Annotated in this window: 111 protein-coding genes and 2 pseudogenes (1 of these 113 cut by a window edge); 57 read left to right on the top strand and 56 right to left on the bottom strand. The window is 67.7% G+C overall.

The genetic code is table 11. The features are described 5' to 3' along the window. On the bottom strand, positions 1 to 1,198 hold a 1,198-nt coding region (locus tag AU198_RS15280), incomplete at its 3' end, for an HNH endonuclease signature motif containing protein (protein ID WP_082691067.1). A 186-nt stretch (positions 1,199 to 1,384) separates the two neighbouring features. Between AU198_RS15280 and AU198_RS15285 the strand changes: the two genes are divergently transcribed. After that, a complete protein-coding gene (locus tag AU198_RS15285; protein WP_064349005.1) occupies positions 1,385 to 2,056 on the top strand; it encodes a L,D-transpeptidase family protein in 672 nt (223 codons plus the stop codon). On the opposite strand, the gene AU198_RS15290 is transcribed toward AU198_RS15285, so the two are convergent. Further along, positions 2,057 to 3,334: an oxygenase MpaB family protein gene (locus AU198_RS15290; RefSeq protein WP_231744679.1), complete on the bottom strand. Its 1,278-nt coding sequence runs from the start codon at positions 3,332 to 3,334 to the stop codon at positions 2,057 to 2,059. Between the two features lie 121 nt (positions 3,335 to 3,455). Between AU198_RS15290 and AU198_RS15295 the strand changes: the two genes are divergently transcribed. Both AU198_RS15295 and AU198_RS25820 read left to right on the top strand, forming a co-directional pair. Continuing rightward, positions 3,456 to 4,991, top strand: a complete 1,536-nt coding sequence (locus tag AU198_RS15295) for a flavin-containing monooxygenase (protein ID WP_197416122.1) — start codon at positions 3,456 to 3,458, stop codon at positions 4,989 to 4,991. Beyond that, positions 4,960 to 5,439 (top strand): SDR family NAD(P)-dependent oxidoreductase, encoded by a 480-nt coding sequence (locus AU198_RS25820; protein WP_231744680.1) that lies wholly within the window; start codon positions 4,960 to 4,962, stop codon positions 5,437 to 5,439. Before AU198_RS15295 ends, AU198_RS25820 begins: the two co-directional genes overlap by 32 nt. A gap of 30 nt (positions 5,440 to 5,469) precedes the next feature. On the opposite strand, the gene AU198_RS15305 is transcribed toward AU198_RS25820, so the two are convergent. From AU198_RS15305 to AU198_RS27030, 4 genes are read right to left on the bottom strand one after another with little or no spacing between them, the layout of a single operon-like run. Next, the gene (locus tag AU198_RS15305) at positions 5,470 to 6,264 is read right to left on the bottom strand and encodes a TspO-related membrane protein (RefSeq protein ID WP_064349008.1); all 795 of its coding nucleotides are present in this window, start codon (positions 6,262 to 6,264) and stop codon (positions 5,470 to 5,472) included. A gap of 60 nt (positions 6,265 to 6,324) precedes the next feature. Next, a complete protein-coding gene (locus AU198_RS15310) occupies positions 6,325 to 7,677 on the bottom strand; it encodes an MBL fold metallo-hydrolase (protein WP_064349009.1) in 1,353 nt (450 codons plus the stop codon). Between the two features lie 17 nt (positions 7,678 to 7,694). Continuing rightward, complete coding sequence (locus AU198_RS15315) at positions 7,695 to 8,468, bottom strand: sulfite exporter TauE/SafE family protein (protein ID WP_064349010.1); 774 nt, start codon at positions 8,466 to 8,468, stop codon at positions 7,695 to 7,697. An 18-nt stretch (positions 8,469 to 8,486) separates the two neighbouring features. Then, a complete protein-coding gene (locus tag AU198_RS27030; RefSeq protein ID WP_502689293.1) occupies positions 8,487 to 8,651 on the bottom strand; it encodes a DUF8730 family Cys-rich protein in 165 nt (54 codons plus the stop codon). Between the two features lie 174 nt (positions 8,652 to 8,825). Between AU198_RS27030 and AU198_RS15320 the strand changes: the two genes are divergently transcribed. Together AU198_RS15320 and AU198_RS15325 are read left to right on the top strand one after the other, a co-directional pair. After that, the gene (locus AU198_RS15320; protein ID WP_064349432.1) at positions 8,826 to 9,095 is read left to right on the top strand and encodes a metal-sensitive transcriptional regulator; all 270 of its coding nucleotides are present in this window, start codon (positions 8,826 to 8,828) and stop codon (positions 9,093 to 9,095) included. 27 nt (positions 9,096 to 9,122) lie between these two features. Next, complete coding sequence (locus AU198_RS15325) at positions 9,123 to 9,521, top strand: DUF302 domain-containing protein (protein WP_064349011.1); 399 nt, start codon at positions 9,123 to 9,125, stop codon at positions 9,519 to 9,521. 30 nt (positions 9,522 to 9,551) lie between these two features. Here AU198_RS15325 and AU198_RS15330 read toward each other — a convergent pair whose 3' ends face one another. The 8 genes from AU198_RS15330 to AU198_RS15360 form a co-directional block, all read right to left on the bottom strand. Beyond that, entirely contained in the window at positions 9,552 to 10,646 is a 1,095-nt protein-coding gene (locus AU198_RS15330) for an NADH:flavin oxidoreductase (RefSeq protein WP_064349012.1), read from the bottom strand. A 61-nt stretch (positions 10,647 to 10,707) separates the two neighbouring features. After that, positions 10,708 to 10,839, bottom strand: coding sequence for a hypothetical protein (locus AU198_RS26835; protein WP_263987676.1), 132 nt, complete (start codon positions 10,837 to 10,839; stop codon positions 10,708 to 10,710). Between the two features lie 131 nt (positions 10,840 to 10,970). Next, entirely contained in the window at positions 10,971 to 13,502 is a 2,532-nt protein-coding gene (locus tag AU198_RS15335; protein ID WP_197416123.1) for a DEAD/DEAH box helicase, read from the bottom strand. Further along, complete coding sequence (locus AU198_RS15340; RefSeq protein WP_064349014.1) at positions 13,495 to 14,427, bottom strand: LysR family transcriptional regulator; 933 nt, start codon at positions 14,425 to 14,427, stop codon at positions 13,495 to 13,497. The genes AU198_RS15335 and AU198_RS15340 overlap by 8 nt, the downstream gene beginning before the upstream one ends. 64 nt (positions 14,428 to 14,491) lie before the next feature. After that, entirely contained in the window at positions 14,492 to 16,795 is a 2,304-nt protein-coding gene (locus AU198_RS15345) for a CaiB/BaiF CoA-transferase family protein (RefSeq protein ID WP_064349015.1), read from the bottom strand. Between the two features lie 42 nt (positions 16,796 to 16,837). Further along, positions 16,838 to 18,040: an acyl-CoA dehydrogenase family protein gene (locus AU198_RS15350; RefSeq protein ID WP_064349016.1), complete on the bottom strand. Its 1,203-nt coding sequence runs from the start codon at positions 18,038 to 18,040 to the stop codon at positions 16,838 to 16,840. Position 18,041: 1 nt separating this feature from the next. After that, on the bottom strand, positions 18,042 to 19,136 hold the full coding sequence (locus AU198_RS15355) for an acyl-CoA dehydrogenase family protein (RefSeq protein WP_064349017.1): 1,095 nt from the start codon (positions 19,134 to 19,136) through the stop codon (positions 18,042 to 18,044). A 126-nt stretch (positions 19,137 to 19,262) separates the two neighbouring features. Next, entirely contained in the window at positions 19,263 to 19,691 is a 429-nt protein-coding gene (locus AU198_RS15360; protein ID WP_064349434.1) for a hypothetical protein, read from the bottom strand. A 193-nt stretch (positions 19,692 to 19,884) separates the two neighbouring features. On the opposite strand from AU198_RS15360, the gene AU198_RS15365 reads away from it, so the two are divergent. Then, a complete protein-coding gene (locus tag AU198_RS15365) occupies positions 19,885 to 20,700 on the top strand; it encodes a formate/nitrite transporter family protein (protein WP_064349018.1) in 816 nt (271 codons plus the stop codon). Between the two features lie 78 nt (positions 20,701 to 20,778). Beyond that, a complete protein-coding gene (locus AU198_RS15370; RefSeq protein ID WP_064349019.1) occupies positions 20,779 to 22,962 on the top strand; it encodes a phosphatase domain-containing protein in 2,184 nt (727 codons plus the stop codon). A 16-nt stretch (positions 22,963 to 22,978) separates the two neighbouring features. Here AU198_RS15370 and AU198_RS15375 read toward each other — a convergent pair whose 3' ends face one another. From AU198_RS15375 to AU198_RS15390, 4 genes are all read right to left on the bottom strand, one after another. Beyond that, entirely contained in the window at positions 22,979 to 24,265 is a 1,287-nt protein-coding gene (locus AU198_RS15375; protein WP_064349020.1) for a glycosyl hydrolase family 79 N-terminal domain-containing protein, read from the bottom strand. 11 nt (positions 24,266 to 24,276) lie between these two features. Continuing rightward, positions 24,277 to 24,597, bottom strand: coding sequence for a hypothetical protein (locus AU198_RS26440; RefSeq protein WP_064349021.1), 321 nt, complete (start codon positions 24,595 to 24,597; stop codon positions 24,277 to 24,279). Between the two features lie 82 nt (positions 24,598 to 24,679). Next, entirely contained in the window at positions 24,680 to 26,044 is a 1,365-nt protein-coding gene (locus AU198_RS15385) for a hypothetical protein (protein WP_064349022.1), read from the bottom strand. Next, positions 26,041 to 26,913 carry an SMP-30/gluconolactonase/LRE family protein gene (locus AU198_RS15390; protein WP_064349023.1) on the bottom strand — a complete coding sequence of 291 codons (873 nt, stop codon included), beginning with the start codon at positions 26,911 to 26,913 and terminating at the stop codon, positions 26,041 to 26,043. Before AU198_RS15390 ends, AU198_RS15385 begins: the two co-directional genes overlap by 4 nt. Positions 26,914 to 26,994: 81 nt before the next feature. Between AU198_RS15390 and AU198_RS15395 the strand changes: the two genes are divergently transcribed. Next, a complete protein-coding gene (locus AU198_RS15395) occupies positions 26,995 to 28,362 on the top strand; it encodes a sugar porter family MFS transporter (protein ID WP_197416124.1) in 1,368 nt (455 codons plus the stop codon). 7 nt (positions 28,363 to 28,369) lie between these two features. After that, a complete protein-coding gene (locus tag AU198_RS15400) occupies positions 28,370 to 29,473 on the top strand; it encodes an FUSC family protein (RefSeq protein ID WP_064349025.1) in 1,104 nt (367 codons plus the stop codon). A gap of 11 nt (positions 29,474 to 29,484) precedes the next feature. Here the strand turns inward: AU198_RS15400 and AU198_RS15405 are convergent, their stop codons facing one another. Further along, positions 29,485 to 30,258 carry an enoyl-CoA hydratase/isomerase family protein gene (locus tag AU198_RS15405; protein ID WP_064349026.1) on the bottom strand — a complete coding sequence of 258 codons (774 nt, stop codon included), beginning with the start codon at positions 30,256 to 30,258 and terminating at the stop codon, positions 29,485 to 29,487. Between the two features lie 122 nt (positions 30,259 to 30,380). Here AU198_RS15405 and AU198_RS15410 point away from each other — a divergent pair, with 122 nt between their 5' ends. Both AU198_RS15410 and AU198_RS15415 read left to right on the top strand, forming a co-directional pair. Continuing rightward, on the top strand, positions 30,381 to 30,788 hold the full coding sequence (locus tag AU198_RS15410) for a YciI family protein (RefSeq protein ID WP_064349027.1): 408 nt from the start codon (positions 30,381 to 30,383) through the stop codon (positions 30,786 to 30,788). Positions 30,789 to 30,799: 11 nt separating this feature from the next. Next, entirely contained in the window at positions 30,800 to 31,948 is a 1,149-nt protein-coding gene (locus tag AU198_RS15415; protein WP_064349435.1) for an RNA polymerase sigma factor, read from the top strand. Here AU198_RS15415 and AU198_RS15420 read toward each other — a convergent pair. The 5 genes from AU198_RS15420 to AU198_RS15440 form a co-directional block, all read right to left on the bottom strand. Continuing rightward, the gene (locus AU198_RS15420; RefSeq protein WP_064349028.1) at positions 31,945 to 33,414 is read right to left on the bottom strand and encodes an amidase; all 1,470 of its coding nucleotides are present in this window, start codon (positions 33,412 to 33,414) and stop codon (positions 31,945 to 31,947) included. The two genes, AU198_RS15415 and AU198_RS15420, sit on opposite strands and share 4 nt — an antisense overlap. A 47-nt stretch (positions 33,415 to 33,461) precedes the next feature. Further along, on the bottom strand, positions 33,462 to 34,172 hold the full coding sequence (locus AU198_RS15425) for a maleylpyruvate isomerase family mycothiol-dependent enzyme (RefSeq protein ID WP_064349029.1): 711 nt from the start codon (positions 34,170 to 34,172) through the stop codon (positions 33,462 to 33,464). Between the two features lie 3 nt (positions 34,173 to 34,175). Continuing rightward, the gene (locus AU198_RS15430; RefSeq protein ID WP_064349030.1) at positions 34,176 to 34,997 is read right to left on the bottom strand and encodes a fumarylacetoacetate hydrolase family protein; all 822 of its coding nucleotides are present in this window, start codon (positions 34,995 to 34,997) and stop codon (positions 34,176 to 34,178) included. Between the two features lies 1 nt (position 34,998). After that, complete coding sequence (locus tag AU198_RS15435; RefSeq protein WP_064349031.1) at positions 34,999 to 36,075, bottom strand: cupin domain-containing protein; 1,077 nt, start codon at positions 36,073 to 36,075, stop codon at positions 34,999 to 35,001. 74 nt (positions 36,076 to 36,149) lie between these two features. Then, positions 36,150 to 36,929 (bottom strand): IclR family transcriptional regulator, encoded by a 780-nt coding sequence (locus AU198_RS15440; RefSeq protein WP_064349032.1) that lies wholly within the window; start codon positions 36,927 to 36,929, stop codon positions 36,150 to 36,152. Between the two features lie 48 nt (positions 36,930 to 36,977). Here AU198_RS15440 and AU198_RS15445 point away from each other — a divergent pair, with 48 nt between their 5' ends. Together AU198_RS15445 and AU198_RS15450 are read left to right on the top strand one after the other, a co-directional pair. Then, a complete protein-coding gene (locus AU198_RS15445; protein ID WP_064349033.1) occupies positions 36,978 to 38,189 on the top strand; it encodes an MFS transporter in 1,212 nt (403 codons plus the stop codon). Positions 38,190 to 38,198: 9 nt separating this feature from the next. Further along, the gene (locus AU198_RS15450; protein ID WP_064349034.1) at positions 38,199 to 39,404 is read left to right on the top strand and encodes an FAD-dependent oxidoreductase; all 1,206 of its coding nucleotides are present in this window, start codon (positions 38,199 to 38,201) and stop codon (positions 39,402 to 39,404) included. A gap of 10 nt (positions 39,405 to 39,414) precedes the next feature. On the opposite strand, the gene AU198_RS15455 is transcribed toward AU198_RS15450, so the two are convergent. The 6 genes from AU198_RS15455 to AU198_RS15480 form a co-directional block, all read right to left on the bottom strand. Continuing rightward, complete coding sequence (locus AU198_RS15455) at positions 39,415 to 39,879, bottom strand: hypothetical protein (RefSeq protein ID WP_064349035.1); 465 nt, start codon at positions 39,877 to 39,879, stop codon at positions 39,415 to 39,417. 188 nt (positions 39,880 to 40,067) lie between these two features. Then, positions 40,068 to 40,907 carry a class I SAM-dependent methyltransferase gene (locus tag AU198_RS15460; RefSeq protein WP_502689294.1) on the bottom strand — a complete coding sequence of 280 codons (840 nt, stop codon included), beginning with the start codon at positions 40,905 to 40,907 and terminating at the stop codon, positions 40,068 to 40,070. A gap of 32 nt (positions 40,908 to 40,939) precedes the next feature. After that, positions 40,940 to 41,239, bottom strand: a complete 300-nt coding sequence (locus AU198_RS15465) for a cytochrome C oxidase subunit IV family protein (protein WP_064349036.1) — start codon at positions 41,237 to 41,239, stop codon at positions 40,940 to 40,942. A gap of 2 nt (positions 41,240 to 41,241) precedes the next feature. Next, positions 41,242 to 41,760, bottom strand: coding sequence for a cytochrome c oxidase subunit 3 (locus tag AU198_RS15470; protein WP_197416134.1), 519 nt, complete (start codon positions 41,758 to 41,760; stop codon positions 41,242 to 41,244). 109 nt (positions 41,761 to 41,869) lie between these two features. After that, a complete protein-coding gene (locus AU198_RS15475; RefSeq protein ID WP_064349037.1) occupies positions 41,870 to 42,619 on the bottom strand; it encodes a hypothetical protein in 750 nt (249 codons plus the stop codon). Then, positions 42,616 to 43,359 carry a hypothetical protein gene (locus AU198_RS15480; RefSeq protein ID WP_064349038.1) on the bottom strand — a complete coding sequence of 248 codons (744 nt, stop codon included), beginning with the start codon at positions 43,357 to 43,359 and terminating at the stop codon, positions 42,616 to 42,618. Before AU198_RS15480 ends, AU198_RS15475 begins: the two co-directional genes overlap by 4 nt. A gap of 230 nt (positions 43,360 to 43,589) precedes the next feature. Here AU198_RS15480 and AU198_RS15485 point away from each other — a divergent pair, with 230 nt between their 5' ends. Continuing rightward, positions 43,590 to 44,192: a TetR family transcriptional regulator gene (locus AU198_RS15485; protein ID WP_064349039.1), complete on the top strand. Its 603-nt coding sequence runs from the start codon at positions 43,590 to 43,592 to the stop codon at positions 44,190 to 44,192. A gap of 9 nt (positions 44,193 to 44,201) precedes the next feature. Here AU198_RS15485 and AU198_RS15490 read toward each other — a convergent pair whose 3' ends face one another. Beyond that, the gene (locus tag AU198_RS15490; RefSeq protein ID WP_064349040.1) at positions 44,202 to 44,933 is read right to left on the bottom strand and encodes a ZIP family metal transporter; all 732 of its coding nucleotides are present in this window, start codon (positions 44,931 to 44,933) and stop codon (positions 44,202 to 44,204) included. 141 nt (positions 44,934 to 45,074) lie between these two features. On the opposite strand from AU198_RS15490, the gene AU198_RS15495 reads away from it, so the two are divergent. The 5 genes from AU198_RS15495 to AU198_RS15515 all read left to right on the top strand — a co-directional run bounded on the left by AU198_RS15495 (position 45,075) and on the right by AU198_RS15515 (position 50,790). Further along, a complete protein-coding gene (locus AU198_RS15495) occupies positions 45,075 to 46,022 on the top strand; it encodes a methylenetetrahydrofolate reductase (protein WP_064349041.1) in 948 nt (315 codons plus the stop codon). Then, on the top strand, positions 46,019 to 46,777 hold the full coding sequence (locus AU198_RS15500) for a class I SAM-dependent methyltransferase (protein WP_231744681.1): 759 nt from the start codon (positions 46,019 to 46,021) through the stop codon (positions 46,775 to 46,777). The genes AU198_RS15495 and AU198_RS15500 overlap by 4 nt, the downstream gene beginning before the upstream one ends. Positions 46,778 to 46,820: 43 nt before the next feature. Continuing rightward, a complete protein-coding gene (locus AU198_RS15505; protein ID WP_064349042.1) occupies positions 46,821 to 48,398 on the top strand; it encodes an FMN-binding glutamate synthase family protein in 1,578 nt (525 codons plus the stop codon). Between the two features lie 141 nt (positions 48,399 to 48,539). Then, positions 48,540 to 49,898 carry a WS/DGAT/MGAT family O-acyltransferase gene (locus AU198_RS15510; RefSeq protein WP_064349043.1) on the top strand — a complete coding sequence of 453 codons (1,359 nt, stop codon included), beginning with the start codon at positions 48,540 to 48,542 and terminating at the stop codon, positions 49,896 to 49,898. 52 nt (positions 49,899 to 49,950) lie between these two features. Continuing rightward, positions 49,951 to 50,790, top strand: coding sequence for an SDR family oxidoreductase (locus AU198_RS15515; protein ID WP_064349044.1), 840 nt, complete (start codon positions 49,951 to 49,953; stop codon positions 50,788 to 50,790). 11 nt (positions 50,791 to 50,801) lie between these two features. On the opposite strand, the gene AU198_RS15520 is transcribed toward AU198_RS15515, so the two are convergent. After that, entirely contained in the window at positions 50,802 to 52,052 is a 1,251-nt protein-coding gene (locus AU198_RS15520) for an MFS transporter (protein ID WP_064349045.1), read from the bottom strand. Further along, positions 52,049 to 52,531 carry a MarR family winged helix-turn-helix transcriptional regulator gene (locus AU198_RS15525; protein ID WP_064349046.1) on the bottom strand — a complete coding sequence of 161 codons (483 nt, stop codon included), beginning with the start codon at positions 52,529 to 52,531 and terminating at the stop codon, positions 52,049 to 52,051. Before AU198_RS15525 ends, AU198_RS15520 begins: the two co-directional genes overlap by 4 nt. Positions 52,532 to 52,626: 95 nt before the next feature. On the opposite strand from AU198_RS15525, the gene AU198_RS15530 reads away from it, so the two are divergent. Together AU198_RS15530 and AU198_RS15535 are read left to right on the top strand one after the other, a co-directional pair. Continuing rightward, on the top strand, positions 52,627 to 53,691 hold the full coding sequence (locus AU198_RS15530) for a threonine aldolase family protein (protein ID WP_064349047.1): 1,065 nt from the start codon (positions 52,627 to 52,629) through the stop codon (positions 53,689 to 53,691). A 3-nt stretch (positions 53,692 to 53,694) separates the two neighbouring features. Then, positions 53,695 to 54,423: pseudogene (locus tag AU198_RS15535) on the top strand (acyl-CoA thioesterase); the annotation flags it as partial. A gap of 3 nt (positions 54,424 to 54,426) precedes the next feature. On the opposite strand, the gene AU198_RS15540 reads toward AU198_RS15535, so the two are convergent. Genes AU198_RS15540 through AU198_RS15555 form a run of 4 tightly spaced genes read right to left on the bottom strand, consistent with a single transcriptional unit; the run spans position 54,427 to position 57,330 of the window. Next, positions 54,427 to 54,912: a DinB family protein gene (locus tag AU198_RS15540; protein ID WP_064349048.1), complete on the bottom strand. Its 486-nt coding sequence runs from the start codon at positions 54,910 to 54,912 to the stop codon at positions 54,427 to 54,429. A gap of 12 nt (positions 54,913 to 54,924) precedes the next feature. Continuing rightward, complete coding sequence (locus AU198_RS15545; RefSeq protein WP_064349049.1) at positions 54,925 to 55,827, bottom strand: ferredoxin family protein; 903 nt, start codon at positions 55,825 to 55,827, stop codon at positions 54,925 to 54,927. Beyond that, entirely contained in the window at positions 55,824 to 57,068 is a 1,245-nt protein-coding gene (locus tag AU198_RS15550) for a cupin domain-containing protein (protein WP_064349441.1), read from the bottom strand. The genes AU198_RS15545 and AU198_RS15550 overlap by 4 nt, the downstream gene beginning before the upstream one ends. Positions 57,069 to 57,081: 13 nt before the next feature. After that, positions 57,082 to 57,330: a hypothetical protein gene (locus AU198_RS15555; protein WP_064349050.1), complete on the bottom strand. Its 249-nt coding sequence runs from the start codon at positions 57,328 to 57,330 to the stop codon at positions 57,082 to 57,084. A gap of 83 nt (positions 57,331 to 57,413) precedes the next feature. Here AU198_RS15555 and AU198_RS15560 point away from each other — a divergent pair, with 83 nt between their 5' ends. The 5 genes from AU198_RS15560 to AU198_RS15580 all read left to right on the top strand — a co-directional run bounded on the left by AU198_RS15560 (position 57,414) and on the right by AU198_RS15580 (position 63,663). Beyond that, positions 57,414 to 58,133: an NUDIX hydrolase gene (locus AU198_RS15560; RefSeq protein ID WP_064349051.1), complete on the top strand. Its 720-nt coding sequence runs from the start codon at positions 57,414 to 57,416 to the stop codon at positions 58,131 to 58,133. Between the two features lie 93 nt (positions 58,134 to 58,226). Next, complete coding sequence (locus AU198_RS15565; RefSeq protein WP_064349052.1) at positions 58,227 to 59,399, top strand: acyl-CoA dehydrogenase family protein; 1,173 nt, start codon at positions 58,227 to 58,229, stop codon at positions 59,397 to 59,399. Between the two features lie 7 nt (positions 59,400 to 59,406). Beyond that, positions 59,407 to 60,498 (top strand): acyl-CoA dehydrogenase family protein, encoded by a 1,092-nt coding sequence (locus tag AU198_RS15570; RefSeq protein ID WP_064349053.1) that lies wholly within the window; start codon positions 59,407 to 59,409, stop codon positions 60,496 to 60,498. A gap of 145 nt (positions 60,499 to 60,643) precedes the next feature. Further along, positions 60,644 to 61,801, top strand: a complete 1,158-nt coding sequence (locus tag AU198_RS15575) for a metallophosphoesterase (RefSeq protein WP_064349054.1) — start codon at positions 60,644 to 60,646, stop codon at positions 61,799 to 61,801. Positions 61,802 to 61,854: 53 nt separating this feature from the next. Then, a complete protein-coding gene (locus AU198_RS15580; RefSeq protein ID WP_064349055.1) occupies positions 61,855 to 63,663 on the top strand; it encodes a fatty acyl-AMP ligase in 1,809 nt (602 codons plus the stop codon). Here AU198_RS15580 and AU198_RS15585 read toward each other — a convergent pair. Further along, positions 63,660 to 64,631, bottom strand: a complete 972-nt coding sequence (locus tag AU198_RS15585; RefSeq protein WP_064349442.1) for an aldo/keto reductase — start codon at positions 64,629 to 64,631, stop codon at positions 63,660 to 63,662. The two genes, AU198_RS15580 and AU198_RS15585, sit on opposite strands and share 4 nt — an antisense overlap. A 228-nt stretch (positions 64,632 to 64,859) precedes the next feature. On the opposite strand from AU198_RS15585, the gene AU198_RS15590 reads away from it, so the two are divergent. The 6 genes from AU198_RS15590 (at position 64,860) to AU198_RS15615 (ending at position 73,356) form a co-directional block, all read left to right on the top strand. After that, a complete protein-coding gene (locus AU198_RS15590) occupies positions 64,860 to 65,981 on the top strand; it encodes an alpha/beta hydrolase (protein ID WP_064349056.1) in 1,122 nt (373 codons plus the stop codon). Between the two features lie 38 nt (positions 65,982 to 66,019). Next, positions 66,020 to 67,096 (top strand): NAD-dependent epimerase/dehydratase family protein, encoded by a 1,077-nt coding sequence (locus tag AU198_RS15595; RefSeq protein ID WP_064349057.1) that lies wholly within the window; start codon positions 66,020 to 66,022, stop codon positions 67,094 to 67,096. Next, positions 67,097 to 68,305: a flavin-containing monooxygenase gene (locus AU198_RS15600; RefSeq protein ID WP_082691049.1), complete on the top strand. Its 1,209-nt coding sequence runs from the start codon at positions 67,097 to 67,099 to the stop codon at positions 68,303 to 68,305. 2 nt (positions 68,306 to 68,307) lie between these two features. Further along, the gene (locus AU198_RS15605) at positions 68,308 to 69,411 is read left to right on the top strand and encodes a spore photoproduct lyase family protein (RefSeq protein WP_064349058.1); all 1,104 of its coding nucleotides are present in this window, start codon (positions 68,308 to 68,310) and stop codon (positions 69,409 to 69,411) included. Between the two features lie 229 nt (positions 69,412 to 69,640). Next, the gene (locus AU198_RS15610; protein ID WP_064349059.1) at positions 69,641 to 70,396 is read left to right on the top strand and encodes an SDR family oxidoreductase; all 756 of its coding nucleotides are present in this window, start codon (positions 69,641 to 69,643) and stop codon (positions 70,394 to 70,396) included. A gap of 164 nt (positions 70,397 to 70,560) precedes the next feature. Next, positions 70,561 to 73,356 (top strand): ATP-binding protein, encoded by a 2,796-nt coding sequence (locus AU198_RS15615; RefSeq protein WP_064349060.1) that lies wholly within the window; start codon positions 70,561 to 70,563, stop codon positions 73,354 to 73,356. On the opposite strand, the gene AU198_RS26220 is transcribed toward AU198_RS15615, so the two are convergent. Next, positions 73,357 to 73,488, bottom strand: coding sequence for an FAD-binding protein (locus AU198_RS26220; RefSeq protein WP_231744682.1), 132 nt, complete (start codon positions 73,486 to 73,488; stop codon positions 73,357 to 73,359). A 145-nt stretch (positions 73,489 to 73,633) separates the two neighbouring features. Between AU198_RS26220 and AU198_RS15620 the strand changes: the two genes are divergently transcribed. From AU198_RS15620 to AU198_RS15640, 5 genes are all read left to right on the top strand, one after another. Next, on the top strand, positions 73,634 to 74,299 hold the full coding sequence (locus tag AU198_RS15620) for a nitroreductase (protein WP_064349061.1): 666 nt from the start codon (positions 73,634 to 73,636) through the stop codon (positions 74,297 to 74,299). Between the two features lie 105 nt (positions 74,300 to 74,404). Further along, positions 74,405 to 75,013 carry a sigma-70 family RNA polymerase sigma factor gene (locus tag AU198_RS15625; protein WP_064349062.1) on the top strand — a complete coding sequence of 203 codons (609 nt, stop codon included), beginning with the start codon at positions 74,405 to 74,407 and terminating at the stop codon, positions 75,011 to 75,013. 13 nt (positions 75,014 to 75,026) lie between these two features. Continuing rightward, complete coding sequence (locus AU198_RS15630) at positions 75,027 to 75,749, top strand: SDR family NAD(P)-dependent oxidoreductase (protein WP_064349063.1); 723 nt, start codon at positions 75,027 to 75,029, stop codon at positions 75,747 to 75,749. 30 nt (positions 75,750 to 75,779) lie between these two features. Continuing rightward, complete coding sequence (locus tag AU198_RS15635; RefSeq protein ID WP_064349064.1) at positions 75,780 to 76,205, top strand: cupin domain-containing protein; 426 nt, start codon at positions 75,780 to 75,782, stop codon at positions 76,203 to 76,205. A 6-nt stretch (positions 76,206 to 76,211) separates the two neighbouring features. Next, positions 76,212 to 77,078 carry a hypothetical protein gene (locus tag AU198_RS15640; protein WP_064349065.1) on the top strand — a complete coding sequence of 289 codons (867 nt, stop codon included), beginning with the start codon at positions 76,212 to 76,214 and terminating at the stop codon, positions 77,076 to 77,078. An 86-nt stretch (positions 77,079 to 77,164) separates the two neighbouring features. Here AU198_RS15640 and AU198_RS15645 read toward each other — a convergent pair whose 3' ends face one another. Next, positions 77,165 to 77,830, bottom strand: a complete 666-nt coding sequence (locus tag AU198_RS15645; RefSeq protein WP_064349067.1) for a nitroreductase family protein — start codon at positions 77,828 to 77,830, stop codon at positions 77,165 to 77,167. Between the two features lie 128 nt (positions 77,831 to 77,958). On the opposite strand from AU198_RS15645, the gene AU198_RS15650 reads away from it, so the two are divergent. After that, the gene (locus AU198_RS15650) at positions 77,959 to 78,516 is read left to right on the top strand and encodes a nuclear transport factor 2 family protein (RefSeq protein ID WP_064349069.1); all 558 of its coding nucleotides are present in this window, start codon (positions 77,959 to 77,961) and stop codon (positions 78,514 to 78,516) included. Positions 78,517 to 78,523: 7 nt separating this feature from the next. Further along, positions 78,524 to 79,312, top strand: a complete 789-nt coding sequence (locus AU198_RS15655; protein ID WP_064349070.1) for an SDR family oxidoreductase — start codon at positions 78,524 to 78,526, stop codon at positions 79,310 to 79,312. A gap of 81 nt (positions 79,313 to 79,393) precedes the next feature. On the opposite strand, the gene AU198_RS15660 is transcribed toward AU198_RS15655, so the two are convergent. Further along, positions 79,394 to 80,593 (bottom strand): cytochrome P450, encoded by a 1,200-nt coding sequence (locus AU198_RS15660; protein WP_231744683.1) that lies wholly within the window; start codon positions 80,591 to 80,593, stop codon positions 79,394 to 79,396. A 97-nt stretch (positions 80,594 to 80,690) separates the two neighbouring features. Here AU198_RS15660 and AU198_RS15665 point away from each other — a divergent pair, with 97 nt between their 5' ends. The 3 genes from AU198_RS15665 to AU198_RS15675 are packed head-to-tail and all read left to right on the top strand — an operon-like array spanning position 80,691 to position 82,789. Beyond that, positions 80,691 to 81,554 (top strand): TIGR03619 family F420-dependent LLM class oxidoreductase, encoded by an 864-nt coding sequence (locus AU198_RS15665; RefSeq protein ID WP_064349447.1) that lies wholly within the window; start codon positions 80,691 to 80,693, stop codon positions 81,552 to 81,554. Positions 81,555 to 81,585: 31 nt separating this feature from the next. Next, complete coding sequence (locus AU198_RS15670; protein ID WP_064349071.1) at positions 81,586 to 82,356, top strand: SDR family NAD(P)-dependent oxidoreductase; 771 nt, start codon at positions 81,586 to 81,588, stop codon at positions 82,354 to 82,356. A gap of 1 nt (position 82,357) precedes the next feature. Continuing rightward, positions 82,358 to 82,789 carry a VOC family protein gene (locus AU198_RS15675; protein ID WP_064349072.1) on the top strand — a complete coding sequence of 144 codons (432 nt, stop codon included), beginning with the start codon at positions 82,358 to 82,360 and terminating at the stop codon, positions 82,787 to 82,789. Between the two features lie 4 nt (positions 82,790 to 82,793). Here the strand turns inward: AU198_RS15675 and AU198_RS15680 are convergent. The 4 genes and pseudogenes from AU198_RS15680 to AU198_RS15695 form a co-directional block, all read right to left on the bottom strand. After that, positions 82,794 to 84,053 (bottom strand): annotated as a pseudogene (locus tag AU198_RS15680) (cytochrome P450). Between the two features lie 89 nt (positions 84,054 to 84,142). Further along, positions 84,143 to 84,895, bottom strand: a complete 753-nt coding sequence (locus AU198_RS15685) for an SDR family NAD(P)-dependent oxidoreductase (protein WP_502689295.1) — start codon at positions 84,893 to 84,895, stop codon at positions 84,143 to 84,145. A gap of 60 nt (positions 84,896 to 84,955) precedes the next feature. Beyond that, positions 84,956 to 85,588 carry a TetR/AcrR family transcriptional regulator gene (locus tag AU198_RS15690; protein ID WP_064349074.1) on the bottom strand — a complete coding sequence of 211 codons (633 nt, stop codon included), beginning with the start codon at positions 85,586 to 85,588 and terminating at the stop codon, positions 84,956 to 84,958. Positions 85,589 to 85,642: 54 nt separating this feature from the next. Further along, on the bottom strand, positions 85,643 to 87,013 hold the full coding sequence (locus tag AU198_RS15695) for an LLM class flavin-dependent oxidoreductase (protein ID WP_064349075.1): 1,371 nt from the start codon (positions 87,011 to 87,013) through the stop codon (positions 85,643 to 85,645). Between the two features lie 79 nt (positions 87,014 to 87,092). On the opposite strand from AU198_RS15695, the gene AU198_RS15700 reads away from it, so the two are divergent. Then, complete coding sequence (locus tag AU198_RS15700) at positions 87,093 to 88,286, top strand: cytochrome P450 (RefSeq protein WP_064349076.1); 1,194 nt, start codon at positions 87,093 to 87,095, stop codon at positions 88,284 to 88,286. Here AU198_RS15700 and AU198_RS15705 read toward each other — a convergent pair. Beyond that, entirely contained in the window at positions 88,273 to 89,874 is a 1,602-nt protein-coding gene (locus tag AU198_RS15705; protein ID WP_064349078.1) for a GMC family oxidoreductase, read from the bottom strand. The two genes, AU198_RS15700 and AU198_RS15705, sit on opposite strands and share 14 nt — an antisense overlap. 92 nt (positions 89,875 to 89,966) lie before the next feature. On the opposite strand from AU198_RS15705, the gene AU198_RS15710 reads away from it, so the two are divergent. From AU198_RS15710 to AU198_RS15725, 4 genes are all read left to right on the top strand, one after another. Further along, positions 89,967 to 90,833, top strand: coding sequence for an SDR family NAD(P)-dependent oxidoreductase (locus AU198_RS15710; protein ID WP_064349079.1), 867 nt, complete (start codon positions 89,967 to 89,969; stop codon positions 90,831 to 90,833). Positions 90,834 to 90,957: 124 nt separating this feature from the next. Further along, complete coding sequence (locus AU198_RS26445; RefSeq protein ID WP_165595640.1) at positions 90,958 to 91,113, top strand: DUF7218 family protein; 156 nt, start codon at positions 90,958 to 90,960, stop codon at positions 91,111 to 91,113. 68 nt (positions 91,114 to 91,181) lie between these two features. Then, positions 91,182 to 91,877 carry a DUF899 domain-containing protein gene (locus tag AU198_RS15720; RefSeq protein ID WP_064349082.1) on the top strand — a complete coding sequence of 232 codons (696 nt, stop codon included), beginning with the start codon at positions 91,182 to 91,184 and terminating at the stop codon, positions 91,875 to 91,877. Between the two features lie 174 nt (positions 91,878 to 92,051). Next, positions 92,052 to 92,708 (top strand): hypothetical protein, encoded by a 657-nt coding sequence (locus AU198_RS15725; protein WP_064349084.1) that lies wholly within the window; start codon positions 92,052 to 92,054, stop codon positions 92,706 to 92,708. 13 nt (positions 92,709 to 92,721) lie between these two features. On the opposite strand, the gene AU198_RS15730 is transcribed toward AU198_RS15725, so the two are convergent. Genes AU198_RS15730 through AU198_RS15740 form a run of 4 tightly spaced genes read right to left on the bottom strand, consistent with a single transcriptional unit; the run spans position 92,722 to position 95,843 of the window. Next, entirely contained in the window at positions 92,722 to 93,792 is a 1,071-nt protein-coding gene (locus AU198_RS15730; protein WP_064349085.1) for a M42 family metallopeptidase, read from the bottom strand. A gap of 58 nt (positions 93,793 to 93,850) precedes the next feature. Further along, positions 93,851 to 94,078, bottom strand: coding sequence for a hypothetical protein (locus AU198_RS25825; protein ID WP_082691050.1), 228 nt, complete (start codon positions 94,076 to 94,078; stop codon positions 93,851 to 93,853). 22 nt (positions 94,079 to 94,100) lie between these two features. After that, a complete protein-coding gene (locus AU198_RS15735) occupies positions 94,101 to 95,558 on the bottom strand; it encodes a protein adenylyltransferase SelO (protein ID WP_064349086.1) in 1,458 nt (485 codons plus the stop codon). A 30-nt stretch (positions 95,559 to 95,588) separates the two neighbouring features. Beyond that, on the bottom strand, positions 95,589 to 95,843 hold the full coding sequence (locus AU198_RS15740; protein WP_064349451.1) for an ANTAR domain-containing protein: 255 nt from the start codon (positions 95,841 to 95,843) through the stop codon (positions 95,589 to 95,591). 194 nt (positions 95,844 to 96,037) lie between these two features. Here AU198_RS15740 and AU198_RS15745 point away from each other — a divergent pair, with 194 nt between their 5' ends. The 5 genes from AU198_RS15745 to AU198_RS15765 all read left to right on the top strand — a co-directional run bounded on the left by AU198_RS15745 (position 96,038) and on the right by AU198_RS15765 (position 103,956). Beyond that, positions 96,038 to 96,931, top strand: coding sequence for a mycobacterial-type methylenetetrahydrofolate reductase (locus AU198_RS15745; RefSeq protein ID WP_064349088.1), 894 nt, complete (start codon positions 96,038 to 96,040; stop codon positions 96,929 to 96,931). 65 nt (positions 96,932 to 96,996) lie between these two features. Continuing rightward, positions 96,997 to 100,893 carry an ATP-dependent RNA helicase HrpA gene (hrpA, locus tag AU198_RS15750; protein ID WP_064349090.1) on the top strand — a complete coding sequence of 1,299 codons (3,897 nt, stop codon included), beginning with the start codon at positions 96,997 to 96,999 and terminating at the stop codon, positions 100,891 to 100,893. A gap of 48 nt (positions 100,894 to 100,941) precedes the next feature. Next, complete coding sequence (locus AU198_RS15755) at positions 100,942 to 101,748, top strand: glutaminyl-peptide cyclotransferase (RefSeq protein WP_064349092.1); 807 nt, start codon at positions 100,942 to 100,944, stop codon at positions 101,746 to 101,748. A 37-nt stretch (positions 101,749 to 101,785) separates the two neighbouring features. Further along, complete coding sequence (locus tag AU198_RS15760) at positions 101,786 to 102,787, top strand: tocopherol cyclase family protein (RefSeq protein ID WP_064349093.1); 1,002 nt, start codon at positions 101,786 to 101,788, stop codon at positions 102,785 to 102,787. 35 nt (positions 102,788 to 102,822) lie between these two features. After that, complete coding sequence (locus AU198_RS15765; RefSeq protein ID WP_064349095.1) at positions 102,823 to 103,956, top strand: FAD-dependent oxidoreductase; 1,134 nt, start codon at positions 102,823 to 102,825, stop codon at positions 103,954 to 103,956. Here the strand turns inward: AU198_RS15765 and lipE are convergent. From lipE to AU198_RS15785, 4 genes are all read right to left on the bottom strand, one after another. Next, positions 103,942 to 105,180 carry a lipase LipE gene (gene lipE / locus AU198_RS15770; RefSeq protein WP_064349096.1) on the bottom strand — a complete coding sequence of 413 codons (1,239 nt, stop codon included), beginning with the start codon at positions 105,178 to 105,180 and terminating at the stop codon, positions 103,942 to 103,944. The two genes, AU198_RS15765 and lipE, sit on opposite strands and share 15 nt — an antisense overlap. Continuing rightward, a complete protein-coding gene (locus tag AU198_RS15775) occupies positions 105,177 to 105,659 on the bottom strand; it encodes a peroxynitrite isomerase (protein ID WP_064349097.1) in 483 nt (160 codons plus the stop codon). Before AU198_RS15775 ends, lipE begins: the two co-directional genes overlap by 4 nt. A gap of 9 nt (positions 105,660 to 105,668) precedes the next feature. Next, positions 105,669 to 106,157, bottom strand: coding sequence for an Rv1352/Rv1906c domain-containing protein (locus AU198_RS15780; RefSeq protein WP_197416125.1), 489 nt, complete (start codon positions 106,155 to 106,157; stop codon positions 105,669 to 105,671). 100 nt (positions 106,158 to 106,257) lie between these two features. After that, positions 106,258 to 106,656 (bottom strand): heme-binding protein, encoded by a 399-nt coding sequence (locus tag AU198_RS15785; RefSeq protein ID WP_064349099.1) that lies wholly within the window; start codon positions 106,654 to 106,656, stop codon positions 106,258 to 106,260. 295 nt (positions 106,657 to 106,951) lie between these two features. Between AU198_RS15785 and AU198_RS15790 the strand changes: the two genes are divergently transcribed. Next, the gene (locus AU198_RS15790; protein WP_064349101.1) at positions 106,952 to 107,371 is read left to right on the top strand and encodes a VOC family protein; all 420 of its coding nucleotides are present in this window, start codon (positions 106,952 to 106,954) and stop codon (positions 107,369 to 107,371) included. Beyond that, positions 107,368 to 108,234: a rhomboid family intramembrane serine protease gene (locus tag AU198_RS15795; protein WP_502689296.1), complete on the top strand. Its 867-nt coding sequence runs from the start codon at positions 107,368 to 107,370 to the stop codon at positions 108,232 to 108,234. Before AU198_RS15790 ends, AU198_RS15795 begins: the two co-directional genes overlap by 4 nt. Positions 108,235 to 108,239: 5 nt before the next feature. Here AU198_RS15795 and AU198_RS15800 read toward each other — a convergent pair whose 3' ends face one another. After that, positions 108,240 to 110,150 carry a potassium transporter Kup gene (locus AU198_RS15800; protein WP_064349103.1) on the bottom strand — a complete coding sequence of 637 codons (1,911 nt, stop codon included), beginning with the start codon at positions 110,148 to 110,150 and terminating at the stop codon, positions 108,240 to 108,242. Positions 110,151 to 110,237: 87 nt separating this feature from the next. On the opposite strand from AU198_RS15800, the gene AU198_RS15805 reads away from it, so the two are divergent. Beyond that, positions 110,238 to 111,068: a hypothetical protein gene (locus tag AU198_RS15805; RefSeq protein WP_064349456.1), complete on the top strand. Its 831-nt coding sequence runs from the start codon at positions 110,238 to 110,240 to the stop codon at positions 111,066 to 111,068. On the opposite strand, the gene AU198_RS15810 is transcribed toward AU198_RS15805, so the two are convergent. Then, a complete protein-coding gene (locus AU198_RS15810; RefSeq protein WP_064349104.1) occupies positions 111,061 to 111,720 on the bottom strand; it encodes an O-methyltransferase in 660 nt (219 codons plus the stop codon). The genes AU198_RS15805 and AU198_RS15810 overlap by 8 nt on opposite strands. Before the next feature lie 54 nt (positions 111,721 to 111,774). Between AU198_RS15810 and AU198_RS15815 the strand changes: the two genes are divergently transcribed. After that, positions 111,775 to 112,740, top strand: a complete 966-nt coding sequence (locus AU198_RS15815; RefSeq protein ID WP_064349105.1) for a DUF4129 domain-containing protein — start codon at positions 111,775 to 111,777, stop codon at positions 112,738 to 112,740. Further along, positions 112,737 to 113,134, top strand: the 5' portion of a protein-coding gene (locus AU198_RS15820; RefSeq protein ID WP_064349106.1) for a hypothetical protein. It continues 88 nt past the right edge of the window; the window shows 398 of its 486 coding nt (coding positions 1-398); the start codon lies at positions 112,737 to 112,739; its stop codon lies beyond the right edge, outside the window. The genes AU198_RS15815 and AU198_RS15820 overlap by 4 nt, the downstream gene beginning before the upstream one ends.

Raw genomic sequence — 113,134 nt, forward strand, 5'->3', positions numbered from 1 at the left:
GTGGGACCGTTGGTGGTGGTTGGGTGGGTGGGTGTGCGAGTGATCCGGGGTCTAGGGGTCGGCCGTCGCTGCCGGTGACGAGGAGTTGGTCGGCGGGGCCGGTGATGATGATCTGGCCGCGGTGGTGCATGCGGTGGTGATACGGACACACCAGTATTAGGTTGTGCAGTTCGGTGGGTCCGCCGTCTTCCCAGTGCACGATGTGGTGGGCGTGTAGCCCGCGGGTGGCCCAGCAGCCGGGTACTTGGCAGGTGCGGTCGCGGTGTTCGAGTGCTCGGCGTAGTCGGCGGCTGATCACCCGCGTGGAGCGCCCCGATCCGATGAGTTGGCCGTGGCGTTCGAGCCACACCTGGCAGGTGGTGTCGCACAACAGCATGCGCCGCTCGGCTTCGGATAGCACCGGTCCCAGATGCGGCCAGGCCGCGGGTTTGTCCAGGTCCAGGTGCACGATGGCGGTGGTGTGTTGATCGTGGGGGCGTCGGGCCGCCTCGGTATCCCAGCCGGTGTGCACGAGGCGCATGAACGCATCGGCCAGGGTGGGAAACGGCGGGCGGCACCGTAGATCGCCGAGCTGTCGGCGTTCGTGGGTGTCGGTGCCGGTGTCGGGGCCGTGATCGGCGGTGTGCTCGTTGATCAGCGCGTCGCGGTGTGATTGCAGGGCGGCCTCGAGTGTGGCGGCCTCGAGGTGGGGCAGGGTGATGCGGTAGGTGGTGGCCTGCTCGCCGACGGTTTTGCTGATGCCGCGTGGGGGGTCGCGGTGTTCGGGTTGGGGGCGCGGTTCGAGTTTGATCGCGAACCGTAGTTGGTTGACTGTGGCCAGCGAGGCCATCTCGGCGTAGTGCTCATCTGAGCCCTGCCCGGCGTACTGGGCGATGACCCCGACCTGATCCAGTGACAGGCGGCCCTGGCGCATCTGGGAGGTGCAGCGGGGGAACTCCTCGAAGCGCTGGGCGACGGCGGCCACGTTTTTGGCGGTGGCATCTGCCATGCCCAGTTTCCAGGCCACCAGCGCTTTGACCGAACGCACACCTTCGGCGTGTGCCCACAGCGCGTCGCGGTCGATCTCGGCGATGAGTTCCACGATGCGCCCATCGATGGCGTTACGCTGCCCCGACAACTCGGCCAACTGCCCCAACAGGCCCACCAAACGCTCGTGTGGACCCACATCCACCTGGACATCTGAAGAAGCGACCGACATGACCACATCATCACAGAAGGGTCCGACAAATCCAGGCCACCCGATCAACCGAACCGGCTGAGCCAAGTAGCGACACTGTCTCATATTGGCCGCGAACAGGTTTCGGGGACCGGCGCATGTCATACACCGCGGATACGATGTCTCGATTCTGCATTCGAGTGCCCGATTACGTTCCCGAGGTAGCCCGTGAGACTGCGAAAGACACTGGCGTACCTCGGTGTTGCGCTCCTGACGTCGCCGCTCGCCGCGCCCGCGGCGGCGCAGCCTGCCGCCGCAACCGCCCGGACGACGCAGTGGATCGTCGTCGGCGTACCCACCGCCGACGCCACATCGGGCACCCTGACCGCCTTTCAGCGGACCGGACAGCAATGGAAACCCGTCCTGGGGCCTACGCCGGCCAAAGTGGGTGCCCTCGGCGTGGGCGCACCCGCCGACGGTGTGCACCGCACGCCGGTGGGAACCTTCACGTTCGACCAGGCCTTCGGCCGCCAACCCAACCCGGGCACCAAGATGCCGTACTTCCAGACCACGAACCAGGACTGGTGGGATGAGGACGCCTCCTCACCCACGTACAACACCCACGTGCGTGGGCCTCGTAAACCGTCATCGATCGCCGAGAACCTGTACGACTCCGGTCCCGTCTACGACTACGCGGTCAACATCACGGTGAACCCGCGGCGTATCCCGGGACGGGTGTCGGGAATCTTCCTGCACGTGACCGACGGGAATCCGACGTGGGGTTGTGTGGCCATCGGGCGCGAGGAGATGCGCACACTGCTGACATGGCTCGATCCCGCGGCGGCGCCGCAGATCACCATCGGTGTCGGCAGTCCGTCGCTGGTGCCGTCGCGGGCGTGATCAGCGGCGCAACGGTACGGCGGCCTCGAAAGCCGCTGCCTTGCCGTCGGATTGCCATTGCAGCCAGTTCTCCCACCGCTCGAGGTTCGATGCCTGCCACCAGCGGTCGACCTTCGGCGACCACCGTCGCGCGATCTCGAGTGTGAGGATCATGGGAAAGCGGCTGAGAAGCAACAGGATTCCGGGGAGAGCCGACGGTAGCCGGTAGCGACGACGATTCCACGGCAGCATGTACAAGCCGAGGTACCCGGCTTGCAGGCGGTAGTGGTACTCGGCGCGAAGCCGCTCCAGGCCGCGGTGCGCGGCCGCGGGCGCGAAGGCGGGAACGAAGGACTGAACGAGTTCGGTGCCGCTGTCCGCGCTGTCATAGCTGCGCGCCGCATCGCACATGAACAGGATGCGCCAAGCATCGGCGACGGTTTCGGGGAAGTAGCCGTCGCATCGAACCCCGACGAGGTGACCGCAGTAGCGGTTGAAATGCAGAACGGCGCGCATTTCCCGCGGTGAGGTGAGGTGGCCGAGGAGGAACAGGCCGAACGCCGGTGCGACGCTGCCGCCCAAGAGCGTCAGCAGCATGGCCGATTGGCTGATCGGCAGACCCCAGCGCTCGGCGTCCCACTCCGGGTGCGCTCTGACACGATCGCGGACACTGACATGCATGATCCGCACATGCAGGGAAATGTTGCGCCCCAACGATCCTGGCGTCAGAATGGCGCCCGGCCGGCAGACCTCGATCCACCACCGCGATGTCTCCAGATACCGGTGTAGCGCGCGTTGGCCGGCGTAACCGCCGGAGAGCGACAGGGGTACCGCCAGCCAGCCCTCGGTGTAGGTGTCGTTGGTGCCGGCGTTGCCGAGTGCGCCCAGTGCGTAGGCCCAGCGACGCCAGACGGCCGCTCCCTCCTCGACGAGGTCCGGGTCGACCCACTTGGGGAGTTGTTCGAATTCCTCGAACAGCACACGCATCGACTCGGGTGCCTCGGGCACATTGTCGATGCCTTCTCGCTGGGCCTTCTCGACCAGCTCGCGGGCCTTCCTCGCACCGAGCTCGCCGTGGTAGGTCTCGGCGACGAAGCGTTCGGCGACGGGGTCGCCCTCGTTCAGGCCGGCGATGAACGCCCGCGCGGTGGTGTCGGAGGGAAGCAGATCGATACGGGCGAGTCGCTTCACCGCATCTCGCAGGAGGCCGCGGCGGCCGGTGAGCCCCGGGTACCGGAAAGCGGACGGAGCCCCGGGCGGGCGAACCGTCGATTCCGGCATGGCTTTGTCATATCTCATACACATCGCGCCTGTACACGGAACACGTTCCCACCGCTGTCCGGTCCCGTGTGTAAGGACCGCCGCAAGCGGCTACTTGTTTCCTACACCGTAAGCAGGAAGCTTCGCGCGAGGGGGCATCGTGCCTGACGAACCACCGATTGGGTCGCAGCCACAGGACCTCCCCGGCCACACGCGAATCGCCATCGTCGGAAGCGGGTTCTCCGGTCTCGGTGCGGCGGTGAGGCTGAACGAGGCCGGACACCGCGACTTCGTCGTCCTGGAACGCGGAAACGACGTCGGCGGGACGTGGCGCGACAACACCTATCCCGGCGCAGCGTGCGATGTGCCCTCGCATCTGTACTCGTATTCGTTCGCGCTGAATCCGAACTGGACCCGGTCGTTCTCGACGCAGCCGGAGATCGAGGAATACATCCGCGGCGTCACGAACCGCGCAGGCGTTCTCGATCGGCACGTCTTCGGATGTCAGGTCAGAAGAGCCGCCTGGCAAGAGGAGCGCCATTGCTGGGAGCTTTCGACGACCCGCGGAACCCTGACGGCAGACGTGCTCATCGGCGCGTTCGGCGCCCTGGCCGAACCGTCACTGCCCGCCATCCCGGGCATCGACGACTTCGACGGTGAGCTCTTCCACTCGGCGCAGTGGAACCACGACGCGGACCTGACCGGTAAACGGGTGGCGGTCATCGGAACCGGGGCCTCGGCGATCCAGATCGTTCCGGCGATCGCTGATGCGGTCGCCCACATCGATGTCTATCAGCGCACGGCGCCCTGGTTGCTGCCCCGCTTCGACCGCCCCTTCACCCGCGCCGAGCGCTGGGTCTTCCGCAACATCCCCGGAGTTCTGTGGCTCGCCCGGGCGGGCATCTACGCGGCCCGTGAGACCCAAGTGGTCGGACTGGCGAAGAACCCTCGCCTGATGAAGCTGTTCGAGTTGATCGCCCGCGCCAAGATCCGCACAGAGATCCGCGATCCGGAGTTGCGACGCAAGGTGACGCCGACCTTCCGAATCGGTTGCAAGCGCATGCTCATCGCCAATGACTGGTATCCGGCGCTGGACCGCGACGACGTCGATCTCGTCACCGACGGCATCCGCGAGATCGACGGGCGCCGCATCATCACCAAGGACGGCACCGCTCGTGAGGTCGACGCGATCATCGTGGCGACCGGATTCCACGTCACCGATTCGCCGATGTTCGACACCATCTGTGGTAGCGACGGACGGAGCCTGAGTCAGACCTTCGCCGACAAGGGCATGCGTGCCTACAAGGGCACGACGATCGCCGGCTACCCGAACATGTTCATCCTCATCGGACCCAACACCGGACTCGGGCACACATCGATGGTGTACATGATCGAATCGCAGGTGAACTACGTCGTCGATGCCATCACCACGATGACGAGCCGCGGCCTGAGCCGTGTTGACGTGCGCCAGGACGTACTGGACGCCTACAACGAGGAATTGCAGGACAAGCTCGCAGGCTCGGTGTGGATGACCGGGGGTTGTGCCAGTTGGTATCTGGACGCCCACGGCAACAACACCACCCTGTGGCCCGACTTCACGTTCCGGTTCCGCCGGCAGACGAAACATTTCGATCTGGACGCATACGAGGCAGTGGCATCGCGAAATGTCAGCGCAGGCGTTGCTGACGAGCCGTGACAGATTTCGACGGGAAGGTAGCGGTGGTCACCGGCGCCGAGTCGGGTATCGAACGTGCGTTGGCCATCGGTCTTGCGCGTCGCGGTGCGGTGCCGCCCCGTTGCTCGAGAACGACTACGAGACATACGAACAGATCGTCGACGTCAACCTGTGGGGCGTCATCAACGGCACGAAGGAGTTTCTACCGCACCTCATCGCCTCGCGCGACGGGCATCTCGTGAACATCTCCAGCTTGAACAGCTTGCTCGGACAGCATCCATGTCGGCGTATTGCACGACGAAATTCGAAGTCCGCAGATTCACCGAATCGCTTCGCGCCGAGGTGCTTACGGAGGACTGTCCGGTGCGGGTCACCGCTGCGCAGCGGGGGCGAGCGGAGCCGTACAACGAGAAACTGCTCAAGATGTCTCCGGCTCGCGCCGCCGAGATCACCTCGGATTTTCAACTGACCAAGCCGCGCAAGCACGTGTGTATGCCCGTCAGGCGGTTCGGCTGCGCAGCTGTTGCGCGGCGATGAGCACGGCGATGCCTACCACCGCCGCACCGGCCAACGAGGCGATCAGGACCGATGTGGTGTCGCTTAGGCGCACCGCGATGCCGATCAATGCCCAGATGATCACGAGACCGTAGGCGATGTCGCGGTGGCGCAGATTCATCACCAGTCCGAGTGCGGCCGCCACCGCGACCATGATGACGCCCCAGGTCGGTTCCGAGAGACCGAAACCCGACCAGCCGGCGTCATCGAGGGTGATGGTCGCGTTGGCGATGGTCGCGACCGAAATCCAGCCCAGGTACACCCGGAACGGGATGTGCACCGTCCACCGCTCGAGCGTCGACGTGGGTGGGCGCGAGGCTTGCAGGCGGTAGATGACGATGAGGGCGACCAGCAGCACCACCATCACCAGCATGCTCAGCGGAAACTGGTTGTGGTGCCACGCGAACAGCCAGCAACAGTTGGCAGCGGCGGTCAGCACGTACCAGGGCGCGATCGCGCGTGCGGCACCGCTGTCGGCACGGCGCTGCGCGAGTGCCAGACCCAGGTACACGGTGTAGGCGATCAGCCCGAGGTAGATGACGCTCCAGATGGAGAAGACGTAACCGGCGGGCACGAAGTACACCTCGACGCGACGGGTGACGTCACCGGTGGTCTGGCCGTTGATCGGCAGGCTGTTGGCGAGGTAGTTGACGACGAGCGTGGCCGCGGTGGCCACACCGACGACAAGTGCCAACAGCACTGTGGAGGTCGATCTTCTGTCGGCCGTCCGGCTCACCATGTGGGCTCCTCACGTTCGCGCGGATGTGCGCTGCATGCCCGTTTGCGAGGATTCCGAACCCTAGGTTCGCGCGGTGAGGCCCTGGGCTGTGGCGTTGTCGAAGTCGTCGTCGATGAGAACGACGTCGTGGCCGGCGCGGTCGAGGAACGACGCCGCGATCGACGCCCGATACCCGGAGGCACAGTGCACCCAGACCGTTGAGGGCGGGACGTCGTTGAGCCGCTTGGGTAGTTCGTGCAGCGGTATGTTCACCGCCTCCGGGATGCGCTCGGACTCGTACTCGTGGGTCTGCCGCACATCGAGCACCGTCACCGCCTCCGTTCGGCGTTGGTCGGCCAGCCGGCCGAAGTCGGCGACGCAATATGAGCCGAGTGGGAATCCGTCGCACAGTTCGTCGATGTTTCCGGTGGCGGCTCCGGTCAGCCGGTCCACTCCGATGCGCACCAGTTCACGTTTGGCGTCGGCGATCTGCTCCGGTGACTCCCCGATGAGTGTCACTGGAGCACCCCAGTCGTACAGCCAGCCGAAGTAACTGACGAACGAGCCCGACAGCTCGAAACCCAACGAGCCCTGCAGATGTCCGGCGGCGAACGCGGTCCGGCTGCGCAGATCGACCACCCACTCGCGGGCCTCGAGGCGGCGCCGTAATTCGGCGGGATCGATCGGCTCAGGGGATGTCAGGTCGACGGGCGCCGGTCCCCGGCCGTTGATGACGCCCATGTGTGCGTAGTACGCAGGGTAATCCGACAGTCCGGCCAGCAGTTCGTCGACGTAGCTCTGTTCGTCCTGTGTCAATGCCGGGTTGGTGTGCCGCTGTTCACCGATGGTCGACTCATCACCGGAAGCCGGTGTGGCCGAACAGAAGCTGCCGAATCCGTGCGTCGGGTAGACCGGAGTCTCGGGGGGCAGGCGATCGGCGAGCTTGCGGACGGAGTGGTACTGCGCACGGGTGAGTTCTTCGGTGGCATCCGCGCTGATCAGGTCCGTCCGCCCGGTCGTGCCGAACAACATCGATCCTCCGGTGAAAACACCCTGCACGTCGTCGTTGTCGTCGCGAAGAACATAGCTGATGTGGTGGTGGGTGTGACCGGGCGTGTGCATGGCCTCCAACCGGATCTGTCCGGCGTCGATGACGTCACCGTCACTGACGGCACGTCGGCGGTAACTCACGTCGTCACCAGCGGGCACCACGTACTCGGCGCCGACGGTCCGTGACAGTTCGAGTCCGCCGGTCAGGTAGTCGTTGTGCAGGTGCGTTTCCAGCACATGGGTGATGCGGGCCTTGAGGCCACCGGCAAGAGCGAGTACTCGGTCGATGTCTCGCTGCGGATCGATCGCAACGGCGACGTCGCCGTGACTGATCAGATAGCTGCGGTCACCGAGTCCGGAGGTTTCGATGATCGAGACGTCCATGGGTTTCCCTTCTGTGGTCAACGGAGGAAGATGGTGTCGACGAGAACGTATGCGGCGACGGCGAATACGAGGTAGGCGAACCAGCGCTGCAGGCGATCGGTGTCGACTTTGGTGCCGAAGTATCCCGCGACCAGCGAGGCGGCCGTCGCGGCGGCGACGAACGTCGCGGTGAGTGACCAGTCGACGCTGATGCCCTGAAGATGGGAGAAGATGCCGGCGAGCGAGTTGGCGACGATGATCAGTAGCGAAGTGCCTATGGCCGTGGATATTTCGACGCCGAGGACCACGACGAGTGCCGGGATGATGAGGAAGCCGCCGCCGACACCGAACAGGCCGGTCAGCAAGCCCACGACAAGACCGGCCCCGATCGACCGCGGCGCACACCGGCGCCAATTGACCTGCCCCGCCCGCACCTCGCACGCGGACCCGGTGCTGTCCGGATCGGCCAGCATGCGGATGCCGGCGACCACCATGACGACCGCAAACCCAATCAGCAGCGCCGACTCGGGCAGGTGTCTGCTGATGGCGCTGCCGAGGATGGTCGCCGGGATACCGGCCACCGCGAAGATGCCCGCCATGCGCCAGCGAACCTGCCCGGCAAGGATTTTGGGCAGCACACCAACGGCTGATGCCACGGCCACGACAACCAGAGAGATCGGAATGGCCTCCTCGATGCCGAGACCCACCCCGTACACCAGTGCCGGCACGGCGAGGATCGAACCCCCGCCGCCGAGCAGTCCCAGCAGTACGCCGATCAGCGCGCCGAGACCCAGGCCTGCCGCCAATGCCATGCAACGTCCTGTACCCGGCTACCGGCGCCAGAATCTGTTAGCGGGGCGACGCGGAGGCTCGGTGACCCGCTCACAACGGCACTGTTGTGCGGTGGGCACCGAACGCATCACCTCGTCAACATGCTGGCCGCAGCCGTCCCAAGTCGTCTTGCCGCAGGTCGGGCACCGGACCGCGTAACACATGAGCAGAACCCCTCTCCAGGATCGGCGAAAATACCCCCCGAGGTATAACAGCCTACCCCAGCCGGTATCTATTCCGACGCCAGTTCCAGGGGAATCGTCACCTCGGCCGAGGCGTTGAGCCTGGCTAGGCATACCCCCGCGGGTAATATGGAAACCACGACGAAAGGAACCACCATGGTTGGTGATCAAGAGGCCATCGGCGCCGTGCTCAACCGGCTGCGGCGCGCGCAAGGGCAACTCGCCGGCGTGATCGCGATGATCGAGCAGGGGCGCGAGTGCAAGGACGTTGTCACTCAACTCGCGGCGGTGTCGCGAGCGCTCGATCGTGCCGGCTTCAAGATCGTCGCGACGGGTCTGCGGGAATGCATGACCGGCGACCAAGAGGGTAACGAGAGGCCCATGACCGAGGCCGAACTGGAGAAGCTGTTCCTCGCACTGGCCTGACCATTCACGATCGACAGAGGAGTCATCATGAGCATCGCCCTGGCCACGAGCCTGAAGACATCGTTCGACGAAGCGGTGGCACGCACCCGCGAGGCGCTGGCCGAACAAGGGTTCGGCGTACTGACGGAGATCGACGTGAAGGCGACGCTGAAGAACAAACTCGACGAGGACATGGAGAACTACCTCATCCTCGGCGCGTGTAACCCGCCGCTGGCACACCGGGCGATCAACGCGCAGCGTCAGATCGGTCTACTGCTGCCGTGCAACGTCGTGGTGCGCACCGACCCCGATGACCCGGAAACGACGCTCGTCGAGGCGATGAACCCGCAGTTGCTTGTGGACGTCACCGAGGAGCCGGGACTGAAACCGATCGCCGAGGAAGTCGGTGACAAGCTCCAAGCGGCGATTGACGCGCTATCGGAATGATCGATTGGCGCGAGGTGTCGCCGAGAACGCTCACGCGAGCTTTGCCAGCGCGATCTCGGGGTCGTATCCGGCGAACCCGTCGAGGTTCCCGTCGCGCAGTCGGTTGACCCACGCCGGATCGGCGAGAAGGGCCCGACCGATGGCGACGATGTCGAACTCGTCGGCGTCGAACTGCTCGACCAGCCGGTCGACGGGGGCAGGCTGGATCACCTGGCCTTGCTTCTCGCTGCGGAACTGCGTCTCCAGCCCGACCGAGCCGACCGCGATGACGGGCAGGCCGGTGACCTTCCTTGTCCAGCCGGCCAGGCTCAACTCGCCGTCGTGATCGGGAAACGCCGGTGCGTAGTGCCTGCGCGTCGACGGGTGCAGAACGTCGACCCCGGCATCCACCAGTGGCGCCAGCAGTTCCTGCAATTCGCTCGGATCGACGGCGATGGACGCGGTGTAGTCGGTGCCCTTCCACTGGGAGAACCGGAAGATGATCGGGTAGTCCGGGCCGACGGCGGCGCGGACCGCGGCCACCACCTCAGCAGGGAACCGGGTGCGCGCGGTCAGCGACCCGCCGTATTCGTCCGTGCGCAGATTAGTTCGGTCCCAGAAGAACTCGTCGAGCAGGTAGCCGTGGGCACCGTGAAGTTCAACCGCGTCGAAGCCGACTTCCCGAGCGGTGGCGGCGCTTTCGGCGTACTGGTCGGCGAGTTGATGTAGTTCGCGGGCCTCGAGCGCCCGGCCCCGAGGCCGACCGCGGCCGTCGACGCCCGAGGGGCCGACGGGCACCACACCGTCGGCGTCGTCACGCTGCACGCCTTGATGCCACAGTTGCGCGGCGATCGTTCCGCCCTCGGAGTGAACCGCACCGACGACCCGCCGCCAGCCGGCGAGCACCTCGTCGCCCGCGATCGTCGGGACGCTGGCCGGGTATCCGGCGGCCGGAACCGGTAGCCGTATGCCCTCGGTGATGATCAGCCCGACCCCGCCCGCGGCCCGCCGACGGTAGTACCCGGCCACGTCGGCGCCCGGCACCCCGCCCGGCGAGGCCTGACGGGTCATCGGGGCCATCGCGAACCGGTTGGGCACCGTCAGGGAGCGGACCGTGAACGGTCGAAAGAGATCGTCAATCGCCATGAACCGATCCAACGCGAGGCCGCGCGGGCCGATTCCATCGGGCCACCCGGCGCGGATCCAACTAACCTTCGGAGGGCTTGTCGACCTGGTCCTCGGGCAGGGGCAGCGCCTCGGCTCCGGGAGTGGCGGGCGCCATCACGTCGGCGTCCTTGGTGGCGGGCTCTGGCGTTACGTTCTCGTCTGGAGATGTCATGTCCGACTCCGTACCCGTAGGCGCTCACCGGTAATCACACAGAGCGTTCCGCCGAGCGTGGGGTTGTGTCACGCGAATCCGCGACAAGTGTGACGCAAGGCCACACTCGGCGGGAAGGCGTCGCGCGTCGCTCAGTCGAACCGGCCGGCGTCGACGACCCGCAGGACGACCGCGCCGGCCTCGTCGGAGGCGACAAGGTCGACCTCGACATCCAAGCCCCAGTCGTGGTCGCCCGCAGGATCGTCGAAAACCTGCCGCACCCGCCACACTTCGGGCGCACGGTCGATGATCAGCAGCGCCGGACCGCGCGCGTCGGCGCCGGTGCCGACGTCGTCATGCTCGTCGAAGTAGTCCTGCCCGACCTGCTCCCAGCGCGCCGCCGTCCATCCCGAACCGCTGTCCAGAGCGCCGAGTTCGTCCCAGCGCAAGCGGGCGAACAACTGCACCCGCCGGAACAACGCGTTGCGCACCATCGCCGTGAACGCACGCTGGTTGCCGGACAGCGGGCGCGGCGCGACCGGCGCCGCGGCCGGCGCGTCATGTGGCCGGTCGGGGTCGGTCAGCTGCTCCCACTCGTCGAGCAGGCTCGAATCCACCTGGCGGACAAGCTCGCCGAGCCACTCGACGATATCGCTGAGTTCCTCGGTCCTGGCCGCGGCGGGAACCCCGGACCGCAGCGCCTTGTACGCGTCGGACAGGTAGCGCAGCACCGCCCCCTCGGCGCGGGTCAGGCCGTACTCGCTGACGTATTCGCGAAACGTCATGGCGCGTTCCCACATCTCGCGCACCACCGACTTCGGGGACAGCGCGGCGTCGGCGGCCCACGGGTTGCTCTGCAGGTAGACCTCGAAGGTGTGCTCGAGCAACTCCTCGAGCGGCCTGGGGTAGGTGATGTCGTCGAGCAGTTCGATGCGCTCGTCGTACTCGATGCCTTCGGCCTTCATCGCGGCGACGGCTTCGCCTCGGGCCTTGTTCAGCTGCGCCGCCAAGATCTGGCGCGGATCCTCAAGCGTCGCCTCGATCACCGAAACCACATCCAGTGCAGAGGTTTCCGATGTCGGATCGAGCACATCGACGGCGGCCAGAGCGAATGTCGACAACGGTTGATACAACGCGAAGTTCGGCGGCAGGTCGACGGTCAGCCGGTATCTGCTGCCGTCGGGACCGGTCTGGTCGAGGCGCTCCACCACACCGGCCTGTAGCAGTGAGCGCGCGATACCGACGGCTTCGCGGATGTGCTGCAACTGCCGTTTGCGCGGCTCGTGATTGTCGGTGAGCAGCCGCCGCATCGCCTCGAACGGGTCGCCGGGGCGGTCGATGACGTCGAGCATCATCGCCGTCGACACCCGCATGTTGCTGGTCAGCGGTTCGGGCGTGGCCTCGATCAACCGGTTCATGGTCGACTCGTTCCACGGCACCATGCCCTCGGGAGCCTTGCGGCGCACCAGCTTCCGGCGCTTCCTGGGGTCGTCGGCGACTTTGGCGAACTGTTTGAGGTTCTCCACCTCGTGGTCGGGCGCCTGCACGACGACGGTGCCCGCGGTGTCGTAGCCGGCCCGCCCGGCCCGACCCGCGATCTGGTGGAACTCGCGCGCATTGAGCAGCCGGGTGCGCACCCCGTCGTACTTCGACAGCGCCGAGAACACCACCGTGCGGATCGGCACATTGATGCCGACACCCAGCGTGTCGGTGCCGCAGATCACCTTGAGCAGACCGGCCTGCGCCAACTGTTCGACCAACCGGCGGTACTTCGGCAGCATCCCGGCGTGGTGCACCCCGATACCGTGTCGCACCAACCGGGACAGCGTCGCGCCGAAGGCCGTGGAGAACTGGAACGCGCCGATCATCTCCCGGATCTCGGCCTTCTGCTCTTTGGTGCTGACGTTGACGCTCATCAACGCCTGCGCGCGCTCCAGCGCCGAGGCCTGGGTGAAGTGCACGACGTAGATCGGGGCCTGCGCGGTCTCGAGCAGATCGCCGATCGTCTCGTGCATCGGAGTGGTCGCATACGAAAAGAACAGCGGCACTGGGCGTTCGGCGTTGGCCACCAGCGCCGTCGGCCGGCCGGTGCGCCGGGTGAGGTCGTCGCGCAGGAACGAAACGTCACCCAGCGTCGCCGACATCAGCAGGAACTGCGCCTTCGGCAGCTCCAGCAGGGGAACCTGCCACGCCCATCCGCGGTCCGGGTCGCCGTAGAAATGGAACTCATCCATCACCACCAACGCGATGTCGGCGTCGGCCCCTTCGCGCAGCGCGATGTTGGCCAGCACCTCGGCGGTGCAGGTGATGATCGGTGCCTCGGCGTTGACCGCGGCGTCACCGGTCAGCATGCCCACGTTGTCCGCGCCGAACACCTTGCACAGCGCGAAGAACTTCTCGCTGACCAGCGCCTTGATCGGCGCGGTGTAGAAGCTGCGGCCGTGCCGTGCACCGGATCGGGCCAGCGTCGCGAACAGCGCGCCCGTGGCCACCAGCGACTTCCCCGAACCGGTCGGGGTCGCCAGGATGACGTTGGCGCCGCTGACCAACTCGATCAGCGCTTCCTCCTGCGCCGGATACAGCACGGTGCCGTTGGCCTCGGCCCAGGCGGCGAAGGCCGTGAACAGCGCGTCGGGATCGGCGCCCAGCCCTTGTGCGATGTCGGTGAGTGAAGTCTCAGGCACCTCGATGCACCGGCCCCAGCCGGTCGGCGATCTGCTCGGCGGCCTGCTCGACCTCGGTGAGCCTGCTCCGCAGCCGCTCGGGCGCCCAAGCGAGTGCGATTCGCGCTGGGGGCCAGTTGCTTTCGTCGATCGGCACCAACTTGAACTCCGGCGGGGAGAACATCTTGCCGATGAACGAGTCGGGTGCGTAACTCACCAGCGCGACGAGATGCCGGTTGAACACAGCGGTGGCCATCTCGAGTTCGCCGCCGCGCTGGTTGGTGGTGCGGACGATGCGGTGAACACCGCGGCTGTTGAGTTGTCGGGTCAACCCGGCCAGCACCACCGGATTGGGCCGGGCGAAGTCGATCACGACCTCCCGGTCGCGCAGTTCGTCGATCGCCACAAGGTCTTTGGCGGCCAGGGGATCGTCGAAGCGCACCGCGAGCGCACCCTGATAGCTGGCCACCACCTTGTGGCGCAGGCGTTGGTCACCGGCGGGCAGGTGGATCAGGCCCAGCTCTGCCTGTCCGGCGATCAGCTTGGCGGCGACCTCGGTACCCGACCCGGGAACTCCGAACTCCGTCGGGACGGGCAGGTCGGTCAGCACCGTCTCCAGTTGCGCGAGCAGGTCGGACGGCGCATAGGCGGTGGCGCTCAGCCGAAGCGGAGCCGGACCCTGCACACCGCGCTTCGCGGTGGCTTTGAACTCTTCGACCTGTCGCAGGATTTCGCGGGCCGGGCCGATCAATCGTTCGCCGAGCGGGCTCAGCCGCACGTCGTGGTAGCCGCGCTCGAACAACGGTCCGCCGAGTTCCTTCTCGAGGAGCTTGATCTGCTTGCTCAGTGGGGGCGGCGTGATCATCAGCTTGTCGGCAGCCCGCTTGAAGTGCAGTTCGTCGGCCACGGCGACGAAGTACCTGAGCCTGGTGAAGTCGATGTCCATTCCTGCGGTGTCTCGTACGGGTGCCGTGCCACCCGAATGCTACGAGATCACCGGTGCACCCGGGTCAGACGTGCACGTCGCCTGTGGTGGTCTCGAGCACCCTTCGCCGATGTAGCGCCTCGATCTCCGTCGGGTTCAGGCCGAGGAGTTCGGTGGCGATCTCGGCGGTCTGCTCGCCGATGAGCGGGGCCTGCAGCAACGGGGGATCGGCGACGTGATCGCAGTGGATCTGCACGTTCTCCATCGTGAACGGGACGTCTGCGTGCGGGTGAAGCTCCTCGCGGAACGATCGCCGCTGCTGGTAGTACCCCCACGACGGGAGCTCGTCGGCGTGCATGACGGCACCCGCGGGCACGCCCGCGGCCTGCAGCCTTTCCATCGCCCCGATCCGCGAATGCCGCGCGGTCCAGGCGCGCACGGCGTCGGGGTCGACCTCACCGTCGCCGGGCAGGCCGATGACCCAGCGCAGCGCCTGCAACTCGGCGTCGTCGCGCACGGTGATCGCGATCCACTCGTTGTCGCCCGCGGCCGGGAACAGTCCCCACGGTGTCCTGCGTCCCGTGCCGGAGCGGGGGTGCCCGGCACGCTCGAGAGCATCGGCGGCGATGTCGGCGGCGACATGACTGAGCATCACCTCGGCCTGGGCGACGCTCGCCGACCCGCCCTCGCCGGTGCGTTCCCGGCGCAGGAGCAACGCAATCGCAGACAGGGCGCCGATCCTGGCCGCGACGTGGTCGGGGTAGACGGTGACGGTGTCGCAGAACGTCTCGGGCTCGCCCGGGTACACCCACTGACTGGTGAACCCGACGGCGGCGCGCACCAGCGGCCCGTAGCCCAGGCGGTTGGCCCACGGGCCGCTGGGACCGAAAGCGGAACTGTCCACCACGACGATGCCCGGGTTGATCCGTCGCAGCGTCGCGTGGTCCATGCCCAGCGCTTCGGCGACGCCGGGTTTGAAGTTCGTCAGCACCACATCGGAGGCCCGCACCAGGCGGTGCGCGAGTTCCAGACCTTCCTCCGTGCGCAGGTCGAGCCCGATCGAGCGCTTGTTGCGGTGGCCCGCGGCGAACGGCTGGGTCATTGTGGTGAGCTTGCCGACGCGCAGGCCGTCGGGATGGGCGGAGTGTTCGATCTTGACGACGTCGGCGCCCAGATCGCCGAAGAGCCGGCCGGTGTCGGCTCCGACGACGATGACCCCGAGATCGAGGACGCGGATCCCTTCCAGCGGCCGCCCCTCGGCCCGGCGCTGCCGACTCGCCAACAGTGGTGCGGCGGTGAGGGGTTCGGATCGATGCGAGTCCCTGTCGAGTGCGCTGGCGCGATGGCCGTCGATTTCGCAGACACCGACCGGGATCGGGGCCACGACGCCGGGCGCCAGCTCCACATCGCGGAAAAAGCCACGCGCACTGAAGTGTTCGGCGGTCAACGCCTCCGACAGGGTCAGCACCGCCGCCGTGGGAACGCCGTGGGCCTGACCCTGGGACTCCAGCTCCGCGCGGGTCTTGTCCGCGCAGAAAGCGGCGATCGCGTCGAGCAGATTCGGTGAGCGGAACCGCTTTCCGAGTTTGTCGTATGAGGGGTCGGCGAACTCCTCGGGGCTGCCCATCCAGGTGAACATGCCGCGCCACTGCCGCTTGGCCAGGATGCAGATGCGGACGTGGCCGTCCTTACAGGGGATGATGGGGTAGCGCTGACGTTCGGCGTCCCAATCGCGCTGCTGCAGCTTCACCGCGACGCCGGCCGACGCGCTGCCCGCCGAACCGAACGGCGGGTCGAGCGTTTGCATCGCCCCTTCGAGGATCGAGAAGTCGATCAGGTCACCCTCACCGGTGCGCAAACGGTCGAGGTAGACCGCGACGGCCATCACCGCGGCCTGCGCGGCGGCCACGTGGAAGGGCAGTTCGGCAGGCGGGACCAACGGCTCGCGGCCCGGGATGCCGGATCGCGACAGCTCGCTGGTCAAGGCGTGGAACACCGGACCGCTGCCCTGCCAGGTGCGGTAGTCGTTGTCGCGGCCGAAGTCGCTGAGCGGCAGGATCACCAACGTCGGGTGCTGCCTACGGATCTCACGCACCGCCAGCGTCGCCTCGGCGCGCGATCCGGGCCGGGTGCTCTCGATCAGGATGTCGGTGCCGCCAAGCAATTTCGCGAACTCGAACCGGCCCGCCGCGGTCGACGGATCAAGCTCGACCGTCTCCATGCCGTGCCGGTCGATGGCGGTCTGCACATCTACCCCTGCGACGTGCGGGCCCACCGCGTCGTCGTCGGTGACACCGAGCAGGCGCAGCACCGTCACGCGCGCCCCGAGGTCGGCGAGCAGCCGGCCGACCGCGCTCATCGGCCCCGAGCTCAGGTCGAGGATCCGCATCCCCGACAGCGGCGGATCGTATGCGGCAGCGTGGGGCACGGGTCAGCTCCTGCGGGCCTGGCGGAACGGGATGTCGCGGTCTGCCTCGGGTTCCTTGGGCAGTCCCAGCACGCGTTCCCCGATGATGTTGCGCTGGATCTGGTCGGTGCCGCCGCCGATCGAGGTGAAGAACGCGTTGAGCGTCAGGAAGTTGACGTCGTCGGCCACCGGGTTATCGGGGCCGGCCAACAAGGCCTGTGCGCCGATGATCTGTGTCTTCATCGCCGCCTCGGTGTGCAGGATCTTCGACATCGCGAGCTTGCCCAGCGACATGATCGAGCTCGACGTGCCCTGTGACGTACTGGCTTTCGCGCGCGCGTTGTTGAGCCGGTTCAGCTCTCGCATGGCCAGCACCTTGGCCAGCGGGTAGCGCACCGCGGGATCGTCGAGGACCCCGTACTCGCGGGCGAGTTCTATCAGGCTGTCCGCCTTGCGGTTACGCGAGCCGCGACCACTGTCACCCATGATGGACCGTTCGTAGGCCAGCGCGGTCTGAAGCGCGCGCCATCCGTTGCCCTCGCCGCCCAGCAGGTAGTCGTCGGAGACGGTCGCATCGTTGATGAACACCTCGTTGAAGTGCGATTCACCGGTGATCTGCACCAGCGGGCGCACCTCGATGCCGGGCTGCTTCATCGGCATGATGAACAGGCTCAACCCCTTGTGTTTGGGCACATCCCAATCGGTGCGGGCCAGCAGCAGGGCGTAATCGGCGGTGAGCGCGCCCGACGTCCACACCTTCTGCCCGTTGACCACCCACTGGTCACCGTCGCGGACGGCGGTGGTGCGCACGCTGGCCAGGTCGGAACCGGCGCCCGGTTCGCTGTAGAGCAGGCACGTGCGGGACCGCTCGACCAGGAAATCGCGCAGCAGATCCTGTTTGATTCTCTCGGTGCCGAGCTTGAGGGTGGTGTTGGCCGGGATGTTGTACTTGTCCTGCCGCGACCCCGGCGCCTTGATCGCCGAGAACTCCTGGCCGATGACGGCCGCGAGGTCGCTCGGATATCCGCGGCCGAACCACTCGGTGGGATAGGTCGGCACGGCGTAGCCGGCGTCGAGCACCTTCTCCAGCCAGGCGATCCGCTCGGGTGACGACACCCACGGGTCGTCGGACTTGGGCAGTGGAGTCCAGTTGTCGCGCAACCATTCCCGGACCTCGGCGCGCAGCTCGTCGGCGGTGGGCAGGGCGTCCAATTGCGCAGGAGTCATGTCAGGCACCTCTCGAGACGAGGTAGCGCTCGCGATGCAGGCGCGGGCCGCCGAACAACTGCAGGCCGGTGCGCGCTCTGCGCAAAAACAGGTGGGCGGGGTGCTCCCAGGTGAAACCGATACCGCCGTGCATCTGGATCGCGTTCATGGCGATGGTCTCGTAGGCCTCGGCGCAGGCGAAACCGGCCAATGCGACCGCCCCGTCGGCACTTTCGCTCCGCGTGGCCCTCTCGGCGGCCGCGTGCTGGGCGGCCGATGTCGCGTTCTCGACCTCGATCAGAAGGTCGGCGGCCATGTGCTTGAGCGCCTGGAAGCTGCCGATCTGGCGACCGAACTGGACGCGGGTCTTGAGGTAGTCGACGGTCAGATCGAAGAGCCGGCGCGAGCCGCCCACCTGCTCGCCGGCCGAGGCGATCACGGCGTGGTCCAGGGCCTGCTGTACGGCGTCCCATCCGGCGGTGCCGAGCCGCCGCGCGGGTGTAGAAGCGAAGGTGAACGTCGACAACCGCACGGTCGGGTCGAAAACCGTTGCCGCGGTGCGGGTGAGACCCTCGGCGTCCGGCGCCACCTCGAAGACACCGACACCGTCGGCGGTGCGCGCGACGACGAGCAGGACATCGGCCACCTGACCCCAGGTGACGTAGTGTGCTGCGCCGGTGAGGGAGCCGTCGGCGCCGGCCTCGACGTCGACACCTTGCGCCGTCCAGGAGCCGGACTGTCCGGTGACCGCGACGGTGCCGATGGCCGTGCCGTCGGCGAGTCCCGGCAGGAGTCGGCGCTTGTCCTCGTCGGAGCCCGCGGCCTGCACGAGCGTCACCGTCAACACCGCGCTGGAGATGAACGGAGCGGGCAGAAGTGCCGCACCCGTCTCCTCGGCGACGGCCTCGAGCTCGAGTGCGCCGAAGCCCAGACCGCCGAGTTCGTCGTCGACGAGCATGCCGAGCAAGCCCTGATCGGCGAGCCGGCGCCACAAGTCGCGGTCGAAGCCGTCGTCGGAGGCCATCACTCTGCGCACGTCGTCCTCGGTGCACCTGTCACCCAGCAACTCGCGCACCGCCGAACGCAGTTGCGCGCGCTCGGCCGCACTGATCGTCATCCCAACCGCCTCTCCTGGCTAGCTGGGTCCATGGTTGGGCCTCGGCGGCCGGGTGTAAATCACGAATCGCGACACCGGGGGATTTCCGATTGGGACATCCGAGAGGCGGCCGGCGGGCCCGGGTCGCTACTGCATACGAGCCTGGCCCCGGCCGTCGATCAGGCTGTCGAGGCCCCGCTGCCACCGGGCGGAGCGGACGCGGTTACACACCGCGCGGGTGATCAGCACGACAGCCGCCGCCGTTCCGAGGGCAGCGAGCAGGACGAGTGCGCCGGCCGTGACGGCTTCCATCGCCGCGTGGGGAGCCCCGCGCTTGGAGTCGAACAGTGCGGTGCCGACGGTGCCGGCGATCGGCACGGCGAACAGTGACAAGGCGACGGCCAAGGTCATGATCAGGGCCTCGATCCGATCCACGGAGCGGACCAGGGGATCGCGCCCCCGCAGACGCATCAGCGCCGGCCACCTGGGCACGCGGAGGGTGAAGGTGGCCCACCCCTGGTCGTCACCCAACCGAACGACGTTCTGGGGTTGATCGTTGCGACCCGGGCGGTACACCGTGCTCTCCTCTCGCGCTGTTGCCTCTTTCACCCATGGTGAGCCCGATCGCCGCCCTTTGCTTGCCGGTGCCCGACAACCTCGACGCAGCCGGTTGTCGCCGTCCCACAACGCCGTGAGCACGGGCCGGGGTGCTTCGGCGCGGCGGCGGACGGGTACCCCTGACCGTCATCGATTCGGGGAAGGGCCGCACATGAGCGAGACACAGCGACGTCAGATGGGTGAGTCGAACAGCCCGATCGAGGACGAGTTGGAGGGCGCCTTCGCGCGGATGGTCGACGAGGGCACCCAGCGTCTGCACCGGACGTGGCGCGAAGTTCTGGTCACCGGCTTCTTCGGCGGCACCGAGGTCGCGGTCGGCGTACTCGCCTACCTGTCGGTGTTGGCCGCCACGCACAACCACCTGCTCGCCGGTATCGCGTTCTCGATCGGGTTCCTCGCGCTGCTGCTCGGCCGCAGCGAGCTGTTCACCGAGGGGTTCCTGGTGCCGGTCACCACGGTCGTGGCCAAACGCGCCAGCGTCGGGCAGCTGCTGAAGCTCTGGAGCGGGACGCTGATCGCCAATCTCGTTGGGGGCTGGGCGATCATGTGGCTGATCATGACGGCCTACCCGAAACTGCATGCGCAGACCATCGAGTCGGCCACCCACTTCGCCACCGCCCCGCTGTCGGCGGAGACGGTGACGCTGTCCCTGCTCGGCGGCATGGTCATCACGTTGATGACGCGCATGCAGCACGGGACCGAGTCGACGTTCGGCAAGATCGCCGCCGCGGTCGCCGGCGGTTTCCTACTGGCCGGCCTACAGATGTTCCACTCGATTCTGGACTCGCTGTTGATCTTCGGTGCGCTCATCGCCGGTGCGCCATTCGGGTACGGCAACTGGGCGACGTGGTTCGGCTACACGGTCGTCGGCAACGTGGTGGGCGGTCTGCTGCTCGTGACCCTGCTTCGTCTGCTGCGCAGCAAGGACCGTCTCCAAGATGAGCGGCAGGAGGCGGATGCGTCATGAGCCGCGGGTGCGTCGGCAGCGTCGACTGCGGTCCTGAGACCCGGGAACGGAAGGTCGAGGCGCGATCACGGACACGCGATGGATGAGTCGGCGCCGATCGGCGTGATCGTCGACATCGACGGCATGTTGCGGTTGGGAACAATTGCCCGGCAGTGGCTGCGCGTGCGGTCGAGGCTGCGCCGATCGACCACGGACAGGCGATCGGTGTTCGGAATGCCGCACCTGGTTGGTGAACTGGCGCGCGGACGAGACGATCCCGTCGTCGTCTACGTGAGTGCCGTTCCCCAGAAGCATCGGCGTTCGCTGCGCAGAATGCTTGAACGGGACGGATACCCCGCGGGCCGGTTGCTCGCAGCGCCGGACACCAAAGCGCCGACCTGGTTGTTCGGTGGCGGCTTGACCGCAAAACGGGCGGCCGTCGAAGGTGTTCTCGCCGACCGGCTCGACGTGCGGTGGGTATTGATCGGAGACGACGCAGGGCACGACCCCACCCTGTTCGGTGATCTTGTCCGCCGGGCGCCTGGGCGCATCGCTGCACTGGGGCTGCGACAGGCCGTCGACCCGCCCGCTGCGAGAACCGTTCGCTCCGTGGAGGTTTCCGATGTCCCGGTGGTGAAGGCCCCCAACGGTGTCGAGCTGCTGCCACACCTGCGCGAAGCGGCCGGGCTGGGGCCGGCTCGGGGTGGCTCGCCGGAGGACTGGCTGCTGACGGCCGCGGAGCGCGGGAACGACGCGAGCGGACTGCACGCCTTCACCGAAGGCAACACCGTGCGGCCATTGGTGCACGGCGACACGTACTTCGCTGCCCTTCTCGCCGCCTGCGAAGGACTCGGTGAGGATGATCTGCTCCTCTTGCTGGGCTGGCGGATGGACCGCACGGAGTTGCTTCGCACCGAAGGTCCGACCGTCTCGCGGGCGCTGCGGGCGGCGGCTCGACGCGGCGCGCACGTCCGCGGGCTCCTCTGGCGCTCATACCCGGCCGCGCTCGGCTACCAGCTCGGCCCCAACCGGGACTCCGCCCGCACCATCAACGCCGCCGGCGGTCACGTCATGCTCGACCAACGGGTGCGAGCCTTCGGCTCACATCACCAGAAGGCTTTCATCGCACGGTATCTCGCGCGGCCAAGCGAGGACGTCGCATTTCTCGGCGGCATCGACTGCGCGCACGGCCACCGCGACGACGCCGAACACGCCGGTGATCCCCAACCGAGCGCCAGCAGCGATCGATACGGTCGTACCCCCGCACAACACGATGTGCAATTGGAGTTGCGCGGACCCGTCGTCGCCGACGTCGAACGCACCTTCCGTGAACGTTGGCAAGACCGCACCGCGCTGTCGCGCCGGCCATGGGAGTGGGCCAACGACCGGATACACCGCCTCCCGAAAGCGGCGGTGCCACTGCCGACCCGGTCCGACCCCGCACCTGCCGGAACGTGCGCGGTGCAGATTCTGCGGACGTATCCGAGGCGCCGAACCAGCTGCTTCGCGCCGCGCGGGGAACGCAGCATCGCGAGGGCATATGTCAAGGCGCTCAGCCGAGCCGAGCGACTCGTGTACATCGAAGACCAGTACCTGTGGTCGATCGACGTCGCCCGCCTGTTCGCGGCGGCGCTGCGCCGAACCCCGGGGCTGCAGCTGATCGCCGTGGTGCCCCGATTCAGCGACGTGGAGGACAGGTTCTCCCGGCAGGCAGCCCTGTTCGGCCACCACGAAGCGCTCGACATGGTGCGTGAGGCCGGCGGGGCACGGGTGCAGATCTTCGACATCGAAAACCACCGGGGGCTACCGGTGTACGTGCACGCCAAGCTGTGCATCGTCGACGACGTGTGGGCACTGGTCGGCAGCGCGAACCTCAACATGAGGTCATGGACCTACGACGCCGAGATCGCCGCCGCCGTACTCGACTCGCGGCGCGACCCGCGCGCACCGGAAGACCCGGCCGGGCTCGGAGACGGGGCGCGCCACTTCGCGCGCGAGCTACGGCTGCAACTCATGCGCGAGCACGTCGAGACACAGGACGACACAACCCTTCTCGACCTCGACCAGGCTGCCGGGACGATGCGGAGAAGTGCCGCGAACCTCGACGGCTGGTACCGGTCCGGCCGTCGCGGAACCCGGCCCACCGGACGTCTGCGCACGCATGTGCCGGTTTCCGCCGGCAAAAACCCGGGTTGGCACCGTTGGCTCGTCGAACCGGCCTACCGCGCGGTGTACGACCCGGACGGACGACCCGCCTTCATGCGGCTCAGACGCAGCTACTGAACAGCGGGGCGGCCCCTCAACGACACGCGTTGTTGCCGGCCCCGGGCAAGGCCAGGAACGTGACGGTCGCCGGTTCGAATGTGACGTCTCCCGCCGGTGTCGGTTCGCCAACGAGTGGCGGCATCTCATCGTTGGGGCCCAACTTCAGTTCGGTCCCGTTCAACTGAACGCTCTTGGCCTGGAGGTCATCTGACGACATCGACGAGAGGGTGTAGCTCTCACCGGGGGTCGGGATCGACAGCGTCTGAGGTGCCTGCCTGTCGTTGTTGATCACCAGCAAGGCGACACCGCCGGGGGTGCCGCGCAGGCAGTGCGCGTAGACGTGGCGACCGGTTTCGATGGGTATGCCCGAGTCCAGAACCGTCGTGCCCATGAGATTGCGCCACAGCCACGCGCCCCAGTAGTTCGGCTTCGGGGTCAACGTCTTGTCATCCAGTAGGCCGTAATCGCTGGCGACCAGCGTGTTGTGGGCGACCACCGCCACCTCCTGCCTGGCCAGTCGTCCCAACTGGTCGAGATATCGGAAGGTGTCGAGAAATGTTCCGCCCCAGGGGTTTCCGCCACATGCGGCGTCGGCGGTTTCGGTATTCCAGAACTTCTTACCCCGCTCGAATTCGTCGCGGAGCGTCCGGTAGAACTCGAGGGTCTGGTCGGTGCGCCGCAGCCACTGTTCGGTGAGCGCATCCTCGGGAGATGTCTGATTTCCCATCTGAATACACCGTCGCGAGACGGCACCGTAGTGATGGTAGGAGAAGGCGTCGACGCTTGCCGGTTGGGACTGCGCGAGCAGATCCCTGGTCTTCAGGAGGCCCTGGGCGCCGTAGGTCACGCCCCAGTCGCCGGTGGTCTCGCCGACGGAACCGGGCCCGAGGACGATCATGTCGGGCACCCGCTGGTCGGCGAACGCGCGGAACGACTGGAAGTCTCGGCCGTAGTCGCCCGCGTCATAACCCGTTGGCGCACCGCCCATTTCGGCTGCGGTCGGTTCGTTCATGAACTCGGCCGCGGCGATCTTCCCGCCGGCGGACTCGGTGAAATCGATCCACCGGCGGGCCTGCTCGGGTGTCCAGGCGCCCGAGGGATTCCGCGTACCTGTGCCGGTCGCGAACGACGTGGCGATCCGGGCGTCGACCGCGTTGGCGAAGTCGATGACGCCTTTCCACTGCTCGTGCGTCAGTACGCCCATGAAGCCAGGGGGCGGCTCCGTGAGAGCCTCCGCCGTCTCGGGGAAGTACGTGGTGTTGGCCCACGTACCGCTGACGCGCACATAGGCGGGACCCAGTGCGGCGGCGAGCGTGCGCAACCGCGGGTTGCTCAGGTCGATCGGCGGGCGGTACTCGTAGAGAGCGGGATCATTCCCGACGGCGTGTCGCTGTCTTCTGGCGCGCTCGACGGCGACGGTTCCTGCAGCGCGGCTTCCAGTTCCGGACCGTAGGGTTTCCAGAATTTCCCGCCCGTCACCTCGAGCATCTCGACGTTGTAGGACTGGTACCGGTCGTCGATCGTGCCGACGTGACCCATGTCGGCGGGGGCGACCGAATCAGACGACTGCTGATTGGGTTCGGGTTCGGATTGGCATGCGGCGATGAGCCCTGTCACGCACACGAGCGCCCCCAGTCTGACGATGTTTCTCATCCGCACTCCAGCCAATCGTTGTCGACCCGCTCAGCAGGGCGCCTACCCCGTGGCGACCGGGGCAAACGTTTGACGGTGCCGCTCACCGCGCGGGCCCCGGGTCGTGCGCGATCGGCACCTGGGCGCCGGCCGGGTAGGTGCCGAGCGGAAGAAGTCCGCTGTCCCATTGCCGCAGAACGGGATCGAAGATTCGCCATGCTTCGACGGCCTCGTCGCCGGTGACCGAATACTCCTGGCCGCCGGTGAGAAAGTCGGAAAGGACGTAGCCGTAGGGCGGCAGGGCGGCCGGGGGAACCGGTGCGCTCAGCGACAACGGTTGATTACCCGCCGGCGGGCCCAGCGAGGAGCCGAGCATTTCCAGTCGAATGTCGTCGGGGCCGTCGATGCCGACCCACAGCGTCTGGTGGGCTCCTGCGTAGTGCACCACGAGGCCCTTACGCCGCTCGGGCAGCGCCTTACCCGCCCGCATCACGAACCTGGTGCCGCGCCAGCGCGGCGTGTCGATCTCGAGATGGACTTCGGCCAGCGTCTCTGTTTGCCGCTCCGGGTCAACGCCGGGTTCGTTCACATAGTCCGGCACCGGTGTCCCGTCGGGAAGCACGCCGCTGGTGTAGCGGGCGCGGTGGGCCTTGAAGGTACCGTCGGGGCGTTGCGCGGCACGGGTTTTGCGCAACAGGGCCAATTTGGCCGCGTGGATGTCTGCGGACGCCGAAGTCGTCGGTGGTTCCATGGCGGCGACGCACAGGACCTGGGTCATATGGTTCTGCATGACGTCGCGGAGGGCACCGGCCTTGTCGTAGTAGGACGCCCGTCCTTCCAGAGCAAGCGTCTCGTCCCACAGCACGTCGATCTGCTCGATGTTTTCGTGATTCCAGGTGGCAGCGATCAGGGAATTCGAGACGCGAAAAGTCAACAGGTTGTGCACGTTCGTCATCCCCAGCGCGTGGTCGACACGATAGGTCCCGGCTTCGCCGGCGTCCCCGACGGCGCGCAGCAGAAACGCGTTGAGTTGTCGGGCGTTTCGCTCGTCGGTGCCGAAGGGTTTCTCGACCGCGACTCTGCTGCCCTCCGGCAGTGCGGTGCCGCTCAGCGCGTCGAGCGCGGATTCGACCAGAGCGGTCGGGAGGGCGATGTACACGCCGAGGGCGCCGCCGCCGCGAGCGATGTCGGTTACGACGCGGCGGACGGCATCGGCGTCGGTGACGTCGAGTTGTCGATATGCCGCGGTGCCGGCGAGCCACTGTCCGACGTCGTCGCCCGTGTCGTCGGCCGCGGCGCGATGGACATGGGTTCGGAATTCGTCGTCCGTCCAGTCGTCGAAGGCGGCCCCGATGAGCCGGAACCCGGTGGGCAGCGCGTCGCACGCGCGAAGGCGAGCGAGCGCGGGTATCAGCAGTCGCGACGTGAGGTCACCGGTGGCGCCGATGATCAACAATGTGGCGATCATCCGGCGTACTGCCTTACCGGGCGGCCCGTCACCCCGGGCCGAGTGCTGAAAAGCGAACCGGCGAGCGGGTCTTCGCCGGGCGCCAGTCCTTCCCGCGACGTGGTGATGAACAGGGTGCCGAGGTCGTCGCCGCCGAACGCACAGGCGGTGACCTTGGGCGTGGGCAACGTGATCACCGCGTCGAGCCGGCCGTCCGGTGTGTACCGGTGCACGGCGCCACCGCCGGACAGCGCCGTCCAGACTCCGCCCTCGGCGTCGACGGTCAGCCCGTCGGGTCGGCCGTCGTTCGGGATTTCGACGAACGACCGCCGGTCGTGCAAGCCGATGTCCTCGTTCCACGAGAACGCGTCGACGCGGTGGGTGTCGGTGTCGTTGTAGTAGGCCAGATTGTCGTCGGGGGACCAATCCAAGCCGTTGGACACCGTGACATCGGTGAGAACGACGGTGACGGTGCCGTCGGCGGCGAGGCGGTACAGCGCGCCCGCGCCGGCCCGTTTGTCGTAGGCCATGGAGCCGCAGTAGAAGGATCCGTCCGGTGCGCATCCGCCCTCGTTCATCCGCACGGTCGGGTCCGACCACACCGGCGGCAACGGCACCGTCGAGCCGTCCGGCTCCTCGAGGAGGAAGCCGCGCTCGACGGCGATGACGGCTCCTCCGCCTCGGCGCGGTCGTAGCGCCGCGGCGATCGTGCCGACCCTGGTCCGCGTGACCGAGCCGTCGTCGGCGAACGACAGGATGTCACCTGCCGTCATGTCCACCCATCGCAGACCGCCCCAGGTGGGTGACCACACCGGTCCCTCGCCGTGCGAGGCGATCGAATCGGTGAGGCGGTCGACGTCCACGGCGCCTGTTATCCCCCGATACGACATGGTTAACCCTCACTTGATCGTCAATACCGTCTTCTGTGGCCACGGGACGCCACCGCGATCGCGATGACGAGGAGGACCGCCATGGCGGTTCAGGGCACCGGAAAAGCGACACTCCTGGCGGCCGCTGCCGCGTGCGGCGGATTCCTGTTCGGATTCGACACCTCGACGATGAACTCCGCGATCAACGGCATCGCGCCCAGCCTTGCGCTCAGCAGCGGACAGGTCGGCTTCGTCACCGCGATAGCGCTCATCGGCGCGGCCGTGGGGGCGTGGTTCGCGGGCGGGATCTCGGCGCGGTTCGGTCGCGACAGGGTCATGGTGGGCGCCGGTGCCCTGATCGCTGCCGGCTCGGTGCTCGCGGCACTGGCCGACGACGTGTGGGTGCTCGGCGCGGTGCGGATCCTCGCGGGGTTGGGTATCGGTGCCGCGAGCGCGGTCGTGCCCGCCTATGTCTCGGAGATCTCGCCTGTGCAGATTCGCGGGCGCCTTGGCACGTTCTGGCAGTTCGCGATTGTCTTCGGGCAGTTCCTCGGATTGCTCAGCGGCTACCTGCTGGCCAGTCTCGGTGGCGGTTCCGAGTCGGGCTCGGTGCCGTGGGGCGGGGCCGCGTGGCGCTGGATGTTCGCCGTCGTCGCGGTCCTGGGACTTGCCTACGTCGTGATGGGGCTGCGATTGCCGGCCTCGCCGGCCGATCTCGTGCGGTTCCAGCGCTACGACGATGCCGCCCAGATGATGACCGAACTGGGCGATGAGGCGCCGAAGGAACGGATCACCGCGATGCGGGCGCAGCTCGACGAGGATCGGTCAAAGGCCGGGCTCGCGGCGCTGCGCGGAAACCGGATGGGCCTCAAAACCATTGTGTGGGTAGGGGTTTTACTCGCAGCGTTTCAACAGCTCGTCGGCATCAACGTGGTGAAGACCTACTCCAACGCCGTGTGGCAGTCGGTCGGGGTGCCGGTGGACGCCTCGTTCATGGTCAGCTTGATCACCGTCGGCGTGAGCATCGTCAGCACCGTGATCGCGATCGCCATCATGGATCGGGTCGGCCGGCGCACCCTGCTCATCGCCGGGGCGCTCGGTATGGTGCCGTCGCTGGCGACACTGGCGATAGTGTTCGGCAGTGCTGTCGGCGAACCGTCGCTGACCCCCGGGAGTGGCATCGCGGCGCTGGCGGCGATGAACGTCTTCGCCGTCGCATTCGGCATCACGTGGGGGCCGGTCATGTGGCTCATGCTCGGGGAGCTGTTCGACACTCAACTGCGCACCGCCGCCGTGGCGGTGTGCACGGCGGTGAACTGGCTGACGAATTGGCTCATCACCCGGACGTTCCCGCTGCTGGCCGACATCGGTCTCGGCTTCGCCTACACTCTCTACACGGTATTCGCGGTGGCCGCCTTGGTGTTCGCGTGGAAGATGTTGCCCGAGACCAAGAATCGCACACTCGACTGACGCACCCATGGCTGATGTCGCACGCGTCCGCACGCTGATCGGAACCCGGGCCAAGACCGCCGGGATCGACGCCGGCCGTCGGATCAGAAACGTGGCGTGGCCGGTCCTGCAGCAGAGCGCCGCGGCGACGGCGGCGTGGGTGCTGGCGCTCTACCTCGCCACCGATCACGTGCCGTTCTTCGCGCCCGTCGCCGCGATCGTGGCGCTCAACACCCGACTGGGCGGCCGAGGCCTGCAGGCGGTGCGGCTCCTTCTCGGCGTCACGGTCGGCATTCTCGTCGGTGCTCAGGCCACCCAGCTGCTGGGGATCCGCCTGATCGCCCTGCCGCTGGCGGTTCTGGTGGCGATGCTGTTCGCCGCCGCGGTAGGCGGTGCCGCGGTGACGATGGCCCAGAGCGGTGCCAGCGCCGTTCTGACGGTCACCATTCCGTACGGCGGCGTCGGTGGTTTCCAGCGGTTGTTCGATGCGCTTCTGGGGGTTGCCGTGGCACTGGTCTTCAGCCAGCTGCTCTTCCCGCCGCAGCCGCTGCGGCTCATGCGCCGAGCCGAAATCGCTGCCCTGCAGAAGATGGCGCTGGGTTTGCGGCACACGGCCGCAGCCCTGAACGGCGATGTCGACTCCGGGGAACAGGCCCTCCGCACATTGCGCGAGGTTCGCCAAAGACTCGATGATGTCGGCTTCGTCTCCTCCGCCGGGCTTGCCATCGCCCGACGCTCGCTGACCTGGCGACACCAGCGTCGTCCCGTGGTCGCCGAACAGGAGGTCGCCGCACAACTCGAGTACGTCGGCCCCGGCTGTCTGACCGTCGCGCGGACGGCACTGGCCGTCGCCCCGCAGCAGCGCGCGCCGTTGACCAAGGCCGTCGAGTCGATCGCCGACGCGCTCGAGCTTCTCGCCCTCGATCCGGCATCGGCGGCGGTGCGGTCGCGAGCAGCCGATCTGCTGACGACGACCGCGACGGAACTCGATTCCGATGCCGCCGACCACAGCGACGTCCACCACACCGACGATGGCCGGCGGATCGCGATCGCATCCATCGACCTTCTCGTCGAGGACATCCTCGAGTTCTGTGGCATCGGGCCGGGGCCGACACCGGCGGCGCGCGGCTGACGGGTGTGAGGTCAGCGGCCGCGCCATCGCGGTGCGCGCTTCTCCCGCCACGCTGTGATGCCCTCGCGCACGTCCTCGGTCGCAGCGGCCACCTTGCGCATCGTCTCGCCGAACCGCACCGATTCGATCCAGCCCATGTTGGCCGTGCGCCAGGCCACCTCCTTGGTGGCGCGTTGCGCCAGCGGGGCGGCCTCGGTGAGGGTGCGCGCCCAGGACCGCGCCTCGGCCTGCAGGGCGGCGGGTTCGACCAGACGCCACACCAACCCGATCTCCTTGGCGCGTTCGGCGTCGATCGGCTTACCGGTCAACAGCAGTTCCATCGCGTCGGCCCACCGGACGCGTTCGGGCAGCCGGATCGCACCCACGATCGTGGGCACGCCAAGCGACACCTCTGGGAACGCGAAAGTCGCTGTGGTGGAGGCGATCACGAAGTCGCAGAACAGCACACCGGTCAGGCCGTAGCCGATGCACGGTCCGTTGACCGCCGCGATCGTCGGCTTGAACAGTTCCATGCCGCTCTCGAACGAGTTGATCGTCGGCTTCTCCCAGAACGTGCCCCCGAAGGTGCCGACCGAGCCCTCGCCGTCCTTGAGGTCGCCGCCGGCGCAGAAGACGTCACCGTTGGCGGTGAGGATCCCCACCCACGCGTCCTCGTCGTCGCGGAACCGCTCCCAGGCCGCGTTCAGGTCTCGCCGCACCTCGCCGTTGATCGCGTTGCGCGCTTCGGGGCGGTTGAGGGTGATGGTGGCGATGTGATCGTCCAACTCGTAGGTGACGAGGCTCATGGCTGCACCCTAGCCAGGTGACATCGCGCCGATGTCTGACGATGTCAAGAATTCCGCGATGGCTCCGTCCCAGGGGTGAGCGACCAACTAGGGTCGCGACCCGAACGACAAAAGGAACAACGATGGCCAAGTATCTGCTGCTCAAGCACTACCGAGGCGCGCCGGCCAGCCTCAACGACGTGCCGATGGACCGGTGGACACCCGAGGAGATCGAGGCGCACATCAAGTACATGAACGACTTCGCGGCGCGCCTTCAGACCACAGGCGAGTTCGTCACCCATGCGGCCCTGGCGCCGGAGGGCGCCTGGGTGCGCTCCGACGGAGAAGGTAAGCCGCCCGTGGTCGACGGCCCCTTCGCCGAAACCAAGGATCTGGTCGCCGGCTGGATGGTGATCGACGTCGATTCCTACGAACGCGCCGTCGAGTTGGCCGGAGAACTGTCGGCGGCCCCGGGTGCGGGCGGGCGGCCGATCCACGAATGGCTCGAGGTCCGGCCGTTCCTGACCACCCCACCGACGGTCACCGAGTGAAGCCCGGCGCGGTGGACGAGGCGGCGCTGCGGGACCTGATTCCCGCGGTCCTGGCGACCCTCGTCCGCCGCGGTGCGGACTTCGCGACCGCAGAGGACGCGGTCCAGGAGGCCCTGCTGCGCGCGCTCGACACCTGGGATGACCGGCACCCGGAGGACCCGAAAGGTTGGCTGATCACCACCGCTTGGCGCCGGTTCCTCGACCTCACCCGCTCCGACGTCGCCCGGCACCGGCGCGAGCAGCAGGCCGCCGACGAACCGGCCCCGGGCCCGGCCGCGCCCGTCGACGACACGCTGCAGCTGTATTTCCTGTGCGCGCATCCCAGCCTCACCTCGGCGTCGGCCGTCGCGCTGACGCTGCGGGCCGTGGGCGGCCTCACGACCCGCCAGATCGCCGCCGCCTACCTCGTACCGGAATCGACGATGGCGCAACGGATCAGCCGGGCCAAACGGACCGTGAGCGACGTCCGCTTCGACCGTCCCGGCGATCTTCACACCGTCCTTCGCGTGCTGTACCTGGTGTTCAACGAGGGCTACACCGGCGAGGTCGACCTGGCCGCCGAGGCGATCCGGCTCGCCCGCCAACTCGCCTCGGCCACCGACGATCCCGAGGTTGCGGGCCTGCTCGCCCTGTTCCTGCTGCACCATGCGCGGCGCCCGGCGCGCACCCGCTCCGACGGGAGTCTGGTACCGCTCGCCGAACAGGACCGGCGGCTGTGGCGGCGCGACCTGATCGCCGAGGGCGTCACCGTCCTGCAGGCCGCGTTGGCCAGGGACCGGTTGGGGGAGTACCAGGCGCAGGCGGCGATCGCCGCACTGCACGCCGACGCGCAGAGCGCCGGCGAGACCGACTGGGTGCAGATCGTGGAGTGGTACGACGAGTTGGTCCGCCTGACCGACAGCCCGGTGGTGCGACTCAATCGCGCCGTCGCGGTCGGCGAGGCCGACGGGGCGCAAGCGGGATTGGCGGCGCTGTCCGAACTCGATCCGGTCCTGCCGCGCTACACCGCCGCGACCGCTTACCTCACCGAGCGAGCCGGGGACCTCGCTACGGCCGCAGCGCTTTACGTGGAGGCTGTGGACAAAGCGCAAAACCTGGCCGAGCGCAACCATCTGACCTTGCAGGCCGCGAAGCTGCGTCAGCGGATGTCGGGCCCCTAGACCGGGGCCACGCGATCGGACCAGGGCATCGCCTGCTCCAACTGGGCGGCCAGCCGGATCAGCAGCGACTCGCCCGCCAGCGGTGCGACGAACTGGACCCCCAGCGGCAGCCCGTCCGCGGTCCAGTGCAGCGGCAGCGAAATCGCAGGGCGTCCGGTCAGATTGGCGAGCTGAGTGTAGGGCACCCAACCGAGGTTCTTGTCCACCATGTCGTCGACGATCTTGGTGTAGCGCAACACTTTTGCCGTGCGCGTTTTGATCAGCACGTCCGCGGCGCGTTGCAGCACGACCGGTAGATCGAACTCACCGATGGTCGGCGGCGGGGTCGCCAGGGCGGGGGTCAACAACAGGTCGTACGACTCGAAGAACGTGGTGAGCCTGCGCGTGTGCTCGTGGCGCCGCTCCACGGCGTCCACGTAGTCGACGCCGCTCGTGGCCCGGCCGAGCGCGGCAAGGATGAGGGTGTCGCGTTCGAACGCGTCGTCCCCGGCGCCCGAGATGCGTTTGGCTTCATCGAGTTCCCACGCGGTGTAGACGAACCACGTGAGCAGGAAGTCGCGCGCCAGGGCCGCGTCGTCGAAGGGGGCACGCGGAAGCTCGTCGACGTGGTGGCCGAGTTCGGTCAGCGTCCGTACGGCCGCCTCGACGGCGGCGGCGGCTTCGGGATGCGGTGACGGGTTGATCGCCGACGGTACCCACACGCCGATACGGAGGGTGCCCGCATCGGCTCCCACACAGGACGCGAATGTCGAGGACGGGATGGCGGGCACGTAGGGTCCCCACGGTTCGCCACCGCGGATGACGTCGAGCATCGCGGCCGTGTCCCGGACCGTGCGCGACACCACGCCCTGCACGGCCGCACCGTGCATGGACTCACCGGTCGCGGGTCCTGACGGCGTCAAACCGCGGCCTGGTTTGAGCCCGACCAGTCCGCAGCATGCCGCAGGTATGCGAATCGAACCGCCGCCGTCGTTGGCGCCGGCGCACGGCACGATCCCGGCCGCGACCGCGGCCGCCGACCCACCCGACGAACCGCCCGGCGTCCGGGTCAGGTCCCACGGGTTGCGGGCCGGGCCCCACGCGTCGGGCTCGGTGATCCCCTTGGCCCCGAACTCGGGGGTGTTGGTCTTACCGAATATGACCAAGCCGGCGTGCTGCCACCGCCGGACGACTTCTGAGTGTTCGGCCACCGGTTCTGACATCAGCGCGCGCGATCCCCGCGACGTCGGCAGCCCCGCATAGTCCTGGGCGAGATCCTTGATCAGGAACGGAACGCCCGAGAACGGGCCTGCCGCCGCATCCGCGGGCGAGGCCGGGACGTCACGGACGATCGCGTTGATTCGCGGGTTAACCGCGGCCGCACGGTTCCTGGCCAGGTCCAGCAACTCCGCGGCCCTCACCTCTTTGTCGGCGACGAGCTGTGCCAAGCCGGTCGCGTCGTGACGGCGGTATTCCTCGAAGTTCACGGTCTGACCGTATGACGCACAGCCCCGGTACGGCGAACCACCCCGTGTCAGAGCCAGGGCGGCGGGTCCGGCGCGTCACCGTCGAGCCCGACCGCCCCCCGTCCGGCCGCCCACCGCACCACCGAGGGCAGCGGCCCGCTGATCGTGCGCCGACGCAGACCATCCCCGATGAACACGGGCGCGCTTCCGGTCACCTCGAGTACCAGACCGTCGCCCAGGCTCTTCTTCCGCCACATCGCCACGATGTCGGACAGCAGTGATTCGAGCACGACATCGGGTAGGTCGCCGAAACGCCCGCCGTTGTCCATGTCGACGGCGTGTATCCAGACCTCGCGGGTGCGCATCCAGACCGTTTCGGACGCCGGGACGATACGGCCTTGTGCGGTGCGGACCTCTGCCGACCACGCGGAGGACGGCAGCGTTCGCCATTGCTTGTCGAGCCGGGCGACGGTGTGGTCGAAGAGGTTTCGCAGCGCGGCTGCGCTGAGTGTGGCGCCTTCCTTGATCTCCTGGCTGCGCTGCTCGGTGGATTCGTACATCGGAGTTTCGATGCCCGTGAGGGCCCAATCCAGCAGACGGCACAGTGCCGCGGCGTTGTAGCCGACATGGGCCACCAGGTGGCGACGGGTCCAGCCGTCCAACAGGGTGTCGCCGTCGAGCGCCTCGTCGCCCAGATCGGCGAGATGCCGAGCGAAGTACGATGTTCCGCGCCGAGCTATCAGCAGCCGCTCCTGCAACGCGAGATCATGAAAGCTCATGTCTCACTTCACGATCGTCTTGTTCTTGACCGAGCCGATGCCCTCGATGCTGATCTCGATAGTCTGTCCGTCGCCGATGTAGCGGGCGGGCTTGCGCGCGTGCCCGACACCGCCGGTGGTTCCGGTGATCACGACGTCGCCGGGCTGCAGGGTGACGATGTGGCTGATGTAGTCGACGAGCGCCTCGGGTGTGAACACCAGGTCGTCGGTGCTGGCGCGCTGGACGACTTCACCGTCGAGGCGGGCCTCGATGGTGGTGCCGAGCGTGTAGTCGGTCACCAGGTGCGGGCCGAATCCACTGGTCTTCTCGAAGTTCTTGCCTTGATCCCACTGCAGTGTGCGGTACTGGAAGTCGCGCATGGTGTAGTCGTTGATCACCGAGTAGCCGGCGATGTACCCGGCAGCCTGCGCTTCGGGCACCTGGTAGGCCGGCTTTCCGATGACGAACGCGAGCTCGGCTTCCCAATCCAACTGTCCTGCAGCATATTCCGGAACGACAACGTCGTCGTAGGGTCCGGTGAGCGCGTCGGCGAACTTCGCGAACAGCGTCGGGTGCTGCGGCAGTTCGCGGCCCATCTCCTTGATGTGGGTGGCGTAGTTCAGCCCTACGCAGACGATCTTGCCGGGGTGCGGAACCACGGGTGCGTAGTCCGCATCCGCGAGGCCGATTTCGGCACCGGCGGCGCGCTCGGCGATGACCCGCCAGTCGGGATCCGCGAGCAGCGCGGAAAGGTCGGTGTAGCCCGGGATTACGGTGGCGGTGTCGGCGCTGTCGACGCGGACCGCGGCGGTGCCGCCGGCCATGCGCAAAGTGGCGAGTTTCATGTCAGGCTCCTTGGTGAGTGAGGGTGCGGTTGAATCCGAGCCGCTCCATGATCGGAGCGTCGGAGAAACTGAACAGGTCGAGTTGGGTATCGGCGCACACCGACCAGTCGACCCACGAGGGCACGACGATCAGGTCGCCCTTGGCGACGAGGTGAACGGAGTCGCCGAGCCGGAACTTTCCCTCCCCGTCGAACACCTGGTACACCGTCGACCGGACCTCGCGTCGCGTCCGGGTCAGCGCGTCGGCGCGCAGCCGGTGGAACTCGGCGCGGATCGTGGGCAGCACGTCGCCGCCGGTGGTGGGGTTGGTGTAACGCACCGCGGCGTGGCCGGGTTCGACGGTGGCGGCGAAACCCTCGTCTTCGAGCGCCAGCTGTTCGCGCAACGCGGCGTCGGTGTGCTCCCACCGATAGGCGGCGATCGGCGAGCTGTTCCGCGCGTCGAGCCCCACCAGCGGCCGCAGGCCCGGGTGCGCCCACAGCCGTTCGGAACGGGAGATGTCGGGGGTGGATTCGTCGGTGACCCCGTCGGCGCCGAATTCGAAGAACCCGGTGTCGGTGTAGTGCACGAACGGGGTGTCCAGGCCGTCGATCCAGGCCATCGGCTCGTCGGTTTCGTTGTGGTGGCCGTGGAACGCCCAGCCGGGGGTGAGCAGGAAGTCGCCGCGCCGCATCGCCACGGGGTCGCCGTTGACGACGGTCCACACGCCTTCGCCCTCGATGACGAACCGGAATGCGTTCTGGCTGTGCCGATGCTCCGGAGCGGTTTCCCTCGCGCCGAGATACTGGATCGCGGCCCACAACGTCGGGGTTGCGTACGGCACGCCACCCAGGCCGGGGTTGGCCAGTGCGATCGCGCGTCGCTCGCCGCCGCGCCCCACCGGGACCAACTCGCCGGCGCGCCGAGCCAGCGGATACAGCGTGGACCATCTCCAGACGAACGGGACCGCGCGCGAGGTCGGCGCGACCGGCATCAGCGAGTCCAGTTGGGTCCACAGCGGGTTGAGGTTGGCTCGATCGAACTCCGTGTAAAGCCGGGCCAACTCATCGACTTCACGGACGGGTGTGATGGTGGTCATGCTGTGACGCTAAGACGGTCCACACCACAATCGATACTTAATTCTGCTCTACAGAATGTTGCTCGTCTGTGGCCTCACGCGTCGACGTCGTCGAAGCGGGCGTCGAGGTCCACTTCGATCTCGTGCACCGCTCGGCGCAACTGGGTCACCAGGTTTCCGTGCGTATGCCGCTTGTAGCGGATGATGGGCACCGCGACGCTGATCGCGCCGATGGCCCGGCCCCACCGGTTGTGCACCGCGGCGCCGAAGGCGGCGACGCCTTCTTCGGTCTGCTCCACGTTCAGCGCGAAGCCCGCCGCGCGAATACCTGCCAGCTCGGTGGTGAACCTCGCGAGTTCGTCGGGCGTGAGACCGGTGTAGAGGCGCCCGATGAGCGCATCGTCGAGTTCGGCGAGAAGCGCCCGTCCGCCCGCCGTGCGTTCGGCGGGCAGCACCTGGCCCTTGCGGTCGCCCACCCGCAGCATCGCCGTGGACTGCGCGGACGTCAGGAACCGGACTTGCGTACCGACCCGGATCACGAGGTTGACCGTCTCTCCGCTGACCAGTGACAGCGTCTCCATATGCGGCGTGCAGACGTCGGTGAACTCGCGGGTCCAACCGCGCTGCGCCGGCCCGGCGCCCATGGCCGGTCCCGGGTGGTACAGCCGTCGTTCGTCCTGCACTGCGAAGCCGCGGTAGACCAGCATCGCCAGCAGTCGGTGCGCGGTCGACGGCGCGATCGCCAATTCCTCCGCGGCCTCCTTCAGTCGGATCGCCCCCACGTCGCGCAGCATCTGCAGCAGGCGCAGCGCATTGTCGACCGACTCCAGCAGGTAGCTCGGCGGTTCGAGCGCCGGACCCGGCTTTTTCTGCACAGAAGAACTATATTGCCCGCCAGTTGTGGCCGCCATCACTGTTGACGCATGGCTGTTACCAGCACCGCACCCCCACTCCCCGCGGTCCGACTGAACCGCACCTCGATCATCGCCGTCACGGTGTGCTGGTTGTTCGTCGTCTTCGACGGCTACGACCTGATCGTCTACGGGAACGTGATTCCCAGCCTGCAAGCCGAGTGGGGTATCAGCGCCGCGGCGGCGGGCACGCTGGGCAGCCTGGCGTTCCTCGGCATGATGATCGGTGCGGTGCTGGCCGGTCGGCTCTCCGACGCGATCGGTCACAAGCGCGCCGTCATCGGCTGTGCGATGGTGCTCTCCGTCTTCACCGCGCTGTGCGCGCTGGCTCCCGGACCGGTGACGTTCGGGGTGCTGCGCCTGATCGCCGGTCTCGGCCTCGGCGGTCTGGTGCCCACGGCCAACGCCCTCGCCGCCGACCTGACGGCGCCGAAATGGCGTGCCGCGATCGCGACCATGATGATGTCGGGCGTTCCGATCGGCGGGTCGATCGCCGCGGTGATCGGGATACCCGTGATCCCGAACTGGGGCTGGGAGCCGATGTTCGCCTTCGCGCTGCTGCCCCTTGTCGTGCTGGTCCCGATCGCGATCAAGACGCTGCCCGACCGCGCGATCGGACATCCGGCGCACAACCGCGGCCAGGGTTTCGGCGCGGTGCTCGGCCCACAGTTCCGCACGGTCAGCGTGCTGTTCGCGTTGGCCACCGTCGCCACGCTGCTGGCCTGGTACGGGCTGGGCACCTGGCTGCCGAAGCTGATGTCGAGCGGTGGCACGCACCTGGGTAGCGCGCTGACGTTCGCGCTCGCCCTCAATCTCGGCGCGGTCGCGGGATCGTTCATCACCGCCTGGGGCGGTGTGCGGTTCGGCACGATGCCCACGAGCATCGCGGCGGCCCTGTTGGCGGGTGTGGCGTTGATGGGGCTTCTCACCGCGCCGCCCCTACCCGCGATGTATGCGATCTTCGTGCTGGCCGGCGTCGGAACGCACGGCACACAGTGCCTGATCATCGCCGCCGTCGCCTCCCACTACCCGGATGAACTACGCGGCACCGCGCTCGGCTGGACGTTGGGTGTCGGTCGGGTCGGGGCCGTCGCCGCACCGCAACTCGGGGGTTGGCTGCTGGCCGCCGGGCTGGGAGCGGGTTCGAACTTCGTCCTGTTCGGCGCGAGCGCACTCGTCGCGGCGCTGCTGTTGATCGCCACTCGAAACCACACAAGGAGTTGAGGGGAACCCATGTCGAAACTCGACGGAACCCATGTCGTGATCGCCGGCGGTGGAATCGGCGGTGCCGCAACCGCGCTCGCGCTCGCGCAGAATGGTGCGCGCGTCACGTTGTTCGAGCGGGCCCGCGAATTCGGGGAGGTGGGCGCCGGCCTGCAGGTCGGGCCGCACGGTGCGAGAATCCTGGCATCGTGGGGTCTGCTCGATGAGGTGCTCGCCGACGGTGTACTGCCGCGCAACATCGTTTTCCGCGATGCGGTCACCGCCGAGGAGCTCACCCGGATCGACCTCGGCGATGAATTCCGTGCCCGCTACGGCGGCCCGTACTTCGTCACCCACCGAAGTGACCTGCACGCCAGCCTGATTCGCGCGGCGACGGCCGCCGGTGCCGATCTGCACACCGGGATCACGGTGACCGATGTGGTGACCGAGGTCGATCGGGCGTTCGTCATGACCGACGACGGCCGCACGCATGAGGCCGACGTCGCTCTGGCGCTCGACGGCATCAAGTCCCGGTTGCGTCGAAAGATCGTCGACGACGAGCCGGTGTCATCCGGGTACGCGGCATACCGGGGGGCGATCCCGTACGAGGATGCCGGGCTCGACGAGGACATCGAGGACGTCATCGGATACATCGGACCGGACTGTCACTTCATCCAGTACCCACTGCGCCGAGGCACGATGCTCAACCAGGTAGCCGTCTTCAAGTCACCGGGCTACCTGAATGGCGTCGAGAACTGGGGTGGCCCAGCCGAACTCGTTCCCGCTTATGCGCACTGCCATGAGAAGGTGCGCAGCCGGCTCGAATACATGTGGACCGACCGGTGGTGGCCGATGTACGACCGCGACCCGATCGAGAACTGGGTGGACGGCCGGATGATGCTGCTCGGCGATGCCGCGCATCCACCGCTGCAGTACCTCGCATCCGGCGCGGTGATGGCAATCGAGGACGCCAAGTGCATCGCGGACTTCGCCGCGGCCGACTTCGCCTCGGGCGGAGGTAATGCGGCTTGGCCACAGATCCTCAAGAGCGTCAACACCGAACGGGTGCCGCGCTGCAACAGGATCGTCGCGACGTGCCGGATGTGGGGTGAGCTCTGGCACCTCGATGGGGTCGGCCGCATCGCGCGCAACGAGTTGTTCCGGACCCGCGACGCCTCGGATCACAAGTACACCGACTGGTTGTGGGGGTACGCGTCTCCGGAGCGGAGCGACTGAGCCCGACCGGTCAGTGCACAGCTGACCGCGGCCTGGCGCAACCGACCGAGACGGGGGCCAGGCTGGGGACGGTCGGTCGCTGCTGACGCTCATCGCGCGCGATCCGCCGGGACAGGGCTCGTTCGTCGCGCTTGGTCAGCGCGCGCCTGCGGCTGACCAGGAGATCGAGTTGCTCCCAGCTGAGCCCGTCGAGCTCGCCGTCCTCGTCATGGGTGGCCACGACGACGCATCCCCGCAGCAGGGGAACCGTCTTGGCGGTGAACGTGCTGGTCGCCAGCAACAGCTCGGTGGCCTTTCGGTTGGGGCGCCGCTGGCAGCGCTGCGTCGACGGGCTGAACCAGAAGTCGAACTGCCGGTCGGCGCTGGTCAGGCACTGCAGGCCCTGATCCTCTACGAGCTGGTCGATATCCGCGGTGGTGTACGCGCGGGTTTCATAAACGGGGCCGTTGGTGCTGAAGTACAGGACGGTGTTCATGGCGAATTCCCATTCGTCTCTTTCTTCGGTGTGGGCGCCGGCCGTGTGACCGGTCTGTTATCAAAGTTACCCGAGTGACGAAAGTGACAAACCTCGGTAACGATCCAATCACGCCGGAGGTGTGCGTAACCGCAGCTCAGAGCCGGTTCTCCAGGTCAAGAGGGCGTTGGGCAGGGGTGCGATCTGGGTCAGCCGAACTCGAGCAAGGTGTACGCACCGCGGAAGTTGCGCGTCGGCTTGAACCGCCAGAACGCGGGAAAGGCCTTCTCGAAGAACCAGCCCCGCCCCGAGGGCATGGGGAGGTCGTGTACGGCGCGGATCCCGGGGATGGTGTCGGGGAGTGCGGCCAACTGCGCCGCGGACAGACTGAAGGGCATCGGCGGCACGCGGTATCGGCGCGACGACCGCATCCCCTTGGGCGCGAGCTTCTTGACCAGGACCGGCGGAAGGTCGAAGACCATCTGGCCGCCGGGGAAGCGAGCCGCGCACGCGGCGATCAGCCCCATGGCCTCGTCGGGCTGCAGATACATCAGCAGGCCCTCCGCGGTGATGAAGACGCCGTTGCTGTCGTCGACCTTCTCCATCCACGAATAGTCCAGCGCCGACTGGGCCAGCGTGGTGATCCGCGGCGATGCGGGCAGCAGTCGCTCGCGCAGGTCGATGACCGGCGGTAAATCGACCGTCAGCCAACGGAATTCGGCATGAGGTAGGAGGGTGTTCAGGCGCCAGAAGCTGGTTTGCAGCCCCTCGGCCAGCGCGACGACGGTGGCGCGCGGATGCTCCGACAGGTAGCGGCCGGCTGCCCGGTCGAACGCCAGCGAGCGCAAGCCCATCTCCTGGCCTTTGCGGCCGAACTTGTCGAAGTCGAAGTCGATCGCGTCGACCAGGCGGATCGCCATCGGGTCGTCGATGATCGCATTGGGGTGACGGGCCTGATGCGCCCGGCCGTTCAGCGTCAGCAGCGCGGTCTCCGAGACCCCGGTGAGGGTGATGTTGTCGGCTTTCCGGTCGTCTGCGTCATCCACCACACCGAACGTACCCGGTGCCGGAGAGCTCGATGTCAGACCAGGTAGATCACGAACACCGTCACCAGGAGCAGGCCCAGCCAGGCGTCGGTGGACCGTTTGAGCCAGCGTGGGCCGGTGTTCACCTCCATGAAGTTGCGAATGATCAACCGCGCCTTGACGAAGGTCAGTGCCAGAACCAGCGCGGTGATCGAGGCGCTCGCGTGCACGGTGTCGGTGAAGTGGGCCGGCGCCAGCCACCATGCGCCGACCGTGATGGCGGTGAGGACCACCCAGGTCCACGCCATGGTCCGGGTCGCGGTGCCCCGCCGTCGAGTATGCGATGTGCTGGTCATTGTCACCTCATCACGTAGAGCAGTCCGAAGATGATCACCCAGAGAAGGTCGACCATGTGCCAGTAGACGGCGCCCGACTCGACCATCGATGTCCTGCGCCTGCCGGGGTTGTTCAGTTCGCGCACGACGACTCCGAGCACGATCAGGCCGATCAGCACGTGCACCAGGTGCACCCCGGTCAGCACGTAGTAGAAGGAGTAGAACATCTCGGAGTTGGTGTGGCCCGCCGAGATCTTGCTGGCCCATTCGTAGCCCTTGAACCCGATGAACAGCAGTCCGCAGAAGCCGCCCGCGTAGACGAACCTGATCGCTTGGACGTGGGAGCCGCCCCGGGCGGCCAGCACGCTGCGGGCGATGAACCAGGAACTGGTCAACAGGATCACGGTGTTGAGCACCCCGATGTTGATGTCGAGGTGCTGCTGGGCGGCGAGGAACTCGTCGGGGTTCATGGCTCGGTAGACCATGAAGATGACGAAGTATCCCGCGAAGATGATCAGGTCACCGAGCACCATCACCCACATGTGGATGTCGCCCGGGAGATGACCGGCCGGTGGGGCCGTGGTGGACACCGGCGCGGCGCCGGCGTGAGCCGGTAGCTCCCGCGAATCAGACTGTGTCACAGCGCAATCCTCAATCCAGGGCCGGGGCATCGACCGGTTCGCGGTTGGTGGCCCGTTTGAGCAGGACGATCAGCGCGCCCAGCCAGAGGCTGAACACCACGACCGACCACCAGAACGCGAGCGAACCGTTCCAGGCGAACGGACCCGAGTAGGCCACGAACATCTGGGTCGCGATGACCTCGGTGACGATCTGCCAGATGGTCACGTAGGCAAACCATTTCGGGAAGATGTCGTGCTTGTCGTAGAGGATCGCCAGCGCGAACACCAGATAGGCCGCCGAGAAACATCCCAGCGAGCCGTTGTAGGACAGCATCCCCAGGTCGTAGAGCATGCTGACGAGTTCGGGGTCGCGGTCGACCCGGAAGGTGGCGGTCAGAAAGCAGACCGCGACGAGAAGGAACCCCGGCAGCGCCCCGACCCCCATGCCGCCGATGTAGCCGTAGGCGAAAACGGAGCCGACGGACATGCGCAGGATGAAGTACGCCACCAAACCGTTGGTGACGGCCGCCCCGCCGAGCAGGATCAGCAGCACGCAGAAGCCGACCCGAATCGTCAGCCCGTTCTCGGCGAAGAACGCGACCTTGTCGGCGGCGGTGACGTCAGGACGCGGCGGCGGTGTCACCCTGGCCAGGACGCAGATGATGACGCCGAAAACCGCGTACCAGGCGGGGAAGAACCAGCAGACCAGCCGCACATCGGGTTTCCCGCCGGGTGGCCGGTCGGGGTCCCGGGTGAACCGGCGCGTGAGCAGCGTCGTCACCGCGTGACACCTTCGTCGTGCGCCTGTTTGAGCACCGCACGGCGCAGCACGAAGAACATCACGACGACGAACAACGCGAACGCCCCGTCGCGCACCCAGAAAGACAGCAGCCCGTCCCAGGCCAGCGGGCCGGTGTGGAAGACGGCCGCCCCGGCCGCGGGCACCATCGCCACGCCGGTCGCCAGCGAGTAATGCCCGACCCAGCGCGGGAAGACCGGGTCGGGCCCGTCGTCGAAGTAGACCGCCACGGCCAGCAGCACGAACTGCGTGACGACCATGCCGACCGGGGCGATGAACACGATCCACGCCAGATCGTTGAGCACCAGCACGACGTCGGGATTGCGGTCCGGGCGGAACGCCGCGACCAGGAAGAAGATGTTCGACAAAGCGAAAATCGTTGCGCCGCTGACGATCGCGGTGAGATAGCAGTAGGCGAAGACGTGGCTCTGCGTCTTCATCCGTTTCATCTGGACGACGATCACCATGAAGAACGGCAGGATCATGATCCCGCACAGGTTGAACGTGACCTGACTGAATCGGATCCACGCCGTGTTGTCGGCGTAGAACGCCGCCACCTGGTCGGCGGACAGCAGCGGTGACAGTGGCGGCCAGAAACCGGGGAACGCCAGTAGCGCGGCCAGCAGCACCGCCCCGACCGCCGGTCCCGTCCACAGGCTCACCCACTGTGCCCTGATGTTGCCCGCCTTCGGCAGGTCCTGCACCTGTTCCAGGATCTGCACCGCATCCTCCGTTTGACTCGAGTCAGTTCCTCGGCGGCTCGGGTGTTGCGGCACGCGCCGCACGTAACCCGGGCTGACGACCCAAAAGCGTTCGCTTTCAGTCGGTGTTCCTGCAGGACCGTATCGGTTCGCGCCCCGAATGGGAACCCTGAAATCTGATTTGAGTCAGTTCGCGTGGTGACACCGTAGAGTCTCCGCAAGCGGAGCCCACGAACACGGAACGGACATCAGTGCTCAAACCCGAGAAGACCGAGCGCGGCAGGAAGGGGCTCCAGACGCGTGAGCGCCTGCTCGGCGCGGCCATCGCCGAGTTCAAGCGCGGGGGTATCGCGGCGGCCGACATCGGTGCCATAGTCTCGGCGGCCGGCGTCGCGCACGGCACCTTCTTCTTCCACTTCCCGACCAAGGAACACGTCCTTCTCGAGCTGGAACTACGTGAACAGGAGCGCATGGCCGCGGAGTTGACGCGGTACTACCGACGGCCTCACGATGTGCGGGCGACGTTGTCGAAGGCGGTCACCGTGCTCGAGGCGCTCGAACGCAGGCTCGGCGCGCGCCTGTTCAAAGACTTTCTCGCCCTGCACTTCTCCACGACTCGAGCCCCGTCGGAGGAGTGGACCGTGCACCCGGTGATCGTCGCCGTCGTCGAGGAGCTGCGCCGGGCCCAGGAGCGCGGTGAGATTCCCGGCGACGTCGATGTGACGCTGAACGGGATCTCGTTTCTGGTCGGCCTCTACGCGTTGCTCATCACGATGCCCGAGGCTCCGAAGATCCGCGGTCCGGTCATCGAGGAGTACCTCACCACGTACATGTACGGGTTGCGGGCCCAGTGAGGGGCGCGATCAGCCGGCGAGTACGAACGACAGGAAGAACCCACCGGCGGTGGCGAACGCGTTGAGTGGCCGGCCGTGTTCGAAGGCCTCCGGCATGAGCGTGTCGGCGAGGGAGGCCAGCACCGCGCCGCCGGCGAAGGACAACGCGACCGCCAGAAGGGTTTCGTCGAGCCCGGAAGCGACCGTACGGCCCAGCACGACGGCGGCGGCCAGCAGCAACGCGCACAGCGACCACGTCAGAACCACGGCGCGGGCGCTGGTTCCCGATTCGCGCATCGCGACCGCGCCGACGAGGGACTCGGGCAGGTTCGAGAAGAAGATCGCCACCAGCAGCGACAGTGAGACACCGCCCACGAGCGACACACCCAGCGCAAGGTTCTCGGGCACGCCGTCCAGCGTCACCGCGGCCAACAAGGCGAGGCCGACCCCGCCGCGTGCTCCGGAGGTGGCGACCTCCCGGGTGTCGGGCCCGGATTTCCCGCTGATGTATCTGTCCAACGCGGTGTCGACGGCGACGAACGTGGCGGCGCCGGCGAGCAGGCCGAGGCCCGAGCGCACCGCACCGCCCATGTGATACGCGTCCTCGAACAGCTCGAAAGCCAGCGCCGAGATCAGCGCCCCGCTCGCGAAGGCGAGCAGAACACCGGTCACCCGTTTCGGCGGGTTCCATTTCGCTCCCACCAGCGAGCCGATGACGAGGGCGCTGGATGCGGCCAGGCCGAACCACACTGCGGTCAGCACGGCGCCTTGATGCCCCGGCCCGCCGATTTTCAAACCGGACGCATTCGGGCGGCGATTGCCGCAGGCAGGTGGTGGGTATCTGAGCTCAGCGTCGAGGGGAGGCACGTGACATCGCCACCGGAGCTGGGCTGTCCCAAGCGGATGGAGTTCGGTCCGTGCGGTGGTGTGCGCCCCGACGGCCAGTGCGAGATGCGACCAGGCCCCTGCATGTTCACCGAGGTGGTGCCGTGGACAGGACCGCGGCACGAACCCCTCCCGGTCAGGGCGCCGCTGGTGCTCACCGACTTCAGCAGCGTCGCTTTCGATGCGCAAGACGTCGCCGCGACCGCCGCTCTGCTGGCACCTTCGTGCGACGCCGTTCTGGTCGGGGAGCATCAGAACAAGCCGGACTTCCCGCCGACGCTGATGGGTAGCCTTCTGCTCGACGCCGGCGTGACGCCGTGGATCACCCTGTCGTGTCGCGACCGCAACCGGGTGGTCCTCGAGCAGGAACTGCGGGGGTTACGCAGCATCGGCGTAAAGACCGCGATGTGCGTGACGGGCGACGGGCGAGGTTACGACGTGCGCCCCGACGTGACGCAGACCTTCGATCTGGATGGGCCACGCCTGGTCGAGCTGGCGGCATCGATCGGCATGGTCGCGGCGGTACCCGAGACTCCGACGGCGCCGCCGGTCGCCGGCCGACCCGCCCGTCTGGTGGAAAAGCAGCGCGCCGGAGCCAGTCTGGCAGTCCTCAACCACGTACCGTTCCCGGCCATGATCGCCGATTTCATGCGGTCGGCGCGGGCCGCGGGCCTTTCCATCCCGGTGATCGCGGCCGTCGCGGTGTTCACCGACAACGTGTCCGCCGCCGTACTGCAGGGCCTGCCGGGACTCGACCTCGACCCGTCGGTGACCGACCACGTCCTGGGTGCCGCCGATCCGGTGGCGGCGGGAATCGAGGTAGCGGTCGTCGAAGCGAAGGCGTTGTTGTCGATCGAGGGCGTCGAGGGAGTGAACGTCTCCGGGCTGGCCTCGGCATCGGGTGCCCGCGTCGGCGCCGAGATCAAGGCCGAAGTGGGGCGCCGCGTCCAGGAGGTGGCCGGGTGAGTGAGGCGATGGAGGCCGAGTTCGACACGGTCGCCGAGTGGACCGCGCAGGTGGCGGCGGACCTGGGCCCGGACTATCACATCCCCGCGGCGTGCCGCGGCAGCGGTAGCCCCGCCGCGCTGGATTGGCTCATCGAGCACATGGGGCTTTCGGAGGGCGACTCGCTGCTGGATTGCGGCGCAGGCGTCGGCGGACCGGCGGCCTACGCAGCGCAGCAGCGCTCGGTGCGGCCGGTGCTGGTCGAGCCCGAAACCGGAGCGTGTCACGCGGCGGGCAGGCTCTTCGATCATCCGGTGATCTGTGGGCTGGGCTCGGCTCTGCCGATCGCCGACGCGAGGTTCGACGCGGCGTGGTCGCTGGGGGTCCTGTGCACCACACCGGATCAGCTCTCGCTCTTGAACGAGTTGCGTCGCACGGTCCGGCCCGGCGGGCGCATCGGGCTGCTCGCGTTCGTAGCGCACCGCGCGATCCCCGACGATCTTCTTCCGGACAATCACTTCCCCACGCCCGAGCGCCTCGACGCGTTGATCCAGCAGGCGACCCTCCTTCCCGAGGAACGGCTCAGCACCGCCGATCTGCCCGAAATCCCCGCGGCCTGGAACGAACGCGCCGAGAAGGTGGAGGCCGCGCTGTCCGAGCGGCACGGCCACAAGCGAGCGTGGCGGCTGGCCGAAGAGCAGAGCAGCGACATCGGCCGGCTACTCGAAAACGGAACGCTGACCGGCGAACTCCTGAGCCTGCGTCACGCGCGGTGACGGGCCGGGTTTCGGCCCGCGACTGTTCGGAAACCCTGACGCCATGGGCCGGACCGTACGTGGTCTCGCCGCCGCGGCCGCCTCGACGTTGGGTGCCGTGGCCGCGCGTGATCTGTTCCAGCGCAGGCACGCACTCCTGCGAAACTTCCCCGTCGTCGGGCATGCGAGGTACTTACTCGAAGCGATCGGCCCGGAGTTGCGGCAGTACATCATCGCGGCCAACGACGAGGAACGGCCCTTCACCCGGGACCAACGACGGTGGGTGTACGCGTCGGCCAAGAAACAGAACAACTACTTCGGCTTCGGCACGGACAACGACCTGGAGTACACCGCCGGCTATCCGGTGATCAAACATCGCACGTTCGCCAGGGCCGTCCCGCCGTCGTCGCCGGGAACCAGCCGCGAGATACAGGTGCCGTGCGCCAAGGTGATCGGGGCGGCGCGCGACCGGCCTGGCGCGTTCCGGCCGAACTCGGTGGTCAACATCTCCGCGATGAGCTTCGGATCGCTGTCGGCCAACGCGATCGAGGCGCTCAACAGGGGCGCGGCACTGGCCGACTGTCTGCACAACACCGGTGAGGGCGGCATCTCGCGATACCACCGCCACGGCGGGGAGTTGATCTTTCAGATCGGCACCGCCTACTTCGGGTGCCGGGACGCCGACGGTCGCTTCGATCTGGCCAAGCTCAAAGACGTCGTGGCGGGCGCGCCGGTGCGGGCGCTGGAGATCAAGCTCAGCCAAGGCGCCAAGCCGACGCTGGGAGGGCTGCTGCCGGCACCGAAGGTCTCCGCCGAGATCGCGGCCGCGCGCGGGATCCCCGAGGGCCGCGACTGCGTGAGTCCGTCGCGGCACGCCGAATTCTCCGACGTCGACAGCCTTCTGGACTGGGTGGAGTTGCTTGCCGCCGAGACGGGCCTGCCGGTGGGCATCAAGTCGGCCGTTGGTGATCTCGAGTTCTGGTGCGATCTGGCCGATCTCATGCGTGACACGGGCCGCGGCGTCGATTTCATCTCCATCGACGGCGGCGAGGGTGGCACGGGCGCGGCACCGCTGATCTTCACCGACACCGTGTCGCTGCCGTTCCAACTCGGCTTCGCGCGCACGTACCGGATCTTCGCCGAGCGGGGCCTGCACGAGGATGTCGTCTTCATCGGCGCAGGCAAGCTCGGCCTGCCGGACAACGCCATCGTCGGCTTCGCGCTCGGTTGCGACCTCGTCTATGTCGCGCGTGAGGCGATGCTCGCGATCGGGTGCATCCAGGCGCTGAAGTGCCACACCGACACGTGTCCGACGGGAGTCGCCACCCAGAACGCATGGTTGGCGCGCGGCCTGGTGCCCGACGTCAAGGCCGAGCGTGTCGCGAATTACGTCAAGACCCTGCGCCGCGACCTGGTGAAGGTGGCCGAGGCGTGCGGCGTCGAACATCCCGGATTGATCAGCACCGAAGATGTCGACATCCTCGACACCCGCACCGATTCCACACCGCTGCACGAGGTGTACGGGTACACGCCGGACATGGGCATGCCGTCGGAAGCCGATCGCAAGGAGATCGTCCGGTTGATGACGCACGTCGAGCCCCAGGGACGCTCCGCACCGCCTTCGTCGTCCGCCGTCGGATGACCTCGCGCGGCAGGGCCGCGAGTGGGAAGCTGGGGTTGTCGCCGTGACGTTGCGCGGCCTCGCACAAGTTTGTCAAACGGCGTTGAGGGGGATGTTCAGAACGAATTCTGAGCGTTCACGAGCACCGGAGTCGGAGTCTGCATGCAACCGATATCACCCACCGATCTGATCTTTCTGCTCGGCGAATCACGCGAGCATCCAATGCATGTCGGCGGGCTCACGCTGTACAAGCCCCCGGAGGGCACCGGACCCGACTTCCTGCGTGGGATCTACGACGCCCTTGTCGCGCAGACGGAGGTGCAGCCGACGTTCCGGAAGCATCCGGCGTTCTTCGGCGGGGTCACGAACCTGGTGTGGTCGTTGGACAAGGAGGTCGATCTCGACTACCACCTGCGTCGCTCGGCCCTACCCGCGCCGGGCCGGGTTCGTGAGCTTCTGGAGCTGGTCTCGAGGTTGCACGGGACGCTGCTCGACCGCCATCGCCCGTTGTGGGAGGCGCACCTGATCGAGGGGCTCGAGGACGGTCGCTTCGCCGTGTACACGAAGTTCCATCATTCGCTGATCGACGGGGTGTCGGCGATGAAGCTGATGCAGCGGACGCTGACGACCGATCCGAGCGACACCACGGTCAAGGCGCCGTGGAGCTTGCCGCCGAGGCGCGGTAAGGGTCCGAAGGCCGGACCGTCATTGCTGCGGATGCTGACGGACGCCGCGGGTTCGGTCGTCGGTATCGCCCCGACCACGTTGTCGCTGGCACGTGCCGCGCTGCTCGAACAGGAACTGACCCTTCCGTTCCGCGCGCCGAAGACCATGTTGAACGTGCGCATCGGCGGGGCACGACGCGTCGCCGCGCAGTCGTGGGCGTTGGAACGCATCCAGAAGGTGAAAAGCGCTGCCGGCGTGACCGTCAACGACGTCGTCCTGGCGATGTGCGCTGGGGCGCTGCGGAAGTACCTCGCCGATGAGAATGCGCTGCCGGACACACCGCTGGTGGCGATGGTCCCGGTGAACCTGCGCACCGAAAAGGATGCGGACAACGGCGGGAACCTGGTCGGCGCGATCCTGTGCAACCTCGCCACCGACGTCGAGGATCCGGTGCGGCGGCTGGAAGCGATCGCGAAGTCGATGCACGACAACAAGAAGGTCTATGCGGAGCTGCCGCGGGTTCAGCAGTTGGCGGTCTCGGCGCTGTTGGTCGGTGGGTTGGCGCTCGGACTGCTGCCGGGATTCGTCGCCACCGCGCCGCCGCCGTTCAACATCGTGATCTCGAACGTGCCGGGTGCCCGGCAGCCGATGTACTGGAACGGCGCTCGGCTCGACGGCAACTATCCGTTCTCGATTCCGCTCGACGGGCAGGCCCTCAACATCACGTTGGCCAACAACGCCGAGAACCTCGACTTCGGGCTGGTCGGGGACCGGCGAAGCGTGCCTTCGCTGCAGCGGCTGCTCGGCCACCTCGAGACGTCGCTGAAGGACCTGGAACGCGCGGTCGGCGTCTAGGACGCGCGTACCCGTCGGGTATCCCGTCGCCCTTTCGGTATACCGTGCCCATATGAGCCGAGTGTCGATCATCACGGGTGGTGCGGGTGGTATGGGCCAGGCGACCGCCCGCATCGTCGGACAAGACCACGCACTTGTCCTCTGCGACGTCAGGAAGGACCGGCTCGACACCGCGGCCGCTGCGTTGGCCGACGCCGGCATCACGCCCACCGTCGTCCATGCCGACGTCACCGACCGGGCGGCCGTCGACCGGCTGTTCGAGACGGCGGCCGGCCTCGGGACGATCGCCTCGGTGATCCACACCGCGGGTGTGAGCCCGAGCATGGGCGATGCCGAATACGTCATGCGCACCAACGCGATCGGCACGCTCAACGTCAACGAGGCGTTCTTCGGGGTGGCCTCCGAGGGCGCCGCGATCGTGAATGTGGCATCGATGGCCGCGCACATGCTGCCCGACGAGCTGCTTCCGAAAAACGAGTTCCCACAAGCGTTCGCGGATCAGGAGGCGTTCATGACGCGCATGCTGTCCGCGTGCGACATCGCCGGTCCCGAAGCAAGTTCGGGTATCGCGTACGCGATCAGCAAGAGCTTCGTCAGGTGGTACAGCTCGTCACAGGCCGAACGGTTCAATGGCAAGGGTCTGCGCATCGTCTCGGTCTCCCCGGGGTCCGTCGACACCGAGATGGGCAGGCTGGAGGAGCAGGCGGGCGCCGGTGCGATGGTGGCCGACGCGGCCGTCCCACGATGGGGTAAACCCGAGGAGATGGCCGAGTTGTTCGCGTTCTGCGTGAGTCCCAAGGCGGGCTACCTCACCGGCACCGACATCCTCAACGACGGTGGGGTGGTCGCCTCCATGACGGAGCGGGCGCGGAAGGCGGCCGAAAGCGGTTGAGGCGCAGACACCTATACATGTGCCGGTAGCGGGCCCACCAGTTTGGCGGGACGACTCCACAGCGCAGCGGTCAGACAGAACACCGCCGCCACCCCGAAGGCGACCTGCACGTTGAACAGGTCGGCGGCGCCGCCGAGCAGCGCCGCGGCGATAGGCCGTGAACCGAGGAAGCCGACGAGCCACAGCGCCATGATCCGGCCGCGCAGCACCTCGGGTGCCCGTTCCTGAACGAGGGTGCTGAGCCCGGTCATGGCCCACCCGAATCCCAGGCCGGCGAGCGCGAACCCGGCCAGCGCGAGCGCGGGGGTCGGCGCTACGGCCAGCGATGCGCAACCCGTGCCGAGACCGGCCATACCGAATGCAGACACGTTCTGTGACGCCATCCGGCCCCGCATGAGCGCCAGCGTCGCCATCCCGACCGCCGCGCCGACACCGAACACGGCGGACAGCGTCCCGACCAAACTGGCGCCGCCACCCAGTTCGTCGGCCATCGACGGGGTCAGGGTGATCGACGAGTCGGATGCCAGCCCGACGGTGGTCACTGCGAGCAGCGCCAGGAACAGCGGGCGATCCCGCCAGACGTATCGGAGCGCCACGCGCACGCGGTAGTCCGTGTCGGCGTGCCGGGTCGGCGGTGCGGGGAATCGCACCGCGAGAAGGGACAGCGCGAACACGAGATGCAGTCCGGCACTGACTCCGAACGCGGCACCGGCACCGAGGTGCGCGGCGATGTAGGCGCCCGCGGCGGGTCCGACGATGCGTCCGACGGTCATCGGAAAGCTGTTGAGCGCCATGGCTGTCGACAGTTCGCCGTCGCGGATGAGGTTCGGCACGATCGACTGCATCGCCGGTCCGCCGACCACGAATCCGAAGCCGACCAGCAGGGTGCCCAGAAGCACGGGTATGGCATCGGAGATGTCGTGTCCGGCGGGATCGGCCAGCAACCACACCGCGGTGAAACCGGAGCCCGCCACACACAACACGCGGCCGAGCAGGATCTGTCGCGCCGGGTCCCCGGTGTCGGCCCATTTGCCGCTGATGGGACTCAGGATCAACTGCGGTGCGAACTGGACAACACCGACCAAACCGACCATGAGGGCCGATCGCGTCGCGTCGTACATCACGATCGCGGCGACGATGCCGTGCGTCCACACGGCCACGACCGAGAAGATCTTGCCCCAGAACAGCGCGCCGAACACCGGATCGAAGATCAACCCGAAAGCGCCGCGGGCCTGCGGTGGGGCGGTGGCTTGGGCGGTCATCGGGCCGACGCCCGTTCGAACCGTTCGGCCAACCGGTCGAGAAGATCGACCAGGGTGTCGACGCTGGTGTCGGGCCAGTCTTCGATCATCTCGGCGACCAACTCGCGCCGTCGATCGGTAACCGTCTGCGATGCCTGGTGACCGGCTTCGGTCAGCACGAGCATGCAGCGGCGCTGATCGTCGGCGGCGAAGGTTTTCGTCACGAGGCCGGCGGCGACGACCGCGGTCACCGACCGGCTCGCGGTCGAATGGTCGACGGCAAGGAAATCGGCGACGTCGCGGATGGAGGCGCCGCCGGAAAGCTGTTGGCACTGCTCGACCGCGCGCAGCACCCGCAGGGTCGAGGCGCTGGTCACGGGGCCTGCGTCGGTGAGAAGGCGATCCCGCCAGCCCGGCCGCTGCCGCGCGACCGCGATGCGGGTCAGCAGTTCGTCGAGTTGGTCGTATCGGGACGGAGCCACTAAGTATGCATAGCACATACATATATTCGGCGGGAAATCGTCGATGGGCAGCAGACCGAGTGGGGTCGCTCCTCGCGTGTCGGAGCCGCACCCGGACGGTGAAAGGATGAGGCGTGACGTCTCGTCTGCACGATCCCGACCGGCGAGGTTTCGCCAGCGACAACAATGCCGGCGTGCATCCAGAGGTGCTCGCCGCGCTCGCCGCCGCCAACGGCGGTCACCAACCCGCCTATGGGCGGGACGCCTATACCGCGCGGTTGCAGGAGGTGATCGGCGAACATTTCGGCGCCGGCGCCGAGGTCTATCCGGTCTTCAACGGCACCGGCGCGAATGTGGTTGCGCTGACCAGCGTCCTGCCGCGCTGGGGTGCCGTCGTCACCGCGTCGACCGCCCACATCCACACCGACGAAGCCGGCGCGCCCGAGCGCATGACCGGGATCAAGCTGCTGACCGTGCCCACACCGGACGGCAAGCTGACCCCGGAACTCGTCGCCCGCGAAGCGTGGGGATTCGGCGACGAGCACCGGGCCCAGCCGCTCGCCGTGAGCATCACCCAGACGACCGAGATGGGCACCGTGTACACCCCGGCCGAGGTGCGAGCGGTGGCCGACTTCGCCCATGCCAACGGAATGGCGGTGCACATGGACGGCGCGCGGCTGTGGAACGCGGCGGCCGCGCTGGGCGTGCCGGTTCGGGCGTTCACCGCGGACGCGGGTGTCGACGTCCTCAGCTTGGGCGGGACGAAGAACGGGTTGCTCGGTGCCGAGGCCGTCATCGTCCTCGACGCGGCCCGCGCGAATGGCCTGCGGTATCTGCGGAAGCTGACGATGCAGCTGGCGAGCAAGATGCGCTTCGCCTCGGTCCAGCTGCTGACGCTTTTCGAGAACGACCTCGGCCTGCGCAGCGCCACGCACGCCAATGCGATGACGGCGCGGCTGCGCTCGGCGCTCGAGGCGAACATGGCCGAGGGACGGCTGAGTGGGCTCGCGTTCACCCACGACAGTCCGGCGAACGCGATCTTCGCGACGCTGCCGACCGACGCGGCCGACCGCATCCGCCGGCGGGTGCGGTTCTACGACTGGGACCGGTCGCGCGGCGAGGTGCGCTGGATGACGGCGTGGGACACCACCGAGGCCGACGTCGACGAGTTCGTGGCGGTGATCCTCGCCGAGGTGTGACGCGGCCAAGCCCTGATGGCGGCCAGCAGGACGGCCCCCGGCCGCACCCCACACAGTGCTCACGTCTACTACGTGCGCGCAGGCGATGCCCGCTATCCGGTCGATCTCCACGTGGACGTCGCCCGCGACGGCGGAACGCTGTCGACCCGCCAGGTCACCGCGCGCCAACACGACCAGATTCTGCTCGAGGCGCTGGTGTCGCTGAGCGCGCCCGTCGATTCACTCGACTACCAACAGCCGATTCCCGATGTGCCGCAGCCGGATTCGCTCCCGCCGGTGCAGGAGCACCTGGCGGACTTCGCCGACGAACACAACGGCTTCTGGGTGCGGCCACAGCCCTTCGACCTGCGCTACGTCGACGCGCCGCCGCGCCTGGCGCTCGAGCTCGGCGAACCGTCGCCGCGGATGCGGATGTGGTGGCGGCCCGGTGAGCCGGTAGCCGACGACGAGGTGCTGCACAGCTGCCTGCTGGCCTATCTGTCAGGCACCACCATGGTCGAAACGGCGCTGGCCATGCGCGGCGCCACCCCGATCGGGACGTTCAATGCGCTGATCGACCACGCGCTGTGGTTTCACCGGCCGGTCGACATGTCGGATTGGGTGCTGTCGGACCAGTTTTCGCCGAGCGGTATCGCCGGGCGCGGGCTGAGCACATCGACGATGTACAACCGGGCGGGACAGCTCGTCTGCCTGGCCACCCAGGAACTGTATTTCGGTCGGGCGGCCGCCTGAACGTCAGCGCCCGGTCGCCCCGTCGATCTGCTCACGCAGGATATCCATGTGGCCCGCGTGCCGACCGGTCTCCTCGATCATGTGCACCAGCGCCCACCGCATCGAGGGCCCGGAGCGGCCCTTGGCCGGTCGTGGTGCGCGCGACTCCAGGTCCTCACAAGCGGCGATGACGGCGTTGGCCCGCGTGACGGCAGCCCGGTATGCGTCGACCAGGCCGTCGACGGTTTCGGCCGGTCCGGCGTGAAAGGTCGCCGACCAGTCATCGACATGCTCACCGAGGAACGTGTAGCGCTCTACGTACGCAAGGTGTTTGAGCAACCCGAGCAGGTTGGTGCCGGAGGGCACACCCGCCGCGCGCGCCGCGGGTTCGGGTGCACCTCGCACCTTGTCGACGACACAGGTCCGCAGATAGTCGAGAAACCCGACCAGTACCTCCTTCTCGGTCGAACCGGTGGAGGGTGGCCGATGATCTCGACGTCGTTGCGACACCGTCGAACTATCTCATCCCCGCCCGGGTGCGGTCTCGCCCAGCGAACCGAGTGTGAAGACGCGAACCTGGCCGGCGACCTTCGCATGACATTGCGACAGAAGGGGTTCGGACAACTCCTCGTGCAGGATCACCTCGATGGGCCCGGCCTCGCCGTCGAGCAGGACCTGGATCCGGTGTTCACCGCGTTCGACGTGCAGAGGGTGCAGCGCATCGATACGATCGTCGCCGTAGCGCTCGCGGGCAAAATACTGGGCGGCCTGCACGGCGTGCGGTAGCGATGTGCGTCCGCGCAGGAACTGGTTGTCCAACCGCCCCTCGAGGTACAGGCGTACCAGCCCCGCGGCGTCGGCGGAGTCGACCCGGCCGTAGCACAGGCCTTCAGGCAGGATGAGCATGGTGGCCGCGAACCGGTCACCACCGAGATGCGAACACTCCCAGGTGAATTCCGGATACTCGGCGGCGATCGCGCGGCACGCGCTGCGACCGCGCACCGCGCAACATTGGTCGTGTTTGCCGTGCGAGCAGATCGCGATCACCGGATCGGTCGTCACGCTGCCGTCACTGCCGTCCAACGCGAGCTCGAGAAAATCTCGGGGGTCGTCGACCTCACCGTGGTGAAGCGCCTCGTCCCCGACCCCGCAGTGCGCCACATACCAGCGCCACCGCGACGTCTCGGGTCGACGACCGTGCTTGCGGATCGCGGTGATGCGCATACCCGCTTTCTCCACCCGTCGCACGATCGCGCGGCCGAGTTGCGGGTCAATGCAGTTGGGCGACTGCAGGAACGCCGACGGCCCCCAGGCGCCGTTCAGCTCCAGCAGCAACCACGACGAACCCGCCGATGCGGTGCCGTACATCGGATCGTCGCGGGCCAGCGATTGGTCGCTGCACGGGATTCTCTTGGCGGTCGTCATCCGGCATCTGCCGGAGCGGTCCGTTGCACGGGAACGACGCTGTTCACCGGAACGAGGACCCCCTCTCGCAGCAACCGCCGGATGAGGACCGTCGCATCGGCGGCGTCCAGGCCGGGCATGCTTGCCGCATCGACGGTACTGCCCTGGTGTACGGCCCGAATGGCATCGGCGCACATGTGAGGAAACGTGATGGTCCGGTCCGGCAGGCGCAACACGATCCGGTCACCGGACCGGTCGACGGTCGCGCTCAGCCCGTGTCGCCACCGCACCATCGTCTCCCCGGCCCGATCGGCCGCCGCGAGAGAGGCCAGCGGCCGCACGGCCACCGGACGGGTCCGGTCGGCGTGACGCTGTGACAGGTGCGCGGCAGCGCCCGCGCCCAGAGTCGCCGCGTCATCTCGCAACGACCCGACCATTTCCGCCATGACCTTCGACACCGTCGCCATCGTCTCATCCGCGTCGGCGCCACCCATGGGCAGCGACTCACGGAAGGTCGGGTCGGCGGCCAACTGGTCGACGACGGCGCGCGCCACGTCGACCGCCGTCACCGGCGAGACCCCGATGGTGAGATGGATCGACGTCATCTGCAACGCCTGCGCCGAATGCACCCACCCGCGCGGCAGATAGAGGGCGTCACCCTCCTTGAGCACCGTGTCGATGACCGGTGCGTCCCCGGCGACCCGTCTCTCGATGGCAGCGCGGTGGCCCGTCCACGGCTGCGACGGCAGCGGGTGCTCGAACACCGGCTCGTGCACGATCCAGCGCTTCTGACCCGAGACCTGCAGAACGAAGACGTCGTGCACGTCGTAGTGCGGATCGAAACCCCGGTTGACCGGCGGGGTGATGTAGGCGTTGGCCTGCACCGGGTGGCCGAGATCGTCGACCGCCTGCCGAACGAAATCGATCAGCGGAGGCCAGAGCCGGTGCAGCCCCTGCAGCACTATCGTTGCGCCCGAGGTGAACTGGCTCAGCAGCTTGGCCGAGTCGATCTGGTCGCCGATTTCCGCACCGAAGCCGGCGGGACCGAGATAGCAGTCCTTGGGCAAGACATCGCCCTCTTTGGCCAGCCGGATGAACGGCGCGCGCACCCCGCGCTCGGCGATCAGTTCGTCGACCGCCTCGGGTGACAGTAGATCGCTGAAGTCGCGGGGCAACGCCTCGGCCCGGGTGAGCAACGGCTGACGGCCCCAGTACTCGTCGGAGAACCGCCGGGCGTCCACCGCAACGCAGCGCCCAAGCATCATCGGATGAGGATCACGCGGTCCCGTCGGCGCCCCCGTCGTGACCTTCGGGGTTGGAGCCGCCGTCGGCCGGGCCTTCACCACCGGCTGTGCCGTCGGCGCCGCCGTCGTGGCCTTCGGGGTTGGAGCCGCCGTCGGCGGGACCTTCACCACCGGCTGTGCCGTCGGCGCCGCCGTCGTGGCCTTCGGGGTTGGAACCGCCGTCGGCGGTACCCTCGCCGCCCGCGCCCGAGGTGGTCATGTCGTCATTGTCGAGTGCCATGTCGATCCCTTCCGTTGGGCTGTGGTCCCCAGGGGGTTGCCCCGGACGGTGTCGGCGAAACACCGCGAAACTATGGTCGAGCGGTGACGATCTCCTACGACGAGTCGCTGCGCGAGCGGATCCAAGCGAACCTGTCGGGACACGAACGTCGCGCGGTGAGCGACCCGACGAAGAGGCACGCCGCGGTCGCCGTCGTGCTCGTCGATTCCGAGGTCGGCGAGGACAGGGTCGACCCGGTCGACGTCGACGGCTGGAACGACGGCCGAGGGATGCCCGACGCCGGTCTGGACGGCCGGATGGTCGACGTCTCCGGTGGCGCCGCTTTCTTCCTGTGCCGCAGGACATCCCGGCTGACCTCACACGCCGCGCAGTGGGCGCTGCCCGGTGGACGGCTGGACCCGGGCGAGACCGTGGTCGACGCGGCGTTGCGCGAGCTCGACGAGGAGGTCGGCGTCCGGCTGCCGGACTCGACGGTGCTGGGCCTGCTCGACGACTACCCGACGCGGTCGGGATACGTGATCACCCCGGTGGTGATCTGGGGCGGGGGACGCCTCGATCCGCGGCCGGCTCCCGACGAGGTCGTCGCGGTGTACCGGGTCGGGTTGCACCAGCTGCAGCGCCCCGACTCCCCGCGGTTCATCGAGATCCCGGAGAGCCCACGGCCGGTGGTGCAGGTCCCGCTGGGCAACGACCTGATCCACGCTCCGACCGGAGCGGTGCTCCTGCAGTTGCGCTGGCTGGGCCTGGAGGGTCGGCACGATCCGGTCGACGAACTCGAGCAACCGGTCTTCGCCTGGAAGTAGAACGAGCACAATGCGGATGAAGCGACATCGATGGGCGAACGGGGCCGAAGGCGGGTATCCGGCCGGCAACCGCACGAAAGGAACGGGGTAGACGTGAAACTGGCGCTGAGTGACGAGGACGCGGCATTCCGCGAGGAGCTGCGACGGTTCTACACCTCCGAGATCCCCGAGGACATCCGCGAGCGGGGCAAGACCGGGCACTCGAAGTTTCCCGAGGACATGGTCACCAGCCAGCGGATTCTTCACGCCAACGGGCTGGCCGTGCCGAACTGGCCGGTCGAGTGGGGCGGCAAGGAATGGACGCCGCTGCAGCGCCAGATCTGGCTGGACGAGATGCAGCTGGCCGGCGTGCCCGAACCGTTGGCGTTCAACACCAAGATGGTCGGCCCGGTGATCGCCCAGTTCGGCTCGCAGTCCATGAAGGAACGCTTCCTGCCGCCGACGGCCAACATCGACATCTGGTGGTGTCAGGGCTTCTCCGAACCGGAGGCCGGCTCGGACCTCGCGTCGCTGCGGACCACGGCCGTCCGCGACGGGGACACCTACGTCGTCAACGGCCAGAAGACGTGGACGACGCTCGGTCAGTACGCCGATTGGATCTTCCTGCTGGCGCGCACGGACCCGAACGCGCCCAAGCGGCAGGCCGGTATCTCCTTCCTGTTGGCCGAGATGTCGACCCCGGGCATCACGCTGCGCCCGATCGAGCTGATCGACGGCAGCTACGAGGTCAACGAGGTCTTCTTCGAGGACGTGAGAATCCCCGCCGACCAACTCGTCGGCGAGGAGAACCAGGGCTGGACCTACGCCAAGTTCCTGCTCGGCAATGAGCGCACCGGCATCGCCCGCATCGGGCTGACGAAACTGTGGATGGCACAGGTGAAGGAACACGCCGCCAAGCTCGAGGTCAACGGCACACCGCTACTGGAGGACCCGTTGTTCGCCGCGCGGGTCGCCGAGATCGAGACCGGACTGCTCGCGCTGGAGCTCACGCAGATGCGGGTCAGCGGATCGGAGGCCGACGGCAAGCCGAACCCCGCGTCGTCGATCCTCAAACTGCGTGGCAGCCAACTGCAGCAGGCCGCAACCGAGTTGTTCGTCGAGGTGGCCGGGCCGGAGGCGTTACCGTTCGACGCCGGCGACGTCGACGTGCCGACCTGGGCGCAGGACGCCGCGCCCCGCTACTTGAACTATCGGAAGACGTCGATCTACGGCGGTACCAACGAAGTTCAACGCACCATCATCGCTTCGACCATCCTGGGATTGTGAGACTGCCGTGGACTTCGACCTGACCGAGGAACAGCAACTGCTGCGTGACGTCACCCGCGACGTGCTGGCGGGCCGCGAGAGCGTCCGGCCCGAAGGGGACCCGGGCTGGAGCCGTGAGGTCTGGGGCCAATTGGCCGAGGTCGGCATCCTCGGGCTCGGATTCGATCCGGACGAGGCCGGCCAGATAGAGGCAATGGTGGTGCTGACCGAGATCGGCAGACGGCTCGCGCCCGAACCGGTCGCCCAGGCCGCGATGATCCCCGGCGTCCTGATCGCCGAGGTGGGCAGCGACCAGCAGAAGGAGATCCTCGACGCCGTGGCGGCCGGTGAGACCCTGCTGGCCTTCGCCCACGCGGAGCCCGGGTCGCGGCTGCCGGCCGCCGAACCGACCACGCGCGCCGAACAGAGCGGCGATGCCTGGACGCTCACCGGTCGCAAGAATCCCGTGCTGGCCGGTGACACCGCCGACACCATCGTCGTCACCGCGGCGCTGCCCGGCGGTGGGGTGGGGCTGTTCGTCGTCGACGGTGCGGCGGTGAACCGGGCGCCGTATCGGACGTTCGACGGCCGCGGTGGTGCCCAACTCGACTTCGACTCCACACCGGCCGACCCCCTCGGCGACGGCGGGGATGCGAGCGAACACGTCTCCCGCACGGTCATCCGTTATCAGTCGGCGTTGTGCGCGGAGGCGGTCGGAGCGATGGAGGAGGCGCTGCGGCTCACCACCGAGTACCTCACCAGCCGAAAGCAATTCGGCGTCCCGCTGAGCAAGTTCCAGACCCTGACGCAGCGCGCGGCCGACATGTACGTCTCGCTCGAACTCGCGCGCAGCATGAACTTCTACGCCGCGATGTCGATCGCCGACGGCAGGTTCGACCCGGTGATCGCCGCGCGCGCCAAGTTCCAGATCGGACGGTCCGGACGGCACATCGCGCAGGAGGCGATCCAACTGCACGGCGGCATCGGGATGACCGCGGAGTATCCCGTCGGCCACTACGCGGCGCGGCTCACCGCCATCGACAACACGTTCGGCACCACCGACGACCAACTCCGCACGCTCATCGAACACGTCGGCGACTACGGAACGGTGTCGCTGTAAGTCCTGGCGCGAGCGCGCACCCTTGTACGGGTTTCCGGCCGCGTAGCTGTACAAGGCTGAGTGCTCGGCCCGGCGGCTTGTTGGGCTGAGGGCATGATGGGTGAGCCCGCGCATCGCCGCGGATGCTCGGCAGCGAAGGGTGTGCATGTTCATCGTCATCCTCGGCACGGTGCTGGTGCTGATGCATGCCTATCTGTGGAAGCGGCTGATCAAGGACACCACCCGGCCCGGTCGAGTGCGATGGATACTGAGCGCCGCCTTCGCCGGGCTGGCAGGACTGTTGCTCGCCGCGCTCTTCCTGCCCCGCCTGACAGGTCCGGCCGACGCGGGCTGGTACGCCTGGCCGGGCTACGTGTGGTTCGGCCTGGCCGCATATCTGCTGTTGGCGCTGCTGGTGCTCGAACCCGTGCGACTGGTGCTGCGGCGGTGGGTCCGCGGGGATGCGGCGCCGGAACCCGAGGACGTGATCGGCGTGAGCCGCCGGTTGTTTTTGGCCCGCGCGAGTGCCGTCGCCGCAGGCGCAGCGTCGGTGGGTCTGGTCGGTGTCGGGACGGCCACCGCGCTGAGTCCGCCCGAGGTGTTGCGGGTGCCGGTGCGCCTGCGCAATCTGGACCCGGCGTTTCGCGGGTTCCGTGTCGCGGTGGTGTCCGACATCCACCTCGGACCGCTGGCAGGCAGGGCGCACACCGAGCGGATCGTCGACATGATCAACGAGACCGGCCCCGACCTCGTCGCGATCGTCGGTGACGTGGTCGACGGCTCGGTCGCCGAACTCGGCCCGGCCGCAGCGCCATTAGGCGATCTCAGCGCCCGCGAGGGTACCTTCTTCGTCACCGGAAACCACGAGTACTTCGTCGACGACACACTCGAGTGGTTAGGCGAGATGGAGCGGTTGGGCATCCAACCGTTGCGCAACGAGAACACCGTGATCCGCCGCGGCGGTGCCGTGTTCAACCTGGCGGGGGTCAACGACATCGCCGGTGAAAGAGTCTCGGACGGGCCGGATTTCGACCGCGCCCTGGCGGGTGTCTCCTCGGCCGGGCCGACGGTGCTGCTCGCGCACCAGCCGGTGCTCGTCGAGGAGGCCGCCGCGCGCGGAGTGGACCTGCAGCTGTCCGGACACACCCACGGCGGGCAGATGTGGCCGTTCCACTACCTCGTGCGCGCCGTGCAGCCCTCGCTCGCGGGCCTTTCGACATTCGACGACACCCAGCTGTACGTGACCCGCGGCGCGGGGTTCTGGGGTCCGCCGGTACGCATCGGGGCTCCGCCGGACATCACGGTGCTTGCGCTGGAGCCATAGTCGCCTGGTACGGCCGTACCAGGAACGACGCGGGCGCTCCTTAGACTACTGCCATGACGTCCCGTTCCGTACCGCACGACGGACTGCTGCGGATCGAGGACTGCCTGGACGCCGACGGCCGGGTGGCGGTACCCGCCGGGGTGAACCTGATATCCCTGATCGACCGCAACATCGCCAACGTCGGTGACGCGCCGGCCTACCGCTACCTCGACCACACCGGCGACGGGCGGGTCGTCGAACTCACCTGGAAACAACTCGGGGAACGCCTGCGGGCGGTGGCCGCGAGCCTGCAGCGCGTGACCCGGCGAGGCGACCGGGTCGCGATCCTGGCGCCGCAGGGACTCGATTACGTCGTCGCGTTCTTCGGTGCGATCAAGGCGGGCGCGATCGCCGTCCCGTTGTTCGCGCCCGAGTTGCAGGGGCACGCACAACGACTGGATACCGCGCTGCGCGACTGCGAACCGTCGATCGTGATGACCACAGCGGCCGCGGTATCGAATGTGCGCAGCTTCCTGGCCGATCTCGAGGGCGTACCGACCCCGCGCGTCGTCGTTCTCGACGACATCGGTGCGACAGGTGATTTCGAGCCGGTGGAGCTGGCGCTGGACGCCGTATCCCATCTGCAGTACACCTCCGGTGCGACGCGGCCTCCCGCCGGCGTCGAGATCACGCACCGCGCGGTCGGCACGAACCTGATCCAGATGATCCTTTCCATCGATCTGCTCGACCGAAAAGTGCACGGCGTCAGCTGGTTACCGCTGTTCCACGACATGGGCCTGTCGATGATCGGATTTCCCGCCGTATACGGCGGACATTCGACGCTGATGTCCCCGACCGCGTTCATCCGCCGCCCACAACGCTGGCTTCGGGCGCTCTCGGACGGGTCGCGCGAAGGCCGCGTCGTCACGGCCGCGCCGAACTTCGCCTATGAATACGCGGCGCAACGCGGCCGGCCCGCCGACGGTGAAGACCTCGACCTGAGCAAGGCGGTGCTGATCATCGGCTCGGAGCCGGTCAGCATCGACGCGATCACCGCGTTCAACGACGCATTCGCGCCATACGGGCTGCCGCCGAACGCGTTCCGGCCGTCGTACGGAATCGCCGAAGCCACGCTGTTCGTCGCGACCATCGAACCCACCGCCCACGCCGCGGCGGTGCACCTCGACCGTACGCATCTCAGCGCGGGCCGCGCCGTTCCCGTCGCCGCCGATTCACCCGATGCGGTGGCCCACGTGTCCTGCGGACGGGTCGCGCGCAGCCAGTGGGCCGTCATCGTCGATCCCGACACCGGCGCCGAACTGCCCGACGGAACCGTCGGCGAGATCTGGCTGCACGGCGACAACCTCGGGCGCGGCTACTGGGGTCGGCCCGACGAGTCGCGGCACGCCTTCGAGGCCCGGCTCACGTCTCGGACAGCAGCCAGCCACGCGGAAGACGCTGACGAGCAAGCGAATTGGCTGCGCACCGGTGATCTCGGCGTCTACCTCAACGGCGAGCTGTTCGTCACCGGACGGCGCGCCGATCTGATCGTGATCGACGGCAGACACCACTATCCGCAGGACGTCGAGGCGACCGCCCAAGGCGCCTCTGCGATGGTGCGCCCAGGCCACGTCACCGCGTTCACGGTGCCCGCCCCCCACAGCGATGCGCTCGTGATCGTCGCCGAACGCGCGACCGGAACGGCCCGCAAGGATCCTGCGCCCGAGATCGACGCGATCCGCGCCGAAGTGCTTGCGCGGCACGGGATCACGGTCGCTGACATCCGCTTCGTCGCCGCCGGTGTCATCCCGCGCACGACCAGCGGCAAGCTGGCCCGCGGAGCCTGCCGCAGCGAGTACCTCAGCGGGAAGCTGAAAGGTTAGCCAACACCGAGCTTCTCACGCACCGTGTCGGCGAGGAAGCGCGCTGCGGATACCGGGCGGAACGCGCGGGCGGCGGCGGTGAGCGCCTCCTGCGCCTCGGCGCTGAGCTCGATATCGGCGGCTGCCACGTTGAACTCGAGCTGTTCGACGCTGGACGCACCGGGGATCGCGACGACGTTGGGCAGGTGGATCAGCCACGCCAACGCGACCTGCGCGGGTTTGGCGCCGACGTCCGCGGCGACATCGCGCAGCGTCTGCAGCAGCGGTTCGGCGCGCCGCAGGTTCTCGGTGCCGAACAGCGGGTTCGTTGCGCGCACGCCGCCGGGCCGGTTGTCGGGACCGTACTTGCCGCCGAGCAGTCCCTGCGCCAGCGGGCTGTAGGCGATCACGATGCGGTTCTCTCGTTCGGCGAACGGCACCAGACGATCGAGCGCCTTGGGATGGGCCAGCGAGAAGTGCACCTGATTGCTGATCACCGGTCGTCCGAGCGCGGTGTCTGCCCGCTGCCAGCGCGACAGCGAGTAGTTCGACACACCCGCCGCGCCGATCACACCGTCATCGATCAGGTCGCGCATCCCCGGCATGATCACCGAATCGGGCACCACCGGATTGGACTGGTGGATCTGATACAGCGGGATCTTCTGCAGCCCGAGCCGCTGCGCGCTGGCGTGCGCGCGTTGCTTGACCACCGCCGGGAACGGGGCCACCGGGAAGACCTTGCTGGCCACGGCCACGTCGGCGCGCTGCTCGCCCAGCGCTTCGCCGAGGATCCTCTCGCTCTTGCCGAAACCGTAGATCTCGGCCGTGTCGAACAACGTGACGCCCAGCGCCAGCGAACGCTGCACGATTTCTCGGGCGGCACCGGCGGCGTAGCTGTCGCCGTACCCCCACTCCCGAGACCCGAATTGCCAGGTCCCGAGCCCGATACGGCTGACCCGCCCCACACCCTCGACGTCTAAGTACTTCACGCTCACCACAGTACTGACGCTGCAGATCGATAACGGTGGGTTTTGGCGCCCCGAGGCCGGGGTATGTGAGGCGGGCTGCAGAAAGTCGGCATGACACAAGTCTCGAAAGGCGTAACGCATGCTCGAGTTCATCTGCCCCACATGCGGGTTTTTCAGCCTCGAAGAGGCCGTTTGCGAGTCCTGCAGCGGCCGGGCCGGCGACACCGACCTGGCGATGGCCGGCTGACCATGTCTGTTTACCGTTCATTGCATCCGTTCGACCTGGTCATGGCTTCGACGCGGATGTACGCGTCACTTCCCGTGGTCGGCAGACACCTCGAGCCGTTCGCCGGCCTGACCGCGATGATGATGTACGGCCACCACTACGCACCGGCAGCGCTGCGTGGCATGGTGTCGCGTCGTCTCAGCGCCGATTCCGCGGCCGCCGCGCCCGCCGATGTCTCCGATGAGGCCATCACGCCCGGGCGCGGGAACCGGATGCCGCCCTACCTGCGCTTCCGCGCCCAGCGTCAGCGGTGCCTCTATCGCAGCTCGGTGCGCTACGGCGACCACCCCGCGCAGTTGCTCGACGTGTGGCGGTTGCCCGACCTGCCGCCCGACGCCCCGGTGCTGCTGTTCGTTCCCGGCGGCGCATGGGTGCAGGGCTCCCGCGTCATGCAGGGGCACACGATGCTGCACCACTTGGTCAAGCAGGGCTGGGTGTGTCTGACGATGGACTACCGGGTGTCCCCGGTGAACCGGTGGCCCCGCCATATCGCCGACGTCAACGCGGCGATCGCCTGGGCGCGGGCCAACGTCGACAAGTTCGGCGGCGACCGGAACTTCGTCGCGGTGGCCGGCTGCTCGGCGGGCGGGCACCTGGCCTCCCTGGCGGCCCTCACTCCCGGTGACCCGGCGTTCCGCGGCGAACTCACCGAGGACGCCGACACCACCGTGGACGCGGTGGTCGGAATTTACGGGCGCTACGACTGGCAGGACCGCTCGACCCCCGCCCGCAAGAACTTCCAGAACTTTCTGGAGCGAGTTGTCGTGGGACGCAAGCAGTCCCGGCACCCCGACGTCTTTGCTGCGGCGTCCCCGCGGGCCCGCATCCATTCCGATGCACCACCGTTCTTCCTCATCCACGGGGACCAGGACACCATCATCCCCGTCGACGAGGCCCGCGTGTTCGCCGAAGAGCTCAGCGCGGTGTCACGAAATGTCGTGGAATACAGCGAAATCCGGCGTGCGGGACACGCGTTCGACCTCGTCGACTCGTCGCATGCACGTCGGCTGGCGGTCGAGGTCGGCAGGTTCCTCAACGACGTGCGGGCCCGCCAACTCCAGGGTGAAACCGCCGCGGCCGTCTAGTCCGTGTTGATCGGGCGCGATGCGGGAAGTCTTGTCGCATGCGCATCGTCATCACCGGAGCTTCCGGCAACGTCGGGACCGCGCTGCTGCGGCGGCTCACCGAAAGCGACACCGGACACGACATCGTCGGGGTGGTACGAAGGCCGCCGGAGCCGACCGGCGTCTACGGTCGGGTCCGCTGGCACCAACTCGACCTGGCCGATCCGGACGCGGCGACCCAGCTACGCGGGGTCTTCGACGGCGCGGACGCCGTCATCCACCTCGCATGGGGCTTCCAGCCGACCCGCAACACCGAATACCTGAACCGCGTCGGCGTCGGCGGCACAACGGCCGTCCTCGAAGCGGCCCATGACGCGCGGGTCGGCCGGCTCGTGCACCAGTCGTCGGTGGGCGCATACGCACCGGGCCGCTACGGGCAGTACGTCGACGAGTCGTGGCCGACCACCGGCATCCGGACCTCCCCCTACAGCCGCGACAAATCGGACGCCGAAGCGCTGCTGGACGGCTACGAACGCGAGAACGGGGAAGCGGGCGTTCCCATCGCGCGGATGCGGCCCGGCTTCATCGTGCAGCGCGACGCCGCCAGCGGCCTGATGCGCTACGCGCTGCCCGGTTACGTGCCGATGCTCGCAATTCCCCTGTTACCGGTGCTGCCGTTGGACCGGCGCCTGTGCATCCCGCTCGTGCATGCCGACGATGTCGCCGACGCATTGGCCAGGGTGGTCGAGCGTGGTGCGAGCGGGCCGTTCAACGTGGCGGCCGAACCCCCGGTGGGCCGCGAGCAGGTCGCCGAGGTGCTGGGTGCGAAACCGGTCCACGTGCCGTCGGGAGTGCTCGGGGCTCTGGTCGATGTCAGCTGGCGGGCGCGGCTGCAGCCGATCGACCGCGGCTGGCTCGACATGGCGTTCAGCGTTCCGCTGCTGGACTGCGGGCGGGCCGAGGCCGAACTCGGCTGGAACCCCCGATGGAATGCGGTCGACGCGCTCGCCGACGTCATCGGCGGGGTGGCCCGACAAGCGCACACCGAGAGTCCGCCCCTGCGGCGCCGGTCGCTGATCGAGCAGTTCCAACGCGACCTCACCGAGGGCCTGCTGACGACAAGACGCCTGCCGTAAATGGCCGAGCACGACGAGTCCGTCGTCATCGTCGGCGCCGGTCCCTGCGGGCTGGCGATCGCACGACAGCTGCGCCACGAGTGCGGTGTTGACGCGCTCGTCGTCGATCGCGCGGACGCGGTGGCATCGGCGTGGCGGAACCGCTACGACGGGTTCCGGCTCAACACCTGTGGGTGGTGGTCACATCTGTCCGGGCAGCGGATACCACTGCGCTACGGACGCTGGCCGACCCGCGACGACATGGTCGACTACTTCGACGATTACGTGCGCCGACAGCATCTACGAATAGCACTGGGGTGCAACGTGGTTCGGGTAGACCGAGGGCGGTACGGCTGGCGGCTGCAGACCGACGGCGCGCCCTTCACCGCCGCGGCCGTCGTCGTCGCGACCGGCAACTATCACACGCCGGTGCTGCCCGAGTGGCCTGGAATCGAGGCGTTCACCGGCGAGGTGCTGCACTCCGAGCACTACCGCAACGCCGCGCCTTTCGCCGGCCGGGACGTTTTGGTGGCGGGCGCGGGGAACTCGGCGACCGACATCGCGTTGCAGCTCAGCGACAAGGTGGCCCGCCGGGTGTGGATGGCGGTGCGCACGCCCCCGCATCTCGTACCACGGTCGGCCGCCGGAATTCCGGTCGACGCGTTCAGTCCCGCGTTCGAGCACCTGCCGGTGGCCGTGCTCGACCGGGCCGCGGCCCTGATGCGCAGGGTGTGGTTCGGAGATCTTCGCCGCGAGGGCCTGCCGGTGCCGCGGCGGGGGATCTATTCGGCGCTGCTGACCGACGAACAGATCCCGACGATCGGTGACCAGCTCGTCGCACACGTCAAAGCGGGACGCATCGACATCGTCGCCGCCGTGGAGTCGTTCGACGGTGAGAGGGTGGTGCTCGCCGACGGCAGCTCGCTGGCGCCCGACGTGGTGATCGCCGCGACCGGCTATCGGCGGGGACTCGAACCGCTCGTCGGCCACCACGGCGTGCTGGACGAGGCGGGCCGGCCTAAGGTCAACGGGCTTCCGTGCGCCGCGCCGGGGCTGTGGTTCGCCGGTTACGACGAGCCGCTGATCGGGCCACTGCGGTCCTTCCGGCTGCAGGCCTCGCCGATCGCGCGCGACATCGCGAGCCATCTCGGCGGACGTGACGAACATCATTGGAGCTCAACAAGATCAACTGCATCGGAGCGCGGCCGGCGTTCGTTGAACGAGGCGTGACGATGGCCGACGACTACGCCGTGACGCGACGCACCCCGATCGCCCTCGCCGACCGGCTGCTCGACATCAAGCGGATCTACCACGAGCCCGACATCGAACGGTTCGCTCGCGCACGTCAGGTGCTCCAGCGCTTCCCCGACGCCGAGCGCATCGAAGTGCCCTCGCACCAGGCGATACCGGGTCTGTACGGAAACGAGGGCAGCGTCGAGGACTGGGTCCGCAACAAGCGGGAAGTCCTGGTGCTGGGCGAGAAGAAGAGCCTGAGCGCGCGGCGCAACGAGCGCTCCAGCGACTGGATCGCACCGTCGACCGCCAACGGTTGCGCGATGGCGTGCTCGTACTGCTACGTTCCGCGCCGCAAGGGCTACGCCAACCCGATCACGGTGTTCACCAACATCGAGAAGATCACCGGATACCTCGAGCGCCACGCCGCTCGCCAAGGTGTGAAGCCGCAACCGAACCAGTGCGACCCCGTCGACTGGGTCTATGACATCGGTGAGAACAGCGACTGCTCGGTGGACGCGATGGTCTCCGACAACGTGCGCGATCTGGTCGCCCTGTTCGGTCGAATTCCCAACGCCAAGGCCAGCTTCGCGACCAAGCTCGTCAACCGCGACCTGCTCGCCTACGACCCGCGGGGCGGAACCCGCGTGCGGTTCAGCTTGATGCCGGCCGAGACGTCGCGGGCGCTCGACGTGCGCACGTCGAAGATCGCCGAGCGGATCGCCGCGATCGACGACTTCGTCGACGCCGGATACGAAGTGCACCTGAACTTCAGCCCCGTTGTCGTCCACGAGAATTGGTTGTTCGATTGGGCGGAGCTGCTCGAACAGGTCGCCGACGGCACGTCGGACCGCACCAAGCAGCAGCTGGCCGTCGAGATCATCTTCCTGACCCACAACGAGGGCCTGCACGACGTCAACCTCGGCTGGCATCCCAGAGGTGAGGATCTGCTGTGGCGGCCGGATCTTCAGCAGGCAAAGCGCAGCCAGAGCGGGCAGTGGAACGTGCGCTACAAGACACCGTGGAAGGGCCGCTGGGTGGGCGAGCTGACCGACCTGATCGCCGCCAAGCTGCCGACGTGCCGGGTGCGCTACGCGTTCTGACGGTTTCAACTGCCGCGAGCGGGTCTTTCAACTGCCGCGAGCGGGTCCCTCAACTGTTGCCAGTGGGTCCCTCAAGTGCCGCGAGCGACCGCGCAACGCCAGCTGTGCGCGGCGTGTCGCGTGCAGACCCGGTCGCTCGCGGGAGGAGCTTTCCGGCGGCTGGGATGAGTTCGCGTGCGGCTATCCGTTCTGGTGGGCAGGAAGCTGTCGACCAAACGGAAGGCTCATCATGAAGATCGTCGTCATCGGCGGAACCGGCCTCATCGGTTCGAAACTGGTGCAGATCCTGGACCGGCAGGGCCACGACACGGTCGCTGCGGCGCCGTCGACCGGCGTCAACACGTTCACCGGCGAGGGCTTGCGGGACGCGCTCGAAGGGGCGGCGGTGGTGGTCGACGTCTCGAACTCGCCGCAGCTCGACGACTCGGCCCGAGAGTTCTTCCAGACCGCGACGACGAACCTGCTCGACGCCGAACAGGCCGCAGGCGTCGGCCACCACGTCGCGCTCTCGGTGGTGGGTACCGATCAGATGGCCTCGCAGAGCGGCTACTTCCAGGCCAAGCTCGATCAGGAACGGCTGATCAACGACGGGCCGATCCCGTTCACGATCGTGCACGCCACCCAATTCTTCGAGTTCCTCCAGACACTCGCCGACTCGGCGACCGAGGGTGACACGGTGCGGATGCCGCCGGCGTACTTCCAGCCGATGGCCGCCGCCGACGTCGCCGAAGGGCTCGCGATCGCCGCGGTGAACGAGCCGGTGAATCGCATCGTCGAGATCGGGGGACCGGTGCAGTTCCTGCTGCCCGACTTGATCCGGACCGCGTTGACCGCCCGCGGCGATACCCGGCAGGTCGTCGCCGACCCGTCGGCGAAATACTGGGGCATCGAACTGGCCGAGCGCACGCTGGTGCCCGGTGAGGGCGCGACGCTGTTCGGCACTCGGTTCGAGGACTGGATCCTGGAGGCGGCCGCGACGGCCTGACCCGGCCCCCCGGGGAGCGATTTGTGAGTGAAAACGTTCGGTGAGCGAGCGGAATCACTCACAAATCGCGGTGTGGACCCGTCGTCGCGGGCCTCGTACGATCCAAGATCAGATCGGGTAAGCCGGCGACCGTCGCGGGTCCACCCCAGAGCGCGGTGGTGTCTATGTCTGGCCAGGGTGGAGCACAAGCCCTCCGTGGCCGCACCCGCGAATGCGAGGCGCTGAAGAACCTGGTCGCGACGGTGCGATCGGGTAGTTGTCAGGTGCTGGTCCTGCGCGGCGAGGCGGGCGTCGGTAAGACGGCCCTGCTCGATTACGTCTGCGAAACCGCGTCCGGATTTCAGGTCGTGCACGTCGCCGGGGTGGAGTCCGACATGGAACTCGCCTTCGCGGGCCTACAGCAGCTGTGCGCGCCGCTGATGACGCATCTCGACGCGATTCCCGAACCGCAGCGCGAAGCGCTCAACGTCGCGTTCGGCCGCGGCGTCGGGGAGACGCCGGACCGGTTCCTCGTCGGCCTCGCCGTGCTGAGCGTGCTGGCCGCCGCGGCCGACGAACAACCGGCGCTCTGCGTCGTCGACGATGCCCAATGGCTCGACCAGGTTTCGGTGCAGACACTCGGTTTCATCGCGCGCCGGTTGCTCGCCGAACCCGTCGCGTTGGTGTTCGCCGTCCGGGACCGACCCGAACTGCTGGCGGGCCTGCCGGAGCTACCGATCCACGGGTTGTCCGACACCGATGCGCGAGAACTGTTGGAATCGATCATGTTTGGCGGTATCGACCCTCGGGTGCGAGACCGTATAGTCGCCGAGACGCGCGGCATTCCGCTGGCCATCCTCGAGGTGCCGCGCAGCGTGTCGGCGACCGAACTCTCGGGTGGTTTCTGGATATCGGGTAAACGCTCGTCAGCGGCAGCGGTCGAACAGGGCTTCATTCGCCGTATCCAGGCGTTACCGCGACCCACCCGGCAATTGCTGCTCATCGCCGCCGCTGAACCCATCGGCGATGCGGCGTTGTTCCTCGGCGCTGCAGCGCAATTGGGCATCCCGGTCGACGAGCTCGCCCCCGCGGAAGCCGACGGCCTCATCGAGTTCGGCCCACGGATGCGGTTCCATCACCCGCTGATCCGCTCGGCCGCCTACCGCGCCGCAGAGCTGCCGGACCGCCGTGCCGTCCACCGCGCCCTCGCCGACGTCACCGATCCTTCGGTCGACCCGGACCGTCGCGCGTGGCACGCGGCCAACGCCGCGGCGGGCCCCGACGAGGGGATCGCCGCCGAGCTGGAGAACTCCGCCGCCCGGGCCCAGATCAGGGGCGGAATGGCCGCGGCGGCAACATTTCTGGAGCGCGCCACCGCGTTGACCTCCGACCCGTTGCTGCGTGGGGCGAGGGCGCTGGCGGCCGCTTACGCCAAACGGGACGCCGCGGCACCGGGAGCTGCGCACGAACTCCTCGCGATCGCCGAACTCGGCCCCCTGACCGACCTGCAGCAGGCACAGATAGCGCGGCTGCGGGCGCAGATGGACTTCGTCCGGAGCCGGGCAGGTGAAGCCGGTGCGCCGCGACTGTCGCAGACCGCGCCACCGCTGCTGTACGCCGCCCGCCGCCTCCACGGTGTCGACGGTTATTCGTCCAGGGAGAGCTACCTTGAGGGGATCGCGGCTTTGATGTACGCGGGCCGCCTGGGGGAGTCCGGTGCGCTCATGCGAGCCGCCGAGGATGCACGCGTTGCGCTGCAGGATGTCTCGGAACTGCCGCGCGCCATCGACCACCTTCTCAAAGGGGCGGCCGAACGAATCACCGGTGGGGTCGGACAGGGTTGGGCCGCGTTACGGGCGGGGCTGGAGGCGATGTGTGAGCAGGCGGAGTCCGACGAAACCGCGGCCGGCCGATGGTTGAAGGTACCCGGATTCCCGATATTGCAGGAGTCCTCGGCCCACGAACTGTGGGACGAGCGGACATTGCGAAAGTTGTCGACCGCCGCGGTGCGTTACGCCCGTTCAACCGGGGCGCTCGCGGGCTTGCCGCGAGCCCTCATCTACCGGGCCGGCGTGCACACTTTGGCCGGTGAATTCGCCACGGCAGCGGAGCTTCTCGAGGAGGCCGCCTCGATCACCGCGGCCACCGACCACAACTCCCCGGTGCGGTACCACTGGGTGCTGCTGAGCGCGTGGCGCGGCGACGCGGCGGAGGCCGTTCCGCTGCTCGAGAGCGCCGCGGCCGACGGAATCGCCAGGGGTGAGGGACGCCTGTTGGGGCTCACCGGCTATGCGACCGCGTTGTTGTACAACGGGCTCGGCCGCTACGAGGAGGCGCTCGCCGCAGCGCGCGAGGCGTGTGACTACGACGACTTCGGAATCCACGGGTGGTGTCTTTTCGAGCTCATCGAGGCGGCGACGCGCGCCGGAGCCGACGACACGGCCAGGTGGGCCCTTGGCCGGCTCGAGGAGCGGGCAGGCGCCAGCGGCACCGACTGGGGACTCGGCGCGCTGGCCAATGCGCAGGCCCTGGTGGCCGACGGCGACGACGCGGATCGGCTGTTCACCGAGGCCATCGAACGCCTGGAGCGCGCCGGCATCGTCGTACACGTCGCGCGGGCCCGGCTGCTCTACGGTGAATGGCTGCGCCGGGCCAACCGGCGGATCGACGCGCGCCGCGAACTCACCGAGGCCCACGAGACGTTCACGCGGATCGGCGCGCGGGCCTTCGCCGAACGCGCGCGCCGCGAACTGGTGGCCACCGGGGAGAAGGTGCGCAAACAGCAGCAGAGCCCGGGCGGCGAGCTGACCGCCCAGGAAGCACAGATCGCCCGACTCGCCGCCGACGGCCTGACGAATCAGGAGATCGGCGCCCAGCTCTTCATCAGCACACACACCGTCGAGTGGCATCTGCGCAAGGTGTTCGTCAAGCTCGGAATCACCTCGCGCAGACAGCTTCGCAGCGTGTCGTGGGCGAGCTAGTCACTCGACGAGCTTGCCGACGAGCAGGACATCGCTTCCTTGCTCCGCCAACGTGATCGCAGCACGCAGACCCGAACCGCCGGTTCCGATCACCAGGACTGAGGTCGCGATCTGCCGCTGCGCTCCGGTCATGTCGACAAGAACGAATGGCCGGCGACCGAATCATCCGCGGAGTTCGTAGACCCCGGCGACCACTGGCGTTCAAGGGTTCGCCAGATCGTGGATCGGGTGAGGCTTTAAGCACAGCCGAAAGGCGTGATCTTCAGAAAGCGGAGCCATGGACGTCTACGACGCAGTCAAGAGCAGACGGGCGGTGCGGGGCTTCACCGACGAACCCGTCCCCATGCAGGTGCTCGAGCGTGTGCTCGACGCCGCCAGGTGGTCACCGTCGGGGTCCAACCTGCAGCCGTGGCGGATCTACGTCGTGACCGGCGAACCGCTGGAGCGGCTCAAGAAGCTCGCCACGGAGCGGGTGGCCGCGGGAGACCCGTGGGATGAGCGCGAGTACCAGCTGTACCCGCCCGAGCTGAAATCCCCCTACGGTGACCGCCGATCGGCGTTCGGCAGGGAGCGCTACAGCGCACTGGGCATCGAGCGCGAGGACTGGGAGGCCCGGCAGCGGGCCGCGATCGCGAACTGGGACTGCTTCGGCGCCCCCGCGGCCCTGTTCTGCTACATCGACCGCGATCTCGGCCGGCCGCAGTGGGCGGATCTGGGGATGTACCTGCAGACCGTGATGCTGCTCCTGCGCGCCGAGGGTCTGCAAAGCTGTCCGCAGATGGCCTGGTCCCAGGTCCGTGAGACCGTCGCGTACGCCGTACAACCGCCCGACGAGCTCATGTTGTTCTGCGGTATGTCGATCGGCTACCGGGACCCCGACGAGAGCTATATCCGCACGGGGCGGGCCCCGCTCGAGGAGACCGTCAGCTTCGTCGGCGACTGACCCACTACGGACTACGGACCGTGGACTACGGGTTCTCAAGGGTTCCTTTTGCCTGAGCGACGACGAGCGTGAGGTGTGACACCCGCGACTCGAGGAGACCGGATCATGACCATCACGTCCCTTCCCACCAGGACCGCCCCGGACCCAGAACTCGCCGCGCGGTTCACGCGCGACGTTCAACCCCTATTCGAGGTACTGGCGCGGGGAGCGCGCCGGTTGGCCCGCAACGACGCGGACGCCGAGGACCTGCTCCAGGATGCGCTCCTGCACGCCTACAGCGGGTTCGAGTCCTTCCGGGAGGGCAGCAACCTCAAAGCGTGGCTGTTCCGCATCCTCCACAACCGCTGGGTCAGCGCGCACCGCTGCAAACAACGCCGTGTGACCGAGGTCCCGGCGGACAACATGACCGAAGCCGAGTTGTTCGATTGCGCCGCAGACCAACCCGGCGCACTGCGGTCGGCGGAAGCCGAGGTGCTCGACACCCTGCCCCACGGTGACGTCAAAGCCGCGATGGCCGCGATGCCGGAGGGTTTCCGCGAGGTTCTCTACTACGCCGACGTCGAGGGATACACCTACGCCGAGACGGCGAAGATCCTCGATATCCCGATGGGCACCGTGATGTCGCGGATCTCGCGTGCCAGGCAGCGACTGCGCGTCGCGCTGGCCCACCTCGCCCACCACCCCGCAGAAACCCTCGAACACTGCATCGCCTGACTGGAGAACACCAATGGAGTTGGCCTACAAGAACGCATTGATCACCGGTGGCACAGCCGGGATCGGGCTCGCCTGTGCGCGGCTGTTCGCGCGCGAGGGAGCCGCGGTGATCATCACCGGTCGAGACGGCAAACGAGGGGAGCGGGCCGCATCCGGTATCGACGGCAACGTGCGCTTCGTCCGGACCGACCTCTCGGACATGGATTCGGTCGCATCGCTGCTCGAGCAGGCCGGCGACGTCGACATCCTGGTCAACAACGCCGCCGCTTTTCCCGCGGCGACCACCGTCGATCAGCAGATCGGCGCGTTCGAGCTGACCTTCGACACCAACGTGCGTGGATCGTACTTTCTGGCGGCGGGTCTGGTCCCGGGAATGCTGCAGCGAGGACACGGTTCGATCGTCAACGTCACCACGATGGTCGCGTCCAAAGGCGTGCCGGGCGCGGGGGTCTACAGCGCATCCAAGGCCGCCATCGAGTCGCTGACCCGTACGTGGGCCGCTGAGTTCGGCCCTGGCGGCGTCCGTGTCAACAGCGTCGCTCCCGGCCCGACGAAAACCGAAGGGGTCGAGGCTGAATGGGGTGAGACCAATGAAGAGCTCGGCCGCGCGCTGCCCTTGGGGCGTACGGCGAAGCCCCGGGAGATCGCCGAGGCGGTGCTGTTTCTGGCCTCACCGCGCGCGAGCTTCATCACCGGCTCGGTATTGCACGTCGACGGTGGTGGCTCGGCCACCTGACCCATCCAAAACGACCGGAGGAGAACGACAATGACCGAAAATCAGGACCCCTCGTGGGAGAACGCCCTGACCGTTGTGCAGGAGGCGCAACCGCCGTTCATCCCCGCCGAGGCACACGCCATGACCGTCGTGATCGACTACCCGCCGGGGAGTCCCGGCGCCCCGCCACACCGGCACCCCGGTGGACCCGCGTTCGGATATGTGCTCGAAGGCGAGATGTTGTTCGAGCTGGAAGGCCAACCGCCGCGGGTGATCCGGGCCGGCGAGGCGTTCTGGGAACCCGGCGGTGACGTCATCCACTACTCCGACGCCAACAACCGCGACGACACGCGCTGCCGGTTCACCGTGACGATGCTCTGCGCTCCGGATCAGCCGATGCTGGTACTGGTCGACGAAGCAGAACTCGCAGCGCGCAGGCATCTTCGGGTGCTCGTCGAGTCCGCTGCGCAGGAGTGAGCTCCGATGTCAAGAATCCTGTTGCAGACGACGATCTGTGCTCACCCCGAAGATTGGGACGTCTCGAGGTTTTCGCTGTTGGCCGACGAATTGCGCGCCGCAGGCCACGAGGTCCTCACACGCAACCGGGTCGACGGAGACGACGATCCGGTGCTCAGCCACCTCGACCGGCTCGGCTACGACCAGCTGTGGCTGATGGCCGTTGATGTCGGAAACGGGTTGACCGCAGCCGAAGCCGCGGCGATCATGCGGTTCCGCTACGCCGGCGGTGGTGTGCTCACCGCGCGGGACCACCAGGACCTCGGCTGTTGCCTCAATCGGCTTGGATCGCTCGGCCTTGTCAACGAGTTTCACGACGCCACAATCGATCCGGAGACGATGTGCGACGACCGAGACACGCCTGCCATCTCGTGGCCCAACTACCACTCCGGGGCCAACGGGGACTACCAGCGGGTGTTGACGTCCGAGCCGGCTCACGAGCTGCTTCGCACCGGGCGCACCGCCAGCGGGCGGATCGAGTGGTTCCCCGCGCATCCGCACGAAGGGCTGGTCTCGGCGGACGGCGTGCCGAATGCCACCGTGCTCGCGCAAGGCAGGAGTGCGACAACCGGCCGGGTGTTCAACCTCGCGGTTCTGCTCGACGGGGAGCGTGCGCCGGATGGCAGGCCGATGGGCCGGGCCGTCGCCGAGTCGACGTTTCATCACTTCGCCGACTACAACTGGGATATCGACTGCGGGGCACCATCGTTCGTGACCGAGCGGCCCGGCTCGCAGATCAAGGAGGATCCGTCGCGGCTGGATGCGTTCAAGGACTATGTCCGCAACGTCGCTGCGTGGTTGCATCCTGCCGCGCGGTTGGCGGTGGCCGTCTGAGGTCCCTCAGGTGCCGCGAGCGACCGCGAAATATCGCCAGAGCGCGGCGTGTCGGGGCGCAAACACGGTCGCTCGCGGAGGAGTGGTCAGCGCTTGCGGGCGCCTGCGCCGTAGATGATGTCACTGCGGTCGGCGTCCCAATGGTTGCGGAAGACGACGTCGGAGATGGGGCGTCGGCGCACCGGGCCGTGCCTGCCGCGCGGCCAGCCCACGACGATGTGCCCGGCCAGCGCCCACTCGTCCGGCACCCCTACCGCCCCCCGGATCAGCGCCTCGCCGTCGTAGGACGCCCAGCTGGTGAAGCACGCGCCGAGACCCTGCGCGCGGGCCGCGAGGTAGAAGTTCTGCATCGCGGGAAAGATCGAGCCGCCCTGCAGGAACTCGGACGAGAACTCGTTGCGGAATGCGGTGAAGAGCACCGAGGTGAGTTCGCCTGCGCGGTCGTGGAGTTCGTAAGTGGCACGGTTGTTGCGGGCGGCCCGGCTGTGGTCGTCATCGGCGGGTCGGCTCATGCCGTAGATCGACTCGATCGACCGCAGCGCCGCCTGAGCCGCCTGCGCGACGACGGTGCGCTGTTCGGGCGAGTCCAGCACGACGAACCGCCACAGCTGGGCGTTGGCGCCGTTGGGAGCCCAGGTCGCGGCCTCCAGGCAGCGGTCAAGCGTGGCCGCGTCGACCGGCTCGTCGGTGAACCGGCGGATGGCCCGCGCGGTGGCCAGAGTCTCCCAGACATCGTTGGTGGGCTGCGGCATGCTCCTCCGTTCGGCGGTCCTGCTCCTGCCCGTCGACCTTAGCGGGAAGGACCGGCGCGTTGAGGGAATGCTATACGATCGTATAACGTGCTGTACGGCCGTATAAGACGCCACGGAAGGGGCCCGCCATGACCACCGCCGACGATCTCGACCAGCTGCGCAGCCGGCTGCGGTACGTCGAGGACAGGATCGCGATCCTGGACTGTGTGATGAATCAGGCCCGCGGCCACGACCGTCACGACGCCGAACTGATGTCGAGTGTCTACTTCTCCGACGGCGTCGACGAACACGGTCCCGTGGTGAAGGTGGGAGCCGAGTATGCCGAATACGCCAACACCGCACACAGCGCGGTGTTCGAGGATCACCTGCACAACATCACCACCCACACCTGCGAGATCGACGGTGACGTCGCCCATGCCGAGAGTTACGTGATGGGCTCGATGCGGGCCAAGGGCGGCAAGGTGGTCGCGCTGATGGGCGGGCGCTACCTCGACCGCCTCGAACGCCGTGACGGCGAGTGGAAGATCGCGCTGCGGCGCTGCACGATCGAATGGATGATGCAGGGCGACTCGTCGGTGCTGGCGTCCGGTGCGGTGAAGGGCTTCATCAAGGGCAGGTGGGATCGGACCGACCTGTCCTACGCCCGGCCGCTGCAGATGGACAGCGAACCCGTCGACCGGTGGTGAGGCCCTAATGCACCTGCCACGGCGGGTCGCGCTGATCACCGGCGGCGGGTCAGGCATCGGACGTGCCGCAGCTCAACGCCTTTCGGCCGAAGGTATGCGCGTCTGCGTGCTGGACATCGACGGCGACGCCGCGCGTGCGGTGGCCGAGCCGCTCGGTGGGATGTCGCTGACGTGCGACGTCGCCGACGCCGACCAGGTGGCGACGGCGTTCGCACAGTGCGTCGAGGAGCTCGGCGGGCTCGACCTCGCGTTCCTGAACGCCGGGATCACCATCCGGTGGTCGGGCGACATCGGCACCCTCGATCTGGCCGAGTACCGGAAATCGTTGGGCGTGAACCTCGACGGTGTGGTGTACGGGGTGGCCAACGCGGTGCGCACGATGCGGACCCTTGGCCAGGGCGACCGTGCGATCCTGGCCACCGCGTCGCTCGCCGGACTCATGCCGTGGCATCCCGACCCGGTGTACTCGCTCGGCAAGCACGCCGTCGTCGGGTTGATGCGCTCGGTCGCTCCGGGCCTCGCCGCCGACCACATCGCGGTGCACACCATCTGCCCGGGCATCACAGAAACCGGTGCCCTCGGGGACCGGCGAGCGCTGGTCGAAGGCATCGGAGTGCCGGTGATGGAGCCGGAAGCCAGCGCGGACGCCGTCGTCGCGGCGGTGACGGCGCCACTTGACGCCACCGGGTCATGCTGGGTCGTCCAGCACGAAACCGACCCGTGGCCAATGCAATTCGCCGAGCTCGACACGCCCGACAACCGGCTCAACGTGCCGGCGAGGCGCTCCCGACACTGATCACCGCGCGCCGATTGTGCGTCCTACGACGGGTTTCCGGCGTGTCGCGTAGCTGAACGCACAGTCGGCGCACCGAAGGCCTCAGCCGAGCACCGCGGGCATCGAGTCCCAGCCACGTACCGTCGCCGTCGGTGCCCGCACGGCGTTGTCCGTGTCGATGGTCCAGTCGGGCCAGCGCTTGAGGATCTCCTCCAGGGCCACCCGGCCTTCGACGCGGGCCAGCGATGCGCCGAGGCAGAAATGCGTGCCCCGCCCGAACGACAGGTGGTTGTTGGCGACGCGGTGGATGTCGAACGTGTCCGGATCGTCGAACTTGGCCTCGTCACGGTTCGCCGATCCGCTCATCAACAGCAACGCGCTGCCGGCCGGAATCGTCTGCCCGTGGTACACAACGTCATTGGCGACGTAACGTGCGATGTGGTGTACCGGCGGCTCGTAACGCAGCACCTCCTCGACGGCGTTCGAGATCAGGCGCGGATCGCGGCTCAACTCGCGCCGCTGGTCCGGGTGTTCGCCGAGCAGCTTGCCCAGCCAGCCGAACAGCCGGCCAACGGTCTCGGTCCCCGCGTTGGCGATCACGCCGAGGAAGACCAGAAGCTCGTCGGTGCTCAACCGCCGCACCGCGCCGTCGATGTCGGTGAATTCGACGTTGAGCAGTTCGGTGACCAGATCGTCCGACGGGTTCTGTTCGCGCCAGGCGACGTAGTCGGCAAACATGTTGCCGTTGAAGTAGTTGTCCTTGCTGACGGGTAACGGCTCACCCGGCTTGTTGCGGAGCCGGCGACCGGCGACACTGCGCACCGATCGCTGCAGCGAGTCCGGCATGCCGACCAGCATCCCGATGACGCGCATCGGCATCTCGGCGCCGAGGTCCGTGGTGAAGTCGAAGCGATCACCGTCGCGCAACGGATCCAGGCATGCCCTGCAGAAGTTCCGCACCTGGTCCTCGATGGCCGCCATCTTGCGCGGGGTGAATGCGCGGGAGACCAACAGGCGGTGCACGGTGTGCAGGGGCGGGTCCTCGTTGATGAACACCCCCAGCGGCATAACCGGTTCGGCCTTGACCACCTCGAGGATGTCGCCCTTGGCCGAGCTGAGGTTCTCGACGTCGCGCAGCGCCGCCTCCACATCGGCGAACCGGCTCAGGCCCCAGAACCCGAACTTGTCGTTGTAGTACACCGGTGCCTCGTCGCGCAGCCGTCGGTACACCGGATACGGGTTGACGTCGATCGCCACGTCGTACGGGTCGTAATACAGCTCGTCGGTGATGGGCGCGGTCACGATGCAAGCCTTCGAGCCGGAGCTGCGCTTGTTGTACGAACGTATGGCATTGTACGATCGTATGGCACAACCGGCGGCGGCGTAAAGGAGCGTGACGGTGGACCTCGGTTTCGTCTCGCTCAACACACCGCGCGACCTCCCACCCGACGTTCTTGCCGTCGAGCTCGAAGCCCGTGGATTCGAGTCGCTGTGGGTCGGCGAACACCCGCAGATTCCCGTGGCCGCCCGCGACCAGCTCCCCGCCGGCCTACTCGACGCGCAGAAACAGATGTGGGATCCATTCCTGTCGCTGCTGATCGCTGTCCGGGCGACGACGACGTTACGGGCCGGCACCTCGGTGGTATTGCCGCTGGAGCGCGAATTGTTCACGTTCGCGAAGCAAGTCGCGACTCTGGATCAACTGAGCCAGGGGCGCCTCGTGCTCGGCGTGGGGGTCGGAATGCGCACGGAACTGGAGACGAGCAGCCCGATCGCGTGGAAGGACCGGTACCGGGCGCTGGCCGACATGGTCGCCGCGCTGAAGAAGCTGTGGACCCACGACGAAGCCGAACACCACGGAGAGTTCTACGAATTCGAGCCGGTCTGGTCCCAGCCCAAGCCGTTCCAGCGGCCGAACCCACCGCTGTTGGCCGCCACCACCGGGCCGAAGGCGACACGCGAGTGCTTGGCCTGGGCTGACGGCTGGCTGCCCGGAGATGCCGCGTTCCGCGATCTTGCCGCGGCGCTGGCCGACTACCGGCATGCGGCCGAGGACGCGGGCCGCGACCCGGCGACGCTGGACCTGACGGTCATGGCCTGGGGTGACCCGAAGCCCGAGCGACTCACCCGGTACCGGGACCTCGGCTTCAACCGTGTCGTGCTGGGCGGCGGCCGCCGCGACGGTAACGACCCGTCGACGACGCTGGACTACCTGGATCGCTACGCGAGTGTCACCGACGAACTCCGTGGACCGCCAACCTGATAGACCACACCAGAATGGAAAGGACGTGCATGTGAACGACAGATTCTCGATGGAGGGACGGGTCGCCGTCATCACCGGCGGCGGAACCGGCATCGGCCGCGGTTCGGCACTGACACTGGCCGAGCGCGGCGCCGACATCGTGCTCGCCGGACGCCGAACCGAACCGCTGAAATCCACCGTCACCGAGATCGAGGCGCTCGGGCGCCGCGCGCTCGCCGTGCCGACGGACGTGACCCAGGCCGACGCATGCCGCGAGCTGGTCGCCACGACACTGGCTGAGTTCGGCCGCCTCGACGTGCTGGTGAACAACGCCGGCGGCGGTGAGACGAAGTCGATCATGAAGTGGACCGACGATGAATGGCAGCACGTCCTCGACCTGAACCTGTCCAGTGCCTGGTACCTGTCCCGCGCCGCGGTCGAGCCGATGATCAAGCAGGGCAAGGGAGCGATCGTCAACATCTCGTCGGGCGCCAGCCTGCTGGCCATGCCCCAGGCGGTCGCCTACGCCGCGGCCAAGGCCGGACTGAACAACCTGACCGGATCGATGGCGGCCGCCTGGACCCGCAAAGGCGTGCGGGTCAACGCGATCGCCTGCGGAGCGATTCGTACGCCGGGCCTCGAATCCGACGCTGCGCGCCAGGGTTTCGACATCGACATGATCGGCCAGACGAATGGTGCCGGGCGTGTCGGCGAACCCGACGAGATCGGCCACGGCGTGCTGTTCTTCGCCTCCGATGCCTCCAGCTTCTGTTCGGGCCAGACGCTGTACATGCACGGCGGCCCCGGTCCGGCGGGGGTGTGACATGGGTGTCAGTCATGTCGGTCTGCGCGTGCGCGACATCGACGCCTCGAAGCGGTTCTACGAAGCACTCGGCTTCACCGAGGTGAAAAGGTTGACCATCCCCGACGAGATGGCAGCCGGGCTTCTTCCGCTCTCACCGCCGATCGGATTCGAAGCCGCCTATCTGCAGCAGGAGGACGGCTTCGTCTTGCAACTGCTGACGTTCTCGGGGCACCCGGCACCCGATGAGCCTGAACGCGGCATGGTCGGTGCAGGCCTGACGCACCTGTCGATCGCCGTCGACGACATCGCCGCGGCACAGGCGGCGCTCACCTCCGCCGGCGGCACGATCGTCGCCGACCCCGGCGGCGGATTCGCCTGCATGGCCCGCGATCCCGAGGGTCAGCTGATCGAGTTGGTGCATAACAAGGTGCGACCGGTGCCGCCCGCCTGATCGGCTAGAAATCGATCACCGCAGCGTCTTTGCGCTCGGTGATCGGGCGGGCCAGGCCCTGCTCGTCACAGATGCGCTGCAGACGGTCGACCGTTTCGTCCAGTCCCGGTCCAAGCGCCCGACCGGGCGTGAAGGTCGCGGGCAGGTGACGCATGCCCTGGATGACGCCGATGGTGTCGTAGTGAACGGTGCCGTCCGGATCGCACCGGTAGTCGGGCATACGGTCGAGCACCGCGCACAGCATGGATTTGAACACCGTCCGGGCGACGTTGGAACCGATTCATCGGTGTACCCCGAGCCCGAAACTGAAGTGCCGGTTCGCCTTCCGGTCGAGAACGAGGTCATCGGGATCGTCGAACAGAGATGGGTCACGATTCGCCATCGCCCACGACAGCCACAGGCGCTCGCCCTCTTTCAGCGTGACGCCGTCGAGGTCCATGTCCTCCGAGATCGTCCGGGCATCACCCGGCGCGGGGGTGAAGTAGCGCAAGAACTCCTCGGTGGCCGGGTTGAGCAACGCCGCACGTTGCGTGCTGAGCCGCTCGCGTTGGTGGGTGTGCTCACCGAGCCACTCGAGTGTGTGTGCGGTCAGAGCCGTCGTGGTGTCGAAGCCTCCACCGATGAGCAGGTTGAGCATGCCGATGAGCTCGATATCGGGTGGCGCCTCACCGTCGATCCGTAACCGGGCCAGCGCGTCGATGATGCCCGGACGCGGGTTGTCGCGGATCTCGGCGAGATTGGTGAACAGGTCGACGCCCATCGCCATGTACAACTCCCGAACGCGTTCTGCATCGGGTGAGTCCGGCGGGGTGTAGACCGACGCGTGTGCCGGTTCGTTGTACATCCGCCACTTGGCCAGTGGGACTCCCAGCATGGCCAGGGTCAACACCGCGGGCACGACATTCGCGAGGTCGTCGACGAAATCGATTCGGCCCGACTCGATGTGGTCGTCCAGGCAGGCGCGTACCACCTCGTCGACGAACGGCTGCCACCGCTTGACCGCTGCCGGAGACAGGTAGGGGTTCAACGCGTCGCGGTAGTAGCGGTGCTCGGGGTCGTCCATCTCCAGCATGCCGCCGCGGAAATTGCCCGCATCGAGCATGGTCGGAATCGAGATGCCCTTGTAGCCGCGCCGCTCGTTGTGCACATCGTGGTCGTTGGAAACGTGCGGGCACCGGGCGAGTTCGAAGACCTCGTGACCACCCGCGGCGACCCAGTGCCCGCCGTAGGTGCCGGTCCACGCGAGCGGGCATTTGCGATGCATATCGTGGGTGATGTTCAGAAACTGGCTGCGGTACTCCGGTCGGTGGCGGTCGAAGTGGTACTCGCGCCGTGCGATCTCGTCTGTTGTACTCACAGCACCGCTCCTCCGTTTACTCCGATGACCTGACCGGTGACGTAACCCGCACCCTCCGAGCACAAGAACGCACAGGTGGCCGCCACATCGTCGGGAGCGCCGAGTCGTCCGGCCGGTATCGCGCGCACCAGCATCTCGGCCGGCGGCAGCTTCTTGGCGCGCTGTTGTTCGCGCAACATCGGGGTGTCGATGACGAACGGCGGGACGGTGTTGGCGGTGATTCCCCTCGCCGCATACTCCGCGGCGACCGTCTTGGTCATCGCGATGACCCCACCCTTGGTCGCCGAGTAGTGACCCTGACGGACGGCGCCGTTCTGACCCGCGGCCGACGAGATCGTCACGATCCGCCCCCACTGCGATGCGACCATGTCGGGCAGCGCGGCCTGTATGCACAGGAAGGTGCCCGTCAGATTGACCGCGAGGTAGCGGTTCCACTCGTCGAGGGTGATCTCCTCGAACTTGGTGAACCCGGCCAACGCGGCACTGGTCACGAGAATTTCGGTCGGGCCCAACGACTTCCGTGCCGTCTCGAACGCTCGATGCACGGCTGCCTGATCGGATACGTCGGCACAGATACCGACCGCGTGGGCTCCCGCAGCCTGCAGATCGTCGGCGACCTGGAATGCGGAGTCACCGTTGACATCCAGCACCGCGACGGAATGCCCTGCCCGGGCGAGATGTTCGGCTATCGAGCGGCCCAGCCCCGAGCCGCCGCCGGTGACCACTGCCACGCGGTTCACGTCGTCCATCCCCTCGCCATAGCACTGCCTGCTGTACGAACGTACAACCTATGCAGTCGTATAGCAAGGTCAGCGGCGAGCGGTCGAGTCCTTCCGCGGCTTGCGACGCGCGGGCCGCGGTTCGATCGCGTCGAGGTATTTCTCGACCGCCTTGACGACCTCGGTGTGGGCGGCGTCGACGCCGACACCCTCTTCGAGGTTGAGGAACTTGGGGATTCCGGTGATCAGCAGGACGGCGGCGCCCAGCGACAGGTCGCCATCCAACCGGGTGCGAGCGCCGTACCGCTGTGCCAGCGCGTCGATCTGGATCTTGCGGACCCGGTTGGTTACCTCGGCGATCTCCGAGGCGATGGACTTCCGATGGTTGCCCAGGGCCATGAACTCGGTGATCAGTGCGCCGGTCGCCTCGTCCCAGCTGTACTCCCACAGAGCGTGCAACGGGTCCTCGGACCGCGTCTCGAGCGCCTTGCTCAGCACCGCGAGGTTGCGCTCGGAGTAGCGGCGGATCGCGGCGAGGAAAATGTCGTCGAGCGAGGGGAAGTAGTACTGCACCAGGCTCGCGGTGACGCCCGCTCGGGCCGCCAGCGCGCGGTAGCTCACGCTGGCATATCCCTCTTCGAGCATCATCTTCTCGACGGAGTCGAGCAGGGTGTCACGCGTCTTGGACGTCTCCGCGCCGACGCGGCGGGGCGCTGCTGCCATCGTCACCTCTCAGATTGGCTGACGAACATTCTCGCACCCGTCGCGCCGCGGCCCTCAGCTGAACATGCCTCGATATCCGAACGCCGGATGTCGTGGGCTGATGTGGGGGTCGTCTGCGTCGAAGATCTTCTCCCGCAGAGTGCCGGGCCGGTACTCGGCCTGCATCAGGCCCTTGTCCTGGAGCACCGGTACGACGTGGTCGAAGAACTCGTCGTAGCTCTCCGGCATCAGCATGTTCATGATCTGCACGCCGTCCGACCCGGCGGCCTGGAACTCGAGCAACCGGGTCGCGATGGTCTCCGGCGATCCGACCACCATCTGCGGCAACGACATCGTCGACAGGAAGTCGTTGATGGTCGGCGTTCCGCCGTCGGGCCACGCGTTGATCAACGAGAGAAACGCTCCGCGGATCCCCGGCATCTCGTCGATGAGATCGACCAGCGGTGTCGCCGGGTCGTACTGACCCAGGTCCATGCCGCTCAGGCTGGCGAAGTACGCGGTCTGCGCCTCGGCGCTGCGCCACTGTTCCAGCTCCATCCATTTGCGGTTGGCCTCCTCGTCGGTGGAACCGACGACGAACATCAGCCCCTGCAGGAACAAGATGTCCGCTTCGGAGCGCCCGTGCTGGCGTGCCAATCCCCGCACGGTGGCGACCTGCTGGGCGATGGTCTCGGGGGTGAACGCCGACAGGAACATCAGTTCGGCGTGATGGGCTGCGAATTCGAGGCCCGCAGGCGAGCCGCCGGCTTGTGCCAGCAGTGGGACCCGTTGCGGCGACGGCTCCATCAGGTTGTAACCGCGAACGCTGTAGCGCTGTCCGACGTGATTGATCTCGTGCACCTTCGCCGGATCGGTGTAGACACCGCGTGCCGGGTCGTCGACCACCGCGCCGACGTCCCAGGACCCTTCCCACAGTTTGTAGGCGACGTCGACGTACTCCTTCGCCCACTCGTAACGGTCGTCGTGTGACATCCCGCCGGGCACACCGAGATTGGCGAAAGCGCGCTCATTGGCCGAGGTGACGATGTTCCAGCCGACCCGGCCGCCGCTGAGATGGTCGAGCGTGGAAACCTGTCTGGCGAAAACGAAAGGGTGCTGCTGGATCACCGAACTCGTGTAGAGGAACCCGATGTGCTCGGTCTCGCGTGCGAGCGCGGGGATCAGCATCGTGCAGTCGCCGATCGGCACGTTCATGGCCTGTTCGAAGACCACGTCGCCCGACCCGTTGTACTCGCCCTGCACACCGAGCGTGTCGGTGAAGAAGAACGCGTCGATCTTGGCGGCCTCGGCCTTGCGCGCCAGGTCCGTCCACAGGTCGAAGGTCTTGAAATCCCGGTTGCGGGCGCGCGGATGCCGCCAGCCGCCGTGGAAGTTGTGACCGACCGAGTTCATCACGAGCAGGGTGAAGATCATGCGCTTGGCCATCGACTCGCTCCTTCTTCGTCCCTATACGACCGTACAGCCGATGCTATATGCTCGTACAAACTTTCCGAGGAGAAACGGTGTGAGCGACCTTTACTACGACCCCTGGGACGTCGCAATCGATCTCGACCCCTATCCGACGTACCGCAGGCTGCGCGACGAGGCTCCGCTGTATCACAATGAGCGTCACGGCTTCTGGGCCGTCAGCCGCTACGACGACGTAGACGCCGCGTTGCGGGACACCGCGCGGCTCAGCTCGGCCAAGGGCGACATTCTCGAGGTCGTCATGGTCGACCCGGTGATGCCGCCGGGAGTGTTCATCAACGAGGACCCGCCGCTGCACACCATCCACCGCGCGATCGTGTCCCGGGCCTTCACACCCAAGCGGATCAGGGCGGTCGAGGAGAAGGTCCGGGCCTTCTGCGTCGCGTGTCTGGACCCGTTGATCGATGGCGACCGTTTCGACTTCGTGGTTGACCTCGGCGCCGAACTGCCCATGAAGACCATCGGCATGCTGGTCGGTATCCCCGACGCCGAACAGCCGGCGGTCCGGGCCCACGCCCACGAGACGCTGCGCAACGAGCCGGGCAAGCCGTTGCCGGTGGACAAGGACCACTACTTCGACGGAGACATGTTCGCCGATTACGTTGCGTGGCGCGAGGACAACCCGTCCGACGACCTGATCACCGAACTGCTCAACGTGGAGTTCACCGATGAGACGGGCGCCGTCCGCGGGCTCACCAAAGAGGAGATCGTCGTTTTTCTGGCCGTCGTGGCCGGTGCGGGTGTCGAGACGACCGGCCGGCTGTTCGGCTGGATGGGCAAGGTGCTCGCCGAACATCCGGATCAGCGCAAGGAGCTGGCCGCCGACCTGTCCCTGGTGCCGGGCGCCATCGAAGAACTGTTGCGCTACGAGCCGCCGGGTCCGCACGTCGCGCGCTACGTCGCCACCGAGGACGTGCAGTTCCAGGGACGAACCGTGCCTGCGGGCAGCGCGCTGTTGATGATGCTGGCGTCGGCCAATCGCGACGAGCGCCACTTCGCCGACCCCGACCGCTTCGACATCCACCGCAAGCCCGGCGGGCATTTGACCTTCGGCCGTGGGGCGCACTTCTGCGTCGGCGCACCGTTGGCCCGGTTGGAGGGCCGGATCGCGTTGGAGGAGGTGCTCAAGCGTTGGCCCGAATGGGACATCGACCTTGAAAGTGCCCGCCGCTCAAGGTCGTCCACCGTGCGCGGGTGGGACACCATGCCGGCGGTCGTCAGCCGTCGATGATCCGGTCGGCGGCCCGCCAGGCCATCGCCATGATCGGCCCGTTGAGGTTGCCCGCCACCATGGTCGGCAACACGGAGCAGTCGACGACCCGCAAATCGTCGACTCCGCGGACGCGCAACTCGCTGTCGACCACGTCGTCGTCGCCGGGGCCCATCGCGCACGTACCGATGGCGTGGTAACCGCAGTATCCACCCTCGAGGGCGGCATCGACGAGTTCATCGTCGCTGCACACCTGGGGACCGGGGTACGTCTCGTGGCTGATCCGCTCGGCGATCGGCGACTGTTCGAAGATGGTGCGCATCCGGCGCAGCAGACGCACCGTCGTGTCCCGGTCCCCGGGGCTGGACAGGTAATTGGGGTCGATCCGCAGCGCAGTGTCGGGCCGGTTCGAGGTGATCTCCACGCTTCCTTGTGACGTCGGGCGCAGCACCATGCCGAGGCAGGAGATGCCGGGCTCACGTTCGATGCTCACCGGTTCGCCGCTGGTGTTGTAGGGCGGAAGCGTCCATGGGCCCATCATGATCTGGCCGTCGACGCGGTCGGCGTCCTCATGTGACTTGGCAAACGCCACGATGTCGAACGACGGTGCGGCCAGCGGGCCCTTCCGGCTCGCCAGGTATTTCATGCCGGAGATGGCCTGGCCGACGTTGCTCGAGAGCAACTTGTTGTACCCGAGGTCCTCCTTCAGCCTGAACCGCAATGCCGCACAGCGGTGTTCGCGCATCCGGCGGCCGACGTTGTCCCGCTCGAGGACGACGGGCACGCCTGCGGCCTTCAAGACCTCCCGCGGGCCGATCCCGGACAGCTGAAGCAGTCGTGGGCTGTTGAGGCTGCCGAGCGAAAGGATGACTTCTCGGCGGGCCCGGACCTCGGCGGCGCCGCGCGGACCGTGGATCACCAATCCGACCGCCCTGCCGTTCTCGATCAGGATGCGACGGGCGACGGTGTTGGTTGCGACGGTCAGATTCGACCGCCGCAGAGCCGGTTTCAGGAATGCGCGGGCCGCACTCACCCGCCGCCCGTCGCGGATGGTGGAGGTGGCGTACCCGACCCGCTCGGCGTCGGACTCGTTGATGTCTTGGACCCTGCCGAAACCTGCACGGGTGGTCGCCGTGATCATCTCTTCGCACAACGGATCGGGGTCCTTGGGCACCGAAATGTGCAGTGGGCCACCGGTGCCGCGGGTGGGGGAGGCGCCGAACTCGTTGTGCTCGAGGGCTTTGAAGATCGGCAACATGTCGTCCCAACCCCAGCCCTTGTTGCCGAGCCGTTCGAGGTGATCGTAATCGGCGCGGTTGCCCCGGTTGTAGATCATCCCGTTGATCGAACTGGAGCCGCCGAGCACCCTGCCGCGCATCCACTGTTCACTATGGCGGTCCGGGCCGAAGGGGGTGGTGGTGTAGTGCCACATGTACTTCTCGTTCTCGAACAGCATCCCGGAACCCTTGGGAATCCGAAGCAACGGATGGCGGTCCGGACCGCCGGCCTCGACGAGTAGCACCGAGACTCGGGGATCGGCTGACAATCGGTTGGCGAGAACACATCCGGCCGATCCGGCCCCGGCGACGATGTAGTCGTACGTGGTCATTCTGGTCCTTCCGAGCCCGGGTCGAACTGATCCGCTGTACGAGCGTACAGTACAGCCTCGAAGTCGATCCGGCGTTCGAGGAGAGTGATCAGGTGAGCGAGACCGTCGCGGTGGTGACAGGGGCCAGCCGCGGTGCAGGCGCGGGTATCGCACGCGCACTGGGGAGCCACGGGTGCACCGTCTACGTCACGGGGCGAACCCAGAACGGCGGCAACACAGAGGGTTCGCGGTTGTCGGGCACGATCGACGAGACCGCGCAGGCGGTCACCGACGCGGGCGGCAAGGGTATCGCCGTGCGCGTCGACCACGGCGACGACGATCAGGTCAAGGCGCTGTTCGATCGGATCGCCCGCGAGCAGGGGCGTGTCGACATCCTGGTGAACAACGCGGCGCTGATCCGCGACGAGATGATGGGCCGCACGAAGTTCTGGGAAGAACCGCTGAACGTCATCGACACCCTCGACGTCGGGCTGCGCAGCAGCTATGTCGCAACCGTCTATGCCGCGCCGCTGATGCTTCCCCAGCGCAGCGGCCTGGTCGCGTTCACATCGTCGTCGGGCGCCGTGCATTACGCGTTCGGGCCGGCGTACGGAGTGCCGAAGGCCGGTACCGACAAGATGGCCGCTGACATGGCTTTCGACTTCCGGGAATTCGGGATTGCCGCGGTGTCCATATGGATGGGTTCGCTGTTGACCGAGCGGGTCCGCGGGATCATCGCGAGCAACCCCGAAAAGTTCGGGCACATCACCGATACCGCCGAAACACCCGAGCTGACCGGGCATGTCATCTGGGCGCTGTATCGCGATCCGGATCTATCGGAGGTGAGCGGCCAAACGCTCATCGGGGCGGAGTTGGCGGTCAAGTACGGCATCAAAGACGACGGCGATCGTCAGCCACCGTCATACCGCGACATGTTCGACGTTCACCCGGCCAAGCAGTATCCGCACGTCATGCGGTGATTTACGCACGCTGGCGGAGGTGTGAGCGTGCGCCAACCGTCGAAATTTCGCGGCGCGTCGTGTGCAGACATGCACGCTCGCGGGTATTCGGTACGCACGTGCAACCACCAGCGAGGAGGCCACGATGGCGAAGGATCACGGTTCCAGCGTCAAGAACGACAAACAGTACGAGGGCCTGCGCAAAAAGGGCATGAGCAAGTCGCGTGCGGCGGCCATCGCGAACACGCCCGATGCGTCGAAGAAGGGCGGCAAGAAATCCGGCGGATCCAAGAAAAGCTGACGATGACTTTCGGCCGCTGAGTCGGTCATAACCTGCGAGTGCCACCACCACCGCAGGAGGAACATCGGATGTCCGTCCCGACCCAACCGGCCGCCTTACCGCCCGTCGTCGATCAGGCGACCTGGCGCGCCGCCCTCGACGACCTGCGCCGCCGCGAGAAGGCGGCGACACGCGAACTGGACGCCATAGCCGCCCAGCGCAGACGGCTGCCCATGGTCCGCATGCCCGATTACACGTTGATCGGGGAGCACGGGCCGGTCCGGCTCGCCGACGTGTTCGAGGGGCGCTCCCAGCTGATCGTCTACAACCACATGTGGACCGACGGCGCGCAGTGGCAGTGCGGCGGCTGCACCGGGTTCACCTCGCAGTTCACCCGGCTGGAATTCCTCGACAACTACGACGCCCGCTTCGTCGTCGTAACCAACGGCCCGATCGAAGAGGCGCTGGCCTACCGCACCAAGGTCGGTAACCGGATGGACTGGTACTCGTCGTCGGAGAGTTCGTTCGGGGCCGACGTCGACGCCGCGCCCGGTGAAGGCTTCGCGGTCAACGTGTTTCTGAGAGACGGCGATGCGGTCTACCGGACCTGGCACACCAACGGTCGCGGCACAGAACAACTCAGCCACTCGTTCGCGCTCATCGACCTCCTGCCGTGGGGCCGCCAGGAGGAGTGGCAGGATTCGCCGGAGGGTTGGCCGCAGCGGCCGACGTATTCGGGCTGGCTGGATTCGCCCGACATCGCGCGAGCGTACGGCCCGGGCTGAACCCTCGAGGCATTGCTGATGCGCGACTGCCCACCTCTCAGCGAATGATTCGCTGACAACGAATATTTCGCTGCGAGGTGGGCACTAGCCCAACGGTCTCCCGACCGGCTGTTGTCGCGACCGCCCGCGTTCATGGTCGGCGCAACGGTGGCATCCTGGCTTCATGGGATTGGTATGGGCCTGATCATCCGCCTGCTCGAGTTGCTGATCGTGCTGGTTCCGCTCGCCGGCGTGCTCTACGGGGGGTGGCGGGCGTTGACGGCGGCGCGCGCCCGGCAGGACGCCGGCCGCGAGCAACTCGCCGACACGGCACCGCAGCCTGCGAGCGGAACGGCGATGCAGTGGCAGGCGGTCGCTCGTGCGGTGAAGGCGCACGACCGCACCGACACCCGTTGGCTCGAGTACGAGCTCGACGTCGCAAAGCTGCTCGACTATCCGCTGATGACCGACATGCGCGATCCGCTGACCGAGCGGTTCCATCGGACCAAGTTGCGGGCCGATTTGTTGCGTCCGGGCACGGCCGAGGATCTCGTCGACGACGTCGAAGCGGCGCGCGAGTACGTCGACGCCGTCACCGAATACGTCACCGCATTCGAGGCCGCCGAGAGCGAGGCGGTCCGTCGTCGGCGCAGCGATTTCTCCACACAGGATCAGCAGCGCATCGCCCGCGCCCAGAGCATGTTGCGCGTCGCGACCGACACCGCGGCCACTCCGCAGGAACGCGAACGCGGCTACGAGCTCGCCCGCCGCGAACTGGAGGGCCTGGTCGTGCTGCCCGAGCGCGCCCGCGTCGCGATCGAGCGCGGTATCGCCGGCGAACTCGACGGCTGACACACCGGACCGCTCACACGCCGCGTCGCAGGAATTCGGCGAGCACGGCGGCCATGTCCGGAATCGCCTGCTGCGCAATGACTTCGTAGCCGTGCGTGCTGAGTGTGGGCAGGCACAGCAGACCGGCCCTCGGCGTGAGCCCGCTGGCCTTCGCGTGTGAAGCGTCGGATTCGAATGCGCCGAGCACCGCGGGCTGAGGTGACAAGCCGAGGTCGGTAGCGGCCTCGAGGAGCGCATCGGCCACCGACTTGTCGTAGATGGTCTCGGCGTCGCTGTATGCCACGATCGGGCCGCCGCTGCAGGAGGTCCCGTACTCCGCTTCGGTCGGACCCACCTCCAACGCCAGCGTCAGGTCACCGGGCAGCGTGCGGCTGGCGTAGGAGCCCCCGACACCGCCGACCTCCTCGGCGGTCGTGAACACCAGATAGGTGTCGCGTGCCGGGCGCGCGTCGCTCGGAGCCAGCCGGCCGGCGACATCGAGCAGCGCGGTCACCGCGGCGCGATCGTCCATGAAGTAGCACCCGAGATAGTCGGGGCCGACGTCGATGAGCGTGCGCTTGCTTCGGTGGACGCATGCGCGCGTACCCGCTCTGATGCCCGCCTCGGCCAGCTCCTCGGGGGTGTGGCCGGTGAAGACGTAGACGTGAAGCCAGTCGAGCGCCTGATCACCCTGGTCCGGTTTCGTCTCCCAGATCTGCTGACTCTCTTTGGTGGTGTGCTCGGAGCCGAGGGTGAGCACGCCGCACACCGTCCGCTGGTCACCGAGCAACGCGACCGGCCCGAGGCCGAAGTTGCCCGGATACATCGTGCCCAGCGGTGTCATGTGCAGGGTGCCGTCGGACTCGATCCGCTTGACGAGCATCGACAGCTCGTCCAGGTGGGCCATCACCCGAGCCGGCTGGGCCTCGCGGTCCTCACCGCGGAGCAGGCCGATCAGATTGCCTGCCTCGTCGACCCACATCTCGTCGACGTGCGGCTCCAACTCGCGGCGGCACACCTCGCGCACGTCATCTTCCTGACCGCAGGGGCCGTACGCATGGAGCAGTTCTTGCAGCAGGTCACGGCGCAGGGTTTCGTCGGGCATAGATCTTGAATTGCCGACACCGCGTCGGCCTAACCTTCGGCAGACCGGCCGACGCGCCTCAGGCCACCGGCGGATGCGGATACGGCGGCGGGACCGGCACGCACAACCCCGTGCTGGTGTCCAAGGCCTTTCCGTCGACGCAGAACGATGCGCAACCATAGATGACGCCCGTCTGCCCCGGCGGGCAGCAACAGTTGCCCGGCTGGGCCGCGGCGACGACGGGGGACACCGGTACGGCCAGTGCGGCCGCGAAGAGCCCCGCGATCAGTGACCGTCGCAAAGTCATGAGGGCAGTCTAAGTGCGTGCCTCAGGTCCCACAGAAGGTTCGGTACTTCCCGAAATCCTCGGGTGCGGGCTCGGCGTACCGCTGCAGACCGGGACGCTCGTCGTACGGCGCGGTCACGGCGTCCAGCAACTGGTACAGCGGGTCGAGATCCCCTGCGGTCGCGGCGGTCAGCGCCTCCTCGACCAGATGGTTGCGAGGGATGTAGATCGGGTTGGCACGATCCATCACCGCCGCGTCGGGCCGCAACGCGTGCCACCGTGACAGCCACTCGTCGAACGCGGCCAGGTCGAGGAACAGGCCACGCGCGGGCTCGTCGTCGCCGCGGGCCGCATGCCCGAGGTGGCGGAAGAACGACGTGAAGTCGACGTGGCTCTGATGCAACTGTGTGATCAGGTCGTTCATCAACGGCACCGCGATCTCCTCCGGGGTGTCCGTCAGCCCGAGTTTCGCGCACATGCCCGCAGACAACGCGTCCTGGAACTTGGGCGCGAAACCACCCAGGCTGCCCTCGGCGATGGCGATCGCCTGCTGTTGGTCGTCGGCGAACAATGGCAGCAGCGCCTCGGCCAGCCGGGCCAGGTTCCACACCGCGATCGCCGGCTGGTTGCCGTAGGCGTATCGGCCCCACGAGTCGATCGAGCTGAACACCGTCTCGGGGTCGTAGGCCTCCATGAACGCGCAGGGCCCGTAGTCGATGGTCTCTCCGGAGATCGTCATGTTGTCGGTGTTCATCACGCCGTGGACGAAGCCGACCAGCATCCACTTGGCGACCAGCGCCGCCTGCACCGCGATCACCGACTCGAACAACGCGACGTACCGGTTGCCCGCCTCGGCGGCCTGCGGGTTGTGCCGCTCGATCGCGTGGTCGGCCAGGCGCCGCAGCACGTCCACGTCACCAGTGTTGGCGGCGTACTGGAAGGTGCCGACGCGCAGATGGCTGCGGGCCACCCGGGACAGCACCGCACCGGGTAGCGGCGTCTCGCGCTGCACCTGGCGGCCGGTCGCGACCACGGCCAGCGAGCGGGTGGTCGGGATCCCCAGCGCGTGCATCGCCTCGCTGACGATGTATTCGCGCAGCATCGGGCCGACGGCGGCCAACCCGTCGCCGCCGCGGGCGAATGGCGTCGCGCCGGACCCCTTCAGATGCAGGTCACGAAGCTCTCCGAAAGTCGTCGTGAGTTCGCCGAGCAGGAGCGCGCGGCCGTCGCCCAACCGGGGGACATATCCGCCGAACTGGTGACCGGCATAGGCCTGCGCGACCGGGTTCGCACCGTCGGGAATCTGCGTGCCGACCAGCAGCCGCAGGCCGTCGGCGCTGCGCAGCCACTCGGCGTCGATGCCGAGTTCGGCCGCCAGGGGTTCGTTGAGGACGAGCAGCCGCGGGTCGGGCGCCGATTCGGCCTGCCAGCGGACCGCCAGCTCGGGTAGGTCGCTGGCGTAGCGGTCGGCGAAGGTGACGGCGGTCGGTGCGATGCTCACCCTTTCCACAGTACGAGCGGCACCCGCCCGTCAGCCGACGGCGAAACGCTCCGGCGTTCCCAACAGCACACCCCACTCGGCAAGCACCGCGGCCCGCGCCGCCGCATTCAGGCATTCCGCTTTACCGCCCGCGGCCGTGACGAGCGCGTCGGCGAGCGTGAACAGCGGCACCCGATGCTGTTGCGCCGCGCGGACGATCTCGCGGAACGCCTCGTCGACCGTGCAATGGCGAAGCGCGATGAGAACACCTTCTGCGGTGTCCAGGCATTGTCGTCCGGGTGTCATGGCTCCGTTGATACCGATGCCGGCCGGTAGCCAGGTGATCAAACGCTGGGAAACGGCTGCGAGCCTTCGAGCGCCGGAGCCGAAATGGGTCTGGACGGCGCTGTCTGTATGGTGAGGCTTCCTGGCGAGCGCGGATAGTGGTCAGAGAGGACCTGCCGCGCGCGGGAAGTAACCGTCGGATGAGGAGCAGCTCGGTGACGCTGAACACCATCGCGCTCGAACTCGTGCCGCCGAACGTCGAGCGTGGGCACGAGCAGGCGTTGGAAGACGCGCAGAAGGTGCTGCGATGCTCCGCCGAAACGGGTCTCGACGGCCGCATCCGCCACGTGATGATCCCCGGCATGATCGAGGAGGACGACGACCGTCCCATCGAGATGAAGCCCAAGATGGATGTGCTCGACTTCTGGGCGATCATCACCCCCGAGCTGTCCGGGATGAACGGGCTGTGCACCCAGGTCACCGCGTTCATGGACGAACCGACGTTGCGTCGGCGGCTGACCGACCTGTCCGGCGCCGGGTTCGACGGCATCGCGTTCGTCGGGGTGCCGCGCACGATGAGTGACGGCGAGGGCACCGGGGTCGCCCCGACCGATGCGCTGTCGATCTACTCCGACCTGGTGCCCAACCGCGGCGCGATCCTCATCCCCACCCGCGACGGTGAGCAGGGCCGCTTCCGGTTCAAGTGCGATCAGGGCGCCACCTACGGGATGACCCAGCTGCTGTATTCCGACGCGATCGTCGGGTTCTTGCGCGACTTCGCCGAGGAGACCGACCACCGCCCGGAGATCCTGCTGTCCTTCGGGTTCGTGCCGAAGCTGGAGAGCAAGGTCGGCCTGATCAACTGGCTGATCCAAGACCCGGGCAACCCGGCCGTCGCCGCCGAGCAGGAATTCGTCAAGAAGCTCGCCGCCACCGAGCCGGGGGAGAAGCGCAAGCTGATGGTCGACCTGTACAAGCGGGTCATCGACGGAGTCGGCGACCTTGGTTTCCCGCTCAGCATCCACCTCGAGGCCACCTACGGCGTGTCGGTTCCGGCGTTCGAAACATTCGCCGAGATGCTCGACTACTGGGCGCCCGACAAGCCCTGACGGTTAGGTCCCCGACCGCGAAGCCGACCTGCCGACCTCCTGACCGGACGCCTATCCTGGCCGGAGTGTCGGGCCCCTCTGTCGCGCAGCTCCGCAAGCGCCTCGACGGGCTGACGATCCGCGATGCGGCCCGGTTCGGCAGACGACTGCGCCAACTCCGCGACGCGAGCCCGGAGAAGGTCGGCAAACTCGCCGAACAGATCGCTGCGGCCGAGGGACTCGTCGCGACCCGCCTCGCCGCGGTGCCGACGATCACCTATCCCGACTTGCCGGTCAGTGAGCGCCGCGACGAGATCGCCAAGGCGATAAAAGAGCACCAGGTGGTGATCGTCGCGGGGGAGACCGGTTCGGGGAAGACGACCCAGCTGCCCAAGATCTGTCTCGACATCGGCCGCGGCATACGCGGCACGATCGGGCACACCCAACCGCGACGCCTGGCCGCCCGCACCGTCGCCCAGCGCATCGCCGACGAGGTGGGCAGCCCGCTCGGCGACACGATCGGCTACACGGTGCGCTTCACCGACCAGGCCGGCGACCGCACCCTGGTCAAGCTGATGACCGACGGCATCCTGCTCGCCGATATCCAGCGGGACCGCCGGCTGTTGCGCTACGACACGCTGATCCTCGACGAGGCCCACGAGCGCAGCCTCAACATCGACTTCCTGCTGGGCTATCTGCGCGAGTTGCTGCCCCGCCGACCCGATCTCAAGGTCATCGTCACCTCCGCGACGATCGAACCGGAGCGCTTCGCTGAGCACTTCGCAGGTGCACCGATCGTCGAGGTGTCGGGCCGCACGTATCCCGTCGAAATACGATATCGCCCTTTGGAACTCACAGTTCCTATCGACGAGACCGATGACCCCGACGATCCCGACCACGACGTGGTGCGTACGCAGACGCGCGACCAGACCGAGGCGATCGTCGACGCCATCGCCGAGTTGGAGCACGAGCCGCCGGGTGACGTGTTGGTGTTCCTGTCCGGCGAGCGCGAGATCCGTGACACCGCAGAAGCCCTGCGCGGCTCGAGGAATACCGAAGTGCTCCCGCTGTACGCGCGGTTGCCGACGGCCGACCAGCAGCGTGTGTTCGCACCGCGCCACACCGGGCGCCGCATCGTGCTCGCGACCAACGTCGCCGAGACGTCGCTCACGGTGCCCGGCATCCGCTACGTCGTCGACCCGGGCACCGCCCGCATCTCGCGCTACAGCCGCCGAACCAAGGTGCAGCGGCTGCCGATCGAGCCGATCTCCCAAGCATCGGCGGCGCAGCGGGCCGGGCGGTCCGGGCGCACCGCACCGGGGGTGTGCATTCGGTTGTACTCGCAGGAGGATTTCGCGGCGCGACCGCGCTACACCGAGCCGGACATCCTGCGGACCAACCTGGCGTCGGTGATTCTGCAGATGGCGGCGCTCGGGTTGGGCGAGATCGAGACCTTCCCGTTCCTGGACCCGCCGGACCGGCGCAGCATCCGCGACGGTGTGCAGCTGTTGCAGGAACTCGGCGCATTCGATGCCAGCGGCGCGATCACCGATGTGGGTCGCAGGCTCGCGCAGCTTCCCGTCGATCCGCGCCTGGGCCGCATGATCCTGCAGGCCGACACCGAGGGTTGCGTGCGGGAGATCCTGGTGCTGGCCGCGGCGCTGTCGATCCCTGACCCTCGGGAGCGCCCCGCCGACCGCGAGGACGCCGCGCGCCAGAAGCACGCCAGGTTCGCCGACGAGCACTCGGATTTCGTGTCCTACCTCAACCTCTGGCGATACCTCGGTGAGCAGCGCAAAGAGCTGTCGGGCAACGCTTTCCGCCGGATGTGCCGTGACGAGTTCCTGCACTATCTGCGGATCCGGGAGTGGCAGGATCTCACCGGGCAGTTGCGCAGCATCGCGCGCGACCTCGGAATCAGGGAGTCCGATGAACCCGCCGACCCGGCGAGCGTGCACGCGGCGCTGCTGGCCGGGCTGCTGTCGCACATCGGGCTGCGCGACGGCGACGGCCGCGAATATCAGGGCGCGCGCAACACCAAGTTCGTCCTGGCGCCCGGTTCGGCGCTGACGAAACGCCCGCCGCGATGGATCGTCGTCGCCGACCTCGTCGAAACCAGCAGGCTGTTCGGCCGCATCGGGGCCCGCATCCAACCCGAAGTGGTCGAGCGCATCGCGGGCGATCTCGTGCAGCGCACCTACAGCGAACCGCACTGGGACGCGCAGCGCGGTGCGGTGATGGGCTACGAGCGGGTGACCCTGTATGGGCTGCCGCTGGTCCCTCGTCGACGGGTCGGCTATTCACAGGTCGAACCGGACCTGGCGCGCGAGTTGTTCATCCGGCAAGCATTGGTCGAGGGCGACTGGCAGACGCGGCACCACTTCTTCCGCGACAACGCCCGTCTGCGCGAGGAGCTCGAGGAACTGGAGGAGAGGGCCCGCCGACGCGACCTGCTGGTCGGCGATGAGGAGATCTTCGCGTTCTACAACGCCCGCATCCCGTCGGATGTGGTGTCCGCGAGGCATTTCGACGCGTGGTGGAAGAAGCAGCGCCACATCACGCCCGAGTTGCTCACATTCACCCGCGACGATCTGCTGCGTACCGAGGACGCGGCCGACGGCCAGCCGGACGCGTGGCGGGCCGGTGATCTGGCGCTGCCGCTGAGCTACCGCTTCGAGCCGGGCGCCGAGGACGACGGTGTGACGGTGCACGTACCCCTGGAGGTGCTGACCCGGCTCGGTGGCGACGAATTCGCCTGGCAGGTCCCGGCTCTGCGCGAGGAGCTGATCACCGCACTGATCCGGTCGCTGCCGAAAGCGTTGCGGCGGAACTTCGTTCCCGCGCCGGACGCCGCGCGTGCCGTGCTCGCGGCGATCACGCCTGGCGCGGAACCGCTGCTCAAGGCCGTGCAGCGCGAATTGCACCGCCGCACCGGTGTGCTGGTGCCGATCGACGCGTTCGACCTCGACAAGCTGCCATCGCATCTGCGCGTCACCTTCGCCGTCGAAAGCGCCGACGGCACCGAGCTGGCGCGCGGTAAGGACCTCGACGCGTTGCAGCACGAACTCGCCGCGCCGGTGCGGCGCGCGGTCGCCGACGCGGTGGCAGGCGGCCTGGACCGCACCGGATTGCGGACGTGGCCCGAGGATCTCGACGAGGTACCGCGGAGCGTCGAGCGCACCCTCGGCGGCCACACCGTGCGTGGATATCCGGCGCTGGTCGATACGGGAGACTTCGTCGACCTGCATGTGTTCCCGACCGCCGCCGAACAACAGGCGTCGATGGGGCCCGGCACCCGCAGGTTGCTGCGCCTCGCGGTGCCCTCACCTGTGAAAGCCGTTGAGCGGCAATTGCAGCCGCGCACCAAGCTCGTGCTCGGCGCCAACCCCGACGGATCCCTGCAGGCGCTGCTCGAGGACTGCGCCGACGCCGCGACCGATCTGCTCGCGCCCGCCCCGGCGTGGACACGCGAGGAGTTCACCGCGCTGCGCAACCGCGTCGCCGCCGACCTGGTGCCGACGACCAACGGAATCGTCACCCGCGTGGAGAAGGTGCTCGCGGCGGCGCACGACGTCGAGGTGGACCTACCGACGGCGCCGTCCGCCGCGCAGGCTGATGCGCTCACCGACATCCGCGCACAACTGGACCGGTTGTTGCCACGCGGCTTCGTCGCCGCCACCGGAGCCGCACACCTGGCCGATCTGAACCGCTATCTCCTGGCCATAAGCAAGCGCCTGGAGCGGCTGCCGCACGGGCCCGCCGCCGACCGCGAGCGGATGGACCGCGTGCATGCCGTGGAAGACGCGTACGACGAGCTGGTCTGCGCGTTGTCGCCCGCGCGCACCGCCGGTGCCGACATCCGCGACATCGGTCGGCAGATCGAGGAGCTGCGCGTCAGCCTGTGGGCGCAGCAGCTGGGCACTCCGCGCCCGGTCAGCGAACAGCGCATCCACCGCGCGATCGACGCGGCGCTGACCCGCTGAGCCCTATAGCCGCACACGACGCCCGCCGATCCGGTAGGCATTAGCCCTATGTATGCCTCGCTGGTCCGGCGCGCGGCCGCCGTTCTGCTCGCAGTCGCGGCGGTGTCGTGTGGTGGCCCGTCACCGACCGCCCAGAGCGACACACCCACTCCGTCTGGACCCGCGCCGGTCATCAAACCTGTTGTGTTCGAGGAGATTCCACATGACGTCACGGCGTGGACACAGGGACTCGAGCTCGACGGGGGTACCCTGTACGAAGGCACGGGCATCGCGGGAAGGTCGCAGCTGCGCGAGCTCGACCCGGCTACCGGCGCGGTGCGGCGCGCCGCACCCGCCCCGAACAACTACTACGGCGAGGGCATCACGGTCGTCGGCGACCGCATCTGGGAGCTGACGTGGCGCGACGGGGTGGCCGTCGAATGGGACAGGGCCACCCTGACCCCGGTGCGGGAGGCCCCCGTCGACGGGGAGGGTTGGGGCCTGTGCCACGACGGCGACCGGCTGATCCGCAGCGACGGCACCGACCGGCTGCGATTCCACGATCCGGCGACATTCGCCGAGACCGGCTCGGTGGCCGTCACCCGCGACGACGAGCCGCAGCGCGATCTCAACGAGTTGGAGTGCGTCGACGGCCAGGTGTGGGCCAACGTCTGGCACTCCGACCAGATCGTGCGGATCGACCCGGCGACGGGGCGGGTCAACGCCGTCGTCGACGCCGCCGGGTTGTGGCCCGGTCAGGGCGAGGACTCCGAGAAGGTGCTCAACGGCATCGCGCACGTCGACGGCGACGAATACCTGCTGACCGGCAAGTTCTGGCCGTCCATGTACCGGGTTCGGCTCGACCCGCCGAGCTGAGGGTTTGCGCCGGGGCCGAACCGTCAACGTAGCGATCATGACCGCTCTCGACACCACCAGGGACACGACGAGGCTCGTCGCCGGGCCCATCGCCGGCGCTTATCGGCGCACCGGCGCCGATCTGCCCTTCAGCGACCCGCTGACCTCGCACGGCACCGAGATGGAGGGCTGGTTCTGGCGCATGACCGACGCCGCGTCGGGACGCGTCGTGGTGGCGTTGTTCAGCGTCAACAAGCATCCCGACGGCGACTGGGCAACCACCGCGGTGGCTTTGCACCCGGGCGAGCGGGTGTACAGCGCGGCGCTGGACGGCGCCCGTGCCGGGGCGGAGCCGTTTCGGCTCGACGCGGACGACGGACGGTTTCACGCGACCTACGACCGGCTGCGCGCCGAGCTTCCCGGCGTGCGCGTGGACATGCGGTTCGACGACCCGGTCCGCTGGCCCAAGGCGCTGGCCGGCGGCGGGCTCGCCTCAGTCGTCCCCTTCCTCAACCAGTACTGGCATCCGTACCGGCTCGGCGGATCCGCCAGCGGCACCGTCGAATTCGACGGTGAGCGATGGGAGTTCGACCGCGCCAAGCTCTACACCGAACGCAACTGGGGTGCGGGGTTCCCGCAACGGTGGTGGTGGGGGCAGGCACACGACTTCGGCGACGCCGACGTCTCGGTGGCCTTCTCCGGCGGCCTGCTTGCACTCGGACCGCTCAAACAGGACGTGGCAGGCGTCGTGGTCCGGCTCGGAAACAAGGTGCTGCGGTTGACCCCGCCGACGGCCTGGGTACGCTCTGACATCGGCAACGGCACCTGGACCCTGCGGGCGACATCGCTTCGTTACCAGGTCGAATTGCACGGCGACGGAACGCATCTCGATCCGCACGTGCTTCCGGTGCCACTGCCAGCCGAGCGGCGCAACGTCGACACCGACTTCGAACACCTCGCCGGCAGGTTGCGCTGCGTGGTCAAGGATTTCGGTCGGGTGATCTTCGACGGCGAGTCCGAGATCGCGGGTCTGGAGGTCGGCAGCCTGCCCGGTGACTAAGGTGACCGAATGCGACTCGGCAGGATCGGCGGGCGGTGACCCGCCCGCGGGTGGTCGTTGCGGGCCTCGGCGACAGCGGTGTGCTGACCGCGATCAAGCTTGCGCGGCACGCCGACGTCGTCGGTGTCTCCGCCAAACCGGGGCTGCTCAGCGGGCAGGAACTCGGCATGCGCATCAGCAGGCCGCAGGACTGGGCTCGCTACAACTGGATTCCGTTCCACCGGTTCCGCGGACTCGACCACGTTCGCACCGTGCATGGCACACTGACCGGGCTCGAGCCGTCGGCGCAGAAAGTGCTCGTCGAGACCGCCGACGGCGGCGCGGTCGCCGAACCCTATGACGCGCTGGTGATTTCGACGGGCGTCAGCAACGGCTTCTGGCGGCGGCCGCATCTGCAGACGGCCGACGAGATCACCACCGAACTCGATGCGGCGCACCAGCGGCTGGCGTCCGCGCGGTCGGTGATCGTCATCGGCGGGGGCGCGGCCGCCGTCAGCAGCGCGGCCAACCTGGCCAAGGCGTGGCCCGACAAGCGCGTCGACCTCTACTTCCCTTCCGAGCGCGCGCTCGTGCACCACCACCCGCGGGTTTGGCAGCGGATCAGCCGTCAACTGGCGGAACTCGGCGTCGGCCTGCATGCGGGCCACCGCGCGGTGCTCCCGGACGGGTTCGGGTGCGATGAGATCACCGATGCACCCGTGCAGTGGAGCACCGGGCAGCCGGCGTCGACGGCCGACGCGGTGCTGTGGGCCATCGGCCGGGTCTCGCCCAATACCCAGTGGCTGCCGCCCGAGTTGCTCGACGAGCAGGGTTTCGTGCGCGTCACCCCCGAACTCCGCGCGCCCGGGGCCCCCGGGGTATTCGCGGTCGGCGACGTCGCGGCGACCGACCCGCTGCGAAGCTCGGCCCGCAACCGCGCCGACGGGCTACTCGCCCACAACATCCGCGCCCACTTCGCAGGCAAACCGCTGCGCGCCTATCGGCCCGCGAGCCGGCGGTGGGGTTCGGTGCTCGGCCCGCAGGCCGACGGCCTCGAGGTGTTCACGCCGAAGGGTCAGGCGTTCCGCTTCCCCGGGTGGTCGATCGATCGCGTGCTGATGCCGTGGATCGTGTGGCGCGGTTTCTACCACGGCGTGCGGCCGGACCCGTCGAACTCAGTTTCGCCGTAGTTCGGACGTGATCGTGTCCAGCAGGGCACCGTAGCGGTTGGCCTCGCGGTGCGGGCCGGGCTTGCCGCTGCTGATCACCCCCGCGGCGAGCCGACGCTGCGGATCCGCCCACACGGCGATGTTGGTCAGACCCGTGTGCCCGAATGCGGCGGGGGCACCGCGACCGAACGGCCCGAACCGTTTCGACCCGAGCATGAAGCCGGTGCCCCAGCGCAGCGGGGCCAGCCCGACCGCGACGTCGGGTCGCAGCCGCCGGGCCTCCGCGGTCGCGTTGCGCAGCGTCTCGGGTGCAACGATGCGCACCCCGTCGAGTTCGCCGCCCCGGCGCAGCATTTCGGCGAACCGCGACAGCTCGAAGGCCGTGGATACCGTGTTCGACGACGGCAGCACGCTGGTGAGGTACTGGGGGCTGTTCGAGAACGGGATGATCTTGTACAGCGAGCCGCCGACCGCCAACCGGAACACCGTGGCGGCGGGCTGGGGCAGCTCCTTGCCGGTGGCATGGCTCGGTGCGACCAACGGAACATCGTGTGCCGCAACGCCGTAATTCGTCCACCGAAAACCCAGTGGTTCGAGGATCTCGGTGGCCAGGATGTCGCGGATGTTGCGTCCGGCCGCCGCGCCGACGATCTCGCGGACCAACGGTCCCCAGGTCAGTCCGTGGTAGACGTGCACGAGCCCCGGCCGATACAGCGGTTTGAGTTCGCCGAGTTTCTCCCGGGTGTATTCGCTGTCATCCATGCGGCGCAGGTCCGGTCGGGGGCCGGTGTGGATCGGGATGCCCGCACTGTGGGTCATCACGTGCCGGATCGTGGTGCGGTGCTTGCCGTGGCTGGTGTAGCTGGGCAGATATTCGCAGACGCGGTCGTCGAGAGAGAAGACGCCCCTCTCGACGAGCATGTGCACGACCGTCGTCGTGATCGCCTTGGCCGCCGAATACGCGCAGAACGGCGTTTCGGTGGTGACGGGGATCTTCTCCGCATCGGGGGGATCGGCGGGACCGTTGCCCCATCCGTGCCCGATCGCGCGGTTCAGCACGACCTTGCCATTGTGGCGCAGGCATATCTGGATCGCGGGGTGCATCCCGGCCGCATACCAGTGGCGAGCGGCCTGCCAGATGCGCTCGATCGCCATGGGGTCGACGTCGGAGTGGTCTTCCTCGCCGACCGCGGTCACGTCGGCGAGATCGTCGGGCACTCGTATCCTGCCGTCGGCTGCCGTCATTCGGCCGTCCTGTGCAGCGTCGCGCCGAGATGATGTTGCAGGGGCAGGCCCATCGCCGCCATCCGCAACGAGTAGACCAGTTCGTCGCCATCGACCCGAATCGAACGACCGAGCGCGGCAACGTTTTTCGCGGTGGAAGTGAGACCGATCGAGGTCGCGGTCAGTTCGAGCTCGATGCACGCGCGCTCGACTACGAGGGTGCCCTCCTCGATCTCGGTGATCCCGTTCGGATGGGCCAACACCCATTCGGCGCGGCCGGGCGACGGCACCCGCAGAAAGCCCGTCTCGGCATGCAAAGGCCGGCCATCGTCGGCGGTGGTCTTCTGGCGGTATGTCAGGAACGGTTTGCCGACGTGGTCGAACGCGATCTGCTCGGTGTAACCGAACGGTTCGATCGTCGGATATTCGCCCGCGCCGCGGCCGGACCAGACGCCCAGCAGTGGGTGCAGCACGGCGATGTCGGGGTGGAGCTCGACCACACCGCCAGGCTAGCGGGGGCCGCCGCTCAGGACGCCCTTGCCGATGAACGACCCGAGTTGGGCCAGCAGGTCGGTGGGGGAGGCCTGCGGCGGTGGTGCGGCGTTCGTCTGCTGCCACGGCTGGCAATCTCGCGTCGTGAACGCGGTGTCGGTCGCCTCGATGCGCACCACCTGGGGCTTCTTGGTGAGTGCGTTGTCGGGGACCTGGTCGTTGTTGTCCCGCTTCCAGTAGCAGGCGCCGCCGTCGACGGGACCCGCCGACGAGTACGTACCCGGCAGAATTTCGGTGCCGACCCTGTAGGTGCCGTCCTTGTCGATGGAGGTCAGCGGCCCGGCGGGGGGCGGTCCCGGCGTACTGGACGGGCCTGGGGCGGCCGACGGTCCCGGGGCCCCCGGATCTGGATGGTGCGGCTCGTCCGGTTGGGCCTGCGCGACACCCAGCCCGCCGAGGGCGAGCAGCGCCGTCGCGGCAACGGCGGCCAGTCGCGGCAAAGTCATGCGAGCCAGTCTAAACGGACAGCGGGCCTGGGAAAGCAAAAACCCGTCGCCGCAGCGGGGAGCTGCGGCGACGGGCTCTGTTCGATGGAGTCGACCGGACTCAGCCGGCCATGAACTCGTCGTAGGCCGACGCCAACTCCGGAGGCAGCGCCGAGATGTTGCAGGTGCGCTGCACGTCGCCGATCGGCGCGAGGATGCCACGCAGGTCGTAGTACTCCTGCGGGTTGGCGTTGAAGTACCCGCGCAGCGTGGCCGACGCTTCGTTGCGAGGCTGGCTGAACGCGGTGGTCACGGCCTGGTTGGCACCCGGATGGCTGTCCAGGTACGTACGGGCCGCACCCGTCACATTGCTGACGGTGCCGGACACGGCGCTTGCGCTGCAATCCGGTGCGGCCATCGCCGACGGCGCGGCGATGGTTGCTGCGGCGAGGCCGCCGAGCAGGCTGGCGGCACAGGCGCCGGCGATCTGCCGGCGCGCGGCGATACCACGAATCTTCATATCGTTTCTTTCCTTCACTGCGTTTGTCGCTGATTCCCCCGTCCCCGAAAACCAAGGTACCCATGGCAAATGCGGACAAACGCCGGAGCAGGACGCGGAATCGAACCACACGCAGGCGTTACACCGCAGCGGCGTGATCTGTACCGCAATTTCGGCCGAATTCGATAAGCGCGCAACCAGAAATTTCGAGAACTCTGAGAATTTGCTGCCGATATTTAATTGATCGTGATCTGCATGGTGACCGAATTGTTATCCACGCCTATGGGCGGAGGCGTCGAACAGGAGCCTTGAACATATGGTGGTCCTCGTGAAGCTGGACCTGCTGAGCCCCGGTGTCGAAGTCGGACTCGTCACCACGAACCGAGACGAGATGGTCGCCTTCTACGAAGGATTTCTCGAACTCGAGCCCCAAGGCGAGATCGAATTCCCCGGCGGTTCGCAGCGGCGGTACGCGCTGGGCGGCAGCGTGGTCAAGCTCGTCACCTACGAGACACCGCCGCCGCAACCGGTTGCGGCCGGAGGCGGCAGGGCACAGGCGGGGATCCGGTACTTCACGGTGGGGGTGAAGAACCTGCGCGGCATCGCCGAGGAATTCGCCGCCTCCGGGTACGACGTCGTCGAACCGTTGACCGAGTTCGCGCCGGTGCCGGGGATGGGCTGGATGTTCGTCGCCGACCCGGACGGCAACTGGATCGAAATGTTCGGAACGCTGTGACCGGCTTCCAACCCCTGCCGACCCCGCCGGTGGCGCCGACGTGCTACCGCCACCCCGACCGGGTGACCTATGTCCGCTGCGCGCGGTGCAACCGCTACATCTGCGCCGAATGCATGCGTGACGCGGCGGTCGGGCATCAGTGCGTGGAATGCGTGAACGCCGGCGCCCAACAGGTGCGCCAGGTGCGGACCCAGTTCGGCGGGGTGCCATCGGACAAGCCGATGGTCACCTACGTGTTGATCGCCGCGAACGTGGTCATGTTCGCGCTGCAGATGGCGGTGCCCGGTCTGCAGCGCGAACTCGTGCTGCAATCCTTCCCCGTCGCTGATGGGGAGCTGTACCGCCTGCTGACGTCGGCGTTCCTGCACTACGGGGCCGCCCACATCCTGCTCAACATGTGGGCCCTCTACGTGGTCGGCCCGCCGCTGGAGGCGGCGCTGGGCCGGTTGCGGTTCTCAGCCCTGTACCTGCTGAGCGCGCTCGGCGGATCCGTGCTCGTCTATCTGCTGTCCTCGCCGGTCGCGCAGACCGCGGGAGCGTCGGGCGCGGTGTTCGGGCTCTTCGGAGCGATATTCGTGGTGGGCAAGCGGTTGAACATGGACGTGCGGTGGGTGGGCGCGATCATCGCGATCAACCTGGCCTTCACGTTCATCATCCCGCTGGTGAGCTCGCAGAACATCAGCTGGCAGGGCCACATCGGGGGCCTCGTCACGGGCGCCGCGATCGCAACGGCGTACGTGTACGCGCCGCGTGGCTCGCGCAATATGGTCCAGGCCGGGGCCAGTGCGGCAGCTCTGGTGGTCTTCGCGGCCCTGATCTGGTGGCGTACCGCCGATCTGCTGGCGTCCCTCGGCCTGGCCTGAACTTCTTAGAGCTGGATGCGGGAGCCGACGATCACGGTGCGGTCGAGCGGCAGGCCGAAGTGCGCCGCGGCGTCGGCGGTGATGTGCGAAGTCGCGATGAACAGTCGTTTGCGCCACGGCGCCATGGTCGGGGCGTCGCCGGGAGAAATTTCGAGCTTGGACAGGAAGTAGGACGCGGTGGCCAGGTCGACCGGGCCCTCGGTGTCCGCGGGGTCGAGCAGGGCCAGGGCCCGCGGCACGTTGGGCCGTTCCATGTAACCGAACCGCGCGACGACGTGGACGATCCCGTCCCGGGTGTAACCGAGGTCGTCGTGCGTCACCCGCTCGGCGTCGGGCACCCGCGGCACTGTCTCGGTCTCGACGGACACGATCAGCACGTGCTCGGCGAGGACGCGGTTGTGTTCGACATTGGTCCGCATGGCCAGCGGTGCGGTGTGCATGCTGCGGTTCAGGAACACGGCGGTGACCGGTATCCGAATCAGCGGCGGTTCGCGGTTCGGCAGGCCGGCGACGAATTCGCGCAACGGGCCTTCGGCGCGTTCCCGTGCGGCGGTGATGACCACGCGGCCGCGCTGCCAGGTGGTCATCACCGTGAACGCGGCGACAGCGATGGTCAGCGGTAGCCACGCGCCGTGCACCAGCTTGGTGAGGTTGGCGCCGAAGAACATCAGGTCGACCACCAGCAGCGCGCCCGCGCCGGGCACCACCGCCCACAGCGGCCACCGCCACCGCGTGCGCGCGTAGTAGAAGAACAGCGTCGTCGTGATCGTGATGGTGCCCGTCACCGCCATTCCGAACGCGTAGGCCAGCGACGCCGAACTACGGAAGGCGAAAACCAGGATCAGCACTCCCAGCAGCAAGGCGCCGTTGATCCACGGCACGTAGATCTGCCCGATGGTGGACGCCGAGGTGTGCTCGATGCGCAGCCGCGGCAGGTAACCGAGGCGGGCGGCCTGCGAGGTCACCGAGAACGCGCCGGTGATGACGGCTTGCGAGGCGATCACCGTCGCGGCGGTGGCCAACAGCACCAACGGAATACGCGCCCACTCCGGTGCCAGCAGGAAGAACGGGGCGGCCACCGTCGACTCGTCGCCCAGCACCAGCGCGCCCTGACCGAAGTAGCTCAGTGTGCAGGCGGGCAGGACAAGGCCGAGCCACCCGAAAGTGATTGCCCGCCTACCGAAGTGGCCCATATCGGCGTAGAGCGCCTCGGCTCCCGTCACCGCCAGCACGATCGCCGCCAGCGCGAAGAACCCGAAGTGGAAGTGTTCGGTGATGAACGTCAGGGCGTAGGTCGGCGACAACGCCTTGAGGATCTCCGGATGCCCGGCGATGCCGCGCACCCCGCACAACCCGATCGAGACGAACCACAGGATCATCACCGGGCCGAAGAACCGCCCGATGGTTGCGGTGCCGCGACGTTGCACCGAGAACAACGCGACGATGATCACCGCGGTGACCGGTACGACGAAGTCCGCCAACTCCGGGTCGATCACCTTGAGGCCCTCGACCGCGGACAGCACGGAGATCGCCGGCGTGATCATGCTGTCGCCGAAGAACAGCGCGGCGCCGAACAGACCCAAAGCGGCCAGCGCCGCCGTCACCCGCCGTCCGCGCCGGCCGGTCCACCGGCGCAACAGCGTGATCAGCGCCATGATTCCGCCCTCGCCGTGGTTGTCGGCCCGCATCACCAGCGTCACGTAGGTGAGCGTCACGATGATCATCACCGACCAGAAGATCAGCGAGACGACGCCGTAGACGTGGCTGTGCGCGACGGGTACCGGATGCGGATCGTGCGGGTTGAACACCGTCTGGATGGTGTAGATCGGGCTGGTGCCGATATCGCCGAACACGATGCCGAGCGCGGCGATCACCACGGCCGGGCGCAGCGACGTTGTACCCGGCCCTGCCCGCATCCGATGATCATGGCCGAGTGGGGGACCTGTTCGCGGCCCTTCTCCGCGGATGGGCACGCAACCGCGCGGTTTTGGGAGGATGAGGTCGTGGCCGACGACGCGCTCGACGAACTGTATGCCGCCAAGCTCGAGGACTTCACCGCGCTGCGTACCAGGTTGGCCGGCGAGGCCAAGAAGCGTGGCGACGCGGAGGCGGCCAAGCGGATCTCGGCCGCGCGGAAACCGACGACCGCTGCGTGGGTGGTCAACCGGCTCGCGCTCGGCGACGACGACGTCAAACAACGCCTGAAGAGTCTCGGTGAACGGTTGCGTGACGCACACGCGGCGATGGACGGTGAGCGGATCCGGGAGCTGTCCACCGAACAGCGCCGGCTGGTCAACGATATGACCCGTACCGCGTTCGAGGAGGCTGAGCTCAGAAGCCCGACCGGAGCGTTGCGCGACGACGTCACCGGCACGCTGCAGGCCGTTGTCGCCGACCCCGACGTCGCGGATCGGCTCGGCAGGTTGACCAAGGCCGAAGAGTGGTCCGGTTTCGGCGAGTTCGGAGACACCGCAATCGTTTTCAGCCCGACCACGAAACGCAAACCCAAGCCTGGACCCGAGCCCGAAGCCGCAGAGCCGAGCGACGATGGTCGCGACGGCAAGGACGCGGAGGCGCGCAGACAACGGCAGCGGGCCCGCGCCGAACTGGCCGCCGCCGAGCGCACCAAGGCCGAAGCCGACGACGCACTGGCCGAACTACAGTCCGATCTGGCGGCCGCCCGTCTGCGGCACCAGGACGCTGGACGCCGGTTGCAGGAAGCTGAGCAAGGGCTGGCCGCGGCCGAGGATGCCTACGACAAGGCCAAGCAGGTCGGCCGGGATGCCGCCGCCGCGGTGAAGGAGGCCAAGACGCGCCTGCGGCGCGTTAAGTGATTGCTCGGCAACTGATCTCCATGCTGTCACTCTCCCGCGCCGGGATGGGGACGCTGACGTAGCCGTTCGCCGGGTCACGGACGTAGTCGAGGTAGGGGACCAGTTCGTCCATCGACGTGTTGTCCGCGACGACCAGCGCACCGGGCGTCAGGCGTGGTTCCAGCAGCTCGAGCACCGGCACATACAGCTCCTTCCATCCATCCAAGAGGACGAAATCGACTGTCCCGGCGAGGGTTTGCAAGGTATGCAGCGCATCGCCTGCGAGCACCGTGATCACGTCGTCGAGTCCGATGTCGACGAACGTCTTGGTCGCGGCGGCGACCTTTGCGGCGCTCAGCTCGGTGGTGACGACGCGGCCCCTGCCGTTGTCCCGCACCGCCGCGGCCAGGTGGATCGCGGAGAGGCCGAGGGACATGCCGAACTCGACGACGGTGGCAGGTCTACTCGCCCGCACCAGCGCGTACAGCAATCGGCCCGCTTCCGGCGTCACCGGCAGATAGAACTCACTGAGAGCGTCGGCGCGCTCCTGCGGAGTGGCCTCCGACAGGCGGGCGAAGTCGGCGCGCCGCAGTGCCTCCATCTGATACCGCGCCTCGGCGTACATCCGGTCGATCGCCCCGGCGACGCGGGACTGATGCAGTGTGATGGTCATAGTCGTCGAACGTATCGGGCCGACGGCCATTCGTGTCAGGATGACCACAGGGCCATGGGAAGTTCCGGCACGTCGACTGGACGCGTGATCGCGGTGATCGCGCTCATGGTGCTTGCGGCTTGGGCGTTGCGTGGATACGTCCCTGGCGTCGAGCGAACCGCCGAACAGGTGCAGCAACGCCAGAGCAATCCGCTGGCGCTGGCGGCGGTCATAGTGCTGCTGTGCGCGGCGGTGGCGATCATCGGTTTCGCGGTCATCGTGCGGATGCGGGACAAACGGCCGCTCCCAGCGCCGGCCGGGAGTCTGCCTCGGGACCGACGGCCCGGCGACCGGCCGTCGTGGCGGTTCACGCTCGTCGCGCTGGCGGCGCTCATCGGGTTGGTGCTTCTGGTCGCACTGCTGTCGCGGCTTTCGCTACCGGTGCCAACCGAAGAGGCGCCGCCGGCCGTCACACCCGACGCTCCTGCTTCCGGCGATCCCGGCGATCCCGTCCCGCCGCGTCCCGTCGAGGACGACGCCGCCGACGGCAACGTCGTGAACTACCTGATCCCCCCGATGCTTCTGTTGATGGCGCTGATCGTCGTCGGGACTGCGGTCGCATCGCGGCGACAGGCGCGCCCCCCGACCTCATCCGCCTTCGGCGAGGCGGTCGACGAACCGGCGGCACCTGCGAGTGCGGCATCGCTCGCCAGGGCCGCCGAGGTCGGGCTCGCCGAGATCGGCGACCTGAGCCGTGAACCGCGGGAGGCGATCATCGCCTGCTACGCCGCGATGGAACGCGAACTGACGCGGGTACCAGGGGCGGCGCCGCAGGCGTACGACACCCCAACCGAGGTACTCGCACGTGCGGTCGCCAGCGGGGCGTTGCGTTCCGACAGCGCCACCGAACTGGTCGAGTTGTTCGAAGAGGCGCGATTCTCGCCGCACGTGATGAACGAGCAGCACCGTGACGCCGCGGTGCGGGTGCTCAACCGCGTGCTGACCGAGCTACCCGAACGCACATCGGGTGTGGCGTCGTGAGAAGGCTTGCGGCAGCGGCGCTTCTGTTTGTGGCAGGCGCGGAACTGATCGCGGTCGCCAGCCGTGACCGTGAGCTGATCTTGATCGTTTCCGGCGTCGCGTTGGCGTTGGCGTTGCTCGGCTTGCGCTGGCAGCTGGCCCGCGAGGCTGAATCCAGTGACGTCCAAACACCTTCCGACGATGCCGCTGAGTCGCTGCGCCGCTGGCGGTCGCGCACCGAGACGCTGATCAGCCGTGCCGAGGCCACCCGCACCGACTGGGACCGGCACTTGCGGCCCATGCTCGCGCGGCAGTTCGAGCTGGCGACCGGCCAACGTCGTACCCGTAACCGCACGGCCTACCACGCCACCGGTGAGATGCTGTTCGGCCCGGAGCTGTGGGGTTGGGTCAACCC

This window comes from Mycobacterium sp. GA-1199, assembly GCF_001500045.1.
GTDB lineage: Bacteria > Actinomycetota > Actinomycetes > Mycobacteriales > Mycobacteriaceae > Mycobacterium.

Bases quoted from the DNA above. Each gene is read 5' to 3' on its own strand.
- AU198_RS15510 (WP_064349043.1), top strand. From the start codon at position 48,540: ATGCAACCGATATCACCCACCGATCTGATCTTTCTGCTCGGCGAATCA.
- AU198_RS15325 (WP_064349011.1), top strand. From the start codon at position 9,123: ATGAGCATCGCCCTGGCCACGAGCCTGAAGACATCGTTCGACGAAGCG.
- AU198_RS15620 (WP_064349061.1), top strand. From the start codon at position 73,634: ATGGACGTCTACGACGCAGTCAAGAGCAGACGGGCGGTGCGGGGCTTC.
- AU198_RS15435 (WP_064349031.1), bottom strand. From the start codon at position 36,075: ATGACCACCATCACACCCGTCCGTGAAGTCGATGAGTTGGCCCGGCTT.
- AU198_RS15695 (WP_064349075.1), bottom strand. From the start codon at position 87,013: ATGGCCAAGCGCATGATCTTCACCCTGCTCGTGATGAACTCGGTCGGT.
- AU198_RS15290 (WP_231744679.1), bottom strand. From the start codon at position 3,334: ATGAGATATGACAAAGCCATGCCGGAATCGACGGTTCGCCCGCCCGGG.
- AU198_RS15425 (WP_064349029.1), bottom strand. From the start codon at position 34,172: ATGAGCTTTCATGATCTCGCGTTGCAGGAGCGGCTGCTGATAGCTCGG.
- AU198_RS15330 (WP_064349012.1), bottom strand. From the start codon at position 10,646: ATGGCGATTGACGATCTCTTTCGACCGTTCACGGTCCGCTCCCTGACG.
- AU198_RS15780 (WP_197416125.1), bottom strand. From the start codon at position 106,157: ATGACTTTGCCGCGACTGGCCGCCGTTGCCGCGACGGCGCTGCTCGCC.
- AU198_RS15800 (WP_064349103.1), bottom strand. From the start codon at position 110,150: ATGCGGGCAGGGCCGGGTACAACGTCGCTGCGCCCGGCCGTGGTGATC.
- AU198_RS26445 (WP_165595640.1), top strand. From the start codon at position 90,958: ATGGCGAAGGATCACGGTTCCAGCGTCAAGAACGACAAACAGTACGAG.
- AU198_RS15590 (WP_064349056.1), top strand. From the start codon at position 64,860: ATGTCTGTTTACCGTTCATTGCATCCGTTCGACCTGGTCATGGCTTCG.
- AU198_RS15385 (WP_064349022.1), bottom strand. From the start codon at position 26,044: ATGATCGCCACATTGTTGATCATCGGCGCCACCGGTGACCTCACGTCG.
- AU198_RS15635 (WP_064349064.1), top strand. From the start codon at position 75,780: ATGACCGAAAATCAGGACCCCTCGTGGGAGAACGCCCTGACCGTTGTG.
- AU198_RS25820 (WP_231744680.1), top strand. From the start codon at position 4,960: ATGTCAGCGCAGGCGTTGCTGACGAGCCGTGACAGATTTCGACGGGAA.
- AU198_RS15640 (WP_064349065.1), top strand. From the start codon at position 76,212: ATGTCAAGAATCCTGTTGCAGACGACGATCTGTGCTCACCCCGAAGAT.
- AU198_RS15430 (WP_064349030.1), bottom strand. From the start codon at position 34,997: ATGAAACTCGCCACTTTGCGCATGGCCGGCGGCACCGCCGCGGTCCGC.
- AU198_RS15355 (WP_064349017.1), bottom strand. From the start codon at position 19,136: ATGACGATCAGTGCGGCCGAGCGCGCGCAACTGCGTTCGGCGGTGCGC.
- AU198_RS15470 (WP_197416134.1), bottom strand. From the start codon at position 41,760: ATGTGGGTGATGGTGCTCGGTGACCTGATCATCTTCGCGGGATACTTC.
- lipE (WP_064349096.1), bottom strand. From the start codon at position 105,180: ATGACGGCAGCCGACGGCAGGATACGAGTGCCCGACGATCTCGCCGAC.
- AU198_RS15615 (WP_064349060.1), top strand. From the start codon at position 70,561: ATGTCTGGCCAGGGTGGAGCACAAGCCCTCCGTGGCCGCACCCGCGAA.
- AU198_RS15345 (WP_064349015.1), bottom strand. From the start codon at position 16,795: ATGCGGATCCTCGACCTGAGCTCGGGGCCGATGAGCGCGGTCGGCCGG.
- AU198_RS15505 (WP_064349042.1), top strand. From the start codon at position 46,821: ATGGGCCGGACCGTACGTGGTCTCGCCGCCGCGGCCGCCTCGACGTTG.
- AU198_RS15815 (WP_064349105.1), top strand. From the start codon at position 111,775: ATGGGAAGTTCCGGCACGTCGACTGGACGCGTGATCGCGGTGATCGCG.
- AU198_RS15785 (WP_064349099.1), bottom strand. From the start codon at position 106,656: ATGAAGATTCGTGGTATCGCCGCGCGCCGGCAGATCGCCGGCGCCTGT.
- AU198_RS15705 (WP_064349078.1), bottom strand. From the start codon at position 89,874: ATGACCACGTACGACTACATCGTCGCCGGGGCCGGATCGGCCGGATGT.
- AU198_RS25825 (WP_082691050.1), bottom strand. From the start codon at position 94,078: ATGACTTTGCGACGGTCACTGATCGCGGGGCTCTTCGCGGCCGCACTG.
- AU198_RS15350 (WP_064349016.1), bottom strand. From the start codon at position 18,040: ATGACTCCTGCGCAATTGGACGCCCTGCCCACCGCCGACGAGCTGCGC.
- AU198_RS15790 (WP_064349101.1), top strand. From the start codon at position 106,952: ATGGTGGTCCTCGTGAAGCTGGACCTGCTGAGCCCCGGTGTCGAAGTC.
- AU198_RS15625 (WP_064349062.1), top strand. From the start codon at position 74,405: ATGACCATCACGTCCCTTCCCACCAGGACCGCCCCGGACCCAGAACTC.
- AU198_RS15610 (WP_064349059.1), top strand. From the start codon at position 69,641: ATGAAGATCGTCGTCATCGGCGGAACCGGCCTCATCGGTTCGAAACTG.
- AU198_RS15495 (WP_064349041.1), top strand. From the start codon at position 45,075: ATGGAGTTCGGTCCGTGCGGTGGTGTGCGCCCCGACGGCCAGTGCGAG.
- AU198_RS15405 (WP_064349026.1), bottom strand. From the start codon at position 30,258: ATGAGCCTCGTCACCTACGAGTTGGACGATCACATCGCCACCATCACC.
- AU198_RS15575 (WP_064349054.1), top strand. From the start codon at position 60,644: ATGTTCATCGTCATCCTCGGCACGGTGCTGGTGCTGATGCATGCCTAT.
- AU198_RS15370 (WP_064349019.1), top strand. From the start codon at position 20,779: ATGGATGAGTCGGCGCCGATCGGCGTGATCGTCGACATCGACGGCATG.
- AU198_RS15410 (WP_064349027.1), top strand. From the start codon at position 30,381: ATGGCCAAGTATCTGCTGCTCAAGCACTACCGAGGCGCGCCGGCCAGC.
- AU198_RS15655 (WP_064349070.1), top strand. From the start codon at position 78,524: ATGCACCTGCCACGGCGGGTCGCGCTGATCACCGGCGGCGGGTCAGGC.
- AU198_RS15555 (WP_064349050.1), bottom strand. From the start codon at position 57,330: ATGGCACTCGACAATGACGACATGACCACCTCGGGCGCGGGCGGCGAG.
- AU198_RS15320 (WP_064349432.1), top strand. From the start codon at position 8,826: ATGGTTGGTGATCAAGAGGCCATCGGCGCCGTGCTCAACCGGCTGCGG.
- AU198_RS15400 (WP_064349025.1), top strand. From the start codon at position 28,370: ATGGCTGATGTCGCACGCGTCCGCACGCTGATCGGAACCCGGGCCAAG.
- AU198_RS15545 (WP_064349049.1), bottom strand. From the start codon at position 55,827: ATGACGACCGCCAAGAGAATCCCGTGCAGCGACCAATCGCTGGCCCGC.
- AU198_RS15465 (WP_064349036.1), bottom strand. From the start codon at position 41,239: ATGACCAGCACATCGCATACTCGACGGCGGGGCACCGCGACCCGGACC.
- AU198_RS15580 (WP_064349055.1), top strand. From the start codon at position 61,855: ATGACGTCCCGTTCCGTACCGCACGACGGACTGCTGCGGATCGAGGAC.
- AU198_RS26220 (WP_231744682.1), bottom strand. From the start codon at position 73,488: ATGACCGGAGCGCAGCGGCAGATCGCGACCTCAGTCCTGGTGATCGGA.
- AU198_RS27030 (WP_502689293.1), bottom strand. From the start codon at position 8,651: ATGTGTTACGCGGTCCGGTGCCCGACCTGCGGCAAGACGACTTGGGAC.
- AU198_RS15340 (WP_064349014.1), bottom strand. From the start codon at position 14,427: ATGGACATCGACTTCACCAGGCTCAGGTACTTCGTCGCCGTGGCCGAC.
- AU198_RS15810 (WP_064349104.1), bottom strand. From the start codon at position 111,720: ATGACCATCACACTGCATCAGTCCCGCGTCGCCGGGGCGATCGACCGG.
- AU198_RS15395 (WP_197416124.1), top strand. From the start codon at position 26,995: ATGGCGGTTCAGGGCACCGGAAAAGCGACACTCCTGGCGGCCGCTGCC.
- AU198_RS15455 (WP_064349035.1), bottom strand. From the start codon at position 39,879: ATGAACACCGTCCTGTACTTCAGCACCAACGGCCCCGTTTATGAAACC.
- AU198_RS15720 (WP_064349082.1), top strand. From the start codon at position 91,182: ATGTCCGTCCCGACCCAACCGGCCGCCTTACCGCCCGTCGTCGATCAG.
- AU198_RS15595 (WP_064349057.1), top strand. From the start codon at position 66,020: ATGCGCATCGTCATCACCGGAGCTTCCGGCAACGTCGGGACCGCGCTG.
- AU198_RS15515 (WP_064349044.1), top strand. From the start codon at position 49,951: ATGAGCCGAGTGTCGATCATCACGGGTGGTGCGGGTGGTATGGGCCAG.
- AU198_RS15390 (WP_064349023.1), bottom strand. From the start codon at position 26,913: ATGTCGTATCGGGGGATAACAGGCGCCGTGGACGTCGACCGCCTCACC.
- AU198_RS15690 (WP_064349074.1), bottom strand. From the start codon at position 85,588: ATGGCAGCAGCGCCCCGCCGCGTCGGCGCGGAGACGTCCAAGACGCGT.
- AU198_RS15445 (WP_064349033.1), top strand. From the start codon at position 36,978: ATGGCTGTTACCAGCACCGCACCCCCACTCCCCGCGGTCCGACTGAAC.
- AU198_RS15730 (WP_064349085.1), bottom strand. From the start codon at position 93,792: ATGCCCGACGAAACCCTGCGCCGTGACCTGCTGCAAGAACTGCTCCAT.
- AU198_RS15725 (WP_064349084.1), top strand. From the start codon at position 92,052: ATGGGCCTGATCATCCGCCTGCTCGAGTTGCTGATCGTGCTGGTTCCG.
- AU198_RS15305 (WP_064349008.1), bottom strand. From the start codon at position 6,264: ATGGTGAGCCGGACGGCCGACAGAAGATCGACCTCCACAGTGCTGTTG.
- AU198_RS15755 (WP_064349092.1), top strand. From the start codon at position 100,942: ATGTATGCCTCGCTGGTCCGGCGCGCGGCCGCCGTTCTGCTCGCAGTC.
- AU198_RS15550 (WP_064349441.1), bottom strand. From the start codon at position 57,068: ATGCTTGGGCGCTGCGTTGCGGTGGACGCCCGGCGGTTCTCCGACGAG.
- AU198_RS15675 (WP_064349072.1), top strand. From the start codon at position 82,358: ATGGGTGTCAGTCATGTCGGTCTGCGCGTGCGCGACATCGACGCCTCG.
- AU198_RS15365 (WP_064349018.1), top strand. From the start codon at position 19,885: ATGAGCGAGACACAGCGACGTCAGATGGGTGAGTCGAACAGCCCGATC.
- AU198_RS15600 (WP_082691049.1), top strand. From the start codon at position 67,097: ATGGCCGAGCACGACGAGTCCGTCGTCATCGTCGGCGCCGGTCCCTGC.
- AU198_RS15520 (WP_064349045.1), bottom strand. From the start codon at position 52,052: ATGACCGCCCAAGCCACCGCCCCACCGCAGGCCCGCGGCGCTTTCGGG.
- AU198_RS15760 (WP_064349093.1), top strand. From the start codon at position 101,786: ATGACCGCTCTCGACACCACCAGGGACACGACGAGGCTCGTCGCCGGG.
- AU198_RS15310 (WP_064349009.1), bottom strand. From the start codon at position 7,677: ATGGACGTCTCGATCATCGAAACCTCCGGACTCGGTGACCGCAGCTAT.
- AU198_RS15605 (WP_064349058.1), top strand. From the start codon at position 68,308: ATGGCCGACGACTACGCCGTGACGCGACGCACCCCGATCGCCCTCGCC.
- AU198_RS15630 (WP_064349063.1), top strand. From the start codon at position 75,027: ATGGAGTTGGCCTACAAGAACGCATTGATCACCGGTGGCACAGCCGGG.
- AU198_RS15650 (WP_064349069.1), top strand. From the start codon at position 77,959: ATGACCACCGCCGACGATCTCGACCAGCTGCGCAGCCGGCTGCGGTAC.
- AU198_RS15645 (WP_064349067.1), bottom strand. From the start codon at position 77,830: ATGCCGCAGCCCACCAACGATGTCTGGGAGACTCTGGCCACCGCGCGG.
- AU198_RS15450 (WP_064349034.1), top strand. From the start codon at position 38,199: ATGTCGAAACTCGACGGAACCCATGTCGTGATCGCCGGCGGTGGAATC.
- AU198_RS15685 (WP_502689295.1), bottom strand. From the start codon at position 84,895: ATGGACGACGTGAACCGCGTGGCAGTGGTCACCGGCGGCGGCTCGGGG.
- AU198_RS26440 (WP_064349021.1), bottom strand. From the start codon at position 24,597: ATGAGAAACATCGTCAGACTGGGGGCGCTCGTGTGCGTGACAGGGCTC.
- AU198_RS26835 (WP_263987676.1), bottom strand. From the start codon at position 10,839: ATGACATCTCCAGACGAGAACGTAACGCCAGAGCCCGCCACCAAGGAC.
- AU198_RS15740 (WP_064349451.1), bottom strand. From the start codon at position 95,843: ATGACACCCGGACGACAATGCCTGGACACCGCAGAAGGTGTTCTCATC.
- AU198_RS15315 (WP_064349010.1), bottom strand. From the start codon at position 8,468: ATGGCATTGGCGGCAGGCCTGGGTCTCGGCGCGCTGATCGGCGTACTG.
- AU198_RS15525 (WP_064349046.1), bottom strand. From the start codon at position 52,531: ATGTGCTATGCATACTTAGTGGCTCCGTCCCGATACGACCAACTCGAC.